This window comes from Mesorhizobium ciceri WSM4083 (genome assembly GCF_000519305.1).
GTDB lineage: Bacteria > Pseudomonadota > Alphaproteobacteria > Rhizobiales > Rhizobiaceae > Mesorhizobium > Mesorhizobium ciceri_B.
The window spans coordinates 161,971-251,926 of record NZ_JAFG01000008.1 but is presented as its reverse complement, the minus strand read 5'-3'; the positions used below and the strand labels follow the sequence as shown (position 1 = coordinate 251,926).

The window sequence follows — 89,956 nt, the reverse complement described above, 5'->3', positions numbered from 1 at the left end:
GCGGACATAGCCGCCGATGCGCAGGCAGGTTTCGGTGCCGGGGATGTAGAAGTAGCCAGCGCCGTAGACGTCGCAAATCTTGACGTATTCAGCGGGTTCCGGCTCGGCGACGACGACGGCGTCGGCGGCGCGCGCACCGGAAACTGCGATCAGGGCCGCAGCGGAGCCGAGGAGAAGGCTCTTAATGTTCATTTTCTGACCTCCAGTCAAAAGTTAAAAAACGGGTCTGGGTATTCTTTGCTGAAGGACAGCGTTCCCTGCCCCATCCCCACTACCGAAAAAGATGCGCACCGCGCCGCTCCTTCGAAATCGACATTACCCATGAGGCGGCGGCGTTCAACCACGATCGTACCGGTGAAAGGGCTGCCTGGCTGCTATCCCCCGGCGTTGTTGCACAAATGACACGATTTGGCCTCACTCAGAAAGCTCTCGTTAACCATCAGGCCGCCGCAACCCCCTTGTTTGCCGCCGAATCCGGCGATGGGCCGACGGAATCATGGCGACTTCCCGAGTCGCTAGCCGGGAAACAACCGCAGAACCGCCACATCCCTGGAAGATCGCGGTTCGCCGCCTTCTTATTTTTGCATATAATGATGCGGGCTTGTTGATTGTGCCGGCGCTTTTCTTTATCCAGCGGCGCAACGGAGAGGTGGCCGAGTGGTCGAAGGCGCTCCCCTGCTAAGGGAGTAGAGGTCAAAAGCTTCTCGTGGGTTCGAATCCCATCCTCTCCGCCATCCTGCTTCGCGCTGCGCGCTTCGCAGGACAAGTCCCGACCTCCGCGCGAAGCAGGATGCCCTCCGAAGCCGTAGCGAAGGAGGGCTCAAGCACCTGAATTTCTTGCAAAAACAGGGTTGGCAGCTGCCCTTCGGCCAAGCAGGATACCCTCTCGCATTGGCAAGGAGGGGCTGGCTCATGTGGTATGTGTATCTTCTCGAGAGCGAGGTTGCGGAAGGCGGGCGTTATGTCGGCATGACGTCGGACCTGAAACGACGGCTTGCTGAGCACAATTCGGGAAAATCCAGCCATACGTCCAAATTCCTACCATGGCGGATCGTCACCTATATGGCCTTCTCGAATCAGGCCAAGGCAGCTTCATTCGAGCGTTATCTCAAATCCGGTTCAGGGCACGCTTTCGCCAACAAACGCCTTTGGTGATGGCCGCAGGCTCGCCGAAAATCACACGATTTTCCAAAAAAGTATAGTAATAACAGATCGTTACCCCAACCAAGCGGGCGGCAGCTTCCGCAATTTCATTCGATTCTGACTGGAGGTCAGAAAATGAACATNAAGAGCCTTCTCCTCGGCTCCGCTGCGGCCCTGATCGCAGTTTCCGGTGCGCGCGCCGCCGACGCCGTCGTCGTCGCCGAGCCGGAACCCGCTGAATACGTCAAGATTTGCGACGTCTACGGCGCTGGCTACTTCTACATCCCCGGCACCGAAACCTGCCTGCGCATCGGCGGCTATGTCCGCTACGACATCGGCGCGGGCGACGCGGCTTCTTTCGACGGCGTCAACAACGTTCCGGATCACCTGGACGGTGACACCAACGACACCTACTGGAAGCAGGCTCGCTTCGCACTGAAGACCTGGACCGGCCAGGAAACCGAACTCGGCACCTTGAAGACCTACACCGAGACGCGCTTCAACTTCGGCAACACGTCAGGTGACTATGCTACCGACGGCCCGACGGATCCAGACAACTGGCAGGCTCGCAATTCGGGCATCTCGCTGAACTTCGCCTGGATTCAGCTTGGTGGTCTCCGCGTTGGTAAAGACGAATCGGCCTTCGATACGTTCGTCGGTTACGCCGGCAACGTCATCCAGGATACGCTGGTTCCCTACGGCACGTTCGACACCAATGTCATCCAGTACTACTTCGATGCTGGCAACGGCTTCTCGGCGGTGGTCTCGCTCGAAGAAGGGTCTGGCGACGATACGATCGATAGCTACGTTCCGCATGTCGTCGGCGGTGTGAAGTACACGCAGGGCTGGGGCGCCATCACCGCGGTTGCTGCTTATGACAGCAACTACGAAGCATGGGCCGGCAAGGCTCGCTTGGATGTGAACGCTACCAACGAACTGTCGCTGTTCTTGATGGCCGGCTACGGAAGTGACGACGACTTCCTGGATCCGAACACGGGCCACAACTTCTTCAAGCTGTGGGACGGAAGCTGGGCGATCTGGGGTGGTGGCAGCTACAAGTTCAACGAGAAGACCTCGTTTAACGTGCAGGCCTCTTATGACGACGGCAAGAAGTTCGGCCTCGCGGCCAACATTGCCTACGACATCGTTCCCGGCTTCACCATCACCGGCGAAGTTGACTACGTGAACGCCGCTGATAGCGACTGGCACGAAAGCTACGACGGCATCGGCGGCGTGCTCCGCTTCCAGCGCTCGTTCTAAGGGCTGGTTCCTTACAGGTGAAATCCAGCCCGGGCGCGCAAACGCCCGGGCTGTTTTTGTTTCGTGACTGGATTAAGGCAAACGGAAGGATGGGGGTAACGGTAGCTGAATAAATCCGTGGGGTGGTTTCGTGGGATCCGCTGATGGGCGGATGAAATCACAACTGCGTGATTAAAATCTCTTGAAAGGACGCTTCCAAGCGGGTAGGGCTGACCTATCCCACTCGGGGGTGTGGCAAATGATGACGAACGAAGCGATTCAAGAGGGCGAGTCCTCTGATCATTTTTCGATGTTTTCTTCTCAAAGTCCGAAGATTCGATACACCTACAACAAGATTAGAGAAGTAAAATCGCATCGGGTCGGAGATCTTTTTTCAGCATATCGGGACATATTATGGGATGATGGGCGGCATAAGTATAATGTCAGCTCGTTCATCGGCGAAATAGACGAGATCCTCCTTGGGGAGCGTTTCAGCGCCTTTGACCAAAGTACCCTGGACAACCTTATCGGCACCTTGCGCCAGCGCGGCAACAGCAACGCAACCATCAATCGAAAGATGGCTGCCCTCAGCAAACTGCTGCGCAAGGCTCACAAGATGGGAGATATCCACAGCCTGCCCGAGTTCCGCCGCCAGAAGGAGCGGGCGGGTCGGATTCGCTTCCTCGAAAGGGACGAAGAGGCGCGCCTGTTCGCCGCCATCAAGAACCGCAACGAGGATGCCTACAGGCTTTCCGTCTTCCTGGTCGACACCGGATGCCGTCTCGGCGAGGCGCTCGGGCTGATCTGGAACGATATCCAGGAGCATCGCGTCTCCTTCTGGATCACCAAATCCGGCCGCAGCCGCACCATTCCAATGACCGAGCGGGTCAAGGAGGTCATCAAGCTGCCTCCCACCGAGGGTCGCCGGCCAAAAGGACCGTTCACCAAGCTCAGCCAGGCACAGTTCCGTGCCATCTGGAACGACGCGAAGGCCGAAGTCGGCCTCGGCGCCGACGATCAGGTGGTGCCGCACATACTGCGCCATACCTGCGCCTCGCGTCTTGTCCAGGGCGGCATCGACATCAGGCGCGTGCAGATGTGGCTCGGCCACCAGACGCTGTCGATGACGATGCGCTACGCGCATCTGGCCACCAACGATCTCGATGGCTGTGTCATCGTGCTGGAGACACCTCGATCGACTCAGCCGGCTGGCAGCACGGAAGGCTCTGTGTTTTCATCACCCGTTATGACGACTTCTTCGGCAGAGCGAAAACAGAGGGGCGAGGCAGCCACGGCAAAGGAGTCGCCGAAAGCGACTCGGAAAAGCTCAAAAGCCAAGTAGGCTGAAGAATTCTGCCTATACTATCGTAGCTATCCCGTGACCTTGTTTGGTCATGGGATTTACTTCGGGATTTTCTTCCGCTCGGCTTGATCGAGAAAGGCGGCTATGTAGCCCGGTAGGCTGCCAGTCTCGAGGAACGGCGCGTGGCCCTGGCCCTCGACAGTGATCGCCTCCATCATGGAATGGCGCTCTCTCATCTGCTTGAGCGTATCTATGGACAGCAATCTCGAATTGGCGCCACGTATGGCGAGCAACGGGATGGCGGCCAACGCCTCGAATTGGGGCCATAGATCAGGCAGCTTCTGCGTCAGATCGAGGCTCGCAACGGTATCCACCAGCTTCGGATCGAAATCCGGCACCAACCCACCATCCGTTTCGCGGTAGAGAGCCCATACCATCCGATCCCAATCGGCGTCGGCAAGGGCGGAGAAGTCTTCGCCATGCACGCTGCGCTGGGCGGCGGTCGCCTGTGTGAGGGTTTTCGGTGCCGGGTCGCGCTCGAGGTAAGACTGGATATGTGCAAGTCCGGTCGTCTCGATCACCGGTCCGATGTCGTTGAAAACAATGGCTTTCAGGACCGATGGCCGCATCATCCCGAGCACATGGATGATCAATCCCCCGCGCGAGGTGCCGATGAAGGCCGCTTCCCCGATGTTCAGCGCCGCCAGCCCGGCCAGGATGTCGCCAGCTTCAATGCCGACATTGTAGTTTTTGACGTCAGTGTCGTAAGCCGACAGCCCGCGCCCGCGGTAGTCGAAGGCAATGACTTTTCGCGGAATCGCAGCTCGCGTCGAAAGATGGAGTGCGAGCTCATGAAAATCCCGAGCATTGCGAGTCAGGCCTGGCAGGCAGATGACAGGCCAAGGGCCGGTATTGGCCTCGCCATAGACCCGCGCATGGAGTTTTAACCCGTCCGGTGCGGCGTAGAAGAAGTCGAAAAAACCCTCGTTGCTCGACATTGGAATGCTCGACCTCGCTGTACCGATCTGGACAGCTACAGGTGAGGGCATGAATGGTCAAATAGAAGGCGCGACACCGAAGCTGCCCAATCTCCCCACTTGCGGGGGAGATGGCCGGCAGGCCAGAGGGGGGTGCTGTCCCTCCAAGCCATCAATCTGTTGGAGCCGCGATTCTGGTTAGTTTACATCGGAACGACGGGTTAACTCAAAGGTCGGCGATCCTGCGCACCCCCCTCTGCCTTGCCAGGCATCTCCCCCGCAAGGGGGGAGATTGGCAGCTTCGGCGAAGCGGTTGCCTTGTTGTCGGTCAACCCCGCCCGTTCACCAGATCCCCGACAATGTCGTATTTGCCGGAAATCCGCATCTTGTAGACCTCGTAATTCTCCATCACGCGCTGAACGTAACTTCTTGTTTCCGTGTAGGGAATCCGCTCGATCCAGTCGACGACCGCGTCGATGTCCTTGCCGCGCGGGTCGCCATATCTGGCCACCCACTGGCTGGCGCGGTTGGGGCCGGCATTGTAGCCGGCGAAGGTCAGCACGTAAGAGCCGTTGAAGCGGTCGAGCTGTTCGCCGAGGAAGGCCGAACCAAGCGTCGCATTGTAACCGGCATCAGTGGTCAGCCGTGTTTGCGAAAACTGCAGCCCGGCCTTCTTCGCCAGTTGCCTTGCTGTTCCCGGCATCAGCTGCAGCAGCCCGCGCGCGCCGGCGCTGGATACGGCGCCGATGTTGAATTCGCTTTCCTGGCGGGCGATCGCATAGGCCAGCGCCTTGCCCGAGCCGGAAATGTCAGCCGAATCGGGAATGACGCCGAGCGGATGCGACAAGGCACCGACATCGATGCCGCGCGCCCCGGCGATCTTGCCGATTTTCAGCGCCATGAAATGGTTGCCTTGCTTTTCGGCAAGGACAGCGAGCAGCGCCAGTTCGCCCGGACTGGTCAACTGCCCGGCAAGGTCGCGATAAAGCGTCTCGGCATAGCGGTCGTAGCCCGCCTCCTGCAGCCGCTTGATGGCGCTGACTGCCTCGCGGCCGGCAAAATTCTGCCGGTCGGCTGCACTTGGCGAGGGATAGACGATGTTGAGCGCCTGCCGGCCGACACGTTCGGCGGCAAGCTGGCCGTAAAATGTCGTGCCGTAGGCAGCAGCGCGCGCAAAATAATCCTTGGCGTTGCCCGGGCCGCCGACTTCGGCGGCACGGCCGAGCCAGTAATAAGCGCGCGACAGCGTCATCGGCCCTTGGGCAAGGTCGGCGATGCGAGCGAAATGCGTTGCGGCAAGCTTGGGGTCGTTCAGCCCACGCAGCGCGTACCAGCCGGCGTGGAATTCGGCGTCCGCAGCATTGGTGGCACTTTCGGCGGCGTGTGTGGCGACGATCTTGTACGCGGTCTTCATGTCGCCCTGGTCGACCAGTTCGCGCGACAGCACCCGGCGCTCGACCCACCAGGCATCCGGATCGACCAGAGCTTCGCGGTTCGTTGGCGCCTGCATCACAATGGCGGCGGCGCCGGCAAAATCCTCCTGCTTGCGCAGATATTCGGCCTGCGCGAAGAAGTAGCCGGCCGAACGTTGCGTCGCGGGCACGGCCTTCAGCAGCTTGGGCGCGTTCTTGTCGCCTTTGTCGGCCGCCGCCCATGCATCGGCGAGCTGCTGGGCACCGGCAAGGCCGGCGACACGCAGGGCGGAATTCGCACGGTCGGCATAGAACATGCGCTCCATGCGAAAGCGGTGGTCGGCGGCCGGGATCAGGCTGCCGAATTCCTTGATCAGCGCCGCCTCGTCCTTGGCCTCCAGGATCGCGGTGCGCCAGAAGGGCGACAGCACGGAAAGCGCCGCTTTGGTATTGCCCGACGCCACATAAGCGCGGGCGAGAACCATCACGCCTTCGAATGTCTGCGGCTGGCTGCCATCGAACGCCCTGACAACGATGTCGGGGGCAGGGTTCTCGCCATAGAGTGCGCGCTCGCTGTTCTTGCGCAGGGCGACGGTCCCCGGCCAGTTGGGCAGCATCTTGGCCGCGGCAGTGATATCGCCGCTCGGAACCTTGTCGCCGCCATAAAGCGCGATCGCCCAGGCAAGGATATGCTGGTCGAGCGACTGAGCCGGAAGGGCATCGCGCACGCCACGAGCGCGGGGAGTATCGCCCGCCGCCAACGCATCCAGCCCGCTTTTCAGGGGGGCGACGTCGGGCAAGGGCGCCTGTCGCGTCCTGTCCTGCAGGTCTGGCAGCGCAATTGCCGCGCCTGCAATCGGAATGGCTGAGGTGACCCGTACGTCCACGCTACCGCTGATCGCCATGCCCGGCATCAGCGCGAGCGTGGCGCCAAGCAGCGCGAAAACGTGAGGCCGACCGCCCGGCATGATCCTTAAGTCTTTCCTTGTCCTGGCATTCCACAAGCTGGCGAAGATGCCTCGAAGCCTAAACTTAGGTCGTGAAGAGCCCGTAAACAAAGAGTTAGCGAGGCCGTTCGAATTGCGCTTGCTGGCACCATGGCGATGCTTGCCGCGTAACCGTGTCGAGACTATGGTGCGCCGCTTCGCTTTCGGTTAGAAGGCGCGACCACAAACACCGACACAAAACACCAGAAGTGCCAAGGAGTTGGACGATATGCTGAGAGGCTCGCTTACTGCGCTCGTGACACCGTTCGAAAAGAGCGGGCGTTTCGACGAGAAAGCCTTTCGCGCGTTCGTCGAATGGCAGCTCGGCGAGGGCACGACGGGACTGGTTCCCGTGGGCACCACCGGCGAATCGCCGACGTTGTCGCATGACGAGCACCGCCAGGTCGTCAAGGTGTGCATCGAGGTTGCCAAGGGACGCGTTCCGGTCGTTGCCGGCGCCGGTTCCAACAACACCGAGGAAGCCGTCGGCCTCGTGCAGTATGCCGAGAAGGCCGGCGCCGATGCCGCCCTCGTCGTCACGCCCTACTACAACAGGCCGACACAGCGCGGCCTTTACGAGCACTTCGCGGCGGTCGCCAGGGCGACCAAGCTGCCGATCATCATCTACAACATCCCGCCGCGCTCGGTGATTGACATGATGCCGGAGACGATGGGCCGGCTCGTGCACGACTTCAAGAACATCGTCGGCGTCAAGGATGCCACCGGCAAGGTCGAACGGGTCTCCGAGCAGCGCGCCACGTGCGGCAAGGATTTCATCCAGCTCTCGGGCGAGGACGCTTCGGCGCTCGGCTTCAACGCGCATGGCGGCGTCGGCTGCATTTCAGTGACGTCGAACGTTGCGCCGCGGCTCTGCGCCGAATTCCAGGAGGCAACGCTTGCCGGCGACAGCGCCAAGGCGCTGGATCTGCAGGACCGTCTGCTGCCGCTGCACAAGGCAATCTTCCTCGAGCCCGGCGTTTCCGGGGCGAAATATGCGCTGTCGAAGCTGGGCAAGGTCGAAAACGTGCTGCGCTCGCCGCTGGTGACGATCGAACAGTCGACTGCCGACAAGATCGATGCGGCTATGAAGCACGCCGGCTTGATTAATTAGCGAGCCCGTTTGGAAACTCTACTCCTGCGGCCATCTGAAGGCGTCACCTGCGCTTCCGGTGCTCGCGTACTATATGTACGCTCCGCTCCGGTTCTCGATGACACCATCATCTGACTCGCAGGAGCGAGTTTCGAAACGGACTCTAAGCATCATGAACCAGGTCAGAAAAGCCGATCCCAACAACAAGACCGTTTCGGAAAACCGCAAGGCGCGGTTTTCCTACGAGGTGCTCGACACGGTCGAGGCCGGTCTGGTGCTGACCGGCACCGAGGTCAAGTCGCTGCGCCAGGGCCAAGCCAACATCCAGGACAGCTATGCCTCGGTCGAGGGCGGCGAGATCTGGCTGATAAACTCCTATCTGCCGGAATATCTGCAGGCCAACCGCTTCAACCACGAGCCGCGGCGCCGCCGCAAGCTGCTGCTCAACAAGCGCGAGATGGCGAAACTGTCGCAAAGCGTCGACCGCGAAGGAATGACGCTGGTGCCGCTGAAAATCTATTTCAACGACCAGGGCCGCGCCAAGCTGCTGCTCGCTGTCGGCCGTGGCAAGAAACTGCACGACAAGCGCGAATCCGAGAAGCAGCGCGACTGGTCGCGCGAGAAGGGCCGGCTGTTAAAAGAGCGTGGGTGAGGAGCGGTTCGCGAAGCGGACGAAACGCCGAAGAGGATAGTCTTGAAGAACCGGATTGTCCTCTTTGGTTTGGTCAGCCTGGTCATGGTATGTTTCGTTGCAGCAGGCGGCTATCTCTATTTCCGCACATTCTCGCCGGACCGAGATAAATATCCGGTCAGGGGCATCGATGTCTCCCATCATCAGGGCCGGATCGATTGGCGGCGCGTAGCCGCCGACGATGTCGCCTTTGCCGTCATCAAGGCGACCGAAGGCGGCGACCATGTCGACGATGCCTTCGCGCGGAATCTGGAAGAGGCCCGCGCCGCCGGAATCGCCGTTGGCGCCTATCACTTTTTCACTTTTTGCCGGCCTGGCGCCGACCAGGCGAAGAATTTCATCTCGGTTGTGCCACACGATCAGCCGCTGCTGCCGCCGGTGGTCGACATCGAATTCGGCGGCAATTGCCCGCAGCGGCCGACGCCCGAACAATTGAAAGCCGAACTGGCCGCGTTCCTCGCTCCTGTCGAGGCAGCGTTCGGCAAGCCTGCGATTGTCTATCTGACCGACGATGCAGCGGAAGCCTATGCCGGGCGCATTGCTGCCCGTCCGCTCTGGCTTCGCTCCTTGCTTCTGGAGCCGGATCGCGACGACTGGGTCTACTGGCAGTACCACAACAGGGGGCGCGTCGACGGCATCAATGGCGATGTCGATCTGAATGTGCTGCAGGGTGGGCAGGAAAAACTAGCCGAACTGTTTGCGGCGCCTTGATCAGACGAATTCCACTGGCGAGATGGAGAACCACATATCGGCGCGCTGATCCGTGTTACGCAGCGTTCCGTCCGGCCTGCGCGCTCACGAAGGTCAGTTTCAGACCAAGCGCTTCGGCCACTTTCATGATCGTTGCGAATTCGGGATTCCCTTCGCCGCTCAGGGCCTTGTAGAGAGCCTGTCGCGTCATACCGGCTTTCTCGGCAAGTCTCGTCATGTTCTGCGCACGTGCAATGACGCCAAGCGCATGAGCAATCTCCGCTGCGGTGCCATCTTCGCACGTCGCTGCCAGATATGCTTCGATTGCCTCTGGAGTGTCGAGATATTCGGCGCCGTCAAAAGCTGTGACTTTCATTGCCATATTGCCTTGTCCTTCCATTCCTTGGCGAGTCTTTTTGCGCCTGCGATATCCCTGCTTTGCGTTCCTTTGTCGCCACCGCAAAGGAGCAGCACGCACAAGCTGCCTGCTTGGAGGAAATAGATGCGATAGCCAGGACCATTGTCGATCCGCATTTCGCTTATGCCCTCGCCAACGGGCTTGACGTCTCCCGGATTGCCTGCGGTCAGCCGGTCGATGCGCCGAACAATGCGGGCTTTTGCTTGCGCGTCGCGGAGGTCTTCGAGCCAGCGTTTAAATGTGTCGGTTTCGAAAACCTGCATCATGGTAAGTGTAAACCATGGTTGACTATTGTCAAGGGGAGAGGCTGATTGCTTATCGTGGCTACTTGCCCAGGAACGCCGCTATCTGGCTGAAAACGCTGACGAACATCGCTTCGGTCAGCACGCCGGTGTTGGTGTTGTAGCGCGAGCAATGATAGCTCGAAAACAGCGTGATGCCGCCGGCCGGCAGCTGCCCGCCATGCTTGAACGGATAGGCGGCGACACGCCCGCCCAGCGCCCGCACCGTCGACTGGTGCGCGATTGATCCCAGTGCCAGCACGGCGCGCAGGTTCGGGAACCTGGCGATTGTCGGCACCAGGAATGTCCGGCACGTGGCAATCTCTGCGCCCACCGGCTTGTTCTCCGGCGGCACGCAGCGCACCGTATTGGTGATCGCCGTGCCGACAAGCTCCAATCCGTCGTCGGGCCGGGCCTTGAATTCGCCGCGTGCAAAACCGTGCGAAATCATCGTCGAGTAGAGCAGGTCGCCGGCATAGTCGCCGGTGAACGGGCGACCCGTTCGATTGGCACCGCGAAGGCCAGGCGCCAGCCCGACGATCAGCAACTGAACCGCCGCGTCACCTTCGGGAGGTAAAAAAGTCGGCACCGGCGCATTGAACCAGGACGGCTCGCGCTGCCGCCATTCGGCGATGAAATCATGCAGCCGCGGGCAAAGCGGGCAATCGCGGCCGGGTTCGGAGGCGGAAAGGACGGTCAAGGCGACCGCCTCAGTAATCGTCCTCGTCGACTTCGGCCGGCTCGGGCCGGCGCACCGGGCGCTCGGACGGATCGCGGCCAACCTCGTTCTTCAAGGTCGTCAGGTCGATGAAATGGTCGGCTTGGCGGCGCAGGTCGTCGGAGATCATCGGCGGCTGCGAGGCCATGGTCGAGACGATCGACACCTTGCGGCCACGCCGCTGCAGCGCCTCGACCAGCGTGCGGAAGTCGCCGTCGCCGGAAAAGATGACGTAGTGGTCGACGACGTCGGCAAGCTGCAGCGCATCGACCGCAAGTTCGATGTCCATGTTGCCCTTGATCTTGCGGCGACCGGTCGAGTCGGTGAATTCCTTGGCCGGCTTGGTGACCACCTTGAAGCCGTTATAGTCGAGCCAGTCGATCAGCGGGCGGATCGAGGAGTATTCCTGATCCTCGACCAGTGCCGTGTAATAATAGGCGCGCAGCAGATAGCCGCGCTTCTGGAAGCTCGACAGAAGCTTGCGGTAGTCGATGTCGAAGCCGAGTGCGCGCGACGTCGCGTAGAGATTGGCGCCGTCGATGAATAGGGCGATTTTTTCACGAGGGTCGAACATGGAAAAATTCCTTCTCGAAATAAACGGCCGTCTAAACGAAATGCGATAGCGACGTTCGGTCAGGCTCATAATAAACCGGCTGACCTCTACGCATCCGAGATAGCGCCAGATTCACGGCAATCCAAGGGCGCGTGCGGCACTGCAAGCAATTGTGATCGGACACCGAACACATAAGCACAGACAGGTTTTGCCGAATTGGGTGTTTGAAAGAAGGTTTGGGCGCCCTGCAGCCCGGCCATTGCCATGATGCTTGTATTTTGGCGGCGTTCGGGTTATGGACCGCGCCTGTTTTCCATCAAATCCATCGCATGAAAGGGGCAATCCATGGCCCGCGTAACCGTTGAAGATTGCATCGACAAGGTCGACAACCGCTTCGAGCTGGTGCTTTTGGCCGGCCACCGCGCCCGCCAGATCAGCCAGGGCGCGCCGATCACCGTGCCGCGTGACAACGACAAGAACCCGGTCGTGGCGCTGCGCGAGATCGCTGACGAGACGCTGTCGCCCGACGACCTCAAGGAAGATCTGATCCATTCGCTGCAGAAGCATGTCGAGGTCGACGAGCCCGAGGCCGACGGCGAGGCGATTGCCGATCAGACCGGCGCCGCCGTTGCTGCCGCCGACGCCGATGACGCCGAGGAGAACATCACCTTCGACCGCATGACCGAGGAAGATCTCTTGGCCGGCATCGAGGGCCTGGTGCCGCCGGAAAAGAGCGACGACTACTAAGCCAGCGCTCTGGACCTGCCTGGAATACGTTTCCGGCACTTCCGTCCAGTCAGTTTCGTGGCTATCTATGGGGTGCGCCGTACGCTAGTGCGGCGCATCAATCATTTCAGCACCGCGAGATCCCGCCCATGATGCGTCAGTATGAGCTTGTCGAGCGCGTCCAGCGCTACAAGCCTGACGTCAACGAGGCGTTGCTCAACAAGGCCTATGTCTATGCCATGCAGAAGCATGGCCACCAGAAACGCGCTTCCGGCGATCCGTATTTCTCGCATCCGCTCGAAGTCGCCGCCATCCTCACCGAGATGCATATGGACGAGGCGACGATCGCGGTCGCCCTGCTGCACGACACGATCGAGGACACGACCGCCACACGGGCCGAGATCGACGATCTGTTCGGCCCCGAAATGGGCAAGCTGGTCGAGGGCCTGACCAAGCTGAAGAAACTCGATCTCGTCTCGAAGAAGGCCGAGCAGGCGGAAAACCTGCGCAAGCTTCTGCTGGCGATTTCGGAAGATGTCCGCGTGCTGCTGGTCAAGCTCGCCGACCGTTTGCACAATATGCGCACCCTCGACCACATGCCGGAGGCCAAGCGCCTGCGCATCGCCGAGGAGACGATGGATATCTACGCGCCGCTGGCCGGCCGCATGGGCATGCAAGGCATGCGAGAGGAGCTGGAGGAGATCGCCTTCCGCTTCATCAATCCGGAAGCCTATCGCGCCGTCACCGCACGGCTTGCCGAAATCTTCGAGCGCAACAAGGGCGTGCTGACGGACATCGAAAAGGCGCTGTCCACGCTGTTCGAGAAGCATGCGATCAACGCCAGCGTGAAGAGCCGGCAGAAGAAGCCGTGGTCGGTGTTCCGCAAGATGGAGGCCAAGGCGCTGTCCTTCGAGCAGTTGTCCGACATTTTCGGCTTCCGCGTCGTCGTCGACACGGTCGAGGATTGTTACCGGGCGCTCGGCGCCATCCACACCGCGTGGTCGATGGTGCCGGGCCGCTTCAAGGACTACATCTCGACGCCGAAGCAGAACGATTACCGGTCGATCCACACCACCATTGTCGGCCCGTCGCGCCAGCGTGTCGAGCTGCAGATCCGCACCCGAGAGATGAACAAGATCGCCGAATACGGCGTCGCCGCGCATTCGATCTACAAGGATACCGGCGGCAAGACCAACGGTGCCGCCCACGCGATTTCGAAGGAGACCAACGCCTATGCCTGGCTGCGGCGCACCATCGAGCAACTTGCCGAAGGCGACAATCCGGAAGATTTCCTCGAAAATACCAAGCTGGAACTGTTCCAGGACCAGGTGTTCTGCTTCACCCCGAAAGGCATGCTGATTGCGCTGCCGCGCGGCGCGACACCGATCGACTTCGCCTACGCGGTGCACACCGATGTCGGCGACACCTGCGTCGGTGCCAAGGTCAACGGCCGCATCATGCCGCTGATGACGGAGCTGAAGAACGGCGATGAGGTCGAGATCATCCGCTCCAAGGCGCAGGTGCCGCCGGCGGCGTGGGAATCGGTCGTCGTCACCGGCAAGGCGCGCTCGGCCATCCGCCGTGCCACCAAGAACGCCATCCGCAAGCAATATTCGGGTCTCGGCATCCGCATCCTGGAGCGCGCCTTCGAGCGTGCCGGCAAGACCTTCACCAAGGAGAGCCTGAAGCAGGTGCTGCACAGGCTGGCGCGCAAGGACATCGAGGATGTGCTGGCCTCGGTCGGGCGTGGCGAACTCGCCTCCGCCGATGTCATGAAGGCGGTATTCCCCGACTACAAGGATGAGCGCGTCACCACGGCCGTCCCCAAGCCGCGCGAGGAGGGCTGGTCGAAAATCCGCAATGCCGCCGGCATGCTGTTCCAGATTCCGGGTCGCGCCGCGCGCAAGGACAAGGACCAGCCGCGCGATGGCGCCGTGCCGATCCGCGGCGTGCGCGGCGATCTGCCGGTGCGCTTCGCGCCGGAAGGGGCAGTGCCCGGCGATCGCATCGTCGGCATCGTCCAGCCGGGCACCGGCATCACCATCTATCCGATCCAGTCGCCGGCGCTGCAGGCGTTCGACGATCAGCCCGAGCGCTGGATCGACGTGCGCTGGGACATCGACGAGCGCACCAAGGAACGCTTTCCGGCGCGCGTATCGGTCACCGCCATCAACGCGCCGGGGTCACTCGCCGATATAGCGCAGGTGGTTGCCTCGAACGACGCCAACATCCATACGCTGTCGATGGTGCGCACTGCGCCCGACTTCACCGAAATGCTGATCGATCTCGAAGTCTGGGATCTCAAGCACCTCAACCGGCTGCTGTCGCAGCTCAAGGACAATTCCAGCGTCAGCGACGCAAGACGCGTCAATGGCTAGACCATGATCCGGTTTCGGACAAAGTCATGGTCAATCAAAAAGAGGCAGACATGAACACCGATGAAGTGCTGGGCATTTTCCGCGAGGCGGGTGCTGTTCTGGAAGGGCATTTCATTTTGACCTCGGGCCTGCGCAGTCCGGTCTTCCTGCAGAAGGCGCGCGTGTTCATGCATGCCGACAAGACCGAGCTTCTGTGCAAGGCGCTGGCGGAGAAGATCCGCGCAGGCGTGCCCGGCAAGATCGACTATGTCGTCGGCCCGGCGATCGGCGGGCTGATCCCGGCCTATGAGACCTCGCGTCATCTGCGCGTGCCGGCGATCTGGGTCGAGCGGGAAGGGGGCGAGTTCCGCTTGCGCCGCTTCGAGATCGCCAGGGGTTCGCGTGTCGTCATCGTCGAGGACATCGTCACCACCGGCCTGTCGATCCGCGAGACCATCGAGTGCCTGCGCGAGCTTGGCGCCGAAGTGGTGGCCGCGGCCTGCATCATCGACCGTTCGGCCGGCAAGACTGATGTCGGCGTGCCGCTGATCGCGCTCGCCGAATACGAGGTCCCGGCCTATCCGGCCGACCGGCTGCCGCCGGAGCTTGCCGCCATCCCGGCGATCAAGCCCGGCAGCCGCAACATCTGACGAGTGTGAAACCGGGGAGGCGAAAATGATCGCCGGCATCGATCATTTCGTGCTGACGGTCGCTTCGCTGGAAGTGACCTGTGAGTTTTACCAGCGCGTGCTGGGTTTTGAGCGCATCGACGCGGCGGATCGGCCGACGGCGCTGGCTTTCGGTACCCACAAGATCAATGTGCATGAGGTCGGCCGCACTTTCGAGCCAAAGGCGAAGTCGCCGACATCAGGATCAGGTGATTTCTGCCTGATCACCGACCGGCCATTGGATGAGGTCCGTGCCCGGCTCGCGGCCAATGGTGTGGCGGTGGAACTCGGCCCGGTCGAGCGTATCGGGGCCCGCGGTCCGATGATGTCGGTCTATTTCCGTGACCCGGACGGCAATCTGGTCGAGGTCAGCGAATACCTGCCGTAGCGCTGGTGCTCTTCGAAAAAGCGACTGCCAGTTTCCTTAAATTCGCCGCGATGTCCAATGTTCGAAGCAAGAACCACCCCGAGGGGCGGCAACGAGTGCGCAGCGGACGGACGGTGCTTGGTTGTTCTTCTGTCAGCGCGTCGTTATATCATGCTTGCGATTGCCATAGGGTGATCGTCAAGCGCAAGATGTGGCTGCCACGCCCGGCTGAAGCTGCCGTTGCGGGCGCTGTGGAACGGGAACAGAGTGCTTTTTCGACGCCGCAAGCCTGATGGCCTTTATGAGCGGGTGCGTACCTACCTTTGGCCGCGCCGCTCATTTTCGCGCTCGCTTCAGTATTTTTCCAAGCGCATCCTGCGGCTGAAGGCCACACCGCATGCGGTGGCGGCCGGCGTTGCGGCCGGTGTCTTCGCTTCATTCTTCCCCGTCGGGTTCCATTTCATCATCGCTGCCATCCTGTGCTGGGTGATCGCCGGCAATCTGGTGGCGGCGGCGCTTGGCGCGGTTTTTTTCGGCAACCCGCTGACCTTCCCGTTGCTATGGGGCGCGTCGTGGGAAACGGGCAAGCTCATCCTGCATGACCGCCTGCCGACGCATGGGCCGCCGGCACATCTGGGTGAGATGCTGCACAACCTCTCTTTCGCGCAACTGTGGAAACCGGTCCTTGAACCGATGCTGATCGGCGCGGTTCCGCTAGGGCTCGCCTTCGGGCTGCTGTTCTACGCCATCACGCGCTGGGGCATGAACGCTTTCCGCGAACAGCGGCGCAAACGTCTGGCCGAGCGCGCAAGCCGGCATGCGCAATCGTCCCATCCCGGCGCAAGCATCGGTTCCACTGCGCGATGATCATCGGCATCGGCAGCGACCTGATCGACATCAGACGTATCGAGAAGTCACTGGAGCGTCACGGCCAGCGCTTCATCCAGAGAATCTACACCGAGATCGAACAGGCGCGTTCGGACAATCGACGCGCCCGCGCGGCCTCCTATGCCAAGCGTTTCGCTGCCAAGGAGGCCTGCGCCAAGGCGCTGGGCACCGGTCTGGCGCAGGGGGTGTTCTGGCGCGACATGGGTGTCGTCAACCTGCCCAGCGGCGCGCCGACCATGGCGCTGACTGGAGGAGCGCAGGCGAGGCTGGACAAAATCCTGCCAAAGGGCCACCGGGCGGCAATCCACCTCACCATCACGGATGATTTCCCGCTCGCTCAAGCCTTTGTGATCATCGAGGCGCTGCCCGTCGAAGAAGCGCCACATTGATTGCCTCTGACGACCGGCATTGACGTTGCCCAGCGCGCGCCGAGACTCTATACCATCCAACGCACAATCGAGGACGACATGAGCGTGGCTGAAAAATCCGAGAAGAAATCCGGCGGGCTTGGCGAGACCGTCAGCGTCATCGTCCAGGCGCTTTTGCTCGCCCTGATCATCCGCACGCTGCTGTTCCAGCCTTTTTCGATCCCGTCGGGATCAATGCGGCCGACGCTCCTGGAAGGCGACTATCTGTTCGTCACCAAATGGTCCTATGGCTATTCGCGCTACTCGCTGCCTTTCGGACCCGATATTTTTTCGGGCCGCATCTGGGGCGCCGAGCCGAAGCGCGGCGACGTGGCGGTGTTCAAGTTCCCGCCTGATCCGTCCGTCGACTACATCAAGCGCGTTGTCGGCCTGCCCGGTGACAAGATCCAGGTCAAGGACGGCCAGCTGTTCATCAACGGCGTCGGCGTGCCGCGCGTGAAAACAGGCCAGATCGACAATCCCGACATCACCGAGGAATCGCGCCCGATCGATGTCTATCGTGAGACCTTGCCCAACGGCGTCAGCTACGACACGCTCGACCTGAATTCGAACTCGATCGGCGACAACACCCGCGAATTCGATGTGCCGCCCGGCCATTATTTCATGATGGGCGACAACCGGGACAATTCCGCCGACAGCCGTTTCACCGTCGGCTACGTTCCCGCGGAAAATCTGGTTGGTCGTGCCAATCTTGTTTTCTTCTCGATCGCCGGCAAGGCGAGCCCTCTCGAAATCTGGAAATGGCCGTCGCTGATGCGCGCTTCGCGCCTGTTCCACTTCGTCAATTGATGGCTTTGAAGCGTCCGACAGGCGAAACACTGGCCGGTTTGGTGAAGGCCAAGACCGGTCACGTCTTCAAGGATATCCGTTTGCTCGAGACCGCCTTGACGCATTCCAGTGCGGTCAAGGCGGCCAGCAACAATCAGCGTCTCGAATTCCTTGGCGATCGCGTGCTTGGGCTGATCGTCGCCGATATGCTTTTCGAGAAATTTCCCGATGCGCCGGAAGGTGAAATCGCGCCGCGCTTCAATGCGCTGGTCGATGCGCGGACATGCTCCGAAATCGGCATCGAAATGCAGCTGGAGGATCTGGTCCGCGCCGATTCTGCCTTGAAGATGCGGTCGCGTGGTTCGGGCGGAAACTATCTGGCGGATGCGGTCGAAGCGCTGATCGCGGCGGTTTATGTCGACGGTGGCATCGAGGCTGCGCGGCGGTTCGTCCTGCGCTACTGGGAACCGCGCTCGCATACGGTGATCGCAAAGCCGCTCAATCCGAAATCCGATCTGCAGGAATGGATTGCCAAGACCAGCGATGCGCGCCCTGAATATGTGATCGAAAAACGAGAAGGCCCGGACCACCAGCCCGTCTTCACCGTGTCCTTGCAGGTCCGCGGCTTTGCGCCGATAAGCGGTACTGGCGGCTCCCGCAGGGTTGCCGAAGAAGCGGCGGCTTCGGCATTTCTTTTGCGCGAAGGCGTCTGGGCCACCAAATCAGCCCAAAAATCGGAGCGCGCGCGCTCAAGTGAAGGGAGTGCGGCATGACCGCCACCGAAGAGCCGGCGACCGCAGCCGCCGCCACGCATTCCGGTTTTGTCGCGCTGATCGGCGCACCCAACGCGGGTAAGTCGACCTTGGTCAACCAATTGGTCGGCGCCAAGGTGTCGATCGTCACCCACAAGGTGCAGACGACCCGCGCCATCGTGCGCGGCATCGCCACGCATGACAATGCGCAGATCGTTTTCGTCGACACGCCCGGCATCTTCAAGCCGAAGCGGAGGCTCGACACGGCGATGGTGACCACCGCCTGGGGCGGGGCCAAGGACGCCGACATCGTGCTGCTTTTGATCGATGCCGAACGCGGCATCAGGGGCGACGCCGACGCCATCCTCGAACGGCTGAAGGATGTGCGCCAGCCGATGGTGCTGATCCTCAACAAGGTCGACCGCGTCAAGCACGAAGCGCTGCTGGCTCTGTCGGCGGCAGCGAACGAAAGGGTGCCGTTCAAACGCACCTTCATGGTTTCGGCGCTGACCGGTTCCGGCTGCAAGGACGTTCTCGATTATCTGGCCGAGGCTCTGCCGGTCGGCCCGTGGTATTATCCGGAAGACCAGATCTCGGACCTGCCGATGCGCCAGCTCGCGGCCGAGATCACGCGCGAGAAGCTTTATCTCAGGCTGCATCAGGAATTGCCCTATTCCTCGCATATCGAGACCGAGAAATGGGAAGAGAAGCCGGATGGCTCGGTGCGCATCGACCAGACCATCTATGTCGAGCGCGACAGCCAGAAGAAGATCGTGCTCGGCCACAAGGGCGAGACCATCCGCGCCATCGGCCAGGCGGCGCGCATGGAGATAGCAGGCATCCTCGAACAGAAGGTGCACCTGTTCCTGTTCGTCAAGGTGCGCGAGAACTGGGGCGATGATCCCGAGCGCTATCGCGAGATGGGGCTCGAGTTTCCGCGCTAGGATCGATGGACAGCAAGCCGAACATCGACATAGCGCTTGTCAGCCGATTGATCGCCACGCAGTTTCCCCGTTGGAAGGACCTTGCGGTCAGGCCCGTCGAGTTTGGCGGCTGGGACAACAGGACCTTCCATCTCGGCGACGAGATGACCGTGCGGCTGCCGAGTGCCGCGGCCTATTCCCTGCAGGTGGAAAAGGAACATCGCTGGCTGCCGAGGCTGGCGCCTCTGTTGCCGCTGCCGATTCCCGTGCCGCTGGCGATGGGGGTTCCGGCCGAAAACTATCCCTGGCATTGGTCCGTCTACCGCTGGATCGAAGGCGAGACAGCAAAGCGCGAGCGTATCGCCAGCCTGCCGCGATTCGCGACCGACCTGGCCATGTTCCTGGTCGCCCTGCAGCGGATCGATGCGACCGGTGGACCGGCGCCGGGACAGCACAATTTCTTTCGCGGCGGACCACTCAGCGTCTACGATGGCGAAACGTGGCAAGCGATTGCTGCTCTCGACGGCAAGATAGATACGGACGCCGCCAGTGCGGTGTGGGAGGCAGCACTTGCCGCACCATGGCACGGTGCGCCGGTCTGGTTCCACGGTGACGTCAGTTGGGGAAACCTGCTGGTCAGGCAAGGCCGATTGAGCGCGGTGATCGACTTCGGAACCTCCGGCGTCGGCGATCCCGCCTGCGATCTGGCGATCGCGTGGACGCTGTTGGAAGGCAAAAGCCGGGAGGCGTTTCGTGCCGGCCTTCCGGCCGACGAGGCGATGTGGGCGCGCGGTCGTGGCTGGACGCTCTGGAAGGCGCTGATCACGGTTGCCGGACAGATCGACGTCAACCCTGTCGAGGTTGAAAGATCCCGTCACGTGATCGATGAAGTGCTTGCCGATCACGCGCACGGCGCGTGAGGCGCCAAACGTTCAAGCCGCTCTCGCCCACCAGATCCTAATCCTGTCGCCGAACCATCCGCCTCGTATGGCGCGACCAGGGACATTCTGGCCGAGGCGATGCTTTTCCGGACCTATGCGTGCCCACCCGCCTGATCAAGGCGGGGGACTACATCGCCGGCGTCGCCAAGGTCGATTGAGAGGCGTCATGGAGGGATCGTCTTCAACGGCTGGCTGCTGTCACAATCGGCGACGCGACAGCGCTCCAGGGAGTTTCGATCGTCTTGGAAGAGCAGACAGGCTTGGAAGCGTCATCCCGCTTTTCGCCTCGGTATCAGAGTAGGTTTGGCGGATGAGCGTCATCCGCTGATAGAGGGGTGGCGGCAAGAACCAGGTCGATTTCGGCGTAAATCAGGTAGATATTCCGCACTGTACGGTAATTTCAGAAATATAGAACGTTAGAAATGTATTTAGCCGCGTAAGTATCCGTATATATATTCAATATATGACGTTGTGCCGATTGTGCCATTCGTGTTGGTAATAAGTGTTATTTGTGCAACACAGCACTAATCTGTTCATAGAACTAGCATTATTTCGGAAATCGTCATTGAAGGCAGAGGATCGATGGGTATGTTCGCCGCTGAAAAGGGCGAGCGATGCGAGCCTTTTTCGTTGTGGGGGTGAGGCGGGAAAACATTGCCGCCAGCCACAAATTCGAAGCCATTTATAACTATGACTGGAGAGGTCAGAAAATGAACATCAAGAGCCTCCTTCTCGGCTCAGCCGCGGCCCTGATCGCGGTCAGCGGCGCACGCGCCGCCGACGCTGTCGTCGTCGCCGAACCGGAACCAGCCGAATACGTCAAGATCTGCGACGTCTACGGCGCCGGCTACTTCTATATTCCGGGCACCGAGACCTGCCTGCGCATCGGCGGTTACCTCCGCTACGACATGGGCGTCGGCGATTCCGGCGCGCTGGATGGCGCCAATAACGTTGCCGATCACATGGACGGCGATAGGAACGACACCTACTACAAGAACATGCGCTTCACGCTGAGGACCTATACCGGCCAGGAAACCGAACTCGGCACGCTGAAGACCTTCACCGAGACCCGCTTTCAATTCGGCAATTCGTCTGGCGACTATACAGGTGGCGGCACCGGTTGGCAGGCCGGCAACAAGGCCACCACCCTCAACTTCGCCTGGATCCAACTCGGTGGCCTGCGCGTCGGTAAGGATGAAACGGTATATGACCAGTTCATCGGTTATGCCGGCAACGTCATCCAGGACACTCTCATCCCCTATGGTGTCAAGGATACCAACCTCATCAGCTACTACTTCGACGCTGGCAGCGGCTTCACCGGCGTGGTCTCGCTCGAAGAGGGCACCGCCGTCAACACGATCGACAGCTATGTTCCGCATGTCGTCGGCGGCTTGAAGTACAAGGGCGACTGGGGTGCGATCACCGGCGTCGTCGCCTATGACAGCAACTATGAGGAAGTGGCCGGCAAGGTCCGACTGGACGTCAACGTCAGCAAGGAACTGACGCTGTTCGTCATGGGCGGCTACGGCACCAACGACAACATCAACGACTTCGGCACAGGCCGTACCCAGTACAAGCCATGGGGCGGAAACTGGGCGATCTGGGGCGGCGGCACCTACAAGTTCAACGACAAGACCTCGTTCAACGCCCAGGTCTCCTATGACGACTGGAAGAACCTCGCCGTCGCGGCCAACGTTGCCTACACCATCGTCCCCGGCTACACGATCACGGCCGAAGTCGATTACCTCAATGCAGGAAAATTCGACGACTTCGACTTCAACAACTGGACCAAGGCCGACAAGAAGAGCAGCGTCGGCGGCATCGTTCGCTTCCAGCGCAATTTCTAACGGATCGACTGACCTCACCAGCCCGCCCGCAGCACATCGCTGCGGGCGGTTTTTTATGCATTGGCATGAGAGTTACCCAGGGCCAAGCCGATACCTTGATTTCGCCACCCGATCGGTGAAAAGCTCCTGAAATGGAATGGCGCGACGAGGGAATCATTCTCGGCACCCGCAAGCATGGCGAAACCAGCGCCATTCTCGAGGTGTTGACGCGAGCGCATGGCCGTCATCTCGGCCTTGTTCGCGGCGGCCGTTCGCGCAAGCAGCAGCCCGTGCTCCAGCCCGGCAATCGCGTCGACCTGTTGTGGCGTGCGCGCCTTGATGAACATCTCGGCACGTTCCAGGCCGAGGCGATCGAGATGAACGCGGCCCGGTTGATGGACAGCGCCGTCGCCGTCTACGGCTTGCAGACCATGGCCGCGCATCTGCGCCTGCTGCCCGAGCGCGATGCGCACGAAGGTCTCTACGAAACGCTTGCCGTGATGATCGTCCATCTCGACGATGCCGATGTTGCCGGCGAACTGGTGGCGCGCTTCGAGCTTCTGGTGCTGGACGAACTCGGCTTCGGCCTCGATCTCAGCCAATGCGCCGCCACCGGCACGCGACAGGACCTGGCCTATGTCTCGCCGAAGTCGGGACGCGCAGTATCGCGCGAAGCCGGTTTGCCATGGCGCGACAAGATGCTGGCTCTGCCGGCTTTCCTGCAGCGCGGCTCCGGCCTGCGCGCCGATGCGGCTGATGTCGAGGACGCCTTCCGGCTCACCGGCTTCTTTTTCAACCGCCATGTCTATGAGCCGCGCGGCATCGAGCCGCCGGACGCTCGTACCGGCTTCCTCGCCGCCTTGCGCAAACATCACGCGCGCGGCAAGGCCATAGCTGGCCAGGACGCAGCCAGAGAAATCATCACATGAGCGAGGTCGAACTTTATCCTGGCCGGGTCTCACCGCTCGGCCTCGGCACCATTCCGCACGCCGACATCCTGAAATACACCGGTTTGGAATTGCTGCAGCGCATCGTCGACGGCAAGTATCCGGCGCCGCCGATTTCCTTTCAGCTGAATTTCACGCTCACCGAAGTCTCGGAAGGGCGCGCTGTCTTTCATGGCATGCCGAGTGAGCGCCATCTCAATCCGCTGGGCAGCGTGCATGGCGGCTGGGCGGCGACGCTGCTCGATTCGGCACTGGCCTGCGCCGTGCAGACGCTGCTCGAAAAGGGCGAGGCCTATACGACGGCGGAGTTCAAGGTGAATTTAACGCGGCCCATCACGCCGAAGACCGGCGAGGTGGTGTGCGAGGGCAGGGTCGTTCACAAGGGCCGCACGTAGGCGGTGTCGGAAGCGACGCTGAAGGATGGCGGCGGCAAGCTGCTGGCTTTCGGCACCGAAACATGCTCGATCTTTCCGGCCGCAAATCTGGCGGCGCGCTGAGTTTTCTGGCCGTTTGGCCGCCGCATTTGAATGTCAGTAAGACGAATGTCAGTGAAAACTGGCCTGGTTTGGGGGAACCGCCATGTTTGAAAGCCTGATCGGCCTTGTCGCCATCATCGCCCTGTTCGTCATCATTTCGCGCCAGCGGAGCCGCATAGGCCTTGTCGAGCGCGAGCTTGGCGCGCTGCGCAGCCTTGTGCTTTCGGGAGCCGTGCCGCTGGCGACCAAGCCGTCCGAACAGGCGGTGTCCGGCAACGCGCCCGCCGATATGGCTCCGGACGTAGCGGCCGCGGCCGATATTGTCCCGCCGGAGGTAAGCGCAGCGGTCACAGCCCCGGCGCCAGCCACGGACACGGAAGACTCGACCGGCGAGATCGTCTCCGGGCCGTGGACCGCTCCAGAACCGGCACCGAAGGCGGTGGAACCTGCGGAGCTTCCCGGAGCGGCGAAAGCTGTCCGCCAATCCGACGTCGAAACCGCGCTCGGAACCCGCTGGGCGGTCTGGGTTGGCGGCATCGCACTGGCGCTGGGCGGCCTGTTCCTGATCCGCTACACCATCGAAGCCGGCATTTTCGGCCCCGGCGTGCGGCTGGCCATGGCCGGCGTGCTCGGCCTTGTGCTGGTGGCCGGCGGCGAATTCATCCGTCGCACCGGCTTCAAGGTGCCGGTGCAAGGGGCCGCCGGCGCTTATATTCCAGCGATCCTGACGGCAGCCGGTGCCTTCATCCTGTTCGGCACCGTCTATACCGCGCATGGCATCTACGGCTTCATCGGCCCGGCACTCGCCTTCACGCTGCTCGGCGTCATCGGCGTGGCGACGATCGCGGCAGCCCTTGTCCATGGCCAGGCGCTGGCCGGCATCGGCCTTGTCGGCGCCATGGTGACGCCAGTGCTGGTCGCCTCGCAGGCACCCAGTCCTTGGGCGCTGTTCGGCTATCTCGCGATCGTGCTCGCAGCGACCGGCGTCATCGCCCGCATGCGCGACTGGAAATTACTGATGGCGGCCGCCTTTTTCGGCACCGGTGCATGGACCATCGTCTACATGACCAGCGTGCCAGGCGCCGACCTTGCCGTCATCCTGTTCATCGACGCGGTGACGCTGGCGGTGCTTGCTCTTGTCTGGCTGGGCAGTCGTGGCGGCGAAGAGGAAACTGCAAGCAAGGGCTTCGACTGGCCATCGATAGTGCCGGGGGTCTTCGTGGCGTTTTCGGCGCTGGGCCTGTCCGTAGACTCGACGCTTGTCGCAGCAGGCGGTGCTCTACCGGGCGCTTTGGTCATCCTCGCCCTTGTTGCCACCGCACTCTATCGGCCGCGCGCGTTGCCGCTGCTGCACGCGGCCGGACTGGTGACCGTGCTGATCCATCTCGGCATCATTCCGCCCACCACCATCGGCTCCGATTTCTCCCAAGGCAATTTAGGCTTTGACGGCCTGCCAGTGACGGCGGGAAATGCCTTGACGCTGCGCATCGGGATTGGCCTCGGCCTCGTCTTCATTGGCGCCGGCTTCTGGGCCGCGCGCCGGTTCGCCGTCGGAACGCAGATCCGCGCGGCCTCATGGGCGGCATGGGGCGTCATCGTCCCGCTTGTCGTCCTGCTGGCACTCTGGTTCACCTTCGGCAACCTCGACCGTGACTTTGTCTACGCCGCCGCAGCGGCACTCCTGGTCGTGGTTTTCGCCGCGGGCGGCGAATGGATCGCGCGGGCCGAAGAGCCGCCGCTCAAGGGCGGCATCGCGGTGTCGTTTGCCCTGGGCGGCGCGGCGATCGCCGGCCTGCTGCTGATGCATATGGCTTTCGATTCCGGCTGGACCACCATCCTGCTCGGTGCTGCAGCCGTGGTGCCGGCGCTGGCGACACGCTGGCGCTCCTATCCCGTGCTCGGCTGGATTTCGGTCGGCGCGGTGATCGCGGTGCTTGGCCGCGTCGCCTTCGACCCGACCATTGTCGGTGCGGAGTTCCTGTCGACGACGCCGGTGTTCAACTGGCTGCTGCCGGGCTACGGCGTGCCGGCACTGGCCTTCGGCTTTGCCGCCTGGCAGCTTGCGCGCACCACGAATGGCCGGCCGCGCCTGGCCATGGAAGCGGCGGCGGCGCTATTTGCGCTGCTCACGCTCGCCATGCTGGTGCGCCACGCCATGCACGGCGGCGTCATCGACACGGGTGCCATGACGCTCGCCGAACAGTCGATCTACACCCTGATCGCCATCGGCGCCGGCGCCATCCTGGTCGCCATCGACATGCGCTCGCCAAGCTCGGTGCTGCGCTATGGTTCGATGGCCGCCGGTGTGGCCTCGGTCGCCTTCATCGTTGTCAGGCATTTCGTCTTGCTGAACCCATTGTTCACCGACGAATCGACAGGCCGCATCCCGGTGTTCAACCTGTTGTTCCTCGCCTATCTCCTGCCGGCGGTCGCCGCCGGGGGACTGGCGCTCTACGCCAGGGACAAGCGGCCGAAATGGTATGCGCAGATGTTGGCTGTGGTGGCTGCCGCACTTGCCTTCGCCTATGCCACGCTCTCGGTGAGGCGTCTGTTCAAGGGCGAGTTCATCGGCCTGTGGAGCGGCCTCGGCCAGTTGGAAACCTACACCTATTCGGCGCTTTGGCTGGTCATCGGCGTGGCGTTGCTCACCGCCGGCGTCTGGCTGAAATCGCAGGTGCTGCGTATAGCCTCGGCCGCGCTGATCGCGATCGCCGTGCTGAAGGTCTTCATCTTCGACATGTCGGAGTTGGAAGGCGTACTCCGGGCGCTATCCTTCATCGGCCTCGGCGCGGTTCTGATCGGTATCGGCCTGTTCTATCAGCGGCTTTTGACACGGGCGGCGAAGGAGGGATGATGCGCTTGCTTCCGTGAATAGCCCTTACCCGTTCATGTACCGGTTTGTCCGCTATTTTCGGACGACGCCGCGCACGCGGCGCTGTACGATTGCCTCTTTGATGAGGCCCGCGATCTTCCGGACAAACGCTGGGCTGAAGGAGCCGATTGGCCTCGTCGTGACGAGATCATAAGCTTCATCGATCTGTACGCGGTTGTACTCGTCTAGGATCAGCCATGACGGGAAATCGAGCCCACCTCTGCGACACTCGATTTCGCTCACGGCAACATGCGTGCGGGACTGGTCGGGCTTTTGCGAGGTGAGCGGGAACAAGAACAGTGCGGCAGGCGTTGCCGGCGTTCTGACCACAATGCAGACGAGCCGCGCCTTGCGGCCGGATTCCTCGCCGGCGTCAGCCTGTCGTGCCCATAGACAATAGTATCGAAGCAAATCGCCGGGCTTAAGCATCCGGCTTGTCGCTGGTTGTGATGGCCTCCAATCCGGACATGAGTTCATCGTGAACCTCGTCCGGCGCGTCCTCAAGCGTGTAGGCTACCGCATGAGGCGAACTAACGAGCTGCCGATATTGGGCCGCTGATAGGATGATCAGCTTCTCTTTGCCGCGTTTCGTGAGAGCGACAGGCTCGATCATTGCCGTTTCGAGAATTTCGCCGGACGCCCGATTCATATCCGAAAAGGTGAATTGTTTCATCGAGTGACCCTCATACGTATTTTACATATTGTGCATATTTTACGTATTTTGGCAATCGATTTACCGCTGCCTTCGATCGGGAATAAATCGGCACCGGCCATCGTTATCTCATTGCTTGGGTGACCGGGGCGGGAGACCGCTTCGCGCTGGCCGCTTGCGCCGCGCCCGGAAGGCGCGTTCAATTGGGATCAACAAGGGCGACCTCGAAACCTGCGGTCATGGACGAAAAGAAGGCAGCAATCCTTGGCGAAATACCGCGCCTGCGCCGTTACGCACGCTCGCTTTTGCGCGACCGCGACGCTGCCGACGACCTTGTCCAGGATTGCCTCGAGCGGGCGCTTGTGCGGCTCGACAATTGGCAGACAGGAGAAAGCCCCCGGAGGTGGCTGTTTACGATCATGCATCATTTGTTCATCGATCAGATGCGCAAGGTAAACCGCCGCGGCGAGGCGGCGATGCTGCCGCTGGAGGCGGGCGAAGCCGTTGCCCAGCCGGCTGAGCAGGTGGAGAGCATTGCCTCGCGCGAGATCATCGACGCATTGCAGGCGATCAGCCCCGACCGTCGGGCAGCCCTTGTCATGGTTGCCATCGAAGGTTTTTCCTATGCCGAAGCCGCCAACATTCTGGGCGTGCCTGCCGGCACGCTGATGTCGCGCATTGCGCGCGGGCGCGAGGAGTTGCGCGGGTTGCTGGACGACACGGCGCGCCGCCGCGCGATAAGGATCGTCGAGAAATGATCCGCCGCGACTTTTCCGAACGTGACATCCACATGGCGCTCGATGGCGAGCTGCCCAGCGATGAGCGCGCGGCCTACGATGCCTGGCTCGACGCCAATCCCGAGATGAAGGCCAAGAGCGCCCGTTTCACCGCCGACCGGGCGGCGCTGCGTGCCGCCTTCGCCGACGTGCTGGACGAAGCCGTGCCTGCGCGGTTGCGCAAGGTCGTGCTTGGCGAGGTGCCGGTCAAGGCATCTGTGCCACGCTCACGCTGGTGGCTTGCCGCTGCTGCCGCCGTGCTTCTGGTCACTGGCGGACTTGGTGGCTACTTTGCCGGGATCGACGGCATCGGCCAGGAGGACCCGGCGGAAGATCGGCTGGCCGAGCAGGCAATCGCTGCCCATGTCATCTATGCCGCCGAAAAGCGGCATGCCGTCGAGGTGCCGGCCAGCGACAAGGACCATCTGCAGACCTGGCTGTCCAACCGTGTAGGGCTGAAGCTGGTGGCGCCGGACCTGACCGCGGACGGATTCCAACTGGTCGGCGGCCGGCTGCTGCCGGCGGGCGAGAGCAAGGCCGCCATGCTGCTTTACGAGGACGGCAATGGGCAGCGTATCTCGCTGTTCGTCACCACGGAATCGACGGAGAATGCCAAAGGCACCTACGCCGCCGCGCAAGACGGACCCGAGGCCGTCTACTGGCTGGACAAGGGCTATGGCTGTGCGGTGGTCGGCTCCTTGCCGCGCGAGCGGTTGGCCGAGGTCGCGAGGAGCGCCTACACGCAACTTGTAAACGGGCTGGCAAGCTGAACGGCATTGCTTTTGCCGGTGCCGTCGATGCGCGAATGCTGATCCGGCCGAAGGACCTTTTGCGCCCGTCGGGCCGGCGTCGGATTTGTCACAATTCGGCCCTAATCGAGGTGCGATAGCGCTTGATGAATGCCGTCGCATCGCCCGAAAATCGGAAACGGTTTTTGGAAACACGAGGCGAAGATTCAAGGTGGTGGAGCGGACTTCGTGCGCCCAGGTGGACGCCGGTTTTCCCCACGCCCTGGTTGGCGTCAAGGACGTGTTCGAGTAGGGCCATTTCCACCACCAATCGAGGTTTTCTGAAGCCGCATGCCTGCCGAGATCCGCACGGCCCGCGCGTCTGACGTCGATGATCTCGCCGCCATTGAGAAAGCTGTTTTCTCAAGCGACCGTATTTCCCGCCGCTCCTTCCGCCTGTTCATCGAGCGTGAAACCGCCGAGACGCTGGTCGCCGAAGTCGATGGCCGCGTGGCCGGCTATGCGATCGTGCTGTTTCGCAAGGGCAGCGGCGTGGCGCGCCTCTACTCGATCGCGACCAGTCCGTTTTTCGGCGGACTGGGTGTCGGCCGCATGCTGCTCGGATCCGCCGAAGATGCCGCCTTCGAGCACGACCGCATGATGCTGCGTCTCGAAGTTCGCGAGGACAACAGCCGCGCGATCCGCATCTACGAACGGGCCGGTTATCGCAAGATCGGCCGCGAGCCCGGCTACTATGAGGATGGCGAAACGGCACTTCGCTACGAAAAGACCTTGCGTGGCGACATTCCGATCGACACCAAGGTGCCGTTCTACCCGCAGACCTGCGAGTTCACCTGCGGCCCGTGCTGCCTGATGATGGCGATGGCCAATTTCGATCGCGGCTTCGTGCCGGATCCGGTCATGGAAATCCGCCTGTGGCGTGAAGCGACGACCGTCTTCATGATGTCGGGTCCCGGTGGATGCGAACCGTTCGGCCTCGCTGTTTCGGGGTACGAGAGCGGGCTTGCGGCGGAGATCTACGTCTCCTTCTTCGGTGCGCTGTTCCTGCAATCGGTGCGCCGCGAGGACAAGCGTCGGGTGATGGAACTCGCCCAGGTCGACTTTCGCCGACGCGCGGAACTTTACGGCATCCCGGTGAATTACCGTGCATTCACAATCGACGATATCCGCGCTGCGATCGCTGGGGGAAAGCTGGTGCTGGTGCTGATCAGCGGCTTCCTGATGTTCGGCAAGAAGGTGCCGCACTGGGTGCTGGCGATCGGCGATGACGGCGACCATATCCTGATCCACGACCCTTGGGTCGAGGATGAAAGGCAGGAGACCATCCTTGATGCAGCCAACATTCCCGTGCCTTACGGCATCTTCATGAACATGGCGCAGTTCGGTCGCGATGGACTGCGTGCCGCCATCACTCTGGGAAAGCGTGACAGATAATGACCTGGGTCATCCTTACCGGCAGGCAGAGCGATCTCGACCAGGTGGCGACACCGCACAAGATCATCACCAATCGCGACTATCTCGCGCATCCATCATTGTTTCGCGGCCAGCGGCCGAAGGTCATCAACCTGTCGAACAATTACGCCTATCAGAGCCGCGGCTACTATGCGTCGCTGCTGGCAAGCTCGCGCGGCCACAAGGTGATCCCGACGGTCGAGACGATGATCGACCTGTCGGAACGCAAGCTTTATGAGCACGCGCTGCCGGAACTGGAACTGGCGCTCAACAAATGCCGCAAGGATCTCGGCGGTGCCTTTCCGCAAAAGGTCTGCATCTTCTTCGGCATCGGCCCGTCGAAAATCTGGGACCGCTTCGCCAAACTTCTGTTCGACTGGTTCCGCGCGCCGGCGCTCGAAGTACACATCAAGGACAGCGCCGAATGGGCCTCGATCCGCAAGATCGGCTTCCATCCGTTGGCGCGGATGACCGAGGACGAGGAAAAAAGCTTCATCCAGTGCCTGGAAACCTACACCAACCGGGAGTGGCGCGACACCAAGGGCCGCACGCCGGCGCGCTACACCTTCGCCACGCTGGTCGACCCGCATGAGGAATTGCCGCCCTCGGAGATCTCGTCGCTGCGCTATTGGGCCAAGATCGCCGAGAAGATGGGCGTCGAAATCGAGCCGATCACCAAGCGGGATCTGGCCAAGCTCGCCAATTACGACGCGCTGTTCATCCGCGAGACCACCTCGATCTCCAACCACACCTATCGTTTCGCCCGCCGCGCCCAGCAGGAAGGCATGCCGGTGATCGACGATCCGCTGTCGATGATCCGCTGCACCAACAAGGTCTATCTCAACGAACTGATGGCCTACAACAAGGTGCCGGTGCCACCGACGGTGATGATCGCCGGCACCTCGGATCTCGAACTGGCGGCGCAGACGCTGGGCTTTCCGCTGGTGCTGAAAATCCCGGATTCGTCGTTCTCGCGCGGCGTCAAGAAATGCGCCAATTTCGAGGAACTGAAGACGCTTGCCACCGCATGGCTCGAGGATTCCGACCTTCTGATCGCGCAGAAATTCATTCCGACCGAGTATGACTGGCGCGTCGGCGTGCTCGGCGGCCAGCCGCTGTTTGCCGTGCATTATCTGATGGCCAAGAAGCACTGGCAGATCGTCAACCACAAGGCCAACGGCAAGCCCGACCAGGGCGGCATCAAGACCTTCACGCTGAAGGAGACGCCGGCGCATGTCGTCGAGACGGCTGTGAAAGCGGCGCGCTGCATCGGCGACGGGCTCTATGGCGTCGACCTCAAGGAGACCAAGGACGGCGTCTTCGTCATCGAGGTGAATGATAATCCCAACCTCGACCATGGCTGGGAGGATTCCGGCGAGAAGGACGAGGTCTGGGTGCGGCTGACGCAGTGGTTCCTGGAGCGGCTGGACCGGCCGGGGCGGTAATTTGATCGGGGGTAGAACATGCAGTTTATCGTGATCGAGGATTTCACAGGCTGTGATCGCAAGGAGATCTACCGCCGCTTTCGCGACCGCGGCCGCCTGAAGCCGGACGAGCTTCTCGTGCACCACAGCTGGATCGCGGCGGACATGAGCCGCTGCTTCCTGCTGGTGGAGGCCGATGACGTCACGCTGCTGCAGCGCTGGGTCATCGAATGGGCGGATCTGGTGGAATTCGAGATCATCCCCGTGGCGACAAACAAGGACATGGCTGAGGCATTGAGCGGGCACCTCTGATCTTCGCCGCGTGTCACGTCAACGCAATGCCGGCGAGCCGACCGCGCGCCGGCATTCGTCGATCAGCCACTGGCGAAACGCCGCCACGACATCGCGCCTGGCGCTGCGCTCCGGGATCGTCAGGCAGTAGGGCTGGCGCAGCTCCAGTGCCTGGGCGAGGGGCCTGACAAGCCGGCCGTCTTCCAGCGCCTCGGCACAGTAGATCCCTTGCGCCAGCGCCACGCCCAATCCCGAAATGGCAAGGTTGAGTGCTACGCGCGACGAGTTGGCCGAGAGGCCGCGCTGCGCCGCCCGGCCCGGTTCGATGCCGGCCGCCTCGAACCAGTTGTGCCAGGACGGAAAGGACGCACCGGTTGGTCCCCAGCCGGTGTGGATGAGCGACAGGCTGGCGAGGCCTTCAGGTTTGATCATGCCGGCCAGCCCGGGTGCACACACGGGATAGACCGCGTCCTGGACGATATCCTCGGTCGGGTGCTCGCGATAATGCGGCCCATAGGAGAGCCTGATGTCGATCAGCTCACGGTCGAACGGCACCGGGTCGTCGTCGCCTCTGAGCGATATGTCGACGGCGCCATGGCTCGAGACAAAACCGGCGAGACGCTGCGAAAGCCAACCCATGGCCATGGATGGCGGCACCGAGACCACAAGGCGCGGGCGGAACGCATCGCCGCCCGATTGGCGCGCGACGCTGCCGATCTCCTGGAAGGCCATGGTCAGCCTGGGCAGCATCTCGACGCCGGCCTCGGTGAGGACGGCGCGCCGGTTGACGCGATGGAACAGCTTGCGGCCCATCTGCTCCTCGACGGTGCGGATGAGTTGGCTCACGGCGGCGGCCGATACAGAAAGTTCTTCCGCCGCCCCCGCAAAGCTGCCTGTACGGGCGGCGGCCTCGAAGGCCTGAAGTCCTTTGAGGGAGGGGAGTACGGCCATGGTCACCAAACAGATAAGATCAGCTTATCTAAATTGCAGAAGTCGTCGTTTTTGGAAAGATTTTTCATGCGCTACAGTGGGTTCATCAAATCCCAGTCTGGATCAAAACCATGGATCATCGCGACGTGATTTCATCGTTGACGCAGGAAGAGCGCAACCGCCTGACCGCCAAGTCGGATGTCGCGGGCCTCGTTCAGCTTGCCGCTCACTGGGGTGCGATCGTGATCGTCGGATCGCTGATCGCCGCCAAGGTGCCGTTCTGGCCACTGCTGATGCTGCCGCAAGGTATCCTCATCGTCTTCCTGTTCACGCTGCTGCATGAGGCGGTTCATCGCACGGCTTTTGAGGCACAGCGGCTGAACGATTTCGTGGCGCGGGTGTGCAGCCTGGCGATCGCGCTCCCGGCGGACTGGTTCCGCTACTTCCACTTCGCCCACCATCGATACACGCAAGACCCGGAGAACGACCCTGAACTGGCGTTCCCCAAGCCGGAGACATGGCGGCAATACCTCGTCCATGTCTCCGGTATCCCGTTATGGTGGGGCCACCTCAAGACGCTTTATGCCAACGCGGCGGACCGTGCTCGCGAAAGCTACGTTCCGCCGAAGGGCTATGACAAGGTGCGCATCGAGGCACGCGCCATGATGGCCTTTTACGCCGTGGTCCTTCTGCTGGCCGTTTATTTCCGGCTCTCGGTGCTTGTCTATGTCTGGATATTGCCCGCTTTGTTGGGGCAGCCGTTTCTGCGCCTCTATCTGCTGGCCGAGCATGGTCGCTGTCCGTTCGTCGCCAACATGCTGGAGAACACCAGGACCACGTTGACCAACTGGCTGGTCCGCAAGCTGGCGTGGAACATGCCGTTCCATGCCGAGCATCATGCCTATCCCGGCGTGCCGTTTCATCAACTGCCGCGGTTTCATGCGCTGATCGAGCGGCATCTCAAGGTGGTCGAGCCCGGCTATGTCAGCTTCCACGAAAAGTACATCGAGACGCTGCATTGACGATGTCCGGCCTCAGCCGGTCTGGCTGTGCGGCGCCCGGGATCTCAATAGACGCTGGATCTCGGCCGCCGTTGACGGCGCGCCGATCAGAAAGCCCTGCGCCTCGGTACAGCCATTGCCGCGCAGGATGTCGAGTTGCACCTCGGTCTCGACCCCCTCGGCGGTGACAGTAATGCCAAGCTCGGCGCCCAGCCCAATGACGGTGCGAACGATCGCCGCGGTGTCGCGATTGCCCAGGTCGTGGATGAACGAACGGTCGATCTTGATCTTGTCGACAGGAAAACGCCTGAGGTAGCCGAGCGACGAATAGCCGGTGCCGAAATCGTCCAGCGCGATGCGGATGCCGAGTTCGCGCAACTGCCGCAGCGTCCTTTGCACCGCCGCGCTTTCGTCCATAAGGACGGTTTCGGTGATCTCCAGTTCCAATCGACCGGCTGGCACGCCGGAGAAAGCCAGCGCCGAGATGACGCTGCGGGCGAAGCTGCCGCTTTTGAGTTGCACGGCCGAGACATTGACCGCGACGCGCAGGCCGGCGGGCCAGCGTGCCGCCGCCGTGCAGGCTTTCCTCAGCGCCCACTCTCCAAGCGGCACGATCAATCCGGTTTCTTCGGCGACCGGAATGAAGCTGTCCGGCGCCACCATGCCGCGTTCTGCGGAATGCCAGCGCATCAAGGCTTCCGCGCCGACGATCTCGCCGGAGGCGATGTTCATGATGGGTTGGAAATCGAGGTCGAATTCCTGGCGCGGCAGCGCGGTCTCAAGGTCGACCTCCAGCGCACGCCGTGCCTGTACCATTGCGTCCATTCCGGGTTCGAAGAAGCGATACAGATTGCGCCCTTCGCTCTTCGCCCGGTAAAGCGCTGTATCGGCGTTCCTCAGCAGCGTGTCGGCATCTCCGCCGTCGTCGGGGAAAACCGCGATGCCCAGGCTGATGCCGATATGCATCTCGCGGCTCTTGTCGCGGAACGGTTTTCCGATTGTCTCGACGATGCGCTTCGCGAGTTTTTCAGCACTGGCAATGCCCTTGAAATTGAACTGGATGATGACGAATTCGTCGCCGCCGAAGCGGGCGACGACGTCGTTTTCATTATGCAGGCAGCGCTGCAGCCGCTCGGCCACGCTCTTCAGCAGCCAGTCGCCGGCCGGATGTCCCCAGGTGTCGTTGACCGCCTTGAAGCGATCGAGATCGAGCGAGAAGATCGCCAGCGGCGTGGCCGCCGTGTCCTCCAGCGCAATGTCGAGCCGTTCGCGAAACATCGAGCGGTTGGGCAATCCGGTCAGCATATCGTGATGCGCAAGATGGGTCATGCGCTCTTCGGTACGGCGGCGCTCCGTAACATCGTCGAAGGTCGCCACCCAACCGCCGCCGCTCATCGGCTGGCGGGTAACCAGAACCGTCCTGCCGTCGGTAAGATGCCGATAGGCCGAATGCATTTTTTTCGCCACCAGGCAGGCCTCGGTCTTGGCGACTTCGCTATCGACATCGATCTTCCGATAGATGCCGAGTTCCAGCAATCGTTCGAGCGCGTCGCGGTGCGTCGTTCCAAGCGGGAAGTCCGCCGCGGTGACGTTGTAGAGTTCTAGAAAACGCCCGTTGCGCACGATCATCTTGCCGTCGGCGTCATACATCAGCAGGCCTTGCGACATGTTGGCGAGCGCTGCGTCGAAGCGGCGGTGCTGCTCCTTGAGATCCTCTTGCGCGCGGCGCTGCTCGGTGATGTCTTCATAGATCGAGACCCAGCCGCCCAGAGCCAGAGGGCGGTGCGAGATGCTGACGATGCGGCCATCCGACAGCATCTCCTCGTAGGTCGAGGGTTTCGCCTGGTCGATATAGGGCTTGCGGATGGCGTAGAGTTCGTCGGCGGTTTGCGAGGCGACGCCGATGTCGACGCTGTGGCGCAGAATGTCGAGGAACCGGATGCCGGGACGTATCACCTTGGCGTCGAGGCAAAAGATGTTTAGGTAATTGCCGTTGCAGATGATCATCCGCTCGTCGGCGTCGAACATGCACAGGCCATGCGACATGTTCTCGACCGCAGCCGAAAAGCGTTGGTTCTGCTCCCGCAGCTCGTCTTCCATGTGGCGGGAGCGGTCCATACCTTCGGCCTCCCGTTTCGGGACAGCCGAACCATCCTTGGCATCAGCGACGGGCATGAGCGCGCCTGCGAACCGTAATCGAACGCGGTACTGTGGCCGCCGCCGGTTAATTTAGCGTTCTTAGCCGATTGCGGTCGCCGAAAGCTGATGCCGCGACGTCTCGATCGCCGAAAACCGTTTCAGAAACGCGTTCTGCGCCCAGGTTACCGAGCGTGGCGTGAAATCGAAGCGGTCGGCATTGAAACCGCGCGGACGGCCGAAGAACTCGGTCGCCTCGGCGGTCGAAAAACCGGCGAGCAGCGTTGCCTCGAAATAGGCGGCGATCTGGTCGGCGCGCTTGATCTCCTTGCGCAGCGCGGCAACTGGTTCAGGCGGCAGCGAGAAACGCAGATGGATGGCGCGCTGCAACCGCAACTCACAGTCCTTGTAGCTGCCGCCCATCACCGATTTGAACGGCGAGATCATGTCGCCGATGACATATTCGGGGGCGTCGTGCAGCAGGGCCGCCAACCGGGCGTCGGCCGAAGCCTCGGGCACCAGGTCGCGGAACAGCGCTTCGACCAGCAGCGAGTGCTGGGCAACCGAAAAGGCATGCTCGCCGCTGGTCTGGCCGTTCCAGCGGGCAACGCGGGCGAGCCCGTGCGCAATGTCCGAAATCTCGATGTCGAGCGGCGAGGGGTCGAGCAGGTCGAGCCGGCGGCCCGACAGCATGCGCTGCCAGGCGCGTGCCGGCGCGCCGACGCGGTCGGCCGCCATCAGGCCTCCTCCGCGCTGACGGCTTCCTGCGGGAAGGCGAATTTTGCCCAACCGGGAATGGCCAGCGTAACCGGAACGTCCCCGGCCATGATCGGCTGGCCGGCGTCGAGCGCCGCCTTGACCCGGTCGATGCGCGCAATGGCCAGACCGGCCGTGCCGGCGGTCGAGCCGAGCGTGCCAACCGGCCTGCCTGCGACGGTCAGTTCGGTGCCGGGCACGGGTAGGGGCCTGTCGGCCGAGGCAATCAGCACGCGCCGCCTGGCCGTGCCGCGATGCTGCATGCGCGAGACGACCTCCTGGCCGACATAGCAGCCCTTCTTGAAGCCGACGCCGCCGGTTTCGTCCAGCAGCACATCGTGAGGGAAGGCGTCTCCGAGTTGGTAGTCGCTGCCGCTTTCGGCAATGCCGCCGGCAATGCGGAAGGCATGCCATGCGGCAAGATCGCTGCGCTCTGCTGTTTCACCATAGGAATGCGTGACGGCACCCTTCGGAAAGCGTGTGTCGGCGGCCGCCGTTGAATCAGATTGTGAGGGTGTTGATTCATGTCCCCATGCGACGGTGACAAATGCCTGATCGGATTCGGCAATCTCGACCTTGGCGCGCAGTTTGTAGAGCGTCAGCCGGCGTATGAAATCGTCCGATATGTCGGCCCGGCATTCCAGCCGGAATGCATTCTCGCCGGTGCGGGAGATCAAGAAATCGAACAGGATCTTGCCTTGCGGCGTCAGCAGCGCACCGGGCTTGGCTTCGCCGGGAGCCAGGATGTCGAGATCGGTGGTCAGGATGTTCTGCAAAAAATGCTCGGCATCCGGACCTGATACGGAAATGAGGGCGCGGTCTTTGAGCTGGGCAAAGGGCATGGGCGGAAAAGCAACCTGATCTTGCAAAATGGTCGGCCTTTACGTAAGCCGCTGGCACTCCCCCCGCAAGAGAGCATGGCCATGATCTACGACCTCATCCTGACAGGCGGCACAGTGGTCAACCATGACGGCGAAGGGGCTCGCGACATCGGCGTGAAGTACGGGCGCATCGCTGCCATCGGCGATCTCCGCCAGGCCTCGGCCGGCGAGACGATCGACTGCCGCGGCCTGCATATCCTGCCGGGCGTCATTGACAGCCAAGTGCATTTTCGCGAGCCGGGGCTGGAGCACAAGGAAGATTTGGAAACGGGTTCGCGCGCGGCCGTGCTTGGCGGCGTCACTGCCGTGTTCGAGATGCCCAACACCAATCCGCTGACCACCAGCGAGGCAGCGCTTGCCGACAAGGTCCGGCGCGGCACGGATCGCATGCATTGCGATTTTGCCTTCTGGGTCGGGGGCACCCGCGAGAACGCCGGGGATGTCGGCGAGCTCGAGCGGCTGCCGGGTGCGGCCGGGATCAAGGTTTTCATGGGCTCGTCCACTGGCGATCTGCTGGTCGAGGATGACGAGGGCGTCGCGTCGATCCTCAGAAACACGCGCCGCCGTGCCGCCTTTCATTCGGAAGACGAGTTCCGGCTGCGCGAGCGCCTTGGCGAACGCATCGAAGGCGACCCGGCATCGCACCCTGTTTGGCGCGACGAGATCGCCGCCTTGCGCTGTACCGAACGGCTGGTACGCATCGCGCGAAATGCCCGTGCCCGCATCCATGTCCTGCACATCTCGACGGCCGAGGAAATTGTGTTCCTCGAACAACACAAGGATGTCGCGACCTGCGAGGCAACGCCGCATCATTTGACGCTGAGCGCCGACGACTATCTCAGGCTTGGCACGCTGATCCAGATGAACCCACCGGTGCGCGCCGCGCGCCATCGCGACGGCGTCTGGCATGGCATTGCGCAAGGCATCGTCGATGTGCTCGGCTCCGACCACGCGCCGCACACGCTGGCCGAGAAGGCAAAGCCCTATCCGGCCTCGCCGTCGGGAATGACCGGCGTGCAGACGCTGGTGCCGATCATGCTCGACCACGTCAACGCCGGCCGACTAACCTTGCAGCGCTTCGTCGACCTGTCCAGTCATGGCCCGCAGCGGATCTTCGGCATAGCCAGGAAAGGCCGCATCGCCGCCGGCTATGACGCCGACTTCACCATCGTCGACATGATGCGACGCGAGATAATCACCAATGCGCAGGCCGGCTCGAAAGCCGGCTGGACGCCTTATGATGGCAGGGAAGTGACGGGTTGGCCGGTCGGCACCGTCATTCGAGGCCGACGTGTCATGTGGGAGGGCGAAATCGTCACGCCAGGCCAGGGCAAAGCGGTGGAGTTTTCCGAGGCATTGCCCGTCTAGGCTCCCGGATCTCTACAAGGGCAGAGGCAGAAAGCTCAATCCCCGGCGACGAAGAACGACCACTGTCCGGCAGGCGTGATGCCGACACGGTAGAAGATATAGGCGCCGAACTGCTTCATGTCATTGAAATCGCCGGCGGTGACGATCTTGAACAGCTCGACCCGCTGCTCGGCGTCCAGCTTGTCCAGCGGCAGGGCGAAGAAATACGGCCACACATAGAGTTCTTGTGGCGTACCGGCATCGAGGTGGACGTAGCCGGCATTAAGCACCTCCTCCAGGATGGCCAGAATCTCTTGGCCGTCTGGGTCGCCGGAGAGGCCCTTGAGGAAGGCGATGGCGTCGCCGTCTATGTCGGTCAGCGATATCTGTGTCATGCTCTCGCCCGTGCCGATCAACGGCCGCAGCTTTTCGATATCGCCGCCCTTGCAGGCTTCGACGATCAAATCATGCATGCGCCGCACTGGTTCCGGCAGCTTGCCGAGATCGTAGACGACCTCAGGCACCGGCGTGTCCGGATCGACGCGCGGTCTGGTCACGCCGCCATCCGCCGGACTGTCCGGCTCGGCTTCGGCAGGAGCAGTCGGTTGGCTGGCCGGCGGCGGTGTTCCGACCGGGTTGGGCATCGGCACGGCGCTTCCGGGGGGCGACATGTCGTCGTGGGCCGGCGGCGTGACTGTCGGGGGGAGCTCTTCGCGCTTGATTTCGCTCAGCGCATAGGCGGGGCTGCTCGCGAGACACACAACCAGGGGAATCGCGGCAGAGCAAGCGGCGAAAGAGATGCGAAGGACCAAGCCACGCGGCTTGCCTGACATCGAAAAACTCACTGCCCGTTACTCCCTGCTTACGGGCATGACGCCCGAGCGGCATATTGCCGTCAAAGAACCGGACGTCGGTTCAGTGCCGCAGCCGTTCAGGTTCGAAGGCGCCAGCAATCACCTTTTCACGCATACGGTCGAGCAGGGCAAGGGCCGAGGTCTCGCCATTGGCGCGCAACATCTCGCCGAAGGCTGTTTCGAGTGCTGCTTCGGCAATGATCTCGGGCTCTATCCCGGCGGAGAGACCTTCCGCCCAGGCCTCGCTGTGGCTTTCCACGGCGGTCAGGCGTTTTTCTTCCCTGACCAGCGCGTCGATGTCGTTGACACCATGTTCCATAAGCGAATGTCCACCCTTTCAAGCAGCGATCCGTCGATGTGGATCAGGCCTGATCTGTTCATTTCACACGCAGGGACAATTAAGTATTTGTAAATACGACATTTTTTTGATCGTCTTTTACAAAGCCCGATTGCCTTGTGTGAAGCTGCGTTCAGCTCGAGTCAAACTTAGCCGATTGGGGCGGCCTGCGGGGCGAAAACCTTCAGTTTGAGTTAATTCCGCTTTCGCGCGGTAAGGTTTCGTTAATACTGTTGCAGAAGTGCAACATGAGGATTGCACCAAGATATCGCCGGGCGCAAGCCGGATATCTCAGTCGTCGTCGGCAGTGGTCCGGATAGCTGTTGATGAGCGGCCAAATGCCTAGTTGCCGTAACGCGAGGCGATGTCGCGCGACAGCGTCTCGCCTTCCTTCATGTAACGGCTGATGGCTTCGGTCGCCGAGGGCGTGCACCGCGTATAGGTGCCGCCGAAGGAGCGGTAGCCGCGATTGAAGCTGGCAATGAAGCGGGCGCGCCGCTCGGCGTCCGGATTTTCCGAATCGAGCAGTTTTGTCATCTCGACACGCCACTGGTCGCCCTTCTCGCCGCACAGATTGCGCAGGAAATGCAGCGAGCCCAGAACCTCCGCCAGCCGCATCAACCCAGGCTCGAACGGCGATTCGGCGCTGAGCGCGGGCCGTATCGAAACGGTCGCGCCGACCGCAAGACACACGGCGAGGAGCATGGACGGACGGTTCATAAGCCTTCTCTACCCAACGGCGGGGCTCTGCCAAACAGGATAAGTCTTTTTGGCGAAACAATTTGTCGCCTGCAAGGCGGTTTCAGGGCTTCGGCCCGTCGTCTCCGTCCGGGTCCAACAAGTCCTCGGCCACGGCGAACACCGAGCCGGCGAGCGGCAATGCCGCCATCTCGCTGAGCGTATAGAAGGCCGCCGTCTCTGCATCGTCGCTGGCTACGGCCTCGCCGCCGGCATAGGCGGCGCCGAAGACCGTGAGAAGATAATCGACCGGGTGGCTGTCATCCCGGCCGTCGATGTGGATTTCCCGCAGCGGGCGATAATTTGTGGCGCGCAAACCGGTTTCTTCCTGAAGTTCGCGCTCTGCCGCTGCCTCCAGCGTCTCGCCGGGTTCGATCTTGCCGCCCGGAAAGGCATAGAGCCCTTGCGAGGGTTGCCGGGCTCGCTTGACCAGAAGCACGGTGTCTGCCCGCACGACGGCGACCGAGACTGCCGGAAGTGTCTTGCGCGCTTCGTTCATGGGTTCCCGATCCGGCGTGTAGGCAGGTCTGTTGTGGACCGCCCAGCATGGGCAAGCTTTAGCGGTTGCGCAACGCCGGTTGCATCGCCACTTTCAAGCTGGATCATTCGAAGGGCGCCAATCGACAATGTGCGGACGTTTTGCCTTGACCGCGACGCCGGACCAGACCACCGCCTTGCTAGGCTTGGCGGAACTGGAGGATTTCCCGGCGCGCTACAACATCGCACCAACCCAGCCGATCCTGATGGCGGTCGCGGGCGCCCCGCGGGCGCCGGGCTCCAATCTGCCGGACCGGCAGCCAATGCTGGTGCGCTGGGGGCTGATCCCGACCTGGGTGAAGGATACACGCGAGTTTCCGCTGCTGTTCAACGCGCGCTCCGAAGGGGCTGCCGAAAAGGCGTCGTTCAAGGCCGCCATGCGCCATCGCCGCGCTTTGGTGCCAGCGTCCGGCTTTTATGAATGGCGGCAAACCGGCGGCAAGAAAGGTCAGCCTTACTGGATACGCCCAAGGAATGGCGGGCTGGTCGCCTTCGCCGGACTGATCGAGACCTATGCCGAGCCGGGTGGTTCGGAAATGGACACCGGCGCCATCCTGACCATCAACGCCAATGCCGACATCGCGCATATCCACGACCGCATGCCTGTGGTGATCGATCCCAGGGATTTCGCCCGTTGGCTGGATTGCCGCACGCTCGAGCCACGCGATGTCGCCGATCTGTTGCGGCCGGCTCAGCTCGATTTCTTCGAGGCCATTCCCGTCTCCGACCTCGTCAACAAGGTCGCCAACACCGGGCCGGAAATTCAGGAGCGGGGCGAGATCGGGCCGGAGCCCGAGAAGGTCAAGCGCCAGAAGCCCGGCGCGGACGACAGTCAGATGACGCTGTTCTAGCTGAACTGTTCTTCAGCGGCGCATGTCTGCGCCATTTGCCAGGCGCCCTTGGCGCAGGGCGCACACCACTTCAGGCGGCGCGGGGCGACACGATCTTCTGTACCGGCTTCTTCTTCTTCGCGGTGTGGAGGAGGGCGGCGACGATCGCGGCCGGGCCGATTGCGCGATAGTGGTTGGCCAGCGCCGGCTGCTTGGCGCGGTTGGCTTCCTGCTTGGTTCGGGGCATGTCTCTCTTCCCAGGTAACATTTTCGTGTCTGCGTTTGATGGCCGATTCTGACCAAATCGTGACGCCTGCTGATCTAGCCGGCGAATGTTTCATGACTGTGCCGACATGTTTAATAAAATGTTTCACTGGGTCATTACCTGTGATCCAGCGACGTTTTTGCCGAAACTTGCGACTTGACGGCAACACATGCCAAGGCGATAAAGCCGCCCATGAAAACGTCTTTCGCCATTTGTGGCATTTGCATTATTGGCTAGCCTCGCGCTGGTCCGGACGTTTTCGCCTCATCTTTCCCCAGATTGGACAAACGCCCCGGCCAGCAGGCTGGCGCCTGATTTGCGTTTCGCAAGGCTGGCTTCGTCAAATTGAGTTCTGAACCGGGAAGGCACGAATGTCCGACGCATCGCAGAGCCTGCGCCTCTACAACACGCTGACGCGGACGAAAGAGGATTTCGTTCCGATCGATCCTGACAATGTGCGCATGTATGTCTGCGGCCCGACCGTCTACGACTTTGCTCATATCGGCAATGCGAGGCCGGTGATCGTCTTCGACGTGCTGTTCCGCCTGCTGCGCCAAGTCTATGGCGAGGCGCACGTCACGTATGTGCGCAACATCACCGACGTCGACGACAAGATCAACGCCCGCGCGCTGCGTGATTTCGGCGCCGAGATCGCTTCCGGAACGCTCTCGCTCAACGAGGCGATCAGGCGGGTCACCGAAAAGACCGCCGACCAGTTCCACAGGGATGTCGCGGTTCTCGGCTGCCTGGAGCCGACGGTCGAACCGCGCGCCACCGAATTCGTCGAGCCCCGCGCCGACGGCAAGGTCGACATGATCACGTTGATTCAAAATCTGATCGAACGCGGCCATGCCTATGTTGCGGCGGGCGAAGTCCTGTTCGACACGGCGTCGATGCCGGACTACGGCCAACTGTCGAAGCGCAATCTCGACGAGCAGCAGGCTGGTGCTCGCGTCGCCGTCGACGCGCACAAGAAAAATCCCGGCGATTTTGTCCTTTGGAAGCTGTCGTCGCCGGAGGAGCCTGGCTGGAACTCGCCATGGGGCAGGGGTCGGCCGGGCTGGCACATCGAATGCTCGGCAATGTCGGCCGCCTATCTCGGCGAGGTGTTCGACATCCATGGCGGCGGCCTCGACCTGATCTTCCCGCACCATGAGAACGAGATCGCCCAGTCGCGCTGCGCCCATGGCACGGACGTGATGGCCAACATCTGGATGCACAACGGCTTCCTGCAGGTCGAAGGTCAGAAAATGTCGAAAAGCGTCGGCAATTTCTATTCGATCAACGAACTGCTCGAGACCGAGACGTTTGGCGGCCGCAAATGGCCGGGCGAGGTGCTGCGGTTGGCAATGCTGATGACGCACTATCGCGAACCGATCGACTTTTCCGTGCGCAAGCTGGAAGAGGCCGAGAACACGCTGCGCAAATGGAAGCGGGCGGCCGACCTTGCGCCGGCCGCCGCAGGACTGCTGCCCGTGCAGGTCATCGATGCCTTGTCGGACGATCTCGCAACCTATGCCGCCTTCCAGGTCCTGACCCAGTTGGCTGGCGAGGCAGCGGACGGCAACGATGCGGCGGCTGCGCTGAAGGCGTCGCTGCTGTTCCTCGGCTTCGATGTCGCGTCGGCGACGGTTGATGAAGACCACGTCGCCAAGGCAATCGCCAAGCGTCTCGCATTCATCGCCGCCAAGAACTGGGCCGAGGCCGACCGCATCCGCGACGAACTGCTGGCGCAAGGTGTACAGTTGAAGGACGGCAAGGATCCGGTCACCGGCGAACGCGTCACCACCTGGGAGGTAAAAAGATGATCGACCATCTTGGCATCACCGTTGCCGATTTCGATGCTTCGAAGGCTTTCTATGACAAGGCGATGGCGCCGCTTGGGGCCACGCTGCTCTATATGGTGCCGCTGGAATATACCGGCGGTGCCAAGGTCGGCGGCTATGGCCGTGACCGGCCGGTGTTCTGGCTGAGCACCGGCAAGGACAAGCCCAGGGATCACCAGCACGTCGCCTTCACCGCGCGCAGCCGCGCCGAGGTCGAAGCCTTCCATGCCGCGGCACTTGCCGCCGGCGGCAAGGACAATGGCGGGCCGGGTCTGCGCCCGCACTATCATCCGGACTACTACGCCGCCTTCGTCTTCGATCCCGACGGCAACAATGTCGAGGCCGTCTGCCATGCGCCGGAGTGATCAGTGATGAGCCTCGACAACCGGCCGATCTACACCGGCGGCTGCCAGTGCGGCGCGGTGCGCTTTCGCGTTGAAGGAGCACTCGGCGACGCTTCGGTTTGCCATTGCCGCATGTGCCAGAAGGCGTTCGGCGCGTTCTACGCCCCGCTGGTTTCGGTGCGTGGCGCCCGGCTCGACTGGACGCGCGGCGAGCCGAAATACTTCCGTTCCTCCAACCATGTCGATCGCGGTTTTTGCGCCGATTGCGGCACGCCGCTGACCTTCACCGCGCCGGACGGCGTTGGTCTGGCCATTGGTGCGTTCGACAATCCGGCGGAGATCGTGCCGTTGATCCAATGGGGCACCGAGGCAAAACTTCCCTATGTCGATACGATCCCGCAATTGCCGGGCGAGGAGACCATGGCCGACATGGCGTCGGCCTCCTATCTGGCCGATCTCGTTTCCTACCAGCACCCGGACCACGACACCGAACAATGGCCGCCAAAGGAAAAATCATGACCGATCAGGTGAGAACCGGCGGCTGCCAGTGCGGCGCCGTGCGCTTCCGCATTCATGGAGCGCTCGGCCGTCCCTCGATCTGCCATTGCCGCATGTGCCAGAAGCAGTTCGGCTCGTTCTTCGGAGCGCTGGTCACGGTGCCCAGGGACGGCGTCGAATGGACTCATGAAGAGCCGAGCTATTTCCAGTCGTCGGTCAACATCGACCGCGGTTTCTGCGCCCGCTGCGGCACGCCGCTGACATATCGGCAGCCCGGCGGACTGGAAATCGCCATCGGCGCCTTCGATGACCGCTCGGATCTGGCACCGCAGATCCAGGTCAACTACGCCGCGCGGCTGCCCTGGGTGGAGACGATCTTCGATCAGCCCGTCCACCAGGATCCCGACTACTATAACAGGCAGGAATCCATCATCTCCTTCCAGCACCCCGACCATGAAACAGCGGACTGGCCGACCAAAGGTTTACAACTATGAGCAGTCAAATGCGTACCCTCTATCCGGAGATCGAGGCGTTCGATTCCGGCATGCTCGATGTCGGCGACGGCCATCAGGTCTACTGGGAGCGTTCCGGCACCAAGGGCGCCAAGCCGGCGGTGTTCCTGCATGGCGGGCCGGGCGGCACCATTTCCCCAAAACACCGGCGGCTGTTCGACCCGAAGCTCTACGATGTCATCCTGTTCGACCAGCGCGGCTGCGGAAAATCGACGCCCAACGCCTCGCTCGAAGCCAATACGACCTGGCACCTGGTCGCCGACATCGAACGCCTGCGCGAAATGGCCGGCTTCGACAAATGGCTGGTGTTCGGCGGCTCCTGGGGGTCGACGCTTGCGCTCGCCTATGCCGAGACGCACCCCGAACGCGTCAGCGAACTGGTGGTGCGCGGTATCTACACGCTGACGCGTGCGGAACTCGAATGGTACTACCAGTTCGGCGTCTCGGAAATGTTCCCGGACAAATGGGAGCGCTTCCTGGCACCGATCCCGGAGGCCGAGCGCGGCGACATGATGGCCGCCTACCGCAAGCGGCTGGTCGGCACGGATCGCAAGGCGCAGATCGAGGCGGCCCGCGCCTGGAGTCTGTGGGAGGGCGAGACGATCACGCTGTTGCCCGAGCCGGAGACTAGCGGACCTTTTGGGCAGGACGACTATGCTGTCGCCTTTGCCCGCATCGAGAACCACTATTTCGTCCATGCCGGCTGGCTTGAGGAAGGGCAGTTGCTGCGCGACGCGCACAGACTGAGCGACATTCCCGGCACCATCGTCCATGGCCGCTACGACATGCCGTGCCCGGCGCGCTATGCCTGGGCGCTGCACAAGGCCTGGCCGAAGGCGGATTTCCACCTGATCGAGGGTGCCGGTCACGCTTATTCGGAGCCGGGTATCCTCGATCGGCTGATCCGCGCGACGGACAAGTTTGCAGGCAAATGACCATGACCCGCGAGCGCCTCTATCTCTTCGACACCACATTGCGCGATGGCCAGCAGACGCCGGGCATCGACTTTTCCGTCGAGGACAAGATCGCCATCGCCAAACTGCTCGACGCTTTCGGCCTCGACTATGTCGAGGGCGGCTATCCCGGCGCCAACCCGACCGACACAGCCTTCTTCCAGGAGAAGCGCACGGAGCGCGCCAAATTCGTCGCCTTCGGCATGACCAAGCGGGCAGGGGTGTCGGCATCCAACGATCCCGGCCTTGCGTCACTTGTGCAGTCGAAGTCGGATGCCATCTGCTTCGTCGCCAAGAGCTGGGACTACCATGTCCGTGTCGCGCTCGGCTGCACCAATGAGGAGAACCTCGACGCCATCAAGGCCTCCGTCGAGGCGGCGATCGCCGCCGGCAAGGAGGCATTGGTCGACTGCGAGCACTTCTTCGATGGCTTCAAGGCCAATCCCGATTATGCGCTGGCCTGCGCCAGGACCGCCTATGATGCCGGCGCGCGCTGGGTGGTGCTGTGCGACACCAATGGCGGCACGCAGCCGTCGGAAGTCCGCGCCATCGTCGAGAAGGTTATCTCGTCGGGTATTTCAGGCGATCATCTGGGCATCCATGCCCATGACGACACCGGCCAGGCGGTCGCGAATTCCCTCGCCGCTGTCGAGGCCGGCGCGCGCCAGATCCAGGGCACGCTCAACGGGATCGGCGAGCGCTGCGGCAACGCCAATTTGATCTCGATCGTGCCGACGCTGGCGCTGAAACCGGCCTTCGCCGATCGTTTCGACACCGGTATTTCGGCTGAGGCGCTGACCGGCATTTCGCGCCTGTCGCGCGCCTTCGACGAACTCCTGAACCGAGCGCCAGAGGCGCAGGCGCCCTATGTCGGGGCTTCGGCCTTCGCCACCAAGGCGGGAATCCATGCCTCCGCACTGGCCAAGGAGCCGGCAACCTATGAGCATGTGCCTCCGGAAACGGTCGGCAACCGCCGCCGTGTCATGGTCTCGGATCAGGGCGGCAAGGCGAATTTCCTCGCCGAACTGAGGCGACGCGGCATCGAGGTGCCGAAGGACGACCACCGGCTCGACGCGCTGATATCGGTGGTCAAGGAGCGCGAGGCCGAGGGCTATGCCTATGAAGGCGCCGATGCCAGTTTCGAGCTCCTGGCGCGCAAGATGCTGCACGGCCTGCCGGAGTTCTTCAACGTCACCTCGTTCCGCTGCATGGTCGAGCGCCGCTTCGACGCCAACGGCCAGCTGAAGACGGTCTCCGAAGCGATCGTCAAGGTGGTGGTCGACGGCGAGGAGAAGATGTCGGTGGCCGAGGGGCATGGTCCGGTCAACGCGCTCGACATCGCGCTGCGCAAGGATCTCGGCAAGTTCCAGGGCGAGATCGCGGACATGGAGCTGGCCGACTTCAAGGTGCGTATCCTCAATGGCGGCACCGAGGCGATCACCCGCGTTCTGATCGAATCGCATGACGGCACCGGCGCGCGCTGGTGGACGGTCGGCGTTTCCGAAAACATCATCGACGCCTCGTTCCAGGCGCTGATGGATTCCATCGTCTACAAGCTGATGAAGAACCGCGAGATGGCCGGGCTGGTGGCCGCCGAATAGGGTTGAACCATCAGCGAAAGTCCATTGATCCATCAGAACTTTGCGATGGTCTTGCCAAGGTGACTGGGCCATAGCGTTGGCCCATGGCCACTGAAGCAATTACCCTGGACGCGGATTCCAAGGCCCGGCGCGGCTTTCTGCTGGCGCTCGGCGCCTATCTCTTGTGGGGATTGCTGCCCTTCTACATGAAGGCGGTCGCTCATCTGCCGCTCGCCGAAGTCATTGCCCATCGCATCGTCTGGTCGGTGCCGATCGCCGCCGCCGTTCTGATCTGGGCCGGCCGCACGGCGGATTTCAAGGCGGCACTGCGTTCGCCGCGCACCATCGCCATGGCCGCGCTGACGGCGGCGCTGATTTCGGTCAACTGGGGCATCTATGTCTGGGCGATTGCCGTCGACCGCACTGTCGAGACAGCGCTCGGCTACTACATCAATCCACTGGTCAACGTCGTCGTCGGCGCGCTGCTGCTGGGCGAGCGGCTCGACCGGCTGCAGATCGCGGCGGTGGTGCTGGCGGCCGTCGCCGTCACGGTGCTGACCGTCGAGGGCGGCAAGCTGCCCTGGGTGTCGCTGGCGCTGGCGTTTTCCTTCGCCGCCTACGCCTTCTTCCGCAAGACGTTGCCGATCGGACCGAGCCAGGGATTTTTGCTCGAAGTCCTTCTGCTGTCGGTGCCGGCACTTGGCTACATCGTCTATCTAATCGCGACCGAACAGGACCATATCGTATCCAGCAGTGGCACCGATACGGCATTGCTGATCGGCTGCGGTCCGGTCACATCGATCCCGCTGCTGCTGTTTGCGTTCGGCGCGAGGCTGCTGCGGCTGTCCACCATCGGCATCATGCAGTACATCGCGCCGACCATTGTGTTTCTGATCGCCGTGCTGATCTTCGACGAGCCTTTCGGCACCACCCAGGCGATTGCCTTTGGCCTGATCTGGACAGCGCTCGCGATGTATTCCTGGTCGATGTTCCGTGGCCGCGAGATCCGGCCGGCGGTGCCGGCTGCAAGGTAAGGATCTCCTATGTACCTGCTGCATATCGCCAACAAGAATTATTCCTCATGGTCGCTGCGGCCCTGGGTGTTGATGCGAGAGCTGAACATCCCGTTCGAGGAACGGCTGACGCCATTCCCGACCGGATCGAGTTGGAGCCTCTACCGGCCGTTCTCCCCGAGTGGCCGGGTGCCGTGCCTGATCGACGATGGTTGGGCGGTCTGGGATTCGCTGGCCATCACCGAGTATCTTGCGGAGCGCCATCATGGTGTGTGGCCCATCGAAGCCAAGGCGCGCGCCTGGGCACGCTCGGCCGCCGCCGAGATGCATTCAAGCTTCACCGCATTGCGCGGCGCCTGTCCGATGAATTGCGGCGTGCGGGTAAAGCCGTTTCCGATGTCCGATGCGCTGAAGCAGGACATCTTTCGCCTCGGCGATCTCTGGAACGATGGCCTTGCCCGTTTCGGCGGGCCGTTTCTGGCCGGCGCTCATTTCACCGCCGTCGACGCTTTCTTTGCCCCTGTGGCGTTCCGCGCCCAGTCCTATGGGCTCTCCTTCGAGGGTGCGGCTGCAGCCTATCCAACGCAATTGATTGCCCTGCCGGCGATGCGCGAATGGTATGCGGCTGGCTTGGCCGAGACCTGGCGCGAGCCCGACCACGAAGCGGAAGCCGCCGCCGCCGGCACCGTCATCGAGGATCTTCGCGCCTCGGCGTGAAAGTCGCCGGGCGGGCGTTACATCTGTCCGAGCCGCCTGACAAAGAGATAGGTCGCGCCCGCGATCACCATCGCTACCGCCGTCACCACCCAGAAGCCCATTGGCGTGTCGACCAGCGGCAGGCCGCCGACATTCATGCCGAACAGGCCCGAGATGATGGTCATCGGCAACAGCACCGCCGTCATCACCGACAGTACGTACAGCAGCCGGTTCGACTGCGTCGTCAGCTTGGCCATAAGCTCGTCCTGCAACAGCCGGGCGCGTGCCTGCAATTGTTCGCCATCATAGTGCAGCGTCTGCGCCCTGTGTGAAAGACGCGCGGCCATGTCGTTGATGCTGTCGGGCAGGTCGTTACGGTGCGAGTGGTCGAGATGGCGAAACAGATTGGTCAGCGTCGCCATCTGCCTGTGGATCACCACCAGATGCCGGCGCGCGTCGACGAGGGATTGCCGTTCATTGTGCCATGCGTCGCAGACGATGCGATCCTCGATCCCGTCGAGGCTGTCGCCGAGTGCCGCAAGTTCAGCCACCATGCCGTCAAAAGACTGGCCGACAACCGCCTCGATCAACTCGGCCGGCGAGCGGAACTTGCGCGATCCATTCTCGATCGCCTTGCGGATGTTGTCGACCGACTGCAGCGGTTGCTTGCGGGCGCCGACCAGCATCGTGTCGTTGAGCGCGAAGCGGAAATGGCCAAGCCCGCCCGCTTCCGCCGAATAGTCATGGCGCAGGTCCGGCAGATCGCCATAGAGCCAGTCGTCCTCGAGGTCGATGTGGCAGCCATGGCTGGCGGACAGGAAAGCTTCGCGCACCGGTGCCGGCAAAGCCTGATCGGCGCCGATCTCATGGCGGGCCCGCATGTCGGAAAGCTGGTAGCTGCGCCATGTCCAGTGCGCGGCGGCGGCGTCCCTGGTTCGCACGCCCTCAGCGGTGAAATGATAGATGAAGAACAGTCCGTGCTCGTCGGGCAGGTAAGGCGACAGGTCGGTGCCTTCCGGGGCGAGAGTGATATCCATGGGGCGGTGCCAGATGCATGTTCCGAAGATGGCACCGCAGGGCGGCTGCCTGGCCTTGATTTCTAGCACGAGCGAACCCGGTTTCGTGTGACGGTTTCTTGACAGAAGATCACAGTCTGTCGATCACCTACGTCAATCCGGTGGTGACGCCTTCGCCACCCCCGGATTGTGCCCCGGTCAGTGCTTCGGGCCGAAGCCGGGGTAGGGCTTGAGCGGCACGATTGCGGCAATGTCCATCATGCCGGCCTTGACCAAAGGCAAGGTGGCGAGGTGGGCGCGAACCTCTGCATCGTCAGCAGCCTCGAGCATCATGCCGCTGCCCGGGATGTCGCCTCGGTTCCACACCTGGCGTATCGCCCCTTCGGCGTAGAGCGTGCGCCGCTGTTCGGCTTCGCTGGGCAGCAGTGGCGCGAAATCGGCATCGGCAAATTTTTCGGTGTTGCGGGTGAGAAGGGCAAAGAACTGCATGGCGATCTCCTTTGGTTGGATGGCCCGAACTATCGCTCCCGCTGGTCAGACTGTCCAAGACTGATTAGGCTAAAGTTGAGACCTGGCGGGACTGGAGCCTGGAGAAAAATGTTCGATCTGCGTCAGCTCCGCTATTTCGTCACCGTCGCCGAAACCGGCAATGTCGGGCGCGCCGCCGAAATGCTGCATATTTCTCAGTCGCCACTCAGCCGGCAGATCATCCAGCTTGAGGAGCAGTTGGGTGTTTCCCTCTTTGAAAGATCGAAGCAGCGGGTCCACCTCAACGCCGAGGGCCGCGCCTTCCTCGTCGAGGCCCGCGCGCTGCTGTCCAATGCGCGACGTTTGGAGGAGTTCGGCCGCAACCTGGCCAGCGGCGCCGTCGGCCGGCTCGCCATCGGCTATGTCGAAGGCGCCGTTCATGCCGGGCTTGTCGCTGGGATGCTCAGGCAGTTCCGCCGCGACCGGCCGCAATTGCATCTCAGCCTGATGAGCCTGCGCTCCGCCGCGCAGTTGGAAGGGCTGCGCCAGCGCACACTCGATCTCGGCCTGGTCTATTCGCCGCCACCGGCCGACTATCCCGAAATTGCCTCGATGCTGGTCCGGCGCGAGCCGCTGGTGCTGGCGATACCCGATGGCGATGCGCTCGCCGCTGTCGCCGACATCCGCCCGCATCATCTCGACGGCCGCACCTGGATCACCGTGGTGCGTCAGCCCGCCGACACCAATCGCGGCCAGTTCCTTGCCGCTTGCATCGAAGCCGGCTTCGTGCCCGGCATCGCCTATGAGACGGCGGACCCGCTGACCTCGCTCGGCCTTGTCAGCGCGGGTCTCGGCCTGGCGACGGTGCAAGCCAGCCTGCGTGCCGCCGCGCCGTCGGGGATCGTCTTCCGCGACCTTCCCTGGTTTAAGCGCAGCGTAGCCATCCATCTCGCCTGGCGGCGGCAGGATCGGCGGGCGGTGATTGGGGATTTGCGGCAGGCTGCGGAGGAAGAGGGCAGTAGGGCAGTAGGGCAGTAGACTCCAGGCGATCCACATACTGCCTTACTGCCCTATTCCCTTACTCCCCTACATTTTGTCTATCACCGATTGCACGCCCTCGGTCGGGGCGTCGACGGAGGACCCTGCCACCATAATGGCGGCGACGATTGCTTCGGGGTCGTCGACGACCAGCGGCTTGACCCGTTGCGCGGTGTGGATGAAGCCCTCGGCGGCCATGTGATCGAGCAGCGCCAGCATCGGATCCCAGAATCCGCCGACATTGCCGAAGACGATCGGCTTGCGATGATGGCCGAGCTGCCCCCAGGTCATGATCTCAATGATCTCCTCGACCGTGCCGATGCCACCCGGCAGCGCCACAAAGGCGTCGGATTTCTCGAACATCTTATGTTTGCGCTCGTGCATGTTGTCGGTGATCAAGAGTTCATCAAGCCGGTCAAGCGCGGTTTCGGTCGCCTCCTTGTTGATCAGGAAGCGCGGAATGATGCCCGTCACCTTGCCGCCGGCCTTGAGCGCGCCTTCGGCGACAGCGCCCATGATGCCTTTGGTGCCGCCGCCATAGACCAGCCGCAGTCCCGCTTTGGCAATCGAGCGTCCGAGCAGGTGTCCGGCCTTGATATAGGTTTCATCGCGGCCCGGAGACGAGCCGCAATAGACGCAGACGGATCGAATCGTGTTCATGCCGATGATTGGTGATTGGGTCTGAAAGCGCGGTCAAGTCCCAAGGGTCAACAAGCCCGGGCTTTTTCTTGTCGGCCCGTTTTTCTTGTCGGCATTGGCAAAACAGGCTAGACCGGCGTTAGGTGGCTAAGGGGTAGGGAAATATGGCGATTAATCCACTGAAGGCGTTCCTGTTCGCAGCGGGTGGGACCGTTGCGGCCGCGGGAACCGCCTATGTATCGGGCGCACTCGACCCGTATCTCAATCCCACGCCGCCGGCGAACGTGGCGGCGCTGACGCCGCCCGCGGCGCCGAAACCGGCCGATCCCGGCACGGAAGCGCGGCTGCCACCAGCGGAGGTCCCGGCTGCCCCCGCCGTGGTGCCCCAGGCAACGGCACCAGCCTCACCGGCAACGGATGCGGCGGCTCCGGCAGCGCCGGCTGCGGCCGGCCCGATCACACCATCCTTCGATGTCGTGCGCGTCGAAAGCAATGGCTCGATTGTCGTCGCCGGCAATGCGGCGCCCAATGCCAAGGTCGAGATCCTCAACGGCTCGACGGTGCTTGGCTCGACGGTCGCTGGTCCCGATGGCGCCTTCGTTATCATTCTCGATGATCCGCTGAAGCCCGGTGATTATACGATCGCGCTGCGCGCGACCACGGGCGATGTCGTGACGCCCTCGGTGCAGACCGCCGTCGTTTCGGTTCCCAAGGATGCGGCTGGGCAGGTGCTGGCCATGGTCGAGGAGCCGGGCAAGCCGGCCGAATTGCTAACCGTTCCCGCACCCGCGGCAAAGCCGGCTGCTCCCGCAGCCGAAGCGCCTGCAAGTGCTCCGGCACCAGCCGCCCCAGCGCCAGCCGTGGTCGACGCAGCACCGGCTCCTGCAGCGCCGGCGGCGCCGCCCGCTGCGGGCGTGACCGAGCCCAAGATCGTCGTCGAAGCGGTCGAGATCGACGGCAGCAAGATTTTTGTGGCCGGCCTCGCCGATGCCGGCCGCAAGGTGCGCGCCTATGCCAACGACATCCTGCTCGGTGATGCGCAGACGTCGCCGGATGGTCATTTCCTGGTCGAGGCGACGCGCGACATTCCGGTCGGCAGCTACACAATCCATGTCGACGGCCTCGATGCCAACGGTGTGACAGTTGTGGCCCGCGCGGCCGTACCGTTCGAGCGTGAGCCCGGCGAAGCGGTCGCCGCCGTGGCGCCCTCGGAGCCCAAGCCTGCCGAGCCCAAGCCTGCCGAACCCGCCGCCGAAGCGCCTCCGGCTGCCGAGGCGCCAGCCGTTGCCGCCGCGCCTGCCGAAACGGCACCGGCCACGACGCCTGCTCCCGCCACCGAGGCTCCGGCCGTTGTGGCGGAAGCGACGCCGCCGAGCGATGTGCCCGAGACCGTGGCCCCCAAGCTCGAACATGCCGACGGCGCCGTCATCATCCGCCGCAACGACACGCTTTGGCGGATCTCGCGGCGCGTCTATGGCCATGGCGTGCGCTTCTCGACCATCTACCTCGCCAACCAGGACCAGATCAGCGATCCCGACCGCATCTGGCCGGGGCAGGTGTTCAAGGTCCCGGAAAAGTCGAAGGAAGGCGAAGCCGCCGACCTCAAGGCGATGGGCGAGCAGGCAACGACAGCGCCGGCCAAGACGCAGTAGGGTTTGAGCGCCGACGGTTGAGCGATTGGCGGTTCCGGCGCTCTGCCCATATGGTTAGCTTGCCCCGTGCCCGTTCATCGTCTATCGCCGATGAACGATGGCAGAATCCCTGATGGAAACAAATGCGTCATGCGGCGGTCCGGACAGCCGTGCGGTCGCCGCCCGACTTGCAGCGCTCTCCCATCCGGCGCGGATCGAAATCCTGAAACACCTATCGACGAGCAATTCCTGCTGCTGCCGCGAGGTCGTCGATCGGTTCGATCTGGCGCAGTCCACCGTGTCACAACATCTGAAAATACTGGTCGAAGCCGGGCTGGTTCGCTTCGAGCCCGATCGCCAGCGCTCGCGCTATGCGATCGACCATGCCGCGCTCGCCGATATCTCCGCATCGGTGGCCGCTCTCGTCAATTCCTGCTGCTCCGGCCGCTGAAAATAAGAAGAAGGCGCCAAAAATGGCCGAAAAAACCGTCTCCGACTCCTCGACCTTCAAGACGCTGCTCAATTTGTGGCCCTATATGTGGCCGGCGGATCGCGCCGATCTGAGAGCCCGGGTCACCTGGGCGACCCTGTTGCTGGTCGTCGCCAAGCTGACGCTGGTCGCAGGTCCCTATTTCTTCAAATGGGCGACCGACGCGCTGGCCGGCGACGCCAAATCGGTGCCGCCGCTGCCGAGTTTCCTGCTGGCGCCGGTCATGCTGGTCGTCGCCTACAATGTCGTGCGGCTGGTGCAGCTTGGCTTCAATCAGTTGCGCGATGCGCTGTTTGCCCGCGTCGGTCAGTACGCGGTACGCCAGCTCGCTTTCCGTACCTTCGTTCACATGCACCAACTGTCGCTGCGCTTCCACTTGGAGCGCCGCACCGGCGGCCTGTCGCGCATCATCGAGCGCGGCACCAAGGGCATCGAGACGATCGTGCGCTTCATCATGCTCAACACGGCGCCGACCATTCTCGAATTCGCGCTGACAACCGGCATCTTCGCCTACACCTATGGCTGGAAATACGTAGTCGTCGTCGCGGTCACCGTCTGGGTCTATGTCTGGTTCACGGTCCGCGCCAGCGACTGGCGCATCTCGATCCGCCGCGACATGAACGACAGCGACACCGACGCCAACACCAAGGCGATCGACTCGCTGCTCAATTACGAAACGGTCAAATATTTCAACAACGAAAGCATGGAAGCCGAGCGCTTCGACCGCTCGATGGCACGCTACGAGGTCGCCGCGACGCGCATCTGGACCTCGCTTGGCTGGCTGAATTTCGGCCAGGGCATCATCTTCGGCCTCGGCACCGTTATCGTCATGTGCATGTCGGCACTTGAAGTGCAGGCCGGCACGCAGACGGTCGGTGACTTCGTCTTCATCAACGCCATGCTGATGCAGCTGTCGGTGCCGCTCAATTTCATCGGCTTCATCTACCGCGAAATCCGCCAGGGGCTGACCGACATCGAGCAGATGTTCGACCTTTTGGATGTGCCGCAGGAGATCGTCGACAAGCCGGATGCCAGGCCGCTCGCGGTCAGTGCCGGCAAGGTCGAGTTCCGCGACGTGCATTTCTCCTATGATCCGAACCGCAAGATCCTGAAGGGCATCAGCTTCGAGGTGCCGGCCGGCAAGACCGTCGCCATTGTCGGGCCCTCGGGTGCCGGCAAGTCGACCATCTCGCGGCTTCTGTTCCGCTTTTACGACGTTCAGGGCGGCCAGGTGCTGATCGACGGCCAGGATATCAGGGACGTGACGCAGGAGAGCCTGCGCGGCGCGATCGGCATGGTGCCGCAGGACACCGTGCTGTTCAACGACACCATCGCCTACAACATCCGCTACGGCCGCATCGGCGCCAGCGAGGAGGATATGCGCAAGGCCGCCGAACTTGCCCAGATCGGTCCGTTCATCGAGCGATTGCCCGATGGCTACAAGTCGATGGTCGGCGAACGCGGACTAAAACTTTCGGGCGGCGAGAAGCAGCGCGTGGCGATCGCCCGCACCATTTTGAAGGCGCCGCCGATCCTGATGCTCGATGAAGCGACCTCGGCACTCGACAGCCACACCGAGCAGGAGATCCAGGCCGCGCTCGATCTGGTCAGCCGTGGCCGCACCACCATCGTCATCGCCCACCGCCTGTCGACGGTAATCACGGCCGATGAGATCATCGTGCTGCAGGACGGCCAGATCGCCGAGCGCGGCACCCATGCCGAGCTGATGCGCAAGCATGGCCTCTACGCCTCGATGTGGGACCGCCAGCGCGAGGCGACCGAAGCCGAAGAGCGCCTACGCATCGCCCGCGAGGGCGACGAGCTCGGCGTCATCGTTCGCCGGCGCACGTCTGAGGTGAATTGAAGGTTCGGCGTGTGAGTTGATTTTTGCGCTTGACCTCAACTTAAGTTGAGATTGTAGGCCGTTCCTGGAGCCCAAAACACCAGGATCCAGGAACGGAGCAATCGAAATGAGCAAGACAAATCAGAACGTTGACGGTGGCAGCGTGTTCAGGGTGGACAAATTCGTCGTTCCGGCCGCTGCCCGCGAGGAGATACTCGCCAAGGTCAGGACAACGCATGAATTGCTGCGCCTGCAACAGGGCTTCGTTCAGGACTTCCTGCTCGAGCAATTCTCCGGGCCGGGCGAATTCAACCTCGTAACCATCGTCGAATGGGAAAGCCAGGCGGCCGTCGACAACGTCGTGCCGATCGTCAAGGCCGCGCACGAGCGCATCGCTTTCAACCCGCAGGAGACGATCGCTCGGCTTGGGGTGCGGGCCGACATTGCCAACTATCAGCGGATTCCGGGGCTGTAGAAAGCCGTTACGGCCAACCGATGCCAGGTGCCGGCGCTTCGACTTTGAGCGCCGGGCCGGTACGGGCGTCAGAACGTCTTCGGATTTGGGATCAAGGACGGGCAACCTTTTTCCGCGCCTTGAACCGTCGGTATCCCGAATTCTGCCGACAGCGACACTGACCGGGCAAGCGGATCGCGACCCCTGCCGGCGCAACCAATATGGCCTTGCCTATTGTTGCGTTGCGGCGAGGGGGGCTTTCGGCTATTGAGGCCGGACTTGGAAACGGAGCCTGTTTTTAACAGATGAGCCTTGTCGATACGGTCAAGAACGCATTCGTACCGATCCATCGCGAAGGCTATCCCTTCATCGCGGCCTTTGGCGCGGCGACGCTTTTCCTCGGCTATTTCTCCTCGATCCTGTTCTGGATCGGTCTGATCCTGACCGTCTGGTGCGTCTATTTCTTCCGCGATCCCGAGCGCGTCACCCCGGTCGACGACCGCCTGGTGGTCAGCCCCGCCGACGGCATCATCTCGGCGGTCGGACCCGCCGTGCCGCCGCGCGAACTCGGCCTCGGCAATGCCGAGATGACCCGCATCTCGGTGTTCATGAACGTCTTCTCCTGCCACGTGAACCGCGCCCCGGTGCGCGGCCGTATTGCGAAAATCGAACATCGGCCGGGCAAATTCCTCAATGCGGAACTGGACAAGGCCAGCACCGAGAACGAGCGCAACGGCCTGGTCATAGAGAGCCCCAACGGCACGGTCGTGGCCGTCCAGATCGCCGGCCTGGTGGCGCGCCGCATCGTCTGCTGGGCCGAGGCGGGTGGCTCGATCGGCACTGGCGAGCGTTTCGGCCTGATCCGCTTCGGCTCGCGCGTCGATGTGTTCCTGCCCCTGACCGCCACGCCGCGCGTTGCCGTCGGCCAGACTGCGGTTGGCGGCGAAACCGTGCTGGCTGAATTCGGCGGTATTGCCGGCACGCCTCTTGTTCGGGTTTCCTGACCGGTGGGCACGCAATACAAAAAGTTCGAGGCCCATGCCAGCGGCGGTCCGCGCATCCGCGAAATCCCGATGCGCATGGTGCTGCCCAATCTGGTCACCGTGCTCGCCATTTGCGCCGGCCTGTCGGGCATCCGCTTCGGCTTCGAAGGCCGCTTCGAGCCGGCGGTGGTGATGGTGCTGCTTGCCGCCTTCCTCGACGGCATTGACGGCCGCCTGGCGCGGATGCTGAAGGCGACATCCAAATTCGGCGCTCAGATGGATTCGCTGGCCGACATCGTCAATTTCGGCGTGGCGCCGGCTCTGGTGCTCTATGCCTTCCTGCTCGACCGCGCCGGCTCGCCGGGCTGGATCGCGGCACTTCTGTTCGCCATCGCCTGCGGGCTGCGCCTCGCCCGTTTCAACGTGCTCGACGACGAGAAGGGCGATCGCCCCATATGGCAGTCCGAATATTTCGTCGGCGTGCCGGCGCCGGCTGGCGCCGTGCTGGTGATGCTGCCGCTTTATCTCTATTTCCTGCGCACAGGTCTGGAGCCCAGTCGCCCAGCGGCCTTCGTCGCCACCGGCTTCACCATCCTGGTCGCGTTCCTCCTGGTCAGCCGCCTGCCTGTCTATTCCGGCAAGAGCCTGAAAATCCCGGGCGACAGGGTGTTGCCGATCATCCTGGGTGTCGTGCTCTACGTACTCCTGCTGATGACCTACCCCTGGTACACGCTGACCGCTTCGGTTGCCGGCTACCTGATCTTCCTGCCGTTCAGTGTGGGCGCCTATTCGAAGCGCGCCAAACTGGAGGGCGAGAAGGTGCCGCCTTCGGATATAGGTTAGAAGGTCTGCGGAAGTGCTTGATCTGACTCAGGCCGCGAGGCCGAGCCCCAGCCTGTCGATCGCCAGTTTCCTCGTCGACACATAGTCGGTCTTGCCGGACCCCAGCACCGGGATTTCCTCCACCTTGACGATGTCGTTGGGCACCATCAGTTCGGCCGCACCGGCCTGTTTGCCGAATTTGCGCAAGTCGTCGGGATTGGCATCGTCGGCGGTGGTGACCAGCACGATGCGCTCGCCGCGCCTCTTGTCCGGCACCGCTACCGCCGCATGGCGTTCTTCCGGCCACAGCGACTGCACCAGCATCTCGACCGCCCCCAGCGACACCATCTCGCCGGCGATCTTGGCGAAGCGCTTGGCGCGTCCGCGAATGGTGATGAAGCCTTCGCGGTCGACGGCAACGATGTCGCCGGTGTCGTGCCAGCCGGTCAGCGGCTGCAATTCACCGGGGCGGTCCGATGTCATATAGCCCATCATCAGGTTCGGTCCGTCGAGCCACAATTGGCCGGCGTCGGAAATGCCCTCAATCGGCTCGAGCTTCATGCGCATGGCCGGCAGCAGCCGGCCGACCGTGCCGTCGCGGCCATGGATTGCCGTGTTGACGGCAACCACCGGTGCCGCCTCCGTCAGCCCGAACCCTTCGATGATCTCGGCCTGGAAACGCTCGCGATAGATGCGGCGGGTTTCCGGCTTCACCGCCTCGGCGCCGGCGACGACGAAGCGCAGGCTGGAAAAATCGCCGTCCTTGGCGGTGCGCGCATAGTTGGCGAGGAATGTGTCGGTGCCGAACATGATGGTCGGTTTCACCTTGCGCGCAACCTCGGGGATGATCTTGTAGTGCAGCGGCGAGGGGTAGAGGAACAGCTTCACCCCGGTGACCAGCGGCAGGATGGTGCCGCCCGTCAGGCCGAAGGAATGGAACACTGGCAGCACGTTGAGCAGGATGTCGGCAGGCGAGATGGTGATCCGCGCTTCGGCCTGCATGGCGTTGGCGTAAAGGTTCTTGTGCGACAGCACGACCGCCTTCGGCGTGCCTTCCGAGCCCGAGGTAAACAGGATCACCGCCGGCTTGGCCGCATCCTGCCGCTGCAGTGGCCAGCGCCACAGCAAGGCGGCGGCAAGCTTGTCGAGCGCGGTGACGCTCTCCCGCACATCCTCCAGCCAAAGCAGCCTGGCACCACCCTTTTCGACCGCCGCGACGATATTGGCAAGGTCGGCCTTCTCGACGAACGCGCGGGACGAAATCACGGTCCTTATCACCGCCGTGCGCACGGCCGCAGTGACGCTCGCCGGCCCGGCCGTATAGTTGATCATCGCCGCCACCCGGCCGGCCGACAGAAGGCCGGTGAGCGACAGCACGACGCCGTTGGCATTGGGCAGCATCACGCCGACCGCCTCGCCCGGGGCCGTCACCGCCTCGAAGCGCCTGCCCAGGACGCGGGCGCCGATGAACAGCTTGCGGTAGCTCAGCGCCCCGGAGATCACGTCCTCGATGATGGTATGCGAAGCGCCGACGCGGTCGGCGGCATCGCGCATGGCCAGGAACAGGCCACGATCGAGGTTGGTGCCGAAGAGCCGCGCCTCGGCGACACGGTCGAACAGCGCATTGGTGTTCGAGGCCTGCTCGGGATTGCGCGCCACCAGTTCGGCGATGGTCATCGGCTCCAGCACGCTGATCGACAGCTGCGGAAACCAGTGTCGTGGTGCCTTGTCCGCGGGCGTCAGCGACACCGGCAGGCTGCGCGCGCCGCCAACGAAGATCGGCACGATCTTGGCATCGGCCTGCATGGCGATGCGGGTGACTGCACGAAACAGCCGAAACGTCTTGACGTCAGGCTCGACCGCATCCGGCAGATAGACAGCGAGCCGGCCGTTGCCCTTCAGCACCCGCACCAACCGGCGGCTGACGAAGACATGTTCGGCGTTGAAGGCGATGGTACGGCCAAGCTCGCGCCAAGGTTCGAGCCACGGCGAGCGCGCCGAGACCTCATCGAGAATATGCAGCGTGTCTTCCGGCAGCAGCGACAGCATCAGCGCCGGCTCGAAGCGCGATTGATGCGAGATGACGTAGATAACTGGAGCCTGCGCCTTGCGGGCGATCCTGATGCGGCTATCTCCGATCCGGTAGGCGAGCTTGAACGGCACATAGAGCAGCGCCTGGGCAAAGCGCAGGCCGAGGCGGAATTTTTCCGCCACGCCGATCAGCAGCCAGGCCAGAACAAGACCCGCAAGCAGCGCCAGTGTCAGGATCATGCCGCGTCTCTCCCAACGTTTTTAGCATCGCGGCTCTTTGCGGCCGTGTCGGCCAGAACCTAGACGATGTGGGAGCAAGGTCAATGCGGAGCTTGGTGCGGGAAGCTGCTTCTCACGCCGCCTGCAGCCGTCCACTGATGAAACGAAATTCCTGCGTCTTGCCGCCATAGCCGTAAGCGGCTGCAGGCACTTCATGCACGAAGGCGTAGCTCTCCTCATGCACGCCGCCCAGCAGACGGCCGAAGGCCGCGAAGATCGCCTTCAGATAGGCTTCCAGCTCAAGCTTGGTGTTGGTGCCGTCGACCACCTTGATATCAAGCCAGAACGTGTTGGTGCCGTGCTCGGCCAGCGACTTGCCGCCGGCGAACCAGTGCTGCGGATCGACATAGGACACGGCAACTGCCGTGATCGTCGGGTCCTTGCGCAGCTGCGTGGCGGTGATTTCGGTAGCCTCCTTTGCGATGCGAGCGGAAAGCGCCGCGTCGGGCTTGCCGGTGATGCTGACGGTGATGATTGGCATTTTCTTCTCCTTGGCTTGAGCGGCGTCCGATCGCCGTTGAAACAACCATGCCACCACCTTTAGATCAAAAAAATCGAATTGTTTTTAACTGAAGCTTCGATAATATCGAAGTATGGAAACGCTGGATCCCGATCTGCTCCGAACCTTCCTTGCTTTCGTCGACAGCGGCTCGCTGGCCCAGGCGGCTGCAAGCGTCGGCCGTTCGCCCTCGGCGGTGACCGCCCAGATGCAGCGGCTGGAGGAAATCGTCGGTGAGCCGCTGCTGGCGCCGCAAGGGCGAGGACGCGGCTTGACCCCTGCAGGCGAAGACCTCGTCGGCCATGCCAGGCGGATCCTTGCCGCCCATCGCGAGGCTTGGCTGGCACTGAAGGGCGCGCGCGCTGCCGGGCGCGTCGCCATCGGCACGACGCAGGATTTCGCCGACAGCGGCCTGCCGGATCTGCTGCGTGCCTTTGCCGGCAGCCATCCGCGCATCAGGATCGAACTGCGGGTCGGCCGTTCCGCCGACCTGGTCCAGGCGCTGCAGTCTGGCGGCCTCGATCTGGCGATCGTCATGCGCCAGGCGGCAGCGCCCGACGAAGTCGGCGTGCTGCGGGAGCCGATGATATGGCTATGCTCACAAAAAGGGCTGGCTTCGCGGCAGGAGGAATTGCCGCTGGCGCTGCTCGATCCGTATTGCGGTTTTCGCGAGGCAGCACTTGCCGCACTCGATGCTGCCGGCCGCCGCTACCGCATCGCTGCCGGCAGCGCCAGTCTGGCCGGCCTGCGCACGGCGGTGAACGCCGGTGTCGCGCTGACGCTGCGAACGGCTCGCTTTGCCCATTCCGGCATTGTCGAGGCGCCGCGCGAGCTTGGCCTGCCGCATGTTCCAATGGCTGAGTTCGCCATCCGGTTGCGCGCTGGCTCCGATGGTCCGGCGGGCGATCTGGCGGCCCTTCTCAGTGGCAACCTTGCCCTGCCGGGCGGTTGAATGCCCAAAGAAAAAGCCGACCTTACGGTCGGCTTGGAGTAGGACGGGCCGAGGGGTTTGGGGGGACTTGGGGATGGCCCGTCGCAGCCATAATGCCTGACCCGGATGATGGTTCCGTGACCGCGTCACTTTTTTAAGAAATATTTGACGCCACGCGTTGCGGGCCGGCCATGCGTTGCGAGCGGGCCATCAGCCAAACCCGCCCCGCATGGGCGAACACCGCGCACAACACGATGACGCCGCCGATCATGCTGGCGGCTGGTGCAATCTCGCCCAGGAACAGGAAGGCAAACAGGATCGCGAACGGCACTTCGGCCGAGCCGAGCAGCCCGGATTCGGCTGGCGGGATGAGCCGCGCCCCCTCCGTCCACAGGATCGAGGACAGCGCGAAGGACGCGCCGAAAGTGGCGAGCAGAACCGCATCCCTTGGCGAAACCGCCAGCGGATCGGTGACGAACCAGCCGAGCACGAACAGAAGGAAGGCCGAAACCGCACCGGCCCACACCACGGGCGTGTCGCGGAAGGCGCGTACCATGATCATGTAGAGGCCGCTGCCGATGGTCATCAGCAGTGCCAGTCCGTCGCCGAACAGATTGCCGCTGCCGAAGCCGGACCAGACCATGATCGCCACGCCGCACAGCGACACGGCGGCGGCGACCATCGTCTGCAGCCGGAAGGGTTCGCGCGTGAGAACCCAGGCCAGCAGTGCGGTGACGAAAGGTGCTGTGGCATAGATGACGGCGACATTGGCAACGAAGGTGAACTTGAACGCCGATATGAAGGCGATGCTGGCCAGCGCACCTTCCACCGCCAGCAGCCAGCCGCGCCAGCCAAGCCGCAGCGTTTCGCGGTTGCCGGAACGGCGGCGCCGCCACAGCACATAGAAGCTGATCAGGATCGCGCCGACAAAGCCGCGCCAGCAGATGATGGTCAACGGGTCGGCATGGATCGATTTCGTCAGCACGCCCGTCAGGCCGAAGACAGCGGCCGAGGACGATACCAGGATGATGCCGGGCGTGCGCTCCGCGGCGGTGTCGGTGGCGGCTGCAATGTCAGTCATGCAACCAGCCTACGCCGCTTGGTCCTGACATCGTAGTGTCAGCAATCATGGCCATGCACATCATAGCCGTTTGCGGAAATGCTCGGTGCCGACGATCAACAGGCCGGCGGCGACGATCAGCGCAGCGCCCAGGAACACCTCGCGACGCGGCACGTCGCCCCAGATCGCAAAGCCGAGTGCGAATGCCCACAGCAGCGAGGTGTATTCCAGCGGAGCGAGAACCGAGGCCGGTGTGCGCTTCATGCCTTCGAAGAGAAGGTATTGTGCCAGGCCGCCGAGTGCGCCGACGCTGGCAAGGAGCAGCAACTGAGCCCCGTCCGGTGTCCGCCACCACAACGATGCCGGCGCCGCCGAAAACAGCAGGAAATAGAAATTGTTGAGCAGGAGCTGGATCATCGAGCGCTCGGCAAGGGCGGTCTTGCGCAAGAGCACGATGGCGATGCCCCACAAAAAGGCCGCCGCCAGCACCAGCAGCACCGGCACGGACAGGCCGAGATGGGTCGGATCGCAAGCGATGAACACGCCGGCAAAGCCGATCAGCACCGCCAGCCAGCGCAGCATCGGCACCTTTTCGCCGAGCAGGAACACCGAAAGCACTGTGACGATGATCGGGGCCGCATAATAGACGGTGGTCAGCTCGGCGAGCTGCAGGCTGCGCGCGGCGTTGTAGTAACAGAGCCACGCAGCAAGCGTGAAGGCACTGCGCACCAGCATCGGCCGCACGATCGGCGAGCGCATCGCGTCGGCAAACAACTGTCGTCCGCCGATCGCCGCACAGGCACCCAGAATGGTTATGCTGCGGAAGAACATGATCTGCCAGACGCTCATGCCGACGACCAGCAGCTTGATCGAAGCATCCTGCGTCGAAAACAAGAGATATGCCGCACCGGTCAGCAGTATGCCTGCAAGAACCCGCTCGCGTGTTTCGAGAATGGCGATATCGGCCATAAGGCGCGTGGGACCAAATTTGCCGGAGCGGCAGAAATGCTGTGAGGAGCGACACAAGTGAGCCGTGAATTCAGCTCCCTTGGCACCAAGCTATACGGGCGAAAACCGCTGCGGCGCTACGCCAGCCCGGTGCTTATGTTGGGGCAGGGGTCGATGGCGAGTTGCACTGTCGCCAAGCCTATTGCGTCGCCTGGTAAAGCTCCGTAGCGGCTTCTTTCAGCGCGCGCCGACCGTCGGATCTGAAATACATCATGTGCCCGCCCTCGACGACATCGAGACGGATAGGCTTGGCATTGGCGAGCGACGGGACCTGGTTCACCAGGTAGCGCGAGGCGAGGTACGGCGTGACTAGGTCGGTGTAGCCGTTGACGATCACGACGCCGAGCGAAGGGTTCAGCGAGCGTGCGCGCTGCAGATCGTCCATCACCCCGGCATAGCCTTGCCGTGAGGCGCTGGTCCCGTAATCCCAATTGTGGCTGATTTCGCCATTGAGCAGCCGATAGCTGACATCGGTGCGGAAATTCAGTTCGTCACTGATATAGCCGACAAAAGCCGACGTCAGCGCCGGCACGCTGCGGTCGAGCACCGGATCAGGGCCGGCGATGCGGGCGCTCTCGGGCGCGATGTCGGCCGTGCCGATCATGGCGTCATAGGGGCTGAGTACTTTGCCGCTGGCACGGGCGAACTCCCTGGCAAACAGGCCGGTCGGGATGCGGGCGGAGTTCCGCTGCACGAGGTCGAGCGGCAGGCCGGTGATCTCAGCCACGCGTTGGCTGGCCAGCCGCCTGCCTTGCTCCAATCCGCTGGTGATTGCCGTAAGGTAATCGCCCATCGCATAATGTTCGACGTCTGCCAGCTTCTCCCGCAATGCATCGCCGCTGACGCCTTCGGTGCGTAGCCGCACCGCCGCCAGTGAAGGCAGTTCAAGCGCCCAATGCAGCGGCTCAAATTCGTCGGGCTGCACCAGCGTGAACTCCAGCGCCGGCGAGATCAGCACGATGCCGTTCGGACTGATGCCGATATCTTCTTGCAATGTCCTGGCGAGCAGCGCCGCGCGGAACCCGCCATAGCTTTCGCCGGCGAGGAACAGCGGCGACCCGGTGCGGCCGTTCTGCGCGAGATAGAGCCGGATGAAGGCGCCAATCGAGCTGGCATCCTGGTTGACGCCCCAGAAATCGCGCGTGTCCTGGCCCGGCGCCTCGCGGCTGTAGCCGGTTCCGACCGGATCGACGAAGACGAGATCGGTCATGTCGAGCCAGCTGTCGGGATTGTCGATCAGTCTTTGCGGTGAGGGCAGGAATTCGCCGTCGGCTCCCATTGCGATTATACGCGGGCCGAGCGCGCCGATATGCAGATAGGCGGACGCTGCTCCAGGGCCGCCGTTGAACACGAAGGTGATCGGCCGCTGCGGGTCTTTGGCCCCGCTTGCCGGTGGCTCCAGCGTGTAAGCGACATAGAAGATCTCCGCCGTGACGTCGCCCTTGCCCGATAGCAGCGACAGGGTCGCCGCCTTTGCCTGGTAATCCAGCTTGCTTCCGGCCAGTGTGATCGAATGGCTGGTGGTCTGCGGCGGTGGCAGCAGGGACAGCACGCCACCCGCGGGTGCCGGCCGCTCCGCCGTTTCAGCCAGGACGGGCTGCGCCAGGACGGCGAGCATCGGCAGGATAAGACAGATCAGTTTCAGCTTGGCCGGCATGATGGCTCCGCGACAACGACTGCCGCATAGGTATGGCCGAGAGGATCGAAGTCAAAGGAAAATGGCTGTTTTGAACTTGCTACGGCTTGCGCTACTGTGCACCGCAATGCAGTCGAACGTTTCCCTCGATCAGCTCGGACGCTGGAGCGGCGGTGTCGCCGCTGCGGCCGTTGCCGCAACTCCCGAAGAATTGTCGGCTCGCTTCACGGCAGCGGCGAGCGAGTTGCTTGGCTCCGACCGCGCCTATGTCGGCCTTTACCGTCGCGACATCACATCCCTGACCATCGACGATGCCGGTCCCGATCGCTGGAACCGCGACTACGATGCACGACTGTATCGCCAGGATCCTTTCTTCCAGAGGTTCGCCAGCACAAGGCAGGATTTCCTGTTGCCGCTGTCGGCACTCCGCAATGGCGACTTCCAGCACACCCCCTACTATCGCGAATTCTTCGGCCCTTCCGACAGTTTCGACGAGATCACCGGGGTGTTCAATCTCGACGGGCTGACCGCTGGCTATGTCACTTTTCTCAGGCGAAACGGGGCAGAACCGTTTGGCGAGCAGGATCTGGCAACGGCTTGCGCGGCAAGCAGCGCGACAAGGCTCATTTTGGAAAGATTGCTTCATCTGTGCCGCTTCTGGCACAAGGGCGCCGCAATCGGTGACGCTCGCTCGCGGCTGAGCAGGCGCGAGACCGAGATTGCGCGGCATCTGGTCGAGGGTGGCAACGCCAAGACGATTTCGCGAAGCCTCGCCATCTCGCCCGGCACCGTCCGCAACCACATCAAGCAAATCTATAGCAAGCTCGGCGTGCACTCCCAGGTCGAGTTGCTGGCGGCCATCCGCGAAGCCGCTTGAGCCTGACAGCTTCCGCCGGCTCTATTGTCCCGTCACGATGCGCGTCCACATGCGGTTTTGTGATCGCAGCCACTTTGGGTCGTTGTTGTCCACCACGAACAGCTTGGCCTTCACGGCATCAGGTGGAAAGACGCCGGGATCGCTGGCTATGGCCTTGTCCATCAGCAGCAGGGACTCCGGTATCGCATTGGCGTAGGAGACATAGCTGGAATTGGCCGCGGCGATATCGGGCCGCAGATTGAAGTTGATCCAGGCCTGGGCGTTGTCGGGATGCGGCGCATCTTTCGGCACCGCCATCGTATCGAAGTTGATGAGCGTGCCTTCTCTGGGGATGGAATAGGCGATCTCCAGCTTCTTCACGGATTCCGCCGCACGGGTCCTTGCCTGCAGTATGTCGCCCGACCAGCCCAACACCACACAGATGTCGCCGTTGGCGAGGTCGTTGATGTATTTCGACGAATGGAAATAGCGGATGTAGGGCCGCACCTTGCCCATCAGGTCCTCGACCTTGGCGAGGTCGTCGGGACTGGTCGATTTGGGGTTGATGTGAAGGTAGTTCATCGCCATCGGGATGACTTCAGCCGGCGCATCGATGATAGCCACGCCGCAATCGGACAGCTTCTTGACCACATCGACGTCGAAGACCATGGCGAAGGAATCCGTCGGCGCGTCCGGCAGCCGCTGCTTCACCGCGGCGACGTTGTAGCCAATGCCGTCGGTGACGGCCATATAGGGCACGGCATGCAGGTTCTGCGGGTCGGCGCCCGCGATCAGCGCGAGGGCTTGCGGATCGATCTTCGAATGGTTGGCAAGCTTCGATCTGTCGAGTTCCAGGAAAGCGCCTGCTTTCACCTGGTTCTTCAGGAACGGATAGGCTGAAGGGTAGACCACGTCATATCCCGAGCCGCCGGTGAGCAGCTTTGTTTCGAGCACCTCGTTGCCGTCATAGACATCGTAGCGAACCTTGATGCCCGTTTCCTTCTCGAATTTCTCGGCCGTGTCCGGCGCGATGTAGTCGGACCAGTTGTAGACGTTGACGACTTTTTCCTCGTCCGCCGACGCCGCGCCGGCGCAGATGCCGCAAGCAAGCCCGGCAAGCAGGGTTGAGAAGATCAGAGTGCGCATGAGTGTTCTCCTTTTCGCTGCTGGTTTTTGGCGAGCGTCATCCCTCAACGCCGTTGCGGGGCATAGACCGGCAAGGTGATGCAGGCGACATTGCCGCCGCCCAGCAGGATCTCGCGCGAGTTTTCGATGCCGACTATTCGGTGATCGGGAAACAACTCGGCCAACGTCTGCTTGGCCTTCACATCGAGATCGCAGCCGAACTGCGGTACCACCACGACGCTGTTGCCCGGATAGTAGTTGACGTAGCTCGCCGCGATCCGGTTTCCGGCCGGTCGCGCCCAGGTCGCATCGAGCCGGTCCACGCTGTCGCTTTCTTCCGGCGTCATCTCGATCGGCAAGGGATGCGGCAGCCGGTGGACCTCCAGCGCCCGGCCACGCGCATCACGGGCCGAACGCAACACCGCCTCGGCCTCGCGCACGATCTCATATTGCGGGTCGTCCCGATTGTCGGTCCAGCTCAGCACGACCACGCCGGGGCGCACGAAGCAGCACACGTCGTCGACATGGCCGTCGGTCTCGTCGAACGCAAAGCCGCGTGGCAGCCAGATGACGGTGTCGACGCCGAGATAGTCGCTGAGCTGACGCTCCACCTCGGCCTTGCCGAGATGAGCGTTGCGATTTCGGTTGAGCAGGCATTGCTCCGTCGTGATGAGGGTGCCCTGGCCGTCGCATTGCAACCCGCCACCCTCGGCAATCAGAGGTGCGCGGTAGCGATCCATGTTCTCGATTTCGAGCACTTTTTGCGCCGCCAGGTCATCCAGGTCCCATGGCGCGTAGAGGCCGCCGTCAAAACCGCCATAGGCGTTGAAGATCCAATCGACGCCACGCACGTCGCCTTGATCGTTGACGACGAAATTGGGACCGCTGTCGCGCAGCCAGGAATCGTTGGTGGACATTTCCACGACGCGCACATGGCCGGGCAATCGCGCCCTGGCATTCTGCCATTGGCGAGCGGAGGCCGCCACCGTCACCGGCTCGCTTTGCGCGATCGCCGCGGCGACATCGACGAACAGTTTTTGCGCCGGCTTGGCGCCGAGGCGCCAGGTGTCCGGCCGCTCCGGCCAGATCATCCAGCAGCCTGATTTGGGTTCGAATTCGCCGGGCGCGCGAAACCCATCCTGTTTCGGCCTTGTCGAGAGGGTACGGGGCATCTGGGGACCGCCGGGAAATGGAGTGATGACTTGCCCGGATCAGACGTTTTTGGGACCTTGTCCGTCAATGTCCCATTTGGGATATCGGTGTTGGCGGCTGTCTCCCGTTGCGGAACGGCATTGCCTTCCCACGGTGATCGGCGCAAATCTCGACCGGACGGCGTATGCCGGTGACGCAAGCAGTCGACGAAAGGGGAAAGCGGATGGATGCGACCGAACTGAAGGCCATGCAGGCGCCGCTGAAGCAGGCCTATCGTGACGATGCTTCGCAGGCGCTGATCACGCTTCGCGCCAGGGGCTCGATCGACGACCAGTCGGTTGCCTGCAAGGTGGAGACGGGCAGGGCGCTCGCCATCGCCGGCCTGCATCCGGCAACAGGCGGCTCAGGACTTGAGCTCTGCTCGGGCGACATGCTGCTGGAGGCGTTGGTCGCCTGCGCCGGAGTGACGCTGAAGGCGGTGGCGACGGCGCTCGAGTTCAAGCTCGGCGCCGCCACGGTGGAGGCCGAAGGCGATCTCGATTTTCGCGGCACGCTCGGTGTCGCCAAGGATGCACCGGTCGGCTTTCGCGCCATCCGGCTCAATTTCAACCTCGACACCGATGAGCCGCAGGAGCGGATAGACTCGCTGCTGAAGCTGACCGAGCGTTATTGCGTGGTGTTCCAGACCATCAGCCAGAAGCCGGAGCTGACGGTCAGCGCACACCGCTGATCTTACTGTGCTGACGGTTCTTCGGCGTCGCCCTCGTCAGTGAATGGCGAGGCGCTCGGCACGCATTGCACCGACCAGCCGGCCGGTGTCGGCTGCTTCTGATATTCGGTGATGGCGGCGGTGCACTGTTCGCGCTTGTCGAAGGTGCTGGGCAGCACGACCATGCCGCCTTGCGGGCCGGCGATTACCAGATACCAGACCAACGCTGCTGCGGTCGTAGCCATGGGGATTTCCTTGTTCTGCCAGTTGGGCGCTTGTTGTGGGAGTCGCTGTGACCCTACCAACTCCATGGAAATGACGAAAGCATGACCGCCGCACAGCTTCCCGCCGTCACATCACAGCCGAGTGATGTGACGGCGGGTTTCCCAGCCCGATTTCGAAGCGCAATCGGCTCAGTTGGTGGCAAAACAATAGAACAAGCCATCGCCCCCGGTGCCCTTCAGTGCCTCCTGGCCGCAGCCGCCGCGCGAGGCGTGCGAGGAATTCCAGGATTTGGCGGCAGCCGAATCGTCGAGGCCCGTGCGGTCATGATGGCCCATCATAGCGGCGCCTTCCGCCCCGCTCATCGTCCAGTCGCTGCAGGTCTGGTCGGCGATCTTGGTGCCGTCGGGCTTGGAGCCGGTCAGCACGTCGTGGCGGTTCGGCGTGTCGCCGCGGCCGTTGACCTCTTCGCCTTTCTCGTTGAGCGCCGTCTGCTTGGTGATGCCGTTGGCATCGCTGTGCAACGAGGCGACGTCGTCAGCGATCTTGACGCCCTTGGCGTTCACCCACGGTCCCTTGCCGATACGGTCGCGGGCGTCGGTGTCGCTGGTCGACAGGTAGGCAGCCCAACTCTTGCCGGTGACACCGGCGGCTTCCGCCAGCGATGCGCAATGCGCGTCGGCGCCCTTGAGGCCGCCGAGGTCGGCACCCTTGCCGGAACCGACACTGGTGACGAAGAAGCTCATCTTGGCATCTTGCGAGTAAGCGGCGCCCGCGGCTGCGATCAGGGTGGCGGCGGTGGCGAGAAGCGGTTTACGCATGGTGGTTCCTCCGGTTTGAGCTTCGACTACGTCGAAGAAACGTTTCCGGAGGCCCGTTTAATCCCTACGCATGTCGCTTAAAAGTGCGCAGCGGTTTTTGGGAAAGCGGCATGCGGCAAAAAAGGCTCTAGTTTTATTCCGGCTGGCGATAGGCGACGAACCGATTGTGCTTGGCCTGGAAGATCAATCCGGTCTCTTTCAGGTCCGGGCTGGCCAGCGGCACGATGCGTTTGGCGATCTCGGAGGGATGCGGCAACGTCTCGGGATCTTCGCCCGGCACTGCCTGGGCACGCATGGCGGTGCGGGTGGCGCCGGGGTCGGCGGCATTGACCCGGAGCGGCAGGCTCTGCGTCTCATGCGCCCAGGAGCGCATCATCGTCTCCACCGCGGCCTTGGAAGCCGCGTAGGGTGCCCAGAAGGCACGCGCCGAGTGCGCTGCGTTGGAAGACAGGATGATCGCTCGCCCGGCGTCGGAGAGCCGCAGCAGGGGGTCGACGGAGCGGATCAGCCGCCAGGTCGAGGTGACGTTGATGGTCATCACCTTCTCGAAGGTTTTTGCTTCGACATGACCGATCGGCGAGATGACGCCGAGCACGCCGGCATTGGCGACGAGAATGTCGAGCTTGCCCCAGCGTTCGTGGATGGCGCCGCCCAGGCGGTCGATGCCGGCCATGTCGGCGAGGTCGAGCGGCACCAGTGTCGCCTGGCCGCCGGCCGCCTTGATCTGGTCGTCGAGCTCTTCCAGTCCTCCGACAGTGCGCGCCACCGCAATGACATGCGCGCCGGCGGCAGCCAATTCCTTGGCAATGAAATAGCCGATGCCGCGCGAGGCGCCGGTAACGACCGCAACGCGGCCGGAAAGGTCGAGGGTCATGCGATGGATTCCGGGAATTTGACTAACGCTGATGACGGTCCGGCCTACGTCCCGCTCGTCGCCAGCAGCGACAGCGTGCGCACATTGTCGTGGCCTTCGAAGTCGAGCAGGCGGGTCGGATACTGGCCGGTGAAGCAGGCGTCGCAGAATTGCGGCTGGTCGTTGTCGCGGCTGGCCTCGCCGACCGCGCGGTAGAGCCCGTCAATGGTGAGGAAGCCGAGCGAATCGACGCGGATGAACTCGGCCATTTCCTCGATCGACATGCGCGATGCCAGGAGCTTCGATTTCTCCGGCGTGTCGACACCGTAGAAGCAGGAGGCGCGTGTCGGCGGTGAGGCGATGCGCATATGCACCTCCTTGGCGCCGGCGTCGCGCACCATCTGCACGATCTTCTGGCTGGTGGTGCCGCGCACGATACTGTCGTCGACCAGCACCACGCGCTTGCCCTCGATCATGCGGCGGTTGGCATTGTGCTTCAGCTTGACGCCCATGTGGCGGATCGAATCGCCCGGCTGGATGAAGGTGCGGCCGACATAATGGTTGCGGATGATGCCGAGCTCGAAGGGAATGCCCGCCGCCTGGCTGAAGCCGATCGCCGCCGGCGTGCCCGAATCCGGCACCGGCACGACGATGTCGGCCTCGACCGGGCTTTCGACCGCCAGCTCGGCGCCGATTCGCTTGCGCACCTCATAGACATTGCGGCCTTCGACCGAGGAATCCGGCCGCGCGAAATAGACATATTCGAAGATGCAGAAGCGGGTCTTCTGCGGCTCGAAGGGGAACAGGCTCTCGATGCCCTTGGAGGTGACGACGACCATCTCGCCGGGCTTCAGGTCGCGAACGAAACGCGCGCCGATGATGTCGAGCGCGCAGGTTTCGGAGGCCAGGATCCAGGCGCCGTCGAGATCGCCCAGCACCAGCGGCCGGATGCCGAGCGGATCGCGGCAACCGATCATCTTCTTGGCCGTCATCGCCACCAGCGAGAAGGCGCCCTCGACCTGCCGCACCGCATCGATGAAGCGCGAGTTCAAATCGCGCTCCTTGCTGGTGGCGACGAGGTGCAAAAGCGTCTCGGTATCGGAGGTGGAGGAGAAGATCGCGCCTTGCTTCTGCAGCGCGCGCTGCACGGTCATGGCGTTGGTCAGATTGCCGTTGTGGGCGACGGCGAAGCCGCCATCGGCCAGTTCGGCGAAAAACGGCTGGATGTTGCGCATGCCGGCGCCGCCTGTCGTGGCGTAGCGCGTGTGGCCGATGGCGCGGTTGCCTTGCAGGCTGTCGATGACGCGCTGCTTGGTGAAGGTGTCGCCGATCAGGCCGACATGGCGTTCGACATGGAACTGGCTGCCGTCATAGGAAACGATGCCGGCCGCTTCCTGGCCGCGATGCTGCAGCGCATGCAGGCCCAATGTAACGATGGCTGCCGCGTCCTGCCGGCCGAAAATGCCGAACACACCGCATTCGTCGTGGAAATGGTCGTCGGCCTCGGCGGAAAGCACGTCGTCTGCGTCTGCCATCTTAAGCTCCGCTAAAATCGCCATATAATGCGGGTTCGCGCCGAAAGCAACGCGGGCCGTGCGGTCGTTCACACCATCGTCAGATCCTGACGCCGTTTTCGGCGTCAGTTTGCCGGCGCCGCCGGTGCCGGAGCGGCCGGGGCGTTGTTCGCCGGTGGTGTTGCGTCATTGTCGTCAGGCGCCGGCGTGTTGGCATCGTCGCCGCCCGCCGGAGCATCCGCCGCCGGTGCGTCCGGAGCAGCTGGCGTCTCGGCGGCCGGCTGATTCGGATTGAGCTTCTTGAGGATCGCGTTTTCCGGATCCTCGGGCAGCAGGCTTTCGAGCTTGGCGCCGATCTGCTCGAGCAGCGGCCGCGACTTGGCCTCCGTGACCCAGGCTGGTGCCTTGGCGCCGGCCAGCCAGTTGAAGAACAGCAGGGCGACGGCAACGACCAGGATGCCGCGCGCGGCGCCGTAAAGGAAACCGAGCGTACGGTCGAGCGCGCCGATCCTGGAATCGATGATCCAGTCGGCGAGCTTCATGGTGACGACCGAGACGACGATCAACGCGATGATGAAAACCACGCCGGCGGCAGCCGCCATGGCGACCTTTTCATTCTCGATGTAGGGCGCGAGGTAGGGCACAACCGGCTTGTAGAAGAAGAACGCCGCAGCTGCCGCCGCTGCCCAGGAGACGACGGACAGGACTTCGCGCGAGAAGCCGCGAACCATGGCGAGCATCGCTGAGACCAGGGTGAAGCCGACGAGAATTCCGTCAAGCAGCGTAATCGGCATGTCTTTCGCCCCACTCCATGAGCCGCATTATAGTGCGGAGCATCGGGCTCTGGATCCGATGCTCTAATCTTCTTCGTCCACGCGGCTTCGGCGTGAGCCAGCTATGCGTGCCACGAGGTCGGCAAGCTCGGTCGGCTGGAAAGAACCGGCCCCGATCCCCCCGGCCAGTTCCCCGCTGCCCGAGGGCAGAACCGCACTTCCAAAACCCAGCTTTTCGGCTTCCTTGAGGCGCTGTTGCGCATGCGCAACCGGCCTCACGGCGCCCGAAAGGCTGATTTCGCCGAAATAGACGCAATCGGCGGGAAGGGCAAGACCGGTGAGCGAGGAAACCAGGGCGGCCGCCACTGCCAGATCGGCCGCGGGCTCCGAAATCCGGTAGCCGCCGGCGACATTGAGATAGACATCGTGGCTGCCGAAGCGCACGCCGCAATGGGCTTCGAGAACCGCCAGGATCATCGACAGCCGGGCGCCGTCCCAGCCGACGACGGCGCGGCGCGGCGTGCCGAGCGAAGAGGGTGCGACCAGCGCCTGGATCTCGACCAGCACCGGCCTTGTCCCCTCCATGCCCGCGAAAACCGCAGCGCCAGGCGATTTGGCATGGCGTTCGCCAAGGAAAAGCTCGGACGGATTGGCGACCTCGCGCAGGCCCTTGTCCGACATTTCGAAGACGCCGATCTCGTCGGTCGGTCCAAAACGGTTCTTCACCGTACGCAGGATGCGATAGTGGTGGCCGCCTTCGCCTTCGAAGTAGAGCACTGCGTCGACCATGTGCTCGACGACGCGCGGCCCGGCGATCTGGCCTTCCTTGGTGACATGGCCGACCAGTACGATCGCAGCACCCGTGGATTTCGCATAGCGGATCATCGCCTGGGCAGCGGCGCGCACCTGGGTAACGGTGCCCGGTGCCGAATCGGCAAGGTCGGTCCACAGCGTCTGGATCGAATCCAGGATGACGAGATCAGGCCGCTTGCCGTCGGCGATCGTCGCCAGGATGTCCTCGACATTGGTCTCGGCGGCAAGTTCCACCGGAGAAGAGGCGACGCCAAGCCGCTGCGCCCGCAGCCTGATCTGCGCGACCGCCTCTTCGCCCGAGACATAGACGATGCGGTGGCCTTTTGATGCCAGCGCCGCGGCCGCCTGGGTGAGCAGCGTCGACTTGCCGATGCCGGGGTCGCCGCCGACCAGCAGCGCCGAGCCGCGCACGAAACCGCCGCCGGTGGCGCGGTCGAGTTCGCCAATGCCCGAGATGATGCGCGGCGCGTCCTCGATATCGCCGGACAGCGTGGTCAGCACCACCGCGCGTCCCTTGCGGGCGTTGCGCGTGTTGGCTGGTCCCGAGCCGATGCCGCCGGACGTGCCTTCCTCGACCAGTGTGTTCCACTCGCCGCAGGCATCGCATTTGCCGGCCCAGCGCTGATGCACCGATCCGCAACTCTGGCAGATGAATTGGACGCGTGACTTTGCCATCAGCGGGATGCCACGCCGTAACAGGTTGGCGGGGCAGCGCCCCCCTCTGGCCTGCCAGCCATCTCCCCCTCGAGGGGGGAGATTTGCAGCTTCAGCGCTTGCGCCTTCTTTTCAACGCCAAAAATTGGCGAAAGAATCGATGACATCCAATCTCCCCCCTGGAGGGGGAGATGTCCGGCAGGACAAAGGGGGGCGCCAAGGAACGAGACCTGTCTCAATAGGTCACTCGAACCTTTCCGGCAGATGATGCTCCTCGGCGAGGTCGGAGAAGCGGGTGAACTCGCCCTGGAAGGCAAGGCTGACGGTGCCGGTCGGGCCATGGCGCTGCTTGGCGATGATCACTTCGGCCTTGCCCTGGACCTCGATCATCTTCGTCTCCCAGGCGAGATGCTCGGGCGTGCCTTTCTCCGGCTCCTTGTTCTTGATGTAATATTCCTCGCGGTACACGAACAGCACAACGTCGGCGTCCTGCTCGATCGAGCCCGATTCGCGCAGATCGGACAGCTGCGGATGCTTGTCGTCGCGGCTTTCGACCTGACGCGAGAGCTGTGAGAGAGCGATGATCGGCACGCCAAGCTCCTTGCCGAGCGCCTTCAGTCCGGTGGTGATCTCGGTGATTTCCTGGACGCGGTTCTGCGACGCCTTGGCGGATGAACCCTGCATCAGCTGGATATAGTCGATGACCATCAGGTCCAGCCCGCGCTGGCGCTTGAGGCGGCGGGCGCGAGCCGCGAGCTGGGCAATCGAAATACCGCCCGTCTGGTCGATGTACAGCGGCCGCTTGTGGTTCTCCTGCGTGTAGGCGACAAGCTTGCCGAAATCGGCTTCGGTCAGGTCGCCACGCCTGATTTTCGACGATGGGATCTCGGTCTGCTCGGAGATGATGCGGGTGGCCAGCTGCTCGGACGACATTTCGAGCGAGAAGAAGCCGACGACGCCGCCATTGGCCGCCTTGACGGAGCCGTCGGCCTGTTGGGCAGGCTCATAAGCGGCAGCGATGTTGTAGGCGATGTTGGTGGCCAGCGACGTCTTGCCCATGCCTGGACGGCCGGCGATGATGATCAAATCCGATGGCTGCAGGCCACCCATGCGGTGGTCGAGATCGCGCAGGCCGGTGGCAATGCCGGACAGGTGGCCATCGCGCATATAGGCAGCACTTGCCATGTCGACGGCATTCTTCAACGCATCGGAAAAACTTTCGAAACCGCCATCGTAGCGGCCGTTTTCGGCCAGCTCGAACAGCCGCCGCTCGGCATCCTCGATCTGCTCGGTGGGCGCCATGTCGACCGGCGCGTCATAGGCGATGTTGACCATGTCCTCGCCGACGGTGATCAACGCGCGGCGCGTGGCAAGATCGTAGATGGCGCGGCCATAATCGGTGGCGTTGACGACGGTCACGGCCTCGACCGCCAGCCGCACGACATATTGCGCCATCGTCATGTCGCCGACCTTCTCGTCGGCCGGCAGGAAGGTTTTTAGCGTGATCGGCGTTGCGACCTTGCCCATACGGATGAACTCGGACGCCACCTCGAAGATCTTGCGGTGCAGCGGCTCGTAGAAATGGCTGGCCTTGAGGAAATCCGAGACGCGGTAGAACGCATCGTTGTTGACGAGGATGGCGCCGAGCAGCGCCTGCTCGGCCTCGATGTTGTTGGGCGCTTCACGATAAAGCGGTGTTTCCGCCACGCCGAATTTTCGCGCTGCTTCTGCCATGATGTCCCCGATTTCGATCCCGGCTTCTCGATATCAGAACGTGACAAGTCCATGCTGACTTATCTGCACCAGTGCCTGTCCAATGAGCTTTGGTACCCGCGATTCACAGCCAAGATTATTCGGTGGAAAGAATCACAATTGACTCGAATCGAAAGAACGAATGTAGCGCGTCTATAGGGAGAACAAAACAGGAAAACAAGCGCTGGTTTCCGGTACCGCCACTCCGTTCAAAGCTGATCGAGTCGCCTCTCGATGAACCGGCGTTCCGCCGGCTGCCGGGTCAGCTCCAGCGCCCGCCGGTAGGAGGTCCTTGCCGCGTCGCTCAAGCCAAGTCGGCGCTGCATGTCTGCCCGCGCCGCATGCGCCAGATGGTAGCCGTCAAGCCCGCCTTGGGCCATGATCATCTCGATCGCTGCCAGTCCGGCCTGCGGGCCGTCGCGCATGGCGATGGCTGCGGCACGGTTGAGCGCCACGACCGGCGAAGGGTCGACACGGCTCAGCACATCGTAAAGCGCGACGATCTGTACCCAGTCGGTCTCAGTCGTACCTGACGCCTCGGCGTGAACGGACGCAATGGCCGCTTGCAGGATGTAAGGTCCGATGCGGCGCGAGGCGATCGCCTTGCCGATCAGGCCGTCGGCCTCGGCAATCAGCGTGCGGTCCCACAGCGTGCGGTCCTGGTCCTCCAGCAGCACGAGATCGCCGCTGGCGTCGACCCGCGTTGCGCGCCGCGCCTCGTGCAGCAGCATCAGGGCCAGCAGCCCCTGCGCCTCCGGCTGGTCGAGCAGCTCGACCATCAGCCGGCCGAGCCGGATCGCCTCGGCGCACAGGTCCGCCCGCGTCAGGTTCGGCCCCTCGGTTGCCGCGTAACCCTCGTTGAAGATCAGGTAGATCACTTGCAGCGCGCTCTCGAGACGCACCGGCAGGTCGCCGCGGTCGGGCACTTCGTAGGGAATGGCCTCGTCGCGGATCTTCGCCTTGGCCCGCACGATGCGTTGCGCAATGGTCGGTGCCGGCGTCAGATAGGCGCGGGCAATCTCCTCGGTGGTCAAGCCACCCACTTCGCGCAGGGTCAGGGCAATGCGTGCATCCGGCGTCAGCGCCGGGTGGCAGCAGACGAAAATGAGCCGCAATTCATCGTCCTGGATGTCTTCCGGCATGGCTGGTTCCGGCGTCGGCTCGGCCAAAGCCGTGAGCTCGGGCAGGGCCCCGGTCAGCCGCGCTTCCCGGCGCCAGCGGTCGATGGTCCTGAAGCGGCCGGCCGAGACCAGCCAGGAATAGGGATTGGCCGGCACACCCTGGCGCGGCCATTGTTCGGCGGCAGCAGTGAAGGCCTCGTGCAAGGCCTCCTCCGCCGCGTCGAAACCGCCGAGCAGGCGGATCAAGGTCGCCAGCACGCGCCGCGCCTCGGTGCGGTAGGCCGCCTCCAGGGCATCGCGCGGGCCGGCGGTGCTCACAGGACCGGCGGCGGCTGACTGAAGTCGACGACCGGGCGGACTTCGACGAAGCCGATCGTTGCCAGCGGATGGCCGCTCGCCACCCGCACCGCCTCGTTGAGATCGCGGGCTTCGATGACGATGATGCCGCCCAGGATCTCCTTGGTCTCCATGAATGGGCCGTCGACGGTCGACATCTTGCCGTCGCGGACCTGCACGGTCATCGCCTCTTCCGGCAGCACCAGGGCCTCGGCGGTTACGAAGTGGCCGCTGGCTTTGAGCACCTCGTCATATCCGGAGCACTCGGCCAGCACGGCATTGGCCTCCGGGCTGCCGCCGAACAACGTTTTGGGGTGGTAGTAGATGAGACAGGCGTAACGCATGGTGGGTTCCTTTTCCAGGATTGTCGAAACTAGGGTTCTTGGGATCAGGCGTCGAGGATCGGCGCAAAGCCGCCATGGACCCGCCGCTGGTTGTCGTAGGGCATGGTGTCGGCATACATGCGCGGATCGGCAATCACCTTTTTCCAGGCGTCGTCGCGCGCCTGCTTCGACGGCCATTCGACCCAGGCATAGACGACAACCTCGTCGCCCGTCGCTTTCACGGCGCCACGGTAATCGGTTATCTTGCCGTCGGGAACATCGTCGCCCCACGCTTCGACGACGCGGGTTGCGCCGTGCTCTTTGATCACCGCGGCCTGCTTCGCCGCCACGGCAAGGTAGGCTTGCTTGTTGGCGGCCGGCACCGGCACCAGCGAGCCGTCGATATAGCCGGTCTTGCCGGTCGTATTCAGGTCGATGAGCGGCGTGAAGCCGCCGATGATCATGCGCTTGCCATCAAAGGGCATGGACGCGCCGATCTCCGCCATGCGCGGGTCGCTCATCATCGTCTGATAGGCCGCGTCCGCCGCCGCCTTGTCCGCGTATTCGTGCCATGAAAAGGTGATGACTTCATCCGGCTTTGCCTTCACCGCTCCCTTGAAATCGGTGATCTTGCCGCCGGGCACGTCGTCGCCCCATCCTTCGACCATGCGGGTGGTGCCGAACTCCTTCAGCACCGATGCCGCCTCGGCGACATGCCTGCGGTAGGCTTCCTTGTTGGCGGCGGGCACCGCGGCGACAAATCCTGCGATATAGCTCATTGCGTCTCTCCTGTTGGCTGGTGCCGTTTGGCACCCTTGGCGTCTCGAAAGGTCCGAGAACGCCAATGGTCGAACGGCACGGCCTGGATTCGACATCGCTCCGAAATTTTTCTTCGGCGCGGTCGCAAACGCCACGGCTGCCTATTCGGAAGCCAGCCTGTCACCCCAGTCCAGGCGCCGGGCCAGCTTGAAGTCGGCGCCGTCGCGCTTGGTGAACAAGCGCTCGGCGGCGGTGCCGTCTTCCCTGCAAAGCTTGAGCAAAACCTTGCCGGAACCGGACTTCGGCGGAGCAAGAACCCGTGCCTGGTGCGAAGTGGGCAGTTCTCGGGACGCTGCGACATAGATGAACTTCTCGTCTTCCCACGGCACATCGGCGTCCTTTGCCAGCCTGTGCAGGCGCGAGCGGGCGACGCGGCGGGAAAAGTGGCACCAGTCGGGCGGGGTGAGCGGGCAGGGCGCCTGATGCGGGCAAGGCGCAAGCACATGCGCGCCCGCCTCGATCAGTTGCCGGCGCACGGCAAGGATGCGCTGCCAGCCGGCCGGCGTACCCGGCTCGACGATCAGCAGCGTGTCGCCGGTGAGTTGCCAGAGCCGGTCGATGAGTTTCGGCAGCGACGCCGGCGCGATTTCGTCGAGCACATAGGCGCACGTGACCAGATCGGCCGGCTCGATGTCGGCAAGGTCGATGGTGGCATCACCGGCCAGCCATCTGGTCTGGGCGGCGATAGTGTCGCCGGCAAGCGTCTCGCCGACCTTGCGCACCGCCGCGCTGGCTTCGAACAACACCGCCTGTTCGAGGTCGGGCCACTGGTCGGTCGCGGCCCAAAGCACCGTGCCAGGGCCGGCGCCGACATCGAGCAAGGTCCTGGGCTGAAAGGCAGGCTTGGCGTCGCTCAGCGCGTCGAGGCTGGCGCGGATCGCGGCATAGGTCGCCGGCAGCCGCGTCGCCAGATAGGCCTTCACCGCCAAATCCTCGGCCATGTGCAGACGGCCGTCACGCAACTCGGCGCGATAACGGTCGGACAGCGTTTTTGCCGCTTGCTTGAGTACGGCCAGCGGAACGTTCTCGAGCAGGCGCTCGACACCTTGGCGAAGGGAGGCCGGCAACTCCATCTCATGCGCCCCGCGGGACGAGAAGGATCACTGAAGCGCCGGCAATGCAGAGCGTGGCACCGGCAAGATCCCAGCGGTCGGGGCGAACGCCCTCCACCAGCCACAGCCAGCCAAGCGAGGCCGCGATGTAGATGCCGCCATAGGCGGCGTAGGCGCGACCGGCGGCTGACGTGTCGACCAGCGCCAGCAGGAAGCCGAACAGGGCAAGCGAGGCGAGGCCGGGGAGCAGCCAAAGCGGCGACTTCTCCAGCCGCCACCAGGCCCAGAATGAAAAGCAGCCGGCGATCTCGGCCAGAGCAGCGGCGGCATAGAGGACAAAGGTCATGAAAAAGGTCCCGCGACGGTCACGGGACCTTTTTCAGTGCAGGCGCCGGCAATGGCAAGCGGCAATGCTATTCCTGGTCGGCAACCTTGCGGCGGCGAGCCGGCTTGGCAGTCGGGCTCTTTTTGACGGGAGCCGTTTCACGATGCCCCATATCGCGCATCTCAAGCGCTTTTTCGCATTTGGCCATGTAGTCGCGTGTCATCGGCAGCGTATCGTTCTTCTTGGTGATCTGGATCTGGAAGATCACCAGGTCTTGCCAGCGGAAGGCGGCTTCCGAAGCCGCCAGATAAAATTCCCACATGCGGCAGAAGCGCTCGTCATAGATCGCCTTGGCCTTGTCGCGATTGGCGGCGAAACGCTCGCCCCAGTGCTTAAGCGTATCGGCATAGTGGAGCCGCAGGATCTCGACGTCGGTGACGATCAGGCCCGACTTCTCGATCGCCGGCATGACTTCCGACAGCGAAGGGATATAGCCGCCCGGGAAGATGTACTTGCGGATGAAGGCGCTGGTCGCCCACGGCACGCCGGAACGGCCGATCGTGTGCAACAGCATGACGCCGTCCGGCTTGAGCAGCGTCGCGCTCTTGTCGAAGAACGTTCGGTAGTGGTTGACGCCGACATGCTCGAACATACCGACCGAGACGATGCGGTCGAAACGCTCGTTGAGTTCGCGGTAGTCCTTCAGCTCGAAATGCACGCGGCTTTCCAGCCCTTGCGCATGCGCCCGGTCGGTGGCGACGCCATGCTGCTCGGTCGATAGCGTCACGCCTTGCACGTCGACGTCGAACGCCTTGGCGAGATAAAGGCCAAGCCCGCCCCAGCCGGAGCCGATGTCGAGCACCGTCTGGCCGGCCTTCAGCCGGAGCTTGGCGGCGATGTGGCGTTTCTTGGCGGCCTGCGCTTCGTCGAGCGTCATGTCCGGCTGCTCGAAATAGGCGCAGGAATATTGCATGTCCTCGTCGAGGAAGAGCCGGTAGAGGTCGCCCGACAGATCGTAGTGGCGCTGCACGTTGCGGCGCGAGCGCGAGGCGGTGTTGATCTGCTGCAGGCGGCGGAAGGCGTGGCGCAGGCCTTCGATGGCCTTCGACCAGGTGGCGTCGATGCCGCCGCTGCCCATGTTCTGGAAGGCGATGCGCATCACGCCCAGCACGCCGCCTTCGAGAATGTCGAGTTCGCCGTCCATGTAGGCTTCAGGCACCGCCAGCATCGGATCGAAGGTGATGGCACGCTCGGCATGAGCGGTCTTGATGTGCATGTGCACCGGTTCGCCACTGCCGTCGCCGAAAACCACCGCCGTGCCCTTGGGGCCGGTCACCTTGAGATTGCCGGTGCGCACCAGGCGGTCGAGAACGCGCTTCAACAGAATATTCATGACCAAATGTCCCCTCTCGGCCAGACAGGCTGCCTTGGCGCGTGACCGCGAAAATCGGGATCGATTTCGCCGGGGGTCTTGCGCCGAACCAAAGTTGCACAGCGTGATTTGCGCGGCCAAAGGACGCGCGACGCCATAGTCTGCAACAATATATAGGGGTTCGAAAAGTTCCATTTGGCACAAAAATGCCCGGGCGAGGGGCCCGGGCATTGGTCCAGCATGGCTGGATGACGGCAAAGCGATCGGAGGTTGGCGTTAAGTCGTGATCAGCCCATGGCTCCAATCGTCTTGCGATGTGTGATCAGGCGTTATCTTCGTCGCCCTCGAACTCGGTGTTCGGATCGAAGAAGTTCTCCGGCCGGGCATTGTCGTTGATGTCGTCGCCATAGATGGCTTCGGCGGTGGTCAGTGTCTCGCCCTTGGCCTGGCGCTCGGCTTCGTCGGCCGTGCGAGCGATGTTGAGCGTGACGGTGACCTCGACTTCCGGATGCAGCGCGATCGCCACATTGGTGACACCGATGGTCTTGATCGGCTGGTTGAGCAGGATCTGGTTGCGGTTGATCGTAAAACCTTCCGCCGTCAGCAGATCGGCGATGTCGCGGGTCGAAACGGAACCGTAAAGCTGACCGGTTTCGCCGGCGGAGCGAACGGCGATGAAGCTCTTGCCGTCGAGCTTTTCAGCGACCTGGGCCGCTTCCGACTTGCGCTCGAGGTTACGGGCTTCGAGTTGGGCGCGCTGGCCTTCGAACTTCTTCTTGTTGGCTTCGTTGGCGCGCAGCGCCTTGCCCTGCGGCAGCAGGAAGTTACGTGCGAAGCCGTCCTTGACCTTGACGGTATCGCCCATCTGGCCGAGACGGGAAACGCGTTCGAGAAGAATGACGTCCATGGTTTTGTTCCTTCGGTTGGGCGCCAATCGATGCGATGAGATCGACGCCGAATGTCTTGGGAACAGGCAGGAAGCTTGAGCGCCTTTGGCGCTGGTGTCGCTGTCCTGCCTGTTGCGGCAGTTAGAGGTTTGACCTCAACTCGGGATTTGATGTCGACCCTGCGGCGCCCGTCGCCGTGGGAGAAGAGCGGGCGGCGAACCGCCCGCATTTGAGATATTAGCGAACCACGTAGGGCAGCAGGCCGAGGAAGCGGGCGCGCTTGATCGCCTTGGCGAGTTCGCGCTGCTTCTTCTGGCTGACGGCGGTGATGCGCGACGGCACGATCTTGCCGCGCTCGGAAATGTAGCGCTGCAGCAGACGCACGTCCTTGTAGTCGATCTTGGGCGCGTTGGCGCCGGAGAACGGGCAAGTCTTGCGGCGGCGATGGAACGGGCGCCGGGTCGGGATCTGATTGATGTCGACCATTATTCTGCACCCCCTTCAAAGCCTTCGCGCGGACGACGCGGACCACGATCGGCACCGGCGTCGCCGAACGAGCGCGGCGGACGATCGCCACGGTCGCCGCGATCACGATCACCGAACGAACGCGGACCACGATCGCCACGGTCACGGTCGCCGAAGCCGCCGCGTTCCGAGCGCTCTTCGCGCTTCTGCATCATGGCCGACGGGCCTTCCTCATGCGCCTCGACCTTGATGGTCAGGAAACGCAGCACGTCTTCGGACAGGCCCATCTGGCGCTCCATCTCGTTGAGCGCGGCTGCCGGGCAATTCAGGTCCATCAGCGTGTAGTAAGCCTTCCGGTTCTTGTTGACCCGGTAGGTGAGGGACTTCAGTCCCCAGTTCTCGACCCGGCCGACGGACCCGCCATTTGCGGAGATGACACCCTTGTACTGTTCGACAAGCGCATCGACCTGCTGCTGCGAGAGGTCCTGCCGGGCAAGAAACACATGTTCGTAAAGAGCCATTATGTCTTATGCCTTTCTTCGTTTCTCTCCCGGTTCCCGGCGGCAAAAGCCTCTGCAACTTCTCTGACCCGCAAACCCTCGAAGGGGCAGGGGGAAGAAAGGAGCATGACGAGACGGTCGAGAGCGGAGACACGGGAGGCGGAAGCACTTCCGGCTTCACACGAAGGTTCTGAAAAACCTCCGGCCCTCCGTTCAGCCCCCAGCAAGGACCGGCAGATTGCGGGCGTCTATACAGCAATCCGGCCGCAAAGCAAGGGCAAGTGGCATTCGCGTGTGTCACAGCCGACAATCGGGGGGCAGCAACCGCTGAAGTTTTGGTTTCCGGCAACCACGTCTTAACCACACCAGAAGGTTGTGTGGAGTTGAAGCCTGGCCGTCAACGGTCGATTCATCAGGGAAGGCGCAAAAGCCGGGACAACCGCGCAAAGGCGGCAAGCATTTCCGGGGGTAAGGATGCTTCTCAACAAATTCTGGCGCTCGAAGAGCGGCAATTTCACGCTTGTGCTGGGACTGGGTTTGCCGGTCATCCTGACGGCTGTCGCTTTCGCAACCGATGTCTCGACCCTTATGCGGGCCAAGAGCAATTTGCAGAACGCTCTCGATTCGGCAAACCTTGCTTCTTCGCACCTTGGCGACCTCGACATCACCCGCAATGACGCTTTCAACCGCTATTTCCAGGCCAACATCGTCGGTCATGGCGAGCTCGGCAATGCGCAGGCGACGTTGACTGTCGATAAGGGCGTCAACTTCGTCAAGACAAAGGCGGTTGCCTCGGCGGACGTCAATCTCAACTTCGCCTTCCTGTTCGGCGACAGCAAGCACATCGTGGTCGATGCCTCGGCGGTCGAATCGAACAACCAGCTCGAAGTCGTGCTGGTGCTGGACAACACTGGCTCGATGGCCGGAGCGCGTATGACGGCGCTGAGGACGGCAACAAAATCGTTGCTCGACACGCTCGAAGCGGCGAAATCGCCGACGCGCAAGATCCGCGCCTCGCTGGTTCCATTCGTAACCGCCGTCAACGTCAATGGCGACGGCTTCGACCCGTCCTGGATCGACATAGACGGCAAGTCCTCAACCAACGGCGTCAATTTTCCCGTCATCGACGGCAAGCGGCCGAACCACATGGCGCTCTTCAAACAGCTCAAGAAGACCGGATGGACCGATGCCGGATGGAATGGCACCGGATGGAAGGGTTGTGTCGAGGCGCGGCCAGGCGCTTACAATATCTCCGACACGCCACCCGACACGGCCAAGCCCGACACGCTGTTCGTGCCGTACTTTGCCCCGGACGATCCCGAAGACGCCCAAAAGCCGTCTGGCTCCTATGGCAATTCGGATAAATACTACAACAACTCCTATCTCAACGATGTCAGCGACAAAACCAGGCTTGCCCAGTCGGGCATCAACATTCTGGGCATCGATCTCAGCAACCTGCTCGGCAACCTCATCGAACTTCTGTCGCCCGATGACAGGGCTGCCAGGGAAAAGATCGCCAAATATGTCGCGCCCGCCAAGGAACTCATCACCGAGATCGGCTCTCCCATCACTGTCGGCCCGAACCGTGCGTGTCCGACCCCGGTGGTCCCCCTGACCGACGATTTCGACAAGCTGCGCAAGGCGGCCAGTCAGATGACCGAGTGGAACGGCTCGGGCACCAATGTCTCCGAGGGCCTGTCATGGGGTATGCGGGTGCTGTCGCCCGCCGCGCCCTATACCGATGGAGCGCCGTGGAAGACGCCCGGCATCAGCAAGATCGTGCTGTTGCTCACCGACGGTGAGAACGTCGTCTATGGCGCCAGCCAACAGCCGACGAAGTCTGACTACACATCCTATGGCTATCTGGCCGGCGGCCGTTTCGGATCGGATAACCAGACGACCGCTGCGCGCAATGTCGACGGCTGGACCAAAAGCGTCTGCACGCAATTGAAGGACGAGGGTGTCCAAATCTACACCATGGTGCTGCAGTCCGACACCGCCGCCAACCGCGCGCTTTACAGCGCATGCGCCTCTGATCCGAGCAACTACTATGCCGTTAACGATCCGACCAAACTGCCGAACGTGTTCCTGCAGATCGCCAACAAGTTCACGAAGCTGCAATTGACGAACTGAACGCTCGATCCGGTACGGACTGGCCGGCTCCTGAAGGGAATCGTTGGTCTCAACTCGTATGGGCGACAACCTTGTCCTTGTCGACCGTTTCGGGGAAGAAGTCAGGCGCTGCCTGACGCTTGCCGAACATCATATCATACTGCAGCAGGCGGAAATCGCGGATCGCCGGGTCGATCTCCTTCTGCCGCGCCCAATCGGGCGTGGCTTCGCCAGCCGGCGTCAGCAGAAGATTGCGGTCAACGACACGGTAGCGTTCGCTCATCTCGCCCAGGAAGCCGGTGTAATAGGGATGGCTGATGCCGGCCGTCTTCAGGATATGATAGGGCAGGAAGGCCGGGCTGACGGCGCCCATGTCTTCAGCCGGCCCGGTGCGGTTCGACCAGATGACCAGCGGCGTCTCGTGGTGTTCGAGGGCGGCCTCCGGCGACGCTTCCTTGCGCGGTGCGACATTGTCCTTCAGGAAACCGGTTTCGACGTAGACCGGCCCGAGCGGCGGCAGATGGTCGCCGAAGAAGGCGATCACGGTGGGGCGGGAGCGTTTCTTCGCCCATTCGACGAGGCGTTCAAGGCCACGATCGGCATCGGCTGAGCCCTCGGCGTAGCTAAGCAGCGATTCGCGCGCCCACTGGCTGATTGGCGCCTGCACCGTGTGCGTCGGATTGTAATAGCGGTTCGGCTCATAGGGCCCGTGGTTCTGCAGGCTGACCGCAAAGAAGAACACCGGTTCGTCGCTGGCGTCGGCCTCGCTGATGATCTCGTCGGTCATCGCCGCATCCGATGCCAGCGGCCCGCGCTTTTGCATGGGCGGCAACGTCTCTTCCGACTTGAAATCGTTGAAGCCGAAATCGGCGTAGACCGCGCCACGATTCCAGAACCAGTTGGTGCCGGGATGGATGGCGCGCGCCCGGTAGCCCTGGCTCTTGAGGAAGGTTGCGAGCGAAGGCGTCGGCGTGCGCACATATTGCTGATAGGGGATGCTGCCGACTGGCAGGAACGCGTTGGAGAAGCCGGTCAGCGCCTCGAACTCGATATTGGCGGTCATGCCGCCGAACTCCGGCGAGAACATCGAGCCCGAGCGCAGCGCCCGCACATTGGGGATTGGATCGGGCGTGATGGTGACGCCAGGCAGCTTGGTCGGATCCCAGAAGGATTCGCTCATGACGATGATGATGTCCGGCTTCTCGGCCGGCACCGAGGCGGTCACATCAGGCCTGGCGATCGCCGCGATCCCCTTGTCGGAATAGCCTGGCGGCGCCGAGACATGCGCCATCGGCACATTGAGCGCAAAGGCCAGCGCAAAGCCGTTGGAGGCATAGTTTTCCTTCTGGTCCCACATGATCGGGATGATCTGCAGCCGATCCCTGGTCCAGGAGAAGGTGGCGTAGTCCATGATCGAAACGAAGAAGGCGAGCAGCGGCACTGCCAGCGTCAGCCGCGCAAGGCGCCCCTTGTGGCTGAGTGCGGGAACCTTGCGGCGCCACATCCGCCAGCCATAGACGAGCAGTGACAGGCCGGCGACGATGCCGACGACCATGGCGAGCGCGGTCATCGGCCGATCGCGCACCAAAAGCGGCAGTAGCGCGAAGATCTGGCGGGCATAGAGGAAATCGGTCGGATAGAGCGGATCGCCGAGATAATGCGACTTCTGGTGCCCGACGAAGGCAAGGGAAAGCGTCAGCGGCGCGACGATCATCAGGCTCTGATGGCTGCGGCCGAGCACCGCATCGAGGCCGATCAGGATCAGCGCAAACACGACGATGGTGGTCCAGCCCGGCTTGAGCGGCTGCAGGAAGAAGAAGACCGTGCCGGCAAAGTCGCCGCGCACGATCAGTTCGATGGCAAACACCAGGACGGCGGCGATCGCCAGGCTGATCAGCCCATAGCGCACGACCGGCCATCTCCTGCCCGGCAGATAGCCGGTGGAGGGGTCGTCTTCCAGGAACTGTGGCGCGGCCTTGCCGGCGCGTTTGTAATTCTTTGCCACTTTAACTTCCCCACCCAGCGACAAGCACGTCACTCGATTGTCATGGAATTGTCACGCAAAGCTAGCGCCTGTGGCCAAAATAAGAAGAGCCAGCAAACGAATCGTGAGCGGTTTTCATCAGGAGTGATCGCCAAAAAGCCTTTCGGAACAGGCACTCGGCAGGCAAAGTCGCCGCCGGGCAGCGGGGAACCGGGCTTGACTTGGCGGCCTGCCTTGCGTCACAGGCAAGAAAAACCCGTCTATCAGGCAAGCAAAACCAGCCCTTGGGAGCCCTCGCATGGCCGTTGCATTCACCTTTCCCGGACAAGGCAGCCAGGCAGTCGGCATGGGCAAGGATCTCGCCGACGCCTTTCCCGAAGCGCGCAGAATCTTCCAGGAAGTCGACGACGCGCTCGGCGAAAACCTGTCGAAGCTGATCTGGGAAGGGCCGGAAGAGGCGTTGACGCTGACCGCCAACGCGCAGCCGGCGCTGATGGCGGTGTCGCTGGCCGCGATCCGGGCGCTGGAATCGCGCGGCTTCTCGCTGAAAGGCAAAGTTGCCTATGTCGCCGGCCATTCGCTGGGCGAATATTCCGCGTTGGCGGCTACCGGCTTCGTTTCGGTTGCCGATGCCGCCCGGTTGCTGCGCATACGCGGCAATGCCATGCAGGCGGCGGTGCCGGCCGGCGAGGGCGCTATGGCGGCGATCATCGGATTGGAACAGGCCGATGTTGAAGCAGCCTGCACCGAGGCATCCAAAGGGTCGGTCT

92 protein-coding genes, 1 tRNA gene and 1 pseudogene (1 of these 94 cut by a window edge) are annotated in these 89,956 nt (G+C 62.8%); 49 read left to right on the top strand and 45 right to left on the bottom strand.

What is annotated here, in order from left to right; genetic code table 11:
- A partial coding sequence (locus tag MESCI2_RS0119570) for a porin (protein WP_027038050.1) occupies window positions 1-192 on the bottom strand: 192 nt, incomplete at its 3' end.
- Window positions 193-643: 451 nt separating this feature from the next.
- Here MESCI2_RS0119570 and MESCI2_RS0119565 point away from each other — a divergent pair.
- The 4 genes from MESCI2_RS0119565 (at window position 644) to MESCI2_RS0119550 (ending at window position 3,724) form a co-directional block, all read left to right on the top strand.
- A tRNA-Ser gene (locus MESCI2_RS0119565) sits at window positions 644-734 on the top strand.
- A gap of 178 nt (window positions 735-912) precedes the next feature.
- Window positions 913-1,155 carry a GIY-YIG nuclease family protein gene (locus MESCI2_RS0119560; protein WP_027038049.1) on the top strand — a complete coding sequence of 81 codons (243 nt, stop codon included), beginning with the start codon at window positions 913-915 and terminating at the stop codon, window positions 1,153-1,155.
- A gap of 123 nt (window positions 1,156-1,278) precedes the next feature.
- A complete protein-coding gene (locus MESCI2_RS0119555; protein WP_027038048.1) occupies window positions 1,279-2,403 on the top strand; it encodes a porin in 1,125 nt (374 codons plus the stop codon).
- A 238-nt stretch (window positions 2,404-2,641) separates the two neighbouring features.
- Window positions 2,642-3,724, top strand: a complete 1,083-nt coding sequence (locus tag MESCI2_RS0119550) for a tyrosine-type recombinase/integrase (RefSeq protein ID WP_024503077.1) — start codon at window positions 2,642-2,644, stop codon at window positions 3,722-3,724.
- A gap of 59 nt (window positions 3,725-3,783) precedes the next feature.
- Here the strand turns inward: MESCI2_RS0119550 and MESCI2_RS0119545 are convergent, their stop codons facing one another.
- On the bottom strand, window positions 3,784-4,683 hold the full coding sequence (locus tag MESCI2_RS0119545; RefSeq protein ID WP_027038047.1) for an alpha/beta fold hydrolase: 900 nt from the start codon (window positions 4,681-4,683) through the stop codon (window positions 3,784-3,786).
- Window positions 4,684-4,990: 307 nt separating this feature from the next.
- On the bottom strand, window positions 4,991-7,042 hold the full coding sequence (locus MESCI2_RS0119540; protein WP_027038046.1) for a lytic transglycosylase domain-containing protein: 2,052 nt from the start codon (window positions 7,040-7,042) through the stop codon (window positions 4,991-4,993).
- A 247-nt stretch (window positions 7,043-7,289) separates the two neighbouring features.
- On the opposite strand from MESCI2_RS0119540, the gene dapA reads away from it, so the two are divergent.
- The 3 genes from dapA to MESCI2_RS0119525 all read left to right on the top strand — a co-directional run bounded on the left by dapA (window position 7,290) and on the right by MESCI2_RS0119525 (window position 9,552).
- Window positions 7,290-8,171, top strand: a complete 882-nt coding sequence (gene dapA / locus MESCI2_RS0119535) for a 4-hydroxy-tetrahydrodipicolinate synthase (RefSeq protein ID WP_027038045.1) — start codon at window positions 7,290-7,292, stop codon at window positions 8,169-8,171.
- 151 nt (window positions 8,172-8,322) lie between these two features.
- Window positions 8,323-8,802 (top strand): SsrA-binding protein SmpB, encoded by a 480-nt coding sequence (gene smpB, locus MESCI2_RS0119530; RefSeq protein ID WP_013532594.1) that lies wholly within the window; start codon window positions 8,323-8,325, stop codon window positions 8,800-8,802.
- Window positions 8,803-8,844: 42 nt separating this feature from the next.
- Complete coding sequence (locus MESCI2_RS0119525; protein WP_027038044.1) at window positions 8,845-9,552, top strand: glycoside hydrolase family 25 protein; 708 nt, start codon at window positions 8,845-8,847, stop codon at window positions 9,550-9,552.
- 55 nt (window positions 9,553-9,607) lie between these two features.
- Here the strand turns inward: MESCI2_RS0119525 and MESCI2_RS0119520 are convergent, their stop codons facing one another.
- The 4 genes from MESCI2_RS0119520 to MESCI2_RS0119505 are packed head-to-tail and all read right to left on the bottom strand — an operon-like array spanning window position 9,608 to window position 11,522.
- Window positions 9,608-9,913: an addiction module antidote protein gene (locus tag MESCI2_RS0119520; protein WP_023812859.1), complete on the bottom strand. Its 306-nt coding sequence runs from the start codon at window positions 9,911-9,913 to the stop codon at window positions 9,608-9,610.
- Window positions 9,904-10,215, bottom strand: coding sequence for a type II toxin-antitoxin system RelE/ParE family toxin (locus MESCI2_RS0119515; protein WP_027038043.1), 312 nt, complete (start codon window positions 10,213-10,215; stop codon window positions 9,904-9,906). Before MESCI2_RS0119515 ends, MESCI2_RS0119520 begins: the two co-directional genes overlap by 10 nt.
- Before the next feature lie 58 nt (window positions 10,216-10,273).
- Complete coding sequence (locus tag MESCI2_RS0119510; RefSeq protein ID WP_027038042.1) at window positions 10,274-10,930, bottom strand: uracil-DNA glycosylase; 657 nt, start codon at window positions 10,928-10,930, stop codon at window positions 10,274-10,276.
- A gap of 10 nt (window positions 10,931-10,940) precedes the next feature.
- Window positions 10,941-11,522 (bottom strand): NYN domain-containing protein, encoded by a 582-nt coding sequence (locus tag MESCI2_RS0119505; protein WP_027038041.1) that lies wholly within the window; start codon window positions 11,520-11,522, stop codon window positions 10,941-10,943.
- A gap of 324 nt (window positions 11,523-11,846) precedes the next feature.
- Here MESCI2_RS0119505 and rpoZ point away from each other — a divergent pair, with 324 nt between their 5' ends.
- From rpoZ to MESCI2_RS0119435, 14 genes and pseudogenes are all read left to right on the top strand, one after another.
- Window positions 11,847-12,248, top strand: a complete 402-nt coding sequence (rpoZ, locus tag MESCI2_RS0119500) for a DNA-directed RNA polymerase subunit omega (RefSeq protein WP_027038040.1) — start codon at window positions 11,847-11,849, stop codon at window positions 12,246-12,248.
- Window positions 12,249-12,376: 128 nt separating this feature from the next.
- Window positions 12,377-14,605 carry a RelA/SpoT family protein gene (locus tag MESCI2_RS0119495; protein WP_027038039.1) on the top strand — a complete coding sequence of 743 codons (2,229 nt, stop codon included), beginning with the start codon at window positions 12,377-12,379 and terminating at the stop codon, window positions 14,603-14,605.
- Window positions 14,606-14,655: 50 nt separating this feature from the next.
- Entirely contained in the window at window positions 14,656-15,234 is a 579-nt protein-coding gene (gene pyrE, locus MESCI2_RS0119490; RefSeq protein WP_027038038.1) for an orotate phosphoribosyltransferase, read from the top strand.
- Window positions 15,235-15,259: 25 nt separating this feature from the next.
- Entirely contained in the window at window positions 15,260-15,640 is a 381-nt protein-coding gene (locus MESCI2_RS0119485; RefSeq protein ID WP_027038037.1) for a VOC family protein, read from the top strand.
- Between the two features lie 246 nt (window positions 15,641-15,886).
- Window positions 15,887-16,486, top strand: a complete 600-nt coding sequence (locus MESCI2_RS0119480) for a DUF2062 domain-containing protein (RefSeq protein ID WP_027038036.1) — start codon at window positions 15,887-15,889, stop codon at window positions 16,484-16,486.
- The gene (acpS, locus tag MESCI2_RS0119475; protein WP_027038035.1) at window positions 16,483-16,896 is read left to right on the top strand and encodes a holo-ACP synthase; all 414 of its coding nucleotides are present in this window, start codon (window positions 16,483-16,485) and stop codon (window positions 16,894-16,896) included. Before MESCI2_RS0119480 ends, acpS begins: the two co-directional genes overlap by 4 nt.
- Before the next feature lie 78 nt (window positions 16,897-16,974).
- A complete protein-coding gene (lepB, locus tag MESCI2_RS0119470) occupies window positions 16,975-17,724 on the top strand; it encodes a signal peptidase I (RefSeq protein WP_027038034.1) in 750 nt (249 codons plus the stop codon).
- The gene (rnc, locus tag MESCI2_RS0119465) at window positions 17,724-18,476 is read left to right on the top strand and encodes a ribonuclease III (protein WP_027038033.1); all 753 of its coding nucleotides are present in this window, start codon (window positions 17,724-17,726) and stop codon (window positions 18,474-18,476) included. The genes lepB and rnc overlap by 1 nt, the downstream gene beginning before the upstream one ends.
- Complete coding sequence (gene era / locus MESCI2_RS0119460) at window positions 18,473-19,399, top strand: GTPase Era (RefSeq protein ID WP_027038032.1); 927 nt, start codon at window positions 18,473-18,475, stop codon at window positions 19,397-19,399. Before rnc ends, era begins: the two co-directional genes overlap by 4 nt.
- A 5-nt stretch (window positions 19,400-19,404) precedes the next feature.
- Window positions 19,405-20,298, top strand: a complete 894-nt coding sequence (locus MESCI2_RS0119455) for an aminoglycoside phosphotransferase family protein (protein ID WP_027038031.1) — start codon at window positions 19,405-19,407, stop codon at window positions 20,296-20,298.
- 731 nt (window positions 20,299-21,029) lie between these two features.
- Window positions 21,030-22,166 carry a porin gene (locus tag MESCI2_RS0119450; protein WP_027038030.1) on the top strand — a complete coding sequence of 379 codons (1,137 nt, stop codon included), beginning with the start codon at window positions 21,030-21,032 and terminating at the stop codon, window positions 22,164-22,166.
- Window positions 22,167-22,297: 131 nt separating this feature from the next.
- Window positions 22,298-23,074: a DNA repair protein RecO gene (gene recO, locus MESCI2_RS0119445; RefSeq protein WP_027038029.1), complete on the top strand. Its 777-nt coding sequence runs from the start codon at window positions 22,298-22,300 to the stop codon at window positions 23,072-23,074.
- Window positions 23,071-23,589 (top strand): annotated as a pseudogene (locus MESCI2_RS01000000134940) (PaaI family thioesterase). The gene recO and the pseudogene MESCI2_RS01000000134940 overlap by 4 nt, the downstream one beginning before the upstream one ends.
- Before the next feature lie 82 nt (window positions 23,590-23,671).
- Window positions 23,672-26,422, top strand: a complete 2,751-nt coding sequence (locus MESCI2_RS0119435) for a DUF2339 domain-containing protein (RefSeq protein ID WP_027038028.1) — start codon at window positions 23,672-23,674, stop codon at window positions 26,420-26,422.
- A 51-nt stretch (window positions 26,423-26,473) separates the two neighbouring features.
- Here MESCI2_RS0119435 and MESCI2_RS0119430 read toward each other — a convergent pair whose 3' ends face one another.
- A complete protein-coding gene (locus MESCI2_RS0119430; protein ID WP_027038027.1) occupies window positions 26,474-26,869 on the bottom strand; it encodes a hypothetical protein in 396 nt (131 codons plus the stop codon).
- Window positions 26,862-27,113, bottom strand: coding sequence for a prevent-host-death protein (locus MESCI2_RS0119425; protein WP_027038026.1), 252 nt, complete (start codon window positions 27,111-27,113; stop codon window positions 26,862-26,864). The genes MESCI2_RS0119430 and MESCI2_RS0119425 overlap by 8 nt, the downstream gene beginning before the upstream one ends.
- 218 nt (window positions 27,114-27,331) lie before the next feature.
- Between MESCI2_RS0119425 and MESCI2_RS0119420 the strand changes: the two genes are divergently transcribed.
- The 5 genes from MESCI2_RS0119420 to MESCI2_RS0119400 all read left to right on the top strand — a co-directional run bounded on the left by MESCI2_RS0119420 (window position 27,332) and on the right by MESCI2_RS0119400 (window position 31,805).
- Complete coding sequence (locus tag MESCI2_RS0119420) at window positions 27,332-27,850, top strand: RNA polymerase sigma factor (protein WP_013532577.1); 519 nt, start codon at window positions 27,332-27,334, stop codon at window positions 27,848-27,850.
- Complete coding sequence (locus tag MESCI2_RS0119415; RefSeq protein WP_027038025.1) at window positions 27,847-28,638, top strand: anti-sigma factor family protein; 792 nt, start codon at window positions 27,847-27,849, stop codon at window positions 28,636-28,638. The genes MESCI2_RS0119420 and MESCI2_RS0119415 overlap by 4 nt, the downstream gene beginning before the upstream one ends.
- 309 nt (window positions 28,639-28,947) lie before the next feature.
- Window positions 28,948-30,051, top strand: a complete 1,104-nt coding sequence (locus MESCI2_RS0119410; RefSeq protein WP_027038024.1) for a peptidase C39 family protein — start codon at window positions 28,948-28,950, stop codon at window positions 30,049-30,051.
- Window positions 30,051-31,514, top strand: a complete 1,464-nt coding sequence (locus MESCI2_RS0119405; protein WP_027038023.1) for a RimK family protein — start codon at window positions 30,051-30,053, stop codon at window positions 31,512-31,514. The genes MESCI2_RS0119410 and MESCI2_RS0119405 overlap by 1 nt, the downstream gene beginning before the upstream one ends.
- A gap of 30 nt (window positions 31,515-31,544) precedes the next feature.
- A complete protein-coding gene (locus tag MESCI2_RS0119400) occupies window positions 31,545-31,805 on the top strand; it encodes a DUF3303 domain-containing protein (protein WP_244514281.1) in 261 nt (86 codons plus the stop codon).
- A gap of 18 nt (window positions 31,806-31,823) precedes the next feature.
- Here the strand turns inward: MESCI2_RS0119400 and MESCI2_RS0119395 are convergent, their stop codons facing one another.
- Window positions 31,824-32,735, bottom strand: a complete 912-nt coding sequence (locus MESCI2_RS0119395) for a LysR substrate-binding domain-containing protein (RefSeq protein WP_027038022.1) — start codon at window positions 32,733-32,735, stop codon at window positions 31,824-31,826.
- Between the two features lie 110 nt (window positions 32,736-32,845).
- Between MESCI2_RS0119395 and MESCI2_RS0119390 the strand changes: the two genes are divergently transcribed.
- Complete coding sequence (locus MESCI2_RS0119390; protein ID WP_027038021.1) at window positions 32,846-33,736, top strand: fatty acid desaturase family protein; 891 nt, start codon at window positions 32,846-32,848, stop codon at window positions 33,734-33,736.
- Window positions 33,737-33,748: 12 nt separating this feature from the next.
- Here MESCI2_RS0119390 and MESCI2_RS0119385 read toward each other — a convergent pair whose 3' ends face one another.
- The 3 genes from MESCI2_RS0119385 to MESCI2_RS0119375 all read right to left on the bottom strand — a co-directional run bounded on the left by MESCI2_RS0119385 (window position 33,749) and on the right by MESCI2_RS0119375 (window position 37,449).
- Entirely contained in the window at window positions 33,749-35,890 is a 2,142-nt protein-coding gene (locus MESCI2_RS0119385; protein ID WP_027038020.1) for a putative bifunctional diguanylate cyclase/phosphodiesterase, read from the bottom strand.
- A gap of 63 nt (window positions 35,891-35,953) precedes the next feature.
- Window positions 35,954-36,589, bottom strand: a complete 636-nt coding sequence (locus tag MESCI2_RS0119380) for an HD family hydrolase (protein WP_027038019.1) — start codon at window positions 36,587-36,589, stop codon at window positions 35,954-35,956.
- Complete coding sequence (locus tag MESCI2_RS0119375) at window positions 36,589-37,449, bottom strand: YgfZ/GcvT domain-containing protein (RefSeq protein WP_027038018.1); 861 nt, start codon at window positions 37,447-37,449, stop codon at window positions 36,589-36,591. Before MESCI2_RS0119375 ends, MESCI2_RS0119380 begins: the two co-directional genes overlap by 1 nt.
- A 75-nt stretch (window positions 37,450-37,524) precedes the next feature.
- Here MESCI2_RS0119375 and MESCI2_RS0119370 point away from each other — a divergent pair, with 75 nt between their 5' ends.
- Window positions 37,525-38,856 carry a dihydroorotase gene (locus MESCI2_RS0119370; RefSeq protein ID WP_027038017.1) on the top strand — a complete coding sequence of 444 codons (1,332 nt, stop codon included), beginning with the start codon at window positions 37,525-37,527 and terminating at the stop codon, window positions 38,854-38,856.
- 35 nt (window positions 38,857-38,891) lie between these two features.
- Here the strand turns inward: MESCI2_RS0119370 and MESCI2_RS0119365 are convergent, their stop codons facing one another.
- The 4 genes from MESCI2_RS0119365 to MESCI2_RS0119350 all read right to left on the bottom strand — a co-directional run bounded on the left by MESCI2_RS0119365 (window position 38,892) and on the right by MESCI2_RS0119350 (window position 41,263).
- On the bottom strand, window positions 38,892-39,680 hold the full coding sequence (locus tag MESCI2_RS0119365; protein ID WP_027038016.1) for a hypothetical protein: 789 nt from the start codon (window positions 39,678-39,680) through the stop codon (window positions 38,892-38,894).
- A 70-nt stretch (window positions 39,681-39,750) separates the two neighbouring features.
- Entirely contained in the window at window positions 39,751-40,008 is a 258-nt protein-coding gene (locus MESCI2_RS0119360; RefSeq protein ID WP_008874920.1) for a hypothetical protein, read from the bottom strand.
- A 360-nt stretch (window positions 40,009-40,368) separates the two neighbouring features.
- Window positions 40,369-40,746 carry a TIGR02301 family protein gene (locus MESCI2_RS0119355; RefSeq protein WP_013532565.1) on the bottom strand — a complete coding sequence of 126 codons (378 nt, stop codon included), beginning with the start codon at window positions 40,744-40,746 and terminating at the stop codon, window positions 40,369-40,371.
- A gap of 82 nt (window positions 40,747-40,828) precedes the next feature.
- A complete protein-coding gene (locus tag MESCI2_RS0119350) occupies window positions 40,829-41,263 on the bottom strand; it encodes an NUDIX hydrolase (protein WP_027038015.1) in 435 nt (144 codons plus the stop codon).
- Window positions 41,264-41,390: 127 nt separating this feature from the next.
- Here MESCI2_RS0119350 and MESCI2_RS0119345 point away from each other — a divergent pair, with 127 nt between their 5' ends.
- Window positions 41,391-42,152: an SOS response-associated peptidase gene (locus tag MESCI2_RS0119345; protein ID WP_027038014.1), complete on the top strand. Its 762-nt coding sequence runs from the start codon at window positions 41,391-41,393 to the stop codon at window positions 42,150-42,152.
- Between the two features lie 70 nt (window positions 42,153-42,222).
- On the opposite strand, the gene MESCI2_RS1000000137035 is transcribed toward MESCI2_RS0119345, so the two are convergent.
- Window positions 42,223-42,378 carry a hypothetical protein gene (locus tag MESCI2_RS1000000137035; protein WP_081738801.1) on the bottom strand — a complete coding sequence of 52 codons (156 nt, stop codon included), beginning with the start codon at window positions 42,376-42,378 and terminating at the stop codon, window positions 42,223-42,225.
- Between the two features lie 389 nt (window positions 42,379-42,767).
- Between MESCI2_RS1000000137035 and cysS the strand changes: the two genes are divergently transcribed.
- The 8 genes from cysS (at window position 42,768) to MESCI2_RS0119300 (ending at window position 49,839) form a co-directional block, all read left to right on the top strand.
- Window positions 42,768-44,204, top strand: coding sequence for a cysteine--tRNA ligase (gene cysS, locus MESCI2_RS0119335; RefSeq protein WP_027038013.1), 1,437 nt, complete (start codon window positions 42,768-42,770; stop codon window positions 44,202-44,204).
- Entirely contained in the window at window positions 44,201-44,587 is a 387-nt protein-coding gene (locus tag MESCI2_RS0119330) for a VOC family protein (protein WP_027038012.1), read from the top strand. The genes cysS and MESCI2_RS0119330 overlap by 4 nt, the downstream gene beginning before the upstream one ends.
- A gap of 6 nt (window positions 44,588-44,593) precedes the next feature.
- A complete protein-coding gene (locus MESCI2_RS0119325) occupies window positions 44,594-45,085 on the top strand; it encodes a GFA family protein (protein ID WP_027038011.1) in 492 nt (163 codons plus the stop codon).
- Window positions 45,082-45,558 carry a GFA family protein gene (locus tag MESCI2_RS0119320; RefSeq protein ID WP_027038010.1) on the top strand — a complete coding sequence of 159 codons (477 nt, stop codon included), beginning with the start codon at window positions 45,082-45,084 and terminating at the stop codon, window positions 45,556-45,558. Before MESCI2_RS0119325 ends, MESCI2_RS0119320 begins: the two co-directional genes overlap by 4 nt.
- On the top strand, window positions 45,555-46,511 hold the full coding sequence (pip, locus tag MESCI2_RS0119315) for a prolyl aminopeptidase (protein ID WP_027038009.1): 957 nt from the start codon (window positions 45,555-45,557) through the stop codon (window positions 46,509-46,511). Before MESCI2_RS0119320 ends, pip begins: the two co-directional genes overlap by 4 nt.
- Entirely contained in the window at window positions 46,508-48,130 is a 1,623-nt protein-coding gene (gene cimA, locus MESCI2_RS0119310) for a citramalate synthase (RefSeq protein ID WP_197031571.1), read from the top strand. Before pip ends, cimA begins: the two co-directional genes overlap by 4 nt.
- Window positions 48,131-48,213: 83 nt before the next feature.
- On the top strand, window positions 48,214-49,143 hold the full coding sequence (gene rarD / locus MESCI2_RS0119305) for an EamA family transporter RarD (protein WP_027038007.1): 930 nt from the start codon (window positions 48,214-48,216) through the stop codon (window positions 49,141-49,143).
- A gap of 9 nt (window positions 49,144-49,152) precedes the next feature.
- The gene (locus MESCI2_RS0119300) at window positions 49,153-49,839 is read left to right on the top strand and encodes a glutathione S-transferase family protein (RefSeq protein ID WP_027038006.1); all 687 of its coding nucleotides are present in this window, start codon (window positions 49,153-49,155) and stop codon (window positions 49,837-49,839) included.
- A gap of 17 nt (window positions 49,840-49,856) precedes the next feature.
- Here MESCI2_RS0119300 and MESCI2_RS0119295 read toward each other — a convergent pair whose 3' ends face one another.
- Together MESCI2_RS0119295 and MESCI2_RS0119290 are read right to left on the bottom strand one after the other, a co-directional pair.
- On the bottom strand, window positions 49,857-50,855 hold the full coding sequence (locus MESCI2_RS0119295; protein WP_027038005.1) for a transporter: 999 nt from the start codon (window positions 50,853-50,855) through the stop codon (window positions 49,857-49,859).
- A gap of 177 nt (window positions 50,856-51,032) precedes the next feature.
- Window positions 51,033-51,323 (bottom strand): muconolactone Delta-isomerase family protein, encoded by a 291-nt coding sequence (locus tag MESCI2_RS0119290; RefSeq protein WP_027038004.1) that lies wholly within the window; start codon window positions 51,321-51,323, stop codon window positions 51,033-51,035.
- Window positions 51,324-51,431: 108 nt separating this feature from the next.
- Here MESCI2_RS0119290 and MESCI2_RS0119285 point away from each other — a divergent pair, with 108 nt between their 5' ends.
- The gene (locus MESCI2_RS0119285; protein WP_027038003.1) at window positions 51,432-52,340 is read left to right on the top strand and encodes a LysR substrate-binding domain-containing protein; all 909 of its coding nucleotides are present in this window, start codon (window positions 51,432-51,434) and stop codon (window positions 52,338-52,340) included.
- A gap of 48 nt (window positions 52,341-52,388) precedes the next feature.
- Here MESCI2_RS0119285 and MESCI2_RS0119280 read toward each other — a convergent pair whose 3' ends face one another.
- Window positions 52,389-53,000: a TIGR00730 family Rossman fold protein gene (locus MESCI2_RS0119280; protein WP_027038002.1), complete on the bottom strand. Its 612-nt coding sequence runs from the start codon at window positions 52,998-53,000 to the stop codon at window positions 52,389-52,391.
- Between the two features lie 143 nt (window positions 53,001-53,143).
- On the opposite strand from MESCI2_RS0119280, the gene MESCI2_RS0119275 reads away from it, so the two are divergent.
- From MESCI2_RS0119275 to MESCI2_RS0119250, 6 genes are all read left to right on the top strand, one after another.
- Window positions 53,144-54,631, top strand: coding sequence for a LysM peptidoglycan-binding domain-containing protein (locus MESCI2_RS0119275; RefSeq protein WP_027038001.1), 1,488 nt, complete (start codon window positions 53,144-53,146; stop codon window positions 54,629-54,631).
- Between the two features lie 97 nt (window positions 54,632-54,728).
- The gene (locus MESCI2_RS0119270; protein WP_027038000.1) at window positions 54,729-55,061 is read left to right on the top strand and encodes an ArsR/SmtB family transcription factor; all 333 of its coding nucleotides are present in this window, start codon (window positions 54,729-54,731) and stop codon (window positions 55,059-55,061) included.
- Between the two features lie 22 nt (window positions 55,062-55,083).
- Window positions 55,084-56,964: an ABCB family ABC transporter ATP-binding protein/permease gene (locus MESCI2_RS0119265; protein ID WP_027037999.1), complete on the top strand. Its 1,881-nt coding sequence runs from the start codon at window positions 55,084-55,086 to the stop codon at window positions 56,962-56,964.
- Between the two features lie 106 nt (window positions 56,965-57,070).
- Window positions 57,071-57,418: a hypothetical protein gene (locus tag MESCI2_RS0119260; protein ID WP_027037998.1), complete on the top strand. Its 348-nt coding sequence runs from the start codon at window positions 57,071-57,073 to the stop codon at window positions 57,416-57,418.
- Between the two features lie 284 nt (window positions 57,419-57,702).
- Complete coding sequence (locus MESCI2_RS0119255) at window positions 57,703-58,401, top strand: phosphatidylserine decarboxylase (protein ID WP_027037997.1); 699 nt, start codon at window positions 57,703-57,705, stop codon at window positions 58,399-58,401.
- A 3-nt stretch (window positions 58,402-58,404) separates the two neighbouring features.
- Window positions 58,405-59,223, top strand: coding sequence for a CDP-alcohol phosphatidyltransferase family protein (locus tag MESCI2_RS0119250; protein WP_027037996.1), 819 nt, complete (start codon window positions 58,405-58,407; stop codon window positions 59,221-59,223).
- 27 nt (window positions 59,224-59,250) lie between these two features.
- Here the strand turns inward: MESCI2_RS0119250 and MESCI2_RS0119245 are convergent, their stop codons facing one another.
- On the bottom strand, window positions 59,251-61,473 hold the full coding sequence (locus MESCI2_RS0119245) for an AMP-binding protein (protein WP_027037995.1): 2,223 nt from the start codon (window positions 61,471-61,473) through the stop codon (window positions 59,251-59,253).
- 112 nt (window positions 61,474-61,585) lie between these two features.
- Complete coding sequence (locus MESCI2_RS0119240; protein ID WP_027037994.1) at window positions 61,586-61,993, bottom strand: tautomerase family protein; 408 nt, start codon at window positions 61,991-61,993, stop codon at window positions 61,586-61,588.
- Between the two features lie 112 nt (window positions 61,994-62,105).
- Between MESCI2_RS0119240 and MESCI2_RS0119235 the strand changes: the two genes are divergently transcribed.
- Window positions 62,106-62,963 carry a LysR substrate-binding domain-containing protein gene (locus MESCI2_RS0119235; protein WP_027037993.1) on the top strand — a complete coding sequence of 286 codons (858 nt, stop codon included), beginning with the start codon at window positions 62,106-62,108 and terminating at the stop codon, window positions 62,961-62,963.
- Window positions 62,964-63,096: 133 nt separating this feature from the next.
- Here MESCI2_RS0119235 and MESCI2_RS0119230 read toward each other — a convergent pair whose 3' ends face one another.
- The 3 genes from MESCI2_RS0119230 to MESCI2_RS0119220 form a co-directional block, all read right to left on the bottom strand.
- Window positions 63,097-64,023 (bottom strand): DMT family transporter, encoded by a 927-nt coding sequence (locus tag MESCI2_RS0119230; protein WP_027037992.1) that lies wholly within the window; start codon window positions 64,021-64,023, stop codon window positions 63,097-63,099.
- Window positions 64,024-64,083: 60 nt separating this feature from the next.
- Window positions 64,084-64,971: a DMT family transporter gene (locus MESCI2_RS0119225; RefSeq protein ID WP_027037991.1), complete on the bottom strand. Its 888-nt coding sequence runs from the start codon at window positions 64,969-64,971 to the stop codon at window positions 64,084-64,086.
- Between the two features lie 178 nt (window positions 64,972-65,149).
- The gene (locus tag MESCI2_RS0119220; RefSeq protein ID WP_027037990.1) at window positions 65,150-66,667 is read right to left on the bottom strand and encodes a S10 family peptidase; all 1,518 of its coding nucleotides are present in this window, start codon (window positions 66,665-66,667) and stop codon (window positions 65,150-65,152) included.
- 61 nt (window positions 66,668-66,728) lie between these two features.
- On the opposite strand from MESCI2_RS0119220, the gene MESCI2_RS0119215 reads away from it, so the two are divergent.
- Window positions 66,729-67,523: a helix-turn-helix transcriptional regulator gene (locus MESCI2_RS0119215; RefSeq protein ID WP_245270390.1), complete on the top strand. Its 795-nt coding sequence runs from the start codon at window positions 66,729-66,731 to the stop codon at window positions 67,521-67,523.
- 21 nt (window positions 67,524-67,544) lie between these two features.
- Here MESCI2_RS0119215 and MESCI2_RS0119210 read toward each other — a convergent pair whose 3' ends face one another.
- Window positions 67,545-68,648: a polyamine ABC transporter substrate-binding protein gene (locus MESCI2_RS0119210; RefSeq protein ID WP_027037988.1), complete on the bottom strand. Its 1,104-nt coding sequence runs from the start codon at window positions 68,646-68,648 to the stop codon at window positions 67,545-67,547.
- Between the two features lie 44 nt (window positions 68,649-68,692).
- Window positions 68,693-69,799, bottom strand: a complete 1,107-nt coding sequence (aguA, locus tag MESCI2_RS0119205; RefSeq protein WP_027037987.1) for an agmatine deiminase — start codon at window positions 69,797-69,799, stop codon at window positions 68,693-68,695.
- A gap of 203 nt (window positions 69,800-70,002) precedes the next feature.
- Between aguA and MESCI2_RS0119200 the strand changes: the two genes are divergently transcribed.
- Window positions 70,003-70,509, top strand: coding sequence for an OsmC family protein (locus MESCI2_RS0119200; RefSeq protein ID WP_027037986.1), 507 nt, complete (start codon window positions 70,003-70,005; stop codon window positions 70,507-70,509).
- 2 nt (window positions 70,510-70,511) lie between these two features.
- Here the strand turns inward: MESCI2_RS0119200 and MESCI2_RS0119195 are convergent, their stop codons facing one another.
- The 16 genes from MESCI2_RS0119195 to rpsF form a co-directional block, all read right to left on the bottom strand.
- Window positions 70,512-70,733, bottom strand: a complete 222-nt coding sequence (locus MESCI2_RS0119195; protein WP_013532531.1) for a hypothetical protein — start codon at window positions 70,731-70,733, stop codon at window positions 70,512-70,514.
- Between the two features lie 168 nt (window positions 70,734-70,901).
- A complete protein-coding gene (locus MESCI2_RS0119190; protein WP_027037985.1) occupies window positions 70,902-71,531 on the bottom strand; it encodes a hypothetical protein in 630 nt (209 codons plus the stop codon).
- Between the two features lie 133 nt (window positions 71,532-71,664).
- Window positions 71,665-72,405: an SDR family NAD(P)-dependent oxidoreductase gene (locus MESCI2_RS0119185; protein WP_013532529.1), complete on the bottom strand. Its 741-nt coding sequence runs from the start codon at window positions 72,403-72,405 to the stop codon at window positions 71,665-71,667.
- Between the two features lie 44 nt (window positions 72,406-72,449).
- Window positions 72,450-73,919 (bottom strand): amidophosphoribosyltransferase, encoded by a 1,470-nt coding sequence (purF, locus tag MESCI2_RS0119180; protein WP_013532528.1) that lies wholly within the window; start codon window positions 73,917-73,919, stop codon window positions 72,450-72,452.
- Window positions 73,920-74,023: 104 nt separating this feature from the next.
- Window positions 74,024-74,692 carry a CvpA family protein gene (locus tag MESCI2_RS0119175; protein WP_027037984.1) on the bottom strand — a complete coding sequence of 223 codons (669 nt, stop codon included), beginning with the start codon at window positions 74,690-74,692 and terminating at the stop codon, window positions 74,024-74,026.
- Between the two features lie 63 nt (window positions 74,693-74,755).
- The gene (gene radA / locus MESCI2_RS0119170) at window positions 74,756-76,159 is read right to left on the bottom strand and encodes a DNA repair protein RadA (protein WP_013532526.1); all 1,404 of its coding nucleotides are present in this window, start codon (window positions 76,157-76,159) and stop codon (window positions 74,756-74,758) included.
- A 222-nt stretch (window positions 76,160-76,381) separates the two neighbouring features.
- Window positions 76,382-77,872, bottom strand: a complete 1,491-nt coding sequence (locus MESCI2_RS0119165) for a replicative DNA helicase (RefSeq protein ID WP_027037983.1) — start codon at window positions 77,870-77,872, stop codon at window positions 76,382-76,384.
- A gap of 227 nt (window positions 77,873-78,099) precedes the next feature.
- Window positions 78,100-79,329, bottom strand: a complete 1,230-nt coding sequence (locus MESCI2_RS0119160; protein ID WP_027037982.1) for an RNA polymerase sigma factor — start codon at window positions 79,327-79,329, stop codon at window positions 78,100-78,102.
- A complete protein-coding gene (locus tag MESCI2_RS0119155) occupies window positions 79,326-79,691 on the bottom strand; it encodes a YciI family protein (RefSeq protein WP_027037981.1) in 366 nt (121 codons plus the stop codon). Before MESCI2_RS0119155 ends, MESCI2_RS0119160 begins: the two co-directional genes overlap by 4 nt.
- Before the next feature lie 44 nt (window positions 79,692-79,735).
- A complete protein-coding gene (locus MESCI2_RS01000000134935; protein ID WP_032900986.1) occupies window positions 79,736-80,449 on the bottom strand; it encodes a DUF1428 domain-containing protein in 714 nt (237 codons plus the stop codon).
- Window positions 80,450-80,590: 141 nt separating this feature from the next.
- Window positions 80,591-81,562, bottom strand: coding sequence for a small ribosomal subunit Rsm22 family protein (locus MESCI2_RS0119145; RefSeq protein WP_027037980.1), 972 nt, complete (start codon window positions 81,560-81,562; stop codon window positions 80,591-80,593).
- A gap of 1 nt (window position 81,563) precedes the next feature.
- Entirely contained in the window at window positions 81,564-81,887 is a 324-nt protein-coding gene (locus tag MESCI2_RS0119140; RefSeq protein WP_027037979.1) for a YnfA family protein, read from the bottom strand.
- 67 nt (window positions 81,888-81,954) lie between these two features.
- Window positions 81,955-83,259: an SAM-dependent methyltransferase gene (locus tag MESCI2_RS0119135; RefSeq protein ID WP_027037978.1), complete on the bottom strand. Its 1,305-nt coding sequence runs from the start codon at window positions 83,257-83,259 to the stop codon at window positions 81,955-81,957.
- A 301-nt stretch (window positions 83,260-83,560) separates the two neighbouring features.
- Window positions 83,561-84,145, bottom strand: a complete 585-nt coding sequence (gene rplI / locus MESCI2_RS0119130; protein ID WP_027037977.1) for a 50S ribosomal protein L9 — start codon at window positions 84,143-84,145, stop codon at window positions 83,561-83,563.
- A 217-nt stretch (window positions 84,146-84,362) separates the two neighbouring features.
- On the bottom strand, window positions 84,363-84,611 hold the full coding sequence (gene rpsR, locus MESCI2_RS0119125; RefSeq protein WP_006203718.1) for a 30S ribosomal protein S18: 249 nt from the start codon (window positions 84,609-84,611) through the stop codon (window positions 84,363-84,365).
- Window positions 84,611-85,111 (bottom strand): 30S ribosomal protein S6, encoded by a 501-nt coding sequence (rpsF, locus tag MESCI2_RS0119120; protein WP_013532520.1) that lies wholly within the window; start codon window positions 85,109-85,111, stop codon window positions 84,611-84,613. The genes rpsR and rpsF overlap by 1 nt, the downstream gene beginning before the upstream one ends.
- Window positions 85,112-85,564: 453 nt before the next feature.
- Between rpsF and MESCI2_RS0119115 the strand changes: the two genes are divergently transcribed.
- Complete coding sequence (locus MESCI2_RS0119115; protein ID WP_027037976.1) at window positions 85,565-87,223, top strand: pilus assembly protein; 1,659 nt, start codon at window positions 85,565-85,567, stop codon at window positions 87,221-87,223.
- Window positions 87,224-87,272: 49 nt separating this feature from the next.
- Here MESCI2_RS0119115 and MESCI2_RS0119110 read toward each other — a convergent pair whose 3' ends face one another.
- On the bottom strand, window positions 87,273-89,231 hold the full coding sequence (locus MESCI2_RS0119110) for an LTA synthase family protein (RefSeq protein ID WP_081738799.1): 1,959 nt from the start codon (window positions 89,229-89,231) through the stop codon (window positions 87,273-87,275).
- A gap of 253 nt (window positions 89,232-89,484) precedes the next feature.
- On the opposite strand from MESCI2_RS0119110, the gene fabD reads away from it, so the two are divergent.
- Window positions 89,485-89,956, top strand: partial view of an ACP S-malonyltransferase gene (gene fabD, locus MESCI2_RS0119105; RefSeq protein WP_027037974.1) — the 5' portion only. 470 nt of this gene lie beyond the right edge of the window; the window shows 472 of its 942 coding nt (coding positions 1-472); the start codon lies at window positions 89,485-89,487; its stop codon lies beyond the right edge, outside the window.

Bases quoted from the DNA above. Each gene is read 5' to 3' on its own strand.
- acpS (WP_027038035.1), top strand. From the start codon at position 16,483: ATGATCATCGGCATCGGCAGCGACCTGATCGACATCAGACGTATCGAG.
- MESCI2_RS0119225 (WP_027037991.1), bottom strand. From the start codon at position 64,971: ATGGCCGATATCGCCATTCTCGAAACACGCGAGCGGGTTCTTGCAGGC.
- MESCI2_RS0119375 (WP_027038018.1), bottom strand. From the start codon at position 37,449: ATGCCCTTTGCCCAGCTCAAAGACCGCGCCCTCATTTCCGTATCAGGT.
- MESCI2_RS0119265 (WP_027037999.1), top strand. From the start codon at position 55,084: ATGGCCGAAAAAACCGTCTCCGACTCCTCGACCTTCAAGACGCTGCTC.
- pyrE (WP_027038038.1), top strand. From the start codon at position 14,656: ATGAACACCGATGAAGTGCTGGGCATTTTCCGCGAGGCGGGTGCTGTT.
- MESCI2_RS0119415 (WP_027038025.1), top strand. From the start codon at position 27,847: ATGATCCGCCGCGACTTTTCCGAACGTGACATCCACATGGCGCTCGAT.
- MESCI2_RS0119200 (WP_027037986.1), top strand. From the start codon at position 70,003: ATGGATGCGACCGAACTGAAGGCCATGCAGGCGCCGCTGAAGCAGGCC.
- MESCI2_RS0119115 (WP_027037976.1), top strand. From the start codon at position 85,565: ATGCTTCTCAACAAATTCTGGCGCTCGAAGAGCGGCAATTTCACGCTT.
- MESCI2_RS0119135 (WP_027037978.1), bottom strand. From the start codon at position 83,259: ATGAATATTCTGTTGAAGCGCGTTCTCGACCGCCTGGTGCGCACCGGC.
- MESCI2_RS0119410 (WP_027038024.1), top strand. From the start codon at position 28,948: ATGCCTGCCGAGATCCGCACGGCCCGCGCGTCTGACGTCGATGATCTC.
- MESCI2_RS0119275 (WP_027038001.1), top strand. From the start codon at position 53,144: ATGGCGATTAATCCACTGAAGGCGTTCCTGTTCGCAGCGGGTGGGACC.
- MESCI2_RS0119505 (WP_027038041.1), bottom strand. From the start codon at position 11,522: ATGTTCGACCCTCGTGAAAAAATCGCCCTATTCATCGACGGCGCCAAT.
- MESCI2_RS0119485 (WP_027038037.1), top strand. From the start codon at position 15,260: ATGATCGCCGGCATCGATCATTTCGTGCTGACGGTCGCTTCGCTGGAA.
- MESCI2_RS01000000134935 (WP_032900986.1), bottom strand. From the start codon at position 80,449: ATGAGCTATATCGCAGGATTTGTCGCCGCGGTGCCCGCCGCCAACAAG.
- MESCI2_RS0119185 (WP_013532529.1), bottom strand. From the start codon at position 72,405: ATGACCCTCGACCTTTCCGGCCGCGTTGCGGTCGTTACCGGCGCCTCG.
- radA (WP_013532526.1), bottom strand. From the start codon at position 76,159: ATGGCAAAGTCACGCGTCCAATTCATCTGCCAGAGTTGCGGATCGGTG.
- MESCI2_RS0119545 (WP_027038047.1), bottom strand. From the start codon at position 4,683: ATGTCGAGCAACGAGGGTTTTTTCGACTTCTTCTACGCCGCACCGGAC.
- MESCI2_RS0119295 (WP_027038005.1), bottom strand. From the start codon at position 50,855: ATGGATATCACTCTCGCCCCGGAAGGCACCGACCTGTCGCCTTACCTG.
- MESCI2_RS0119230 (WP_027037992.1), bottom strand. From the start codon at position 64,023: ATGACTGACATTGCAGCCGCCACCGACACCGCCGCGGAGCGCACGCCC.
- MESCI2_RS0119560 (WP_027038049.1), top strand. From the start codon at position 913: ATGTGGTATGTGTATCTTCTCGAGAGCGAGGTTGCGGAAGGCGGGCGT.
- MESCI2_RS0119455 (WP_027038031.1), top strand. From the start codon at position 19,405: ATGGACAGCAAGCCGAACATCGACATAGCGCTTGTCAGCCGATTGATC.
- MESCI2_RS0119240 (WP_027037994.1), bottom strand. From the start codon at position 61,993: ATGCCAATCATCACCGTCAGCATCACCGGCAAGCCCGACGCGGCGCTT.
- cysS (WP_027038013.1), top strand. From the start codon at position 42,768: ATGTCCGACGCATCGCAGAGCCTGCGCCTCTACAACACGCTGACGCGG.
- MESCI2_RS0119195 (WP_013532531.1), bottom strand. From the start codon at position 70,733: ATGGCTACGACCGCAGCAGCGTTGGTCTGGTATCTGGTAATCGCCGGC.
- MESCI2_RS0119220 (WP_027037990.1), bottom strand. From the start codon at position 66,667: ATGCCGGCCAAGCTGAAACTGATCTGTCTTATCCTGCCGATGCTCGCC.
- MESCI2_RS0119245 (WP_027037995.1), bottom strand. From the start codon at position 61,473: ATGATCCTGACACTGGCGCTGCTTGCGGGTCTTGTTCTGGCCTGGCTG.
- MESCI2_RS0119280 (WP_027038002.1), bottom strand. From the start codon at position 53,000: ATGAACACGATTCGATCCGTCTGCGTCTATTGCGGCTCGTCTCCGGGC.
- MESCI2_RS0119395 (WP_027038022.1), bottom strand. From the start codon at position 32,735: ATGGCCGTACTCCCCTCCCTCAAAGGACTTCAGGCCTTCGAGGCCGCC.
- MESCI2_RS0119420 (WP_013532577.1), top strand. From the start codon at position 27,332: ATGGACGAAAAGAAGGCAGCAATCCTTGGCGAAATACCGCGCCTGCGC.
- smpB (WP_013532594.1), top strand. From the start codon at position 8,323: ATGAACCAGGTCAGAAAAGCCGATCCCAACAACAAGACCGTTTCGGAA.
- MESCI2_RS0119540 (WP_027038046.1), bottom strand. From the start codon at position 7,042: ATGCCGGGCGGTCGGCCTCACGTTTTCGCGCTGCTTGGCGCCACGCTC.
- MESCI2_RS0119520 (WP_023812859.1), bottom strand. From the start codon at position 9,913: ATGGCAATGAAAGTCACAGCTTTTGACGGCGCCGAATATCTCGACACT.
- rnc (WP_027038033.1), top strand. From the start codon at position 17,724: ATGGCTTTGAAGCGTCCGACAGGCGAAACACTGGCCGGTTTGGTGAAG.
- MESCI2_RS0119175 (WP_027037984.1), bottom strand. From the start codon at position 74,692: ATGCCGATTACGCTGCTTGACGGAATTCTCGTCGGCTTCACCCTGGTC.
- MESCI2_RS0119355 (WP_013532565.1), bottom strand. From the start codon at position 40,746: ATGAACCGTCCGTCCATGCTCCTCGCCGTGTGTCTTGCGGTCGGCGCG.
- MESCI2_RS0119430 (WP_027038027.1), bottom strand. From the start codon at position 26,869: ATGCTTAAGCCCGGCGATTTGCTTCGATACTATTGTCTATGGGCACGA.
- MESCI2_RS0119425 (WP_027038026.1), bottom strand. From the start codon at position 27,113: ATGAAACAATTCACCTTTTCGGATATGAATCGGGCGTCCGGCGAAATT.
- MESCI2_RS1000000137035 (WP_081738801.1), bottom strand. From the start codon at position 42,378: ATGCCCCGAACCAAGCAGGAAGCCAACCGCGCCAAGCAGCCGGCGCTG.
- MESCI2_RS0119285 (WP_027038003.1), top strand. From the start codon at position 51,432: ATGTTCGATCTGCGTCAGCTCCGCTATTTCGTCACCGTCGCCGAAACC.
- MESCI2_RS0119165 (WP_027037983.1), bottom strand. From the start codon at position 77,872: ATGGCAGAAGCAGCGCGAAAATTCGGCGTGGCGGAAACACCGCTTTAT.
- MESCI2_RS0119515 (WP_027038043.1), bottom strand. From the start codon at position 10,215: ATGATGCAGGTTTTCGAAACCGACACATTTAAACGCTGGCTCGAAGAC.
- MESCI2_RS0119550 (WP_024503077.1), top strand. From the start codon at position 2,642: ATGATGACGAACGAAGCGATTCAAGAGGGCGAGTCCTCTGATCATTTT.
- recO (WP_027038029.1), top strand. From the start codon at position 22,298: ATGGAATGGCGCGACGAGGGAATCATTCTCGGCACCCGCAAGCATGGC.
- MESCI2_RS0119290 (WP_027038004.1), bottom strand. From the start codon at position 51,323: ATGCAGTTCTTTGCCCTTCTCACCCGCAACACCGAAAAATTTGCCGAT.
- aguA (WP_027037987.1), bottom strand. From the start codon at position 69,799: ATGCCCCGTACCCTCTCGACAAGGCCGAAACAGGATGGGTTTCGCGCG.
- MESCI2_RS0119255 (WP_027037997.1), top strand. From the start codon at position 57,703: ATGAGCCTTGTCGATACGGTCAAGAACGCATTCGTACCGATCCATCGC.
- MESCI2_RS0119320 (WP_027038010.1), top strand. From the start codon at position 45,082: ATGACCGATCAGGTGAGAACCGGCGGCTGCCAGTGCGGCGCCGTGCGC.
- MESCI2_RS0119330 (WP_027038012.1), top strand. From the start codon at position 44,201: ATGATCGACCATCTTGGCATCACCGTTGCCGATTTCGATGCTTCGAAG.
- purF (WP_013532528.1), bottom strand. From the start codon at position 73,919: ATGGCAGACGCAGACGACGTGCTTTCCGCCGAGGCCGACGACCATTTC.
- cimA (WP_197031571.1), top strand. From the start codon at position 46,508: ATGACCATGACCCGCGAGCGCCTCTATCTCTTCGACACCACATTGCGC.
- rplI (WP_027037977.1), bottom strand. From the start codon at position 84,145: ATGGACGTCATTCTTCTCGAACGCGTTTCCCGTCTCGGCCAGATGGGC.
- lepB (WP_027038034.1), top strand. From the start codon at position 16,975: ATGAGCGTGGCTGAAAAATCCGAGAAGAAATCCGGCGGGCTTGGCGAG.
- rpsF (WP_013532520.1), bottom strand. From the start codon at position 85,111: ATGGCTCTTTACGAACATGTGTTTCTTGCCCGGCAGGACCTCTCGCAG.
- MESCI2_RS0119370 (WP_027038017.1), top strand. From the start codon at position 37,525: ATGGCCATGATCTACGACCTCATCCTGACAGGCGGCACAGTGGTCAAC.
- MESCI2_RS0119380 (WP_027038019.1), bottom strand. From the start codon at position 36,589: ATGGCGGCCGACCGCGTCGGCGCGCCGGCACGCGCCTGGCAGCGCATG.
- rpsR (WP_006203718.1), bottom strand. From the start codon at position 84,611: ATGGTCGACATCAATCAGATCCCGACCCGGCGCCCGTTCCATCGCCGC.
- MESCI2_RS0119360 (WP_008874920.1), bottom strand. From the start codon at position 40,008: ATGGAACATGGTGTCAACGACATCGACGCGCTGGTCAGGGAAGAAAAA.
- MESCI2_RS0119300 (WP_027038006.1), top strand. From the start codon at position 49,153: ATGTACCTGCTGCATATCGCCAACAAGAATTATTCCTCATGGTCGCTG.
- MESCI2_RS0119325 (WP_027038011.1), top strand. From the start codon at position 44,594: ATGAGCCTCGACAACCGGCCGATCTACACCGGCGGCTGCCAGTGCGGC.
- MESCI2_RS0119435 (WP_027038028.1), top strand. From the start codon at position 23,672: ATGTTTGAAAGCCTGATCGGCCTTGTCGCCATCATCGCCCTGTTCGTC.
- MESCI2_RS0119495 (WP_027038039.1), top strand. From the start codon at position 12,377: ATGATGCGTCAGTATGAGCTTGTCGAGCGCGTCCAGCGCTACAAGCCT.
- MESCI2_RS0119215 (WP_245270390.1), top strand. From the start codon at position 66,729: ATGGCTGTTTTGAACTTGCTACGGCTTGCGCTACTGTGCACCGCAATG.
- MESCI2_RS0119345 (WP_027038014.1), top strand. From the start codon at position 41,391: ATGTGCGGACGTTTTGCCTTGACCGCGACGCCGGACCAGACCACCGCC.
- MESCI2_RS0119155 (WP_027037981.1), bottom strand. From the start codon at position 79,691: ATGCGTTACGCCTGTCTCATCTACTACCACCCCAAAACGTTGTTCGGC.
- MESCI2_RS0119270 (WP_027038000.1), top strand. From the start codon at position 54,729: ATGGCAGAATCCCTGATGGAAACAAATGCGTCATGCGGCGGTCCGGAC.
- MESCI2_RS0119405 (WP_027038023.1), top strand. From the start codon at position 30,051: ATGACCTGGGTCATCCTTACCGGCAGGCAGAGCGATCTCGACCAGGTG.
- era (WP_027038032.1), top strand. From the start codon at position 18,473: ATGACCGCCACCGAAGAGCCGGCGACCGCAGCCGCCGCCACGCATTCC.
- MESCI2_RS0119350 (WP_027038015.1), bottom strand. From the start codon at position 41,263: ATGAACGAAGCGCGCAAGACACTTCCGGCAGTCTCGGTCGCCGTCGTG.
- rpoZ (WP_027038040.1), top strand. From the start codon at position 11,847: ATGGCCCGCGTAACCGTTGAAGATTGCATCGACAAGGTCGACAACCGC.
- MESCI2_RS0119450 (WP_027038030.1), top strand. From the start codon at position 21,030: ATGAACATCAAGAGCCTCCTTCTCGGCTCAGCCGCGGCCCTGATCGCG.
- pip (WP_027038009.1), top strand. From the start codon at position 45,555: ATGAGCAGTCAAATGCGTACCCTCTATCCGGAGATCGAGGCGTTCGAT.
- MESCI2_RS0119235 (WP_027037993.1), top strand. From the start codon at position 62,106: ATGGAAACGCTGGATCCCGATCTGCTCCGAACCTTCCTTGCTTTCGTC.
- MESCI2_RS0119140 (WP_027037979.1), bottom strand. From the start codon at position 81,887: ATGACCTTTGTCCTCTATGCCGCCGCTGCTCTGGCCGAGATCGCCGGC.
- MESCI2_RS0119190 (WP_027037985.1), bottom strand. From the start codon at position 71,531: ATGCGTAAACCGCTTCTCGCCACCGCCGCCACCCTGATCGCAGCCGCG.
- rarD (WP_027038007.1), top strand. From the start codon at position 48,214: ATGGCCACTGAAGCAATTACCCTGGACGCGGATTCCAAGGCCCGGCGC.
- MESCI2_RS0119260 (WP_027037998.1), top strand. From the start codon at position 57,071: ATGAGCAAGACAAATCAGAACGTTGACGGTGGCAGCGTGTTCAGGGTG.
- MESCI2_RS0119385 (WP_027038020.1), bottom strand. From the start codon at position 35,890: ATGCCCGTCGCTGATGCCAAGGATGGTTCGGCTGTCCCGAAACGGGAG.
- MESCI2_RS0119145 (WP_027037980.1), bottom strand. From the start codon at position 81,562: ATGGAGTTGCCGGCCTCCCTTCGCCAAGGTGTCGAGCGCCTGCTCGAG.
- dapA (WP_027038045.1), top strand. From the start codon at position 7,290: ATGCTGAGAGGCTCGCTTACTGCGCTCGTGACACCGTTCGAAAAGAGC.
- MESCI2_RS0119390 (WP_027038021.1), top strand. From the start codon at position 32,846: ATGGATCATCGCGACGTGATTTCATCGTTGACGCAGGAAGAGCGCAAC.
- MESCI2_RS0119210 (WP_027037988.1), bottom strand. From the start codon at position 68,648: ATGCGCACTCTGATCTTCTCAACCCTGCTTGCCGGGCTTGCTTGCGGC.